This window comes from Bacteroides caecicola (genome assembly GCF_023337095.1).
GTDB lineage: Bacteria > Bacteroidota > Bacteroidia > Bacteroidales > Bacteroidaceae > Phocaeicola > Phocaeicola gallinarum.
Map to the genome: position 1 here is coordinate 230687 of NZ_JAMBLM010000003.1, position 110835 is coordinate 341521.

Annotated in this window: 98 protein-coding genes and 1 pseudogene (1 of these 99 running past the window's edge); 62 read left to right on the top strand and 37 right to left on the bottom strand. The window is 49.5% G+C overall.

The window, feature by feature from the left end; genetic code table 11:
- The 6 genes from M3085_RS04285 to M3085_RS04310 all read right to left on the bottom strand — a co-directional run.
- Window positions 1-259 carry the beginning of a glycosyltransferase family 2 protein gene (locus M3085_RS04285; protein ID WP_249052384.1) on the bottom strand. Its footprint begins 686 nt before the window's first position, so the window shows 259 of its 945 coding nt (coding positions 1-259); it begins with the start codon at window positions 257-259; its stop codon lies off the left edge, out of view.
- Between the two features lie 4 nt (window positions 260-263).
- Window positions 264-1256 (bottom strand): glycosyltransferase family 2 protein, encoded by a 993-nt coding sequence (locus tag M3085_RS04290; RefSeq protein ID WP_249052385.1) that lies wholly within the window; start codon window positions 1254-1256, stop codon window positions 264-266.
- Window positions 1237-2223, bottom strand: a complete 987-nt coding sequence (locus tag M3085_RS04295; protein WP_249052386.1) for a glycosyltransferase family 2 protein — start codon at window positions 2221-2223, stop codon at window positions 1237-1239. The genes M3085_RS04290 and M3085_RS04295 overlap by 20 nt, the downstream gene beginning before the upstream one ends.
- Before the next feature lie 9 nt (window positions 2224-2232).
- Window positions 2233-3771, bottom strand: a complete 1539-nt coding sequence (locus M3085_RS04300; protein WP_249052387.1) for a lipopolysaccharide biosynthesis protein — start codon at window positions 3769-3771, stop codon at window positions 2233-2235.
- 539 nt (window positions 3772-4310) lie between these two features.
- Complete coding sequence (locus M3085_RS04305; protein WP_225230867.1) at window positions 4311-5060, bottom strand: UpxY family transcription antiterminator; 750 nt, start codon at window positions 5058-5060, stop codon at window positions 4311-4313.
- A gap of 154 nt (window positions 5061-5214) precedes the next feature.
- Window positions 5215-5601: a hypothetical protein gene (locus tag M3085_RS04310; RefSeq protein ID WP_178256989.1), complete on the bottom strand. Its 387-nt coding sequence runs from the start codon at window positions 5599-5601 to the stop codon at window positions 5215-5217.
- Window positions 5602-5938: 337 nt separating this feature from the next.
- On the opposite strand from M3085_RS04310, the gene M3085_RS04315 reads away from it, so the two are divergent.
- The 5 genes from M3085_RS04315 to M3085_RS04335 all read left to right on the top strand — a co-directional run bounded on the left by M3085_RS04315 (window position 5939) and on the right by M3085_RS04335 (window position 9936).
- Complete coding sequence (locus M3085_RS04315; protein ID WP_249052388.1) at window positions 5939-6532, top strand: hypothetical protein; 594 nt, start codon at window positions 5939-5941, stop codon at window positions 6530-6532.
- Between the two features lie 185 nt (window positions 6533-6717).
- Entirely contained in the window at window positions 6718-8067 is a 1350-nt protein-coding gene (locus M3085_RS04320; RefSeq protein ID WP_249052389.1) for a replicative DNA helicase, read from the top strand.
- Window positions 8068-8352: 285 nt separating this feature from the next.
- A complete protein-coding gene (locus M3085_RS04325; protein WP_178256992.1) occupies window positions 8353-8583 on the top strand; it encodes a DUF4248 domain-containing protein in 231 nt (76 codons plus the stop codon).
- A gap of 257 nt (window positions 8584-8840) precedes the next feature.
- Window positions 8841-9305: an HU family DNA-binding protein gene (locus M3085_RS04330; RefSeq protein ID WP_178256993.1), complete on the top strand. Its 465-nt coding sequence runs from the start codon at window positions 8841-8843 to the stop codon at window positions 9303-9305.
- A gap of 169 nt (window positions 9306-9474) precedes the next feature.
- A complete protein-coding gene (locus M3085_RS04335) occupies window positions 9475-9936 on the top strand; it encodes an N-acetylmuramoyl-L-alanine amidase (protein ID WP_178257017.1) in 462 nt (153 codons plus the stop codon).
- Between the two features lie 68 nt (window positions 9937-10004).
- On the opposite strand, the gene M3085_RS04340 is transcribed toward M3085_RS04335, so the two are convergent.
- Complete coding sequence (locus M3085_RS04340; protein WP_178256994.1) at window positions 10005-10559, bottom strand: 1-acyl-sn-glycerol-3-phosphate acyltransferase; 555 nt, start codon at window positions 10557-10559, stop codon at window positions 10005-10007.
- The gene (locus M3085_RS04345) at window positions 10556-10837 is read right to left on the bottom strand and encodes a hypothetical protein (protein ID WP_178256995.1); all 282 of its coding nucleotides are present in this window, start codon (window positions 10835-10837) and stop codon (window positions 10556-10558) included. Before M3085_RS04345 ends, M3085_RS04340 begins: the two co-directional genes overlap by 4 nt.
- Window positions 10838-10988: 151 nt before the next feature.
- On the opposite strand from M3085_RS04345, the gene M3085_RS04350 reads away from it, so the two are divergent.
- Window positions 10989-12632: a diphosphate--fructose-6-phosphate 1-phosphotransferase gene (locus M3085_RS04350; protein ID WP_178256996.1), complete on the top strand. Its 1644-nt coding sequence runs from the start codon at window positions 10989-10991 to the stop codon at window positions 12630-12632.
- Window positions 12633-12771: 139 nt separating this feature from the next.
- Window positions 12772-13740, top strand: coding sequence for a glycoside hydrolase family 25 protein (locus tag M3085_RS04355; RefSeq protein ID WP_178256997.1), 969 nt, complete (start codon window positions 12772-12774; stop codon window positions 13738-13740).
- On the opposite strand, the gene rsxA is transcribed toward M3085_RS04355, so the two are convergent.
- From rsxA to M3085_RS04390, 7 genes are read right to left on the bottom strand one after another with little or no spacing between them, the layout of a single operon-like run.
- Window positions 13688-14287 carry an electron transport complex subunit RsxA gene (rsxA, locus tag M3085_RS04360; RefSeq protein ID WP_178256998.1) on the bottom strand — a complete coding sequence of 200 codons (600 nt, stop codon included), beginning with the start codon at window positions 14285-14287 and terminating at the stop codon, window positions 13688-13690. The genes M3085_RS04355 and rsxA overlap by 53 nt on opposite strands.
- A 37-nt stretch (window positions 14288-14324) precedes the next feature.
- Window positions 14325-14909, bottom strand: a complete 585-nt coding sequence (gene rsxE / locus M3085_RS04365) for an electron transport complex subunit RsxE (protein ID WP_178257018.1) — start codon at window positions 14907-14909, stop codon at window positions 14325-14327.
- A gap of 22 nt (window positions 14910-14931) precedes the next feature.
- Window positions 14932-15567 carry an RnfABCDGE type electron transport complex subunit G gene (locus M3085_RS04370; protein ID WP_178256999.1) on the bottom strand — a complete coding sequence of 212 codons (636 nt, stop codon included), beginning with the start codon at window positions 15565-15567 and terminating at the stop codon, window positions 14932-14934.
- Window positions 15564-16550, bottom strand: coding sequence for an RnfABCDGE type electron transport complex subunit D (locus M3085_RS04375; protein WP_178257000.1), 987 nt, complete (start codon window positions 16548-16550; stop codon window positions 15564-15566). Before M3085_RS04375 ends, M3085_RS04370 begins: the two co-directional genes overlap by 4 nt.
- 17 nt (window positions 16551-16567) lie before the next feature.
- Window positions 16568-17905, bottom strand: a complete 1338-nt coding sequence (gene rsxC, locus M3085_RS04380; protein ID WP_249052390.1) for an electron transport complex subunit RsxC — start codon at window positions 17903-17905, stop codon at window positions 16568-16570.
- A 51-nt stretch (window positions 17906-17956) separates the two neighbouring features.
- Window positions 17957-18808 carry a Fe-S cluster domain-containing protein gene (locus tag M3085_RS04385; RefSeq protein ID WP_249052391.1) on the bottom strand — a complete coding sequence of 284 codons (852 nt, stop codon included), beginning with the start codon at window positions 18806-18808 and terminating at the stop codon, window positions 17957-17959.
- 28 nt (window positions 18809-18836) lie between these two features.
- A complete protein-coding gene (locus M3085_RS04390) occupies window positions 18837-19256 on the bottom strand; it encodes a SoxR reducing system RseC family protein (RefSeq protein WP_249052392.1) in 420 nt (139 codons plus the stop codon).
- 470 nt (window positions 19257-19726) lie between these two features.
- Between M3085_RS04390 and M3085_RS13895 the strand changes: the two are divergent.
- Together M3085_RS13895 and M3085_RS04400 are read left to right on the top strand one after the other, a co-directional pair.
- Window positions 19727-19873, top strand: a pseudogene (locus tag M3085_RS13895) (addiction module killer protein); the annotation flags it as partial.
- A 135-nt stretch (window positions 19874-20008) separates the two neighbouring features.
- Window positions 20009-20353 (top strand): HigA family addiction module antitoxin, encoded by a 345-nt coding sequence (locus M3085_RS04400; RefSeq protein ID WP_191709592.1) that lies wholly within the window; start codon window positions 20009-20011, stop codon window positions 20351-20353.
- A 124-nt stretch (window positions 20354-20477) separates the two neighbouring features.
- Here the strand turns inward: M3085_RS04400 and M3085_RS04405 are convergent, their stop codons facing one another.
- On the bottom strand, window positions 20478-21050 hold the full coding sequence (locus tag M3085_RS04405; RefSeq protein ID WP_178257006.1) for a flavodoxin: 573 nt from the start codon (window positions 21048-21050) through the stop codon (window positions 20478-20480).
- A gap of 162 nt (window positions 21051-21212) precedes the next feature.
- On the opposite strand from M3085_RS04405, the gene hisB reads away from it, so the two are divergent.
- The gene (gene hisB, locus M3085_RS04410; protein WP_178257007.1) at window positions 21213-22334 is read left to right on the top strand and encodes a bifunctional histidinol-phosphatase/imidazoleglycerol-phosphate dehydratase HisB; all 1122 of its coding nucleotides are present in this window, start codon (window positions 21213-21215) and stop codon (window positions 22332-22334) included.
- A 30-nt stretch (window positions 22335-22364) separates the two neighbouring features.
- Here the strand turns inward: hisB and M3085_RS04415 are convergent, their stop codons facing one another.
- The 3 genes from M3085_RS04415 to M3085_RS04425 form a co-directional block, all read right to left on the bottom strand.
- Complete coding sequence (locus M3085_RS04415; protein WP_178257008.1) at window positions 22365-23078, bottom strand: DNA alkylation repair protein; 714 nt, start codon at window positions 23076-23078, stop codon at window positions 22365-22367.
- A gap of 126 nt (window positions 23079-23204) precedes the next feature.
- Window positions 23205-24812, bottom strand: a complete 1608-nt coding sequence (locus tag M3085_RS04420) for an OmpP1/FadL family transporter (protein ID WP_178257009.1) — start codon at window positions 24810-24812, stop codon at window positions 23205-23207.
- Window positions 24813-25027: 215 nt separating this feature from the next.
- On the bottom strand, window positions 25028-26353 hold the full coding sequence (locus tag M3085_RS04425) for a hypothetical protein (RefSeq protein WP_249052393.1): 1326 nt from the start codon (window positions 26351-26353) through the stop codon (window positions 25028-25030).
- A gap of 150 nt (window positions 26354-26503) precedes the next feature.
- Between M3085_RS04425 and prmA the strand changes: the two genes are divergently transcribed.
- Window positions 26504-27346, top strand: a complete 843-nt coding sequence (gene prmA / locus M3085_RS04430; protein WP_249052394.1) for a 50S ribosomal protein L11 methyltransferase — start codon at window positions 26504-26506, stop codon at window positions 27344-27346.
- Between the two features lie 33 nt (window positions 27347-27379).
- Here prmA and M3085_RS04435 read toward each other — a convergent pair whose 3' ends face one another.
- From M3085_RS04435 to M3085_RS04450, 4 genes are read right to left on the bottom strand one after another with little or no spacing between them, the layout of a single operon-like run.
- The gene (locus tag M3085_RS04435) at window positions 27380-28132 is read right to left on the bottom strand and encodes an RNA methyltransferase (RefSeq protein ID WP_204499781.1); all 753 of its coding nucleotides are present in this window, start codon (window positions 28130-28132) and stop codon (window positions 27380-27382) included.
- 22 nt (window positions 28133-28154) lie between these two features.
- The gene (locus M3085_RS04440; RefSeq protein WP_249052395.1) at window positions 28155-28850 is read right to left on the bottom strand and encodes a hypothetical protein; all 696 of its coding nucleotides are present in this window, start codon (window positions 28848-28850) and stop codon (window positions 28155-28157) included.
- 31 nt (window positions 28851-28881) lie between these two features.
- Window positions 28882-29220, bottom strand: coding sequence for a DUF86 domain-containing protein (locus M3085_RS04445; protein WP_249052396.1), 339 nt, complete (start codon window positions 29218-29220; stop codon window positions 28882-28884).
- Window positions 29213-29512 (bottom strand): nucleotidyltransferase family protein, encoded by a 300-nt coding sequence (locus M3085_RS04450; RefSeq protein ID WP_204499774.1) that lies wholly within the window; start codon window positions 29510-29512, stop codon window positions 29213-29215. The genes M3085_RS04445 and M3085_RS04450 overlap by 8 nt, the downstream gene beginning before the upstream one ends.
- A gap of 176 nt (window positions 29513-29688) precedes the next feature.
- Here M3085_RS04450 and M3085_RS04455 point away from each other — a divergent pair, with 176 nt between their 5' ends.
- The 7 genes from M3085_RS04455 (at window position 29689) to galB (ending at window position 39931) form a co-directional block, all read left to right on the top strand.
- On the top strand, window positions 29689-30021 hold the full coding sequence (locus M3085_RS04455) for a hypothetical protein (RefSeq protein WP_204499771.1): 333 nt from the start codon (window positions 29689-29691) through the stop codon (window positions 30019-30021).
- Window positions 30018-30656, top strand: coding sequence for a nucleotidyl transferase AbiEii/AbiGii toxin family protein (locus tag M3085_RS04460; protein WP_249052397.1), 639 nt, complete (start codon window positions 30018-30020; stop codon window positions 30654-30656). Before M3085_RS04455 ends, M3085_RS04460 begins: the two co-directional genes overlap by 4 nt.
- A gap of 156 nt (window positions 30657-30812) precedes the next feature.
- A complete protein-coding gene (locus M3085_RS04465; protein WP_249052398.1) occupies window positions 30813-33125 on the top strand; it encodes a BamA/TamA family outer membrane protein in 2313 nt (770 codons plus the stop codon).
- A gap of 18 nt (window positions 33126-33143) precedes the next feature.
- Window positions 33144-33395: a DUF6965 family protein gene (locus M3085_RS04470; RefSeq protein WP_191709579.1), complete on the top strand. Its 252-nt coding sequence runs from the start codon at window positions 33144-33146 to the stop codon at window positions 33393-33395.
- Window positions 33396-33600: 205 nt separating this feature from the next.
- Window positions 33601-35262, top strand: a complete 1662-nt coding sequence (locus tag M3085_RS04475; RefSeq protein ID WP_191709578.1) for a putative transporter — start codon at window positions 33601-33603, stop codon at window positions 35260-35262.
- Window positions 35263-35275: 13 nt separating this feature from the next.
- Window positions 35276-37273 (top strand): fructose-1,6-bisphosphatase, encoded by a 1998-nt coding sequence (locus M3085_RS04480; protein ID WP_191709577.1) that lies wholly within the window; start codon window positions 35276-35278, stop codon window positions 37271-37273.
- 156 nt (window positions 37274-37429) lie between these two features.
- The gene (gene galB, locus M3085_RS04485) at window positions 37430-39931 is read left to right on the top strand and encodes a beta-galactosidase GalB (protein WP_249052399.1); all 2502 of its coding nucleotides are present in this window, start codon (window positions 37430-37432) and stop codon (window positions 39929-39931) included.
- 121 nt (window positions 39932-40052) lie between these two features.
- Here galB and M3085_RS04490 read toward each other — a convergent pair whose 3' ends face one another.
- From M3085_RS04490 to M3085_RS04510, 5 genes are all read right to left on the bottom strand, one after another.
- Window positions 40053-40607 (bottom strand): NADH peroxidase, encoded by a 555-nt coding sequence (locus tag M3085_RS04490; protein WP_191709575.1) that lies wholly within the window; start codon window positions 40605-40607, stop codon window positions 40053-40055.
- Window positions 40608-40670: 63 nt separating this feature from the next.
- Window positions 40671-41093: a Fur family transcriptional regulator gene (locus tag M3085_RS04495; protein ID WP_191709574.1), complete on the bottom strand. Its 423-nt coding sequence runs from the start codon at window positions 41091-41093 to the stop codon at window positions 40671-40673.
- A 187-nt stretch (window positions 41094-41280) separates the two neighbouring features.
- Window positions 41281-42534, bottom strand: coding sequence for an MFS transporter (locus M3085_RS04500; RefSeq protein ID WP_204499941.1), 1254 nt, complete (start codon window positions 42532-42534; stop codon window positions 41281-41283).
- Between the two features lie 4 nt (window positions 42535-42538).
- Window positions 42539-43858: a SpoIID/LytB domain-containing protein gene (locus M3085_RS04505; RefSeq protein WP_249052400.1), complete on the bottom strand. Its 1320-nt coding sequence runs from the start codon at window positions 43856-43858 to the stop codon at window positions 42539-42541.
- A gap of 12 nt (window positions 43859-43870) precedes the next feature.
- On the bottom strand, window positions 43871-46252 hold the full coding sequence (locus tag M3085_RS04510; protein ID WP_249052401.1) for a DUF4922 domain-containing protein: 2382 nt from the start codon (window positions 46250-46252) through the stop codon (window positions 43871-43873).
- A gap of 167 nt (window positions 46253-46419) precedes the next feature.
- Here M3085_RS04510 and rlmN point away from each other — a divergent pair, with 167 nt between their 5' ends.
- From rlmN to M3085_RS04550, 8 genes are read left to right on the top strand one after another with little or no spacing between them, the layout of a single operon-like run.
- The gene (gene rlmN, locus M3085_RS04515) at window positions 46420-47451 is read left to right on the top strand and encodes a 23S rRNA (adenine(2503)-C(2))-methyltransferase RlmN (protein WP_191709571.1); all 1032 of its coding nucleotides are present in this window, start codon (window positions 46420-46422) and stop codon (window positions 47449-47451) included.
- A gap of 27 nt (window positions 47452-47478) precedes the next feature.
- Entirely contained in the window at window positions 47479-48531 is a 1053-nt protein-coding gene (locus tag M3085_RS04520; protein ID WP_191709570.1) for a DUF4837 family protein, read from the top strand.
- A 9-nt stretch (window positions 48532-48540) separates the two neighbouring features.
- Window positions 48541-49635 carry a 4-hydroxythreonine-4-phosphate dehydrogenase PdxA gene (gene pdxA, locus M3085_RS04525; RefSeq protein WP_191709569.1) on the top strand — a complete coding sequence of 365 codons (1095 nt, stop codon included), beginning with the start codon at window positions 48541-48543 and terminating at the stop codon, window positions 49633-49635.
- A gap of 28 nt (window positions 49636-49663) precedes the next feature.
- The gene (locus M3085_RS04530; RefSeq protein WP_191709568.1) at window positions 49664-50371 is read left to right on the top strand and encodes an NDP-sugar synthase; all 708 of its coding nucleotides are present in this window, start codon (window positions 49664-49666) and stop codon (window positions 50369-50371) included.
- A gap of 24 nt (window positions 50372-50395) precedes the next feature.
- Window positions 50396-51271, top strand: coding sequence for a hypothetical protein (locus tag M3085_RS04535; RefSeq protein ID WP_191709567.1), 876 nt, complete (start codon window positions 50396-50398; stop codon window positions 51269-51271).
- Window positions 51272-51273: 2 nt separating this feature from the next.
- Complete coding sequence (locus tag M3085_RS04540) at window positions 51274-52212, top strand: CDP-alcohol phosphatidyltransferase family protein (protein ID WP_191709566.1); 939 nt, start codon at window positions 51274-51276, stop codon at window positions 52210-52212.
- 4 nt (window positions 52213-52216) lie between these two features.
- On the top strand, window positions 52217-52939 hold the full coding sequence (locus M3085_RS04545) for an HAD family hydrolase (protein ID WP_249052402.1): 723 nt from the start codon (window positions 52217-52219) through the stop codon (window positions 52937-52939).
- 25 nt (window positions 52940-52964) lie between these two features.
- Complete coding sequence (locus M3085_RS04550; RefSeq protein ID WP_249052403.1) at window positions 52965-54161, top strand: sugar MFS transporter; 1197 nt, start codon at window positions 52965-52967, stop codon at window positions 54159-54161.
- A gap of 21 nt (window positions 54162-54182) precedes the next feature.
- Here M3085_RS04550 and M3085_RS04555 read toward each other — a convergent pair whose 3' ends face one another.
- Both M3085_RS04555 and M3085_RS04560 read right to left on the bottom strand, forming a co-directional pair.
- On the bottom strand, window positions 54183-55061 hold the full coding sequence (locus tag M3085_RS04555) for an Rpn family recombination-promoting nuclease/putative transposase (RefSeq protein WP_249052404.1): 879 nt from the start codon (window positions 55059-55061) through the stop codon (window positions 54183-54185).
- Between the two features lie 102 nt (window positions 55062-55163).
- Window positions 55164-56633: a sodium:solute symporter gene (locus tag M3085_RS04560; RefSeq protein ID WP_249052405.1), complete on the bottom strand. Its 1470-nt coding sequence runs from the start codon at window positions 56631-56633 to the stop codon at window positions 55164-55166.
- 87 nt (window positions 56634-56720) lie between these two features.
- Between M3085_RS04560 and recR the strand changes: the two genes are divergently transcribed.
- Genes recR through M3085_RS04575 form a run of 3 tightly spaced genes read left to right on the top strand, consistent with a single transcriptional unit; the run spans window position 56721 to window position 58376 of the window.
- Complete coding sequence (recR, locus tag M3085_RS04565) at window positions 56721-57338, top strand: recombination mediator RecR (protein WP_191709561.1); 618 nt, start codon at window positions 56721-56723, stop codon at window positions 57336-57338.
- Window positions 57339-57375: 37 nt separating this feature from the next.
- Window positions 57376-57843: a hypothetical protein gene (locus M3085_RS04570; RefSeq protein ID WP_191709859.1), complete on the top strand. Its 468-nt coding sequence runs from the start codon at window positions 57376-57378 to the stop codon at window positions 57841-57843.
- A complete protein-coding gene (locus tag M3085_RS04575) occupies window positions 57840-58376 on the top strand; it encodes a GNAT family N-acetyltransferase (protein ID WP_249052406.1) in 537 nt (178 codons plus the stop codon). The genes M3085_RS04570 and M3085_RS04575 overlap by 4 nt, the downstream gene beginning before the upstream one ends.
- 9 nt (window positions 58377-58385) lie before the next feature.
- On the opposite strand, the gene M3085_RS04580 is transcribed toward M3085_RS04575, so the two are convergent.
- The gene (locus M3085_RS04580; protein ID WP_204499744.1) at window positions 58386-58901 is read right to left on the bottom strand and encodes an O-acetyl-ADP-ribose deacetylase; all 516 of its coding nucleotides are present in this window, start codon (window positions 58899-58901) and stop codon (window positions 58386-58388) included.
- A gap of 17 nt (window positions 58902-58918) precedes the next feature.
- Window positions 58919-59515 (bottom strand): YqgE/AlgH family protein, encoded by a 597-nt coding sequence (locus M3085_RS04585; RefSeq protein ID WP_191709558.1) that lies wholly within the window; start codon window positions 59513-59515, stop codon window positions 58919-58921.
- Between the two features lie 346 nt (window positions 59516-59861).
- Between M3085_RS04585 and M3085_RS04590 the strand changes: the two genes are divergently transcribed.
- Genes M3085_RS04590 through M3085_RS04640 form a run of 11 tightly spaced genes read left to right on the top strand, consistent with a single transcriptional unit; the run spans window position 59862 to window position 70660 of the window.
- Window positions 59862-60998 (top strand): N-acetyltransferase, encoded by a 1137-nt coding sequence (locus M3085_RS04590; protein ID WP_191709557.1) that lies wholly within the window; start codon window positions 59862-59864, stop codon window positions 60996-60998.
- Window positions 60999-61014: 16 nt separating this feature from the next.
- Window positions 61015-62235, top strand: a complete 1221-nt coding sequence (locus M3085_RS04595) for a beta-ketoacyl-[acyl-carrier-protein] synthase family protein (RefSeq protein ID WP_178256302.1) — start codon at window positions 61015-61017, stop codon at window positions 62233-62235.
- Window positions 62236-62260: 25 nt separating this feature from the next.
- Window positions 62261-62506 carry an acyl carrier protein gene (locus M3085_RS04600; RefSeq protein WP_178256301.1) on the top strand — a complete coding sequence of 82 codons (246 nt, stop codon included), beginning with the start codon at window positions 62261-62263 and terminating at the stop codon, window positions 62504-62506.
- Window positions 62503-62922 carry a beta-hydroxyacyl-ACP dehydratase gene (locus tag M3085_RS04605; RefSeq protein WP_249052407.1) on the top strand — a complete coding sequence of 140 codons (420 nt, stop codon included), beginning with the start codon at window positions 62503-62505 and terminating at the stop codon, window positions 62920-62922. The genes M3085_RS04600 and M3085_RS04605 overlap by 4 nt, the downstream gene beginning before the upstream one ends.
- Before the next feature lie 10 nt (window positions 62923-62932).
- A complete protein-coding gene (locus tag M3085_RS04610) occupies window positions 62933-63307 on the top strand; it encodes a beta-hydroxyacyl-ACP dehydratase (protein WP_178256300.1) in 375 nt (124 codons plus the stop codon).
- The gene (locus tag M3085_RS04615; RefSeq protein WP_249052408.1) at window positions 63304-64785 is read left to right on the top strand and encodes a phytoene desaturase family protein; all 1482 of its coding nucleotides are present in this window, start codon (window positions 63304-63306) and stop codon (window positions 64783-64785) included. The genes M3085_RS04610 and M3085_RS04615 overlap by 4 nt, the downstream gene beginning before the upstream one ends.
- A gap of 21 nt (window positions 64786-64806) precedes the next feature.
- On the top strand, window positions 64807-65535 hold the full coding sequence (gene fabG, locus M3085_RS04620; protein WP_191709555.1) for a 3-oxoacyl-ACP reductase FabG: 729 nt from the start codon (window positions 64807-64809) through the stop codon (window positions 65533-65535).
- 37 nt (window positions 65536-65572) lie between these two features.
- On the top strand, window positions 65573-66016 hold the full coding sequence (locus M3085_RS04625; RefSeq protein WP_249052409.1) for an acyl-CoA thioesterase: 444 nt from the start codon (window positions 65573-65575) through the stop codon (window positions 66014-66016).
- A gap of 15 nt (window positions 66017-66031) precedes the next feature.
- Complete coding sequence (locus M3085_RS04630) at window positions 66032-67066, top strand: lysylphosphatidylglycerol synthase transmembrane domain-containing protein (protein ID WP_178256296.1); 1035 nt, start codon at window positions 66032-66034, stop codon at window positions 67064-67066.
- Between the two features lie 19 nt (window positions 67067-67085).
- Window positions 67086-68069, top strand: a complete 984-nt coding sequence (locus tag M3085_RS04635) for a CDP-alcohol phosphatidyltransferase family protein (protein ID WP_249052410.1) — start codon at window positions 67086-67088, stop codon at window positions 68067-68069.
- A gap of 35 nt (window positions 68070-68104) precedes the next feature.
- Window positions 68105-70660 (top strand): DUF5686 and carboxypeptidase-like regulatory domain-containing protein, encoded by a 2556-nt coding sequence (locus M3085_RS04640; RefSeq protein ID WP_249052411.1) that lies wholly within the window; start codon window positions 68105-68107, stop codon window positions 70658-70660.
- A 120-nt stretch (window positions 70661-70780) separates the two neighbouring features.
- Here the strand turns inward: M3085_RS04640 and M3085_RS04645 are convergent, their stop codons facing one another.
- Window positions 70781-71524: an NADPH-dependent oxidoreductase gene (locus M3085_RS04645; RefSeq protein ID WP_249052412.1), complete on the bottom strand. Its 744-nt coding sequence runs from the start codon at window positions 71522-71524 to the stop codon at window positions 70781-70783.
- 277 nt (window positions 71525-71801) lie between these two features.
- On the opposite strand from M3085_RS04645, the gene M3085_RS04650 reads away from it, so the two are divergent.
- The 9 genes from M3085_RS04650 (at window position 71802) to M3085_RS04690 (ending at window position 82868) form a co-directional block, all read left to right on the top strand.
- On the top strand, window positions 71802-74345 hold the full coding sequence (locus M3085_RS04650) for an adenosylcobalamin-dependent ribonucleoside-diphosphate reductase (RefSeq protein WP_178256292.1): 2544 nt from the start codon (window positions 71802-71804) through the stop codon (window positions 74343-74345).
- Between the two features lie 114 nt (window positions 74346-74459).
- Window positions 74460-74828, top strand: a complete 369-nt coding sequence (gene folB / locus M3085_RS04655; protein ID WP_249052413.1) for a dihydroneopterin aldolase — start codon at window positions 74460-74462, stop codon at window positions 74826-74828.
- Window positions 74829-74872: 44 nt separating this feature from the next.
- Window positions 74873-76048 (top strand): DUF418 domain-containing protein, encoded by a 1176-nt coding sequence (locus M3085_RS04660; RefSeq protein ID WP_249052414.1) that lies wholly within the window; start codon window positions 74873-74875, stop codon window positions 76046-76048.
- Between the two features lie 17 nt (window positions 76049-76065).
- Window positions 76066-76722, top strand: a complete 657-nt coding sequence (locus tag M3085_RS04665; protein WP_249052415.1) for an HAD family hydrolase — start codon at window positions 76066-76068, stop codon at window positions 76720-76722.
- Window positions 76723-76974: 252 nt separating this feature from the next.
- A complete protein-coding gene (locus tag M3085_RS04670) occupies window positions 76975-77280 on the top strand; it encodes a DUF4286 family protein (protein WP_178256288.1) in 306 nt (101 codons plus the stop codon).
- The gene (gene ruvC / locus M3085_RS04675; protein ID WP_249052416.1) at window positions 77277-77843 is read left to right on the top strand and encodes a crossover junction endodeoxyribonuclease RuvC; all 567 of its coding nucleotides are present in this window, start codon (window positions 77277-77279) and stop codon (window positions 77841-77843) included. Before M3085_RS04670 ends, ruvC begins: the two co-directional genes overlap by 4 nt.
- Window positions 77844-77854: 11 nt before the next feature.
- The gene (gene pulA / locus M3085_RS04680; protein ID WP_249052417.1) at window positions 77855-79852 is read left to right on the top strand and encodes a type I pullulanase; all 1998 of its coding nucleotides are present in this window, start codon (window positions 77855-77857) and stop codon (window positions 79850-79852) included.
- A gap of 17 nt (window positions 79853-79869) precedes the next feature.
- The gene (locus M3085_RS04685; RefSeq protein WP_178256285.1) at window positions 79870-81318 is read left to right on the top strand and encodes an ATP-binding cassette domain-containing protein; all 1449 of its coding nucleotides are present in this window, start codon (window positions 79870-79872) and stop codon (window positions 81316-81318) included.
- Between the two features lie 44 nt (window positions 81319-81362).
- Window positions 81363-82868 carry a TrkH family potassium uptake protein gene (locus tag M3085_RS04690; RefSeq protein ID WP_191709549.1) on the top strand — a complete coding sequence of 502 codons (1506 nt, stop codon included), beginning with the start codon at window positions 81363-81365 and terminating at the stop codon, window positions 82866-82868.
- Window position 82869: 1 nt separating this feature from the next.
- Here the strand turns inward: M3085_RS04690 and uvrB are convergent, their stop codons facing one another.
- Window positions 82870-84891, bottom strand: a complete 2022-nt coding sequence (gene uvrB / locus M3085_RS04695) for an excinuclease ABC subunit UvrB (RefSeq protein WP_249052418.1) — start codon at window positions 84889-84891, stop codon at window positions 82870-82872.
- Between the two features lie 305 nt (window positions 84892-85196).
- Here uvrB and M3085_RS04700 point away from each other — a divergent pair, with 305 nt between their 5' ends.
- Both M3085_RS04700 and M3085_RS04705 read left to right on the top strand, forming a co-directional pair.
- A complete protein-coding gene (locus M3085_RS04700; protein WP_249052419.1) occupies window positions 85197-87935 on the top strand; it encodes a SusC/RagA family TonB-linked outer membrane protein in 2739 nt (912 codons plus the stop codon).
- 10 nt (window positions 87936-87945) lie between these two features.
- A complete protein-coding gene (locus tag M3085_RS04705) occupies window positions 87946-89598 on the top strand; it encodes a RagB/SusD family nutrient uptake outer membrane protein (protein ID WP_249052420.1) in 1653 nt (550 codons plus the stop codon).
- Between the two features lie 252 nt (window positions 89599-89850).
- On the opposite strand, the gene M3085_RS04710 is transcribed toward M3085_RS04705, so the two are convergent.
- Together M3085_RS04710 and M3085_RS04715 are read right to left on the bottom strand one after the other, a co-directional pair.
- The gene (locus M3085_RS04710) at window positions 89851-91566 is read right to left on the bottom strand and encodes a RagB/SusD family nutrient uptake outer membrane protein (protein ID WP_191709546.1); all 1716 of its coding nucleotides are present in this window, start codon (window positions 91564-91566) and stop codon (window positions 89851-89853) included.
- Window positions 91567-91596: 30 nt separating this feature from the next.
- Window positions 91597-94857, bottom strand: coding sequence for a SusC/RagA family TonB-linked outer membrane protein (locus M3085_RS04715; RefSeq protein ID WP_410554217.1), 3261 nt, complete (start codon window positions 94855-94857; stop codon window positions 91597-91599).
- Window positions 94858-95637: 780 nt separating this feature from the next.
- Here M3085_RS04715 and M3085_RS04720 point away from each other — a divergent pair.
- From M3085_RS04720 to M3085_RS04770, 11 genes are all read left to right on the top strand, one after another.
- Complete coding sequence (locus M3085_RS04720; protein WP_178256279.1) at window positions 95638-96990, top strand: Na(+)-translocating NADH-quinone reductase subunit A; 1353 nt, start codon at window positions 95638-95640, stop codon at window positions 96988-96990.
- 77 nt (window positions 96991-97067) lie between these two features.
- Entirely contained in the window at window positions 97068-98231 is a 1164-nt protein-coding gene (locus tag M3085_RS04725) for an NADH:ubiquinone reductase (Na(+)-transporting) subunit B (protein ID WP_178256278.1), read from the top strand.
- A gap of 12 nt (window positions 98232-98243) precedes the next feature.
- Entirely contained in the window at window positions 98244-98924 is a 681-nt protein-coding gene (locus M3085_RS04730) for a Na(+)-translocating NADH-quinone reductase subunit C (RefSeq protein ID WP_249052422.1), read from the top strand.
- A gap of 17 nt (window positions 98925-98941) precedes the next feature.
- Window positions 98942-99580, top strand: coding sequence for an NADH:ubiquinone reductase (Na(+)-transporting) subunit D (locus M3085_RS04735; protein WP_178256276.1), 639 nt, complete (start codon window positions 98942-98944; stop codon window positions 99578-99580).
- 21 nt (window positions 99581-99601) lie between these two features.
- Window positions 99602-100225 (top strand): NADH:ubiquinone reductase (Na(+)-transporting) subunit E, encoded by a 624-nt coding sequence (gene nqrE, locus M3085_RS04740; protein WP_178256275.1) that lies wholly within the window; start codon window positions 99602-99604, stop codon window positions 100223-100225.
- A 19-nt stretch (window positions 100226-100244) separates the two neighbouring features.
- Entirely contained in the window at window positions 100245-101513 is a 1269-nt protein-coding gene (gene nqrF / locus M3085_RS04745) for an NADH:ubiquinone reductase (Na(+)-transporting) subunit F (RefSeq protein WP_178256274.1), read from the top strand.
- Between the two features lie 832 nt (window positions 101514-102345).
- Window positions 102346-104757 (top strand): SLBB domain-containing protein, encoded by a 2412-nt coding sequence (locus tag M3085_RS04750; protein WP_410554203.1) that lies wholly within the window; start codon window positions 102346-102348, stop codon window positions 104755-104757.
- 223 nt (window positions 104758-104980) lie between these two features.
- Entirely contained in the window at window positions 104981-106093 is a 1113-nt protein-coding gene (locus M3085_RS04755; protein ID WP_191709544.1) for an MraY family glycosyltransferase, read from the top strand.
- A 92-nt stretch (window positions 106094-106185) separates the two neighbouring features.
- Entirely contained in the window at window positions 106186-107931 is a 1746-nt protein-coding gene (locus M3085_RS04760) for a phospho-sugar mutase (protein WP_191709543.1), read from the top strand.
- A 178-nt stretch (window positions 107932-108109) separates the two neighbouring features.
- The gene (locus M3085_RS04765; RefSeq protein WP_191709542.1) at window positions 108110-109204 is read left to right on the top strand and encodes a Nif3-like dinuclear metal center hexameric protein; all 1095 of its coding nucleotides are present in this window, start codon (window positions 108110-108112) and stop codon (window positions 109202-109204) included.
- Window positions 109205-109209: 5 nt separating this feature from the next.
- A complete protein-coding gene (locus M3085_RS04770; protein WP_191709541.1) occupies window positions 109210-110010 on the top strand; it encodes a zinc ribbon domain-containing protein in 801 nt (266 codons plus the stop codon).
- 128 nt (window positions 110011-110138) lie between these two features.
- On the opposite strand, the gene M3085_RS04775 is transcribed toward M3085_RS04770, so the two are convergent.
- Complete coding sequence (locus M3085_RS04775) at window positions 110139-110588, bottom strand: type I restriction enzyme HsdR N-terminal domain-containing protein (protein ID WP_191709856.1); 450 nt, start codon at window positions 110586-110588, stop codon at window positions 110139-110141.
- Window positions 110589-110835 lie beyond the last annotated feature (247 nt).

Here is a 110835-nt window from a genome sequence, read left to right on the forward strand (position 1 = left end):
AACATATCCATTCGCCATGAGCATTTTCTATTCCTTTTTGTCTTGCAGCAGTAACACCCGAATTGGGCTGATGAATTATTTGAATATTTTTTAAGTTTTGAAATTCGTCACATATATTCCCGCTGCCATCATTACTTCCATCATCAACCACTATTATTTCAAATTCTTGGCATGACTGCTGTAATATACTATGAATGCAGGGTTTGATTTTTGAAGCTATATTGTAGACTGGAATAATAATGCTGATTAGAGGATTCATATTCTTATCTTATTATTTTTTTTATTATTGAAAGTGTATTTAAAATAGCGGAAGCGATAAAGTCGTATGAGTGTATCCAGCACCACATAACTACTTTGTCATAAGAAGAAAAAGCCGGATGATTGAATACATAAGGGGTTGTTTCAGGGAATATCAAGCGATATTTATTGAAAAGTTCTTTGGGAGCATGTCGTAATAAAGTATATTTGGCTCGTAATTTGAAATAAAATAAATCGCGTTGATATGATTCTCCTTGTTGCGTGAAAAAGTCATCAATAATATGTATGACCTTTGCCACATTGTCTAATGAAGAAAGATTCCAGATTTTTGTGTACGCATTATTGTTTGTTTGTGTATAGTGATAAAAAGCTGTCGGGATATATGCTATCGTATTGGAATAAAAGGCTAATCTTGAGATGATTGAAACATCTTCCCACATATTGATTCCGTTTATCCAAGTGAAGTCAAGTTGTGCATATAGTTCTCTTTTTATTAATTTGTTCCACATGCAATTATGTAGTTTTCCCCATAATAGGCGTTTTAGGAAGTCATTTTTGTCATTAATTGTGTGTTGAGAATGATAAACTCGTTTTTTTGAATATTCGGCATAATAATCACATATAACAATATCTGCATTTTCTTTGATAGCTTTCTGATACATTTTTTCATACATGTCTTTTTCTACCCAATCATCTCCATCACAATGTATGATATATTGACCTGTTGCTATTTTCGTTCCGTCATTCCGTGCAGCGGCCGAACCTAAATTCTGTTGGTGGGTTATTATCTTGATTTGTTTAGAGCGGGAAGGATATTTTTGAATGCATTGGGATAAAATATCCATGCTTTTATCCGGACTGTTGTCATTGATGAAGATATATTCAATATCTTTTAGCGTTTGGCTTAGTAGACTTATTGCGCAACGTTCAATATACTTCTCGACTTTGTAAATAGGTACGATAACGCTGACTGACGGACTATTTTCTGATTGAGACATAAAAATTCTTTATTTTTTCTTTTGTACGAAATATGAATCTGGAGATGCAATAACATCTTATAGCAGCTAACCAATAGATAAGTCGGATATCCCATCTTTTATTTATTTTCCATATCCATTTATTGACTTCTGGCCATAACTCCTTCCATCGTTTGTAATTTCTTAGATTCTTTGTGAGAATGAAATTATTTTTAGCTTCCATGATCAAGCATGTAAAGTCTAATTTGTATTTTTCATATACTCCTTTATCTTTCAGTATTTTTTCTACTATTTGGCAGGCTTTGATTTTATTATTTACTTGTGCTATTGTTATATCACTTACAATAGAATTAGGATTATATTGAATATAATGATAACCGGCATAAGGCAGATAGTTTATCTTTGGCTCGGATAAATAACAAAGCAATAATACGATTAAATCTTCCCACATATTCACTCCTTCAAAAAAATGAATATGTTTTTCCAATAAGAAATCTTTCTTCAGTAATTTATTCCACAAATATCCGGGTATTTCATTTTTTAGTAGCAAACTTACACACTCATTGGGGCTGGAGACAGCTTGTTGTTTTTTTATTATGGTTTGATTTTTATTTTCACAATAATAATCGTATACGAGGATATCGCTTGATGATCCACATGCTTTTTTGTATAAAGTTTCTAACATGTCAGGTTCTACATAATCATCGCTATCTATATATTGTATATAAGTTCCTTTTGCGGCTTGTAATCCAATATTACGAACAGACGCAATTCCTTGATTATGTTCGTTTGATAGTATACGGAATTGTATGTTCCCTTTGTACTCATTGATTAGTTGCTGTACTATTCTTATGCTATTATCAGGAGTACAATCATTTATGAGAATACATTCAACTCCTTCCGTAAATGTTTGATTCATGATTGAGCGAATACATCGCTCTATGTAAGGCTCTACATTGTAGACTGGCACTATGATTGAAATGTTCATAAAAAGAAACTACGCTTTTATTATTTTATAAATTCGTTTTAGAAATTTGCGGGAGGCACTATCTGTACAGCTTAATAAAAGAAGGCTGGTAGAAGCATAGATAAGTATAGTTATGAAGCCATAAATACTCCATTGCAGGTAATTTAGAATTGAGATATTGGTAAGTCTTTTTATGATTAGATTACTTATTAAACAAGCAATCAACAATAAACCGATATATTTGATATAACGCAAGATGTATTCTGTAAAACTATCTTTAAACCCCTTGTTATAAAGGAAATAAGGCTTCCAACTATATACTATGATGATTTGACTGATTAAAACGCCTAAAAGTATTCCTGTTAATCCGTAGTAATATCCCAATAAAATGGAAAGGCCTAAATTAAGTGATGCTTCAGCTATGGGTGCCCATATATCCTGATATAGTCCGTAAGCAGAAATGAAGGCATCATTTGTCCGCGACAGGTTTATAAATGTAGTTATGATTAATATAATGAATGCAGATTGAGGGAGAATATATTCGTTTCCTACCCACAGTATAATGAATGAATCTCCTAATACATACATTCCAAAGCAGATAACAGATGCAATCCACATACGTAATGCTGTTAATTCCCAAAACACGGATTTTATTTTCTGTTTATTCCCTTCTGCCACTAAATTCCCCACTCCGGCTGCGATGCTGTTTAACAGAGCATTTATTAATAAGGTTACCCCTGATACAATTAGCATGTAGTTTCCATAGATGGCTACCAGTGTGAGTGAGGTATAAGCATAAATGACCAGTGGGCTGGTTTGGGTTAGAACAAAGTATCCTATCTTATGAAAAAATATTTGTTTTGTCTTGGTAATGATTCCCGGATACTGTTTTTGCAATGCTTTGCCTTCTGAAACTTTAGGCTGTAGCCACGGATATTCTTTACGGATATTTTTATCAAGTACGTAAGATGTTACGGCAGCCATTACGATTTCTAACCCCATCCACCATACGTAGCCATGTTCAAGAAAACGGATAGCAAGAATCTGGAAAAGAATTTTTACGACTTTTACTCCTTGTACGGATAAGGTAATTTTATATTCTTTCTGGTCTGCCGATAATACGATTTGTCGGTAGTTGACAAAGTAGCTCAATAAAGCAGCTGCTAATAGGGCGATAAACGAGCCGTAAGCATACCAAAGCGGAACTTGGGCTTTTGCGAATATCATTGGGAAGAAGCACATCAAAATGCAAGCTCCTATGATTACGATGTAAGCGATACGTCTGTAAAGCCATCCCTGAACAGATACAATCGCGTTAATTGCGGTTCGGTCTTGGTCGAACAGAGGTTTGTAGAGGTTATATGCCACGGCACTCCCGATACCCAATTCTGCCAGATTAAGAAAGCCCAATAAATTTTGTGCCGTGGTGTTTAATCCTAAAACTTCACTCCCCAAGTAATCTAAGAATATCTTTCTTGAAAAGAACTGAAGTATCAGGTTTAGGATATAAAACAAAAGAGCAACTTTTACATTGTGAATGCTTTTAGCTGTTCTTGAAGTATTTTGCATATTTCCTATATTTATTTTTTAGCTTCTGTTAAGTTGTTTGTTTATCTAATATTTTTATCCATTCGGATGCTGACGGGCGTATGCGATACGCCCCTACGTTTTTTGTCGCTTTCCACCGTCTTTTTTTTCACCGCAGATTACACAGATTTTCGCAGATATTTTTTCACCGCAGATTACGCAGATTTTCGCAGATGAACAAAATAATAAAATTATTAATCCGCGCTAATCCGCGTGAATCCGCGTTTCAAAAAATAATAATCTGTGTAATCTGTGGTGAGCTGTTTTAGTTAATAAATTCATAATCAACCGATGCCGTGCCCTGACTCCGTGCGGAGTACCTGCCGGGTGATGTCGTAGTGTTGTTATTTTTTACTGTTTTCTTTCACCGCAGATTACACAGATTTCCGCAGATATTTTTTCACCACAGATTACACAGATTTTCGCAGATGAAAAAATAATAAAATTATTAATCCGCGCTAATCCGCGTGAATCCGCGTTTCAAAAAATAATAATCCGTGTAATCTGTGGTGAATGGAAAATCATTCGATCAGTTCGCACCACGTGTAGCTCACCTTGATGAGCGTGGTGCTCTGCGGCATCTGTATGGCGATGTAATGCTTTCCGCCGTAGCGCACGAAGGTTCCCGTCACGCCATACAGCGGTCCCGGTTTCACGATGCGTACCGGCGTGCCCTTCTTGCCCTTCAGCTTTTCGGGGTTCACGAAGCGCGTCCCCTCGATGTCGGGGTTGGTGGCACGGATGAAGTTCTGCATCTCCGCCTCGCCCACGGTGCAAAACCCGTTTCCCGCCCGTTCGCGCTTCAGGAAGTAGACGGGGTGGGGCGATTCGCGCACAAAGCGGCGGCACCATTCCTCGTCGTACCGGCAGCGGATGAACAGCAGGTTGTGGATGGCGGGTACAAGCGTGCGCCTGCCCTGTTCCGGGTCGCCGTGGGCTTCGTGCAGCTCGTAGCTCATGGGTATGTAATACTCGATATGTTTTTCTCGCAGGTATTCGCCCACCAGCAACTCTTTGTTGTAGATGGTTTGCAGGGGCATCCATACCGTTTCGCTCAGGATGTTTTCCGTCATTCGTATTTGTTCGGGTTCGGTGTTGACTGTTTGTGGTGAGGTTTTTCGTGGGATAGGGGTGTTCCTCTTTTCCCTGCGCTTCGCGTTGTTAGCGCAGGTTCTTGTCCGTCTTTCCCTGAAGATGAAGCCTGCCTGCGTGCCGCCTCCGTATAGGAAAGCCTCCCACAGTTGCTGCCACGGGGTCGTACTTCGGGGCAAAGGTACGCAAAATATACTGAAATCCGAACACAAAGCCCGAATAATTCAAACATCATTAGAGATTGTTATGACTTCGGGCAGTGTGTCCGGATTTTTACGGCTTGGGTGTGCGGGTGCTTCCGCAAGCGTTCCGCCGCCTGTGCCGACAAGCGGTTCAACGCTTGCGCTTGCGTTTTTGTGCCAGAATTTTCTCCTGTCCCGGTTCCAGCGGCGCGTCGGGGTCGGCAGGCTGTATCACGAGGTCTTTCCCCTCGCGGCAGCAGTGTATCACCGCCTGTAACAGCGCGTTCAGGTTAAGCGTGAAGTTCATGGCTTGGGTGAGGAAGAACACTAATCTTGCCATGGTTTCAAACTTATAGTTATGCCGTTTGGCGTAGAGCGTCCGCTCGTGGCATCCGGTGGCGCTGATAACGCGCGCTTTCGGTATGTCCGCCGTTTTATACATTTTGTCAAAAAATAAGTGGACGGTACTCATCCACGCCTCAAGTTGCTCCTTGCTTACTTCGCAGAAAGGCAATAGGTCAGTCTGTTTTTTAGCCATGTGTTACGTAAAATATTTTCGGTTTTATCCTGCCCTGTAAGGCAGGGTTTGTTTGATAAAAAATCTCCATTTTTGCGGCGTAACACATAACCTCTTGTTGGGAAATCGAGGTTAAAATTAAGAAAAATATCAATACGAACGTTCTTTGCCGGCAAAGAATCTTCCGTTGCTTATTATTTCTTTCTTTTATATAATAAATAGAGAGGTGTCACGCAAGGTGGTTCACCTGTGTCACGCCTTTCGGAGTAATAATTTGAGGATGAAGCCGTTAGGTGGCTCGTTTTTAATGTTAACGTGTCACACCAAGTGGCTCGCCTCGCAAAAACTTTATCAGATTATGATGACAAATGTCATGCAATCGCCGGGGAATCAGGGATTTATGGTGATTCCCCGCAGCATGTTGAGAGAAATCTTCCGAGAGTTGGGCGATGGATGCCCGTTAACCGACACTGCGGCATACCTGTATATGCTGTATACGGCTTGTTACACCGAGCAGCCCCAGCTTCACCGGGGCGAGATGCAGACTTCGGTACGTCGTCTTTCGCTCTTGTTAGGTTGGGGACGGATGCGCACGTTCCGTTATCTTAACACCTTGAAGCGCGAAGGAATCATCCGTTGTACGAACACGGGAGGCGGCATCCGTATCACGTTGCTGCATTACAACAAGCTGTGCCGCATGGAGTGTGGTCCGAAGCCGGGCGTGAACCGCAGCGACGAAAAGTTCGAAGAGTTCTGGCAGGTTTACCACGAGCTTACCCAAATGCCCGCCGTCGACAAGGAGATGGCGCGCCGGGCGTGGTCGAAACTGAACGCCTACGAGCGCGGGGAGGCACGCAAAAACATCGAGTGGTATATCTGTGAGGTGGGAGACATGCGGCGCCTGCGCTCGGCTGCCGGCTATCTGGCACGGCGCAGCTTTGTTATCAACTGATTTGTTTTTTCACCACAGATTACACAGATTTCCGCAGATATTTTTTCACCGCAGATTACGCAGATTTTCGCAGATGAACAAAATAATAAAATTATTAATCCGCGCTAATCCGCGTAAATCCGCGTTTCAAAAAATAATAATCTGTGTAATCTGTGGTGAATAAAAAAACACACACATAACACACTATGGAAAATTCAGCATCAGAGATTGAGGAAGCCGTTCTGGGAGCATGTCTCTTGGAACGCGGGGCGCAGGACACGGTATTGAAACGCCTGCGCCCGGAGATGTTTTACGTGTCGGCACATCAGGCAGTGTTTCGTGCCGTGGCTGCGCTCTACGGGCGCGGCGAGGGAGTCGACATGCTTACCGTGACCGAGGAGATGCGGCGCTCCGGAACGCTCGACGAGGCGGGCGGGGCGTACCGCGTGGCAATGCTGGCAGGGCGCGTGGCGTCGGCGGCACACATCGAGTATCACTGCCTTATCCTTCAGCAGTATTACCTGCGCCGGAGGTTGGTGCAGGTGCTCTCGGAGCAGCTCAAGGCGGCGGGCGACATGACGAACGACGTGTACGACGTGGTTATCGCCGTGCAGCGCGAGATTGCTGCCTTGCTCGACGACTCGGAGGTGGAAGACCACCTGCACGACATGCCGGAGGTGATGGACCGCACCGTGCGCGAGGTGGAACGCAGGCAGGCGCTGTCGGTGGGCGGACTGACGGGGGTGCCCACCGGTCTGGCGGAGCTTGACGCGCTGACGGGGGGATGGCAGCCGGGGAACCTGATTTTCACTGCCGCGCGTCCGGGCGACGGGAAGACGGCTATCGACCTCTTTTTTGCCCGCAAAGCGGCGATGGCGGGGGTGCCCGTGGCGTTTTTCACCCTTGAGATGACTGCCGCCGAGGTGGGCGAACGCTTCGTGCTGGCAGAGAGCCGTGCCGACCCGCTGCGCATGAAGCGGGGGCAGCTGACCGACGAGGAGCTGGACGACGTGCGCCGGACGGCGGAGCGGATGTCGGCGCTGCCCATCCACGTCGACGATACGCCTTACATCAACATCGACCAGCTGTGCATCATCGCCAAAGGGCTTCAGGCGAAGGGGCGGCTGGGACTGTTGTTCGTCGATTACCTCCAGTTGCTCGAAACCGTGTCGAAGGGGCGCACGCGCGAGCAGGAGGTGGCAGAGTGCAGTCGGCGGCTCAAAGGCTTGGCTCGTTCGTTAGGCTGTCCGGTCATCGTGTCGAGCCAGCTCAACCGTCAGGTGGAGGGGCAGCGTTACGGCATCCCGGAGCTGCGCAACCTGCGTGAGAGTGGCGCCATCGAGCAGGATGCCGACATGGTGGTGATGCTTTACCGTCCGGAGCGTTGCGGGTTCCACACCGAGAAAGATTCGGGCTATCCTACCGAGGGCTTGGGCGTGGCGATCGTGGCGAAGCACCGCAACGGCAGCACCGGCAAGGTGTATTACGGATATAACCCCAGCATGACGCGCATCGGAGAGTACGAGCCGCCCGCAGGGTGGATTAAAAAGCTGTAGTAAACTGTTTTTTTTCACCACAGATTACACAGATTAAATAAATTATTTTTCTTGTGTAGGGGCGTATCGCATACGCCCGAATACATCCACGTTTATGTCTTTTCACCGCAGATTACACGGATTTTCGCAGATAAAAAAATAATAAAATTATCTGTCCGCGCTAATCTGCGTGAATCCGCGTTTCCAAGTATACACCGCAGATTACACAGATTTTCGCAGATGAGAAAAATAATAAAATTATTAATCTGTGTAATCTGTGGTGAAAAAATAAAAACAAAATCGACTATGTTAGAACCAGAAGAACCTTTTCGTTTGCGTGTGTACGGCAAGTCGGAGCTTGCCCGGTTGTATTTTCCCAACAGTCGCCCTGCCACGGCGATGCGCAACTTCCAGCGGTGGATAAACCACTGTCCCAGCATCGTGCAGGGGCTGAGCGAACTGAACCACGACAAGCACCGCAAGTATTACCTTAAACCCGAAGTGGAAGTGATTATCCGCGGACTGGGTGAGCCTTGAATCTTTTTGTTTCTTTTCACCACAGATTACGCAGATTTCCGCAGATATTTTTCTTTCACCACAGATTACACAGATTTTCGCAGATGAGAAAAATAAAATTATTAATCTGTGTAATCTGTGGTGAAGAAAAAAAATCTGCGTTTTCATCACGACCGCACGCGACCGTTCGCGACATAGCTTTTTCCCGGCATTGTATCTTTGCATCGTAATAAAGAAATCGATGTTTAACCAACTAAAAATGAAAGGAGAACAGAGCTATGGAAAAATTAGTGACCTACTCGCTTGCCGCACGTAAGAACCCCCAAGACCCCGACTCGCCGCCCAAGTTTTACGCACGGGCTCAGGCACGCGGGGTGATGAGCATTGAAGAAATCGCCACGCGCATCCAGCGTGAGTGTACCGTGACGCGACCCGACGTGGTGGCGGTGCTTACGGCGCTTGAGGAGGCGGTGAGCGACGGACTGAAGTGTGGTGAGATTATCCGTCTGGGAAGCCTCGGCTCGCTGCAAGTCAGTCTGGGCAGCGAGGGCAGCGACACCGAAGATGCGTTCACCACGGGCATGATTAAGCGCAAGCGCATCTTGTTCCGTCCGGGGGCGGTGCTGCAAGACGCACTGAAGACGCTGGCGTTTGAGCGCGTGAGCACGCTCGACCGTACCGGCGGCACTGCAGACGGCGGCGAGGAAGAGGAGGGAGAACCCGACAGCGGACTGTCTGCCTGACTCCTCCCGGCCCTGTCGCCCGGTGCGGCGGGGCTGTCTGCCTTTTTTTTTGACGAACCACAAACACCATGTAAAACACACGTATGATGAAAAGTAAACTGAAATGGATTATTGTCAGGGTGATAAAGTGCCTGCTTTGCATCCTCACCGGAAAAAGAAAGGAGTGCGAATGAGGGAAATCGACACGATTGTAGTCCACTGTACGGCTACGAGGGCGGATGTACCGCTCTCGCCCCACGCGCTGGACGCCATGCACCGCCGTCGCGGGTTCGACGGGTGCGGCTATCATTACTACATCCGCCGCGACGGGCAGATCTGCTCTATGCGCCCCGTGGAGCGGACGGGTGCCCACGCCAGAGGATTCAACGCCAAGAGCATCGGCATAGCCTACGAGGGCGGGCTGGATGCCGGCGGACGTGCTGCCGACACGCGCACCCCGCAGCAACGCCATGCGCTGTGTGTGCTGGTAAGGGTGCTGGCAAAGGATTACGGGATTAAGCGGGTGGTGGGACACCGCGACCTCAGTCCCGACCTCGACGGCGACGGCACGGTAGAGCCTCACGAGTGGACGAAGCAGTGTCCGTGTTTCGACGTCTCGCGCGAAGTCCCGGAGTGGCTCGGCAAAGCATGACGCGCCGCCGCGCGTAAGCACACGATGAACCTTTCGCCGTGCGGGCGAAAGCAAGGGGAAGCCCCCGGTCAGCAGTCGCCCACGTCGAACCGCTCCGGATGCTTCCCCTTGAAGTTTTTGAAATACTGTTTGATTTCGCGCATGTCATTCTCCACATCGCCCGTGGGGATGAGGTAACGCTCGGCGGTGATACACTTCCGCTCGTAGTCGACCCCCACCAGTACGATGGGAATCTGCGCCCCCAGCGCGATGTAGTAAAAGCCCCGTTTCCAGTTGGGGTTGGCAGAGCGCGTGCCCTCCGGCGTGATGGCGAGGTGGAACTCGTCGCTCTCTTTCACGCGGGCGATGAGCTGGTCGACCATCGACGTATGCTTGTCGCGATACACCGGTATGCCCCCCATGCTCCGGAACCATCCGCCCAGCGGGAAGAAGAACCACTCTTTCTTCATGAGGAAGCCCGACTTGCGCCCGATGGCGTTGATGAACAGCTTCCCGATGAAGAGATCCCAGTTGGTGGTATGCGGTGCGGCACAGAAGATGCACTTCTTGAAGTCGGGCACCCCTACCACCGCTTTCCACCCCAGCAGCCTGTGGTAGATAAACCGGCTCAGTGCTTGCTTCATGCCTCGGCAGGTTGGTCGTACAGCTTGTCAAGCGCCGCCTTCATCCCCTCGGCAAAGTCGTTTCTCAGCTTCTGGTAAAAGAGCTTCGTGCTTCCCGGCTCGGTATGGCTAATGCGGCACACCAAATCTTGGAACAGCACGGCAAGGTCGGTCATCACCTCGGCAGCCTTTTCGCGCTGTTGCTGGTTTTCGGCGGCAGAGGCTTCTACCATACACAGGTATAACATTGTTTCGTATGCATTCTTGATGCGTTTTTTCAGATTTTTTCTACTTGCCATGATTCTTAAAAAATTAAAGTTTGCAGTTTTTCATGGGTAAAGGTAAGAAAAGTTTATTACTTTCTTTCGTATTTCCGAAAAAAAAACGAAATTTGCAGGGATTCAAAGCAACCGACTTTTTTACACACCTTATATATAATAATTAAGAATCATGACAAAAAGTGCATTACAAATCGCAAGAGCTGCTTATCAGCCGAAATTGCCAAAAGCCTTAAAGGGCGCGGTGGTAGCAAAAGAGGGCGAACCGACCCAGTCGGTAGCCGACCAAGAAGCTATCCAGAAACTGTTTCCTAACACTTACGGAATGCCTTTGATTCAGTTCGTTGAAGGTGAAGCCAAAGAATACGCTCCGATGAACGTAGGCGTTATCCTTTCGGGCGGACAGGCTCCGGGCGGACACAACGTAATCTCTGGTTTGTTCGACGGTATCAAGAAACTGAACCCCGCCAACAAGCTGTATGGCTTTATCCTCGGCCCGGGCGGTTTGGTAGACCATAACTATAAAGAACTGACTGCCGACATCATCGACGAATACCGTAACACGGGTGGATTCGACATCATCGGCTCAGGACGTACCAAGCTGGAAAAAGAAGACCAGTTTGAAAAGGGATACGAAATCTTGAAAGAACTGGGCATCAAGGCGCTGGTTATCATCGGCGGCGACGACTCGAATACCAATGCCTGCGTGCTGGCTGAATATTACGCTGCGAAGAACTACGGCGTACAGGTTATCGGCTGCCCGAAAACCATCGACGGCGACTTGAAGAACGAAATGATTGAAACTTCTTTCGGTTTCGATACGGCTTGCAAGACTTACTCGGAGGTTATCGGTAACATCGAACGCGACTGTAACTCGGCTCGCAAATACTGGCACTTCATCAAGCTGATGGGACGCTCGGCTTCTCACATCGCGCTGGAATGTGCGCTTCAGGTTCAGCCGAACATCTGCCTTATCTCGGAAGAAGTAGAGGCTAAGAACATGTCGCTCGACGACGTGGTTACGTACATCGCAAGCGCTGTGGCTTCACGTGCTGCCGATGGCAACAACTTCGGTACGGTGCTGATTCCGGAAGGCTTGATCGAGTTCATCCCGGCTATGAAGAAGCTGATTGCCGAACTGAACGACTTCCTTGCCGTAAACGCTGAAGCATACGCTGCGGTAGAACCGAACCAGCAACGCCAGTACATCATCGACCACCTGACGGCTGAAAATGCTGCCGTTTACGCTTCACTGCCCGAAGGCGTGGCTCGCCAGCTGACACTCGACCGCGACCCGCACGGAAACGTACAGGTATCGCTCATCGAAACCGAAAAGCTGCTGTCTGAAATGGTAGGCAAGAAACTGGCTGCATGGAAGGCTGAAGGCAAGTATGTGGGCAAATTCGCTGCTCAGCACCACTTCTTCGGTTACGAAGGACGCTGCGCTGCTCCGTCGAACTTCGATGCCGACTACTGCTACTCACTGGGTTACACGGCTTCAATGCTGATTGCTAACGGCAAGACGGGTTACATGTCATCGGTACGCAACACCACGGCTCCGGCTGAAGAGTGGATTGCAGGCGGTGTGCCTATCACGATGATGATGAACATGGAACGTCGTCACGGCGAAATGAAACCGGTTATCCAGAAAGCACTGGTGCGCTTGGATGGTGCTCCGTTCAAGGCTTTTGCTGCCGTACGCGACACTTGGGCTAAGGAAACCGCTTACGTATATCCGGGCCCGATCCAGTACTTCGGTCCTACGGAAGTATGCGACCAGCCTACGAAGACCCTCCAGTTGGAGCAGGCTAAGTAAATAGAATACTTTTTTTTATTATTTGTAAGAAACACCATTCATCAGGCACGAATTGCGTGAGTACCGTGCGGATTTGCGTCCGTGCGGCTCGGCGGAATTCGTGCCTTAAATGAATCCTGAAATCCCTGACTGATATATCATGACCAAAGAACCGCCCATATTGGTGGTGAATAAACCTCGACAGACAACGACACGCTCACGCAAGGCTGCACCTGCCAGACGCAGGGAGGCTGCACCGCGTAAGGGAAATGCAAAACGCGGCAGGAAGAAAAAAGGCGGAGAGCGCAAACGGAATTTCCCCTCATGGGCGTATTACCTGATGATGGGGGCGGTGGGGGTTATCTTGTTGGCAGGGTTTTACTATTTCTTTATCCGCCCTTATGCTTACCGCTGGAAGCCCTGCTACGGAACGAAGGCTTACGGCGTGTGTCTGCCCTACGGCTACAGTGTACACGGGTTTGACATCTCGCACCATCAGGGACGCATCGACTGGGAGAAGCTGCGAGGCGTGCAGCAGGCTCCGTTTCCTGTGAGGTTCGTATTCATGAAAGCATCGGAGGGGGGAGATTTCAGCGACACGGCTTTCGTGCGCAATTTCGATGAAGCACGCCGCGTGGGGTTCATCCGCGGTGCTTATCATTTCTATAATCCGAAGACTTCGCCGGAGCGTCAGGCGGACTTCTTCATCCGTTCGGTGAAGCTCGAACCGGGCGACTTGCCTCCGGTGCTCGACATCGAGACACGCCCTGCCGACGCCCGCAAGCTGCGTGCCGACCTCAAGAAGTGGCTCGACCGCGTGGAGCGTCATTACGGCGTGAAGCCTATCCTGTATACCTCGTACAAGTATAAAACGCGCTATCTGAACGACTCGCTGTTCAACTCATATCCTTACTGGATAGCACATTATTATGTCGACTCGGTGGCATACGAGGGCGAGTGGAAATTCTGGCAGCATACCGACGTGGGCACGCTGCCCGGAATTGATAATCAGGTAGACCTGAACGTGTTTAACGGGACGATGGCGGAGATGGACTCGCTGCGCATCAAGCCTGTCATCACAGACCAAACAGGGCAGACAGACCCTTGTCGACTCCCGAAAAACCCATAAACGCCATAGCCAGCAGTCCGGCGGTAATCAGGGCGATAGACATGCCTTGCATCCCTTTCGGGATATTGACGAGGCTGAGCTGTTCGCGTATGCCGGCAAACACAATGAGCGCCAGCGCAAATCCCAGTGCGGTAGAGAAAGCGTAAACCACACCCGTAAGCAGGTCGTAATCGTTTTGAATCACCAAGATGGCAACGCCGAGGATGCAGCAGTTGGTGGTAATGAGCGGCAGAAACACTCCGAGCGCCTGATACAGCGCGGGCGATACCTTTTTAAGAATGATTTCAACCATCTGAACCAGTGCGGCTATCACGAGGATAAACGCGATGGTCTGCATGTAGGCCAGCCCGAAGGCATCCAATACAAATTTCTGAATGACATACGTTACGATGGTGGCAAGCGTAAGCACGAACGCCACGGCTGCCCCCATGCCCATGGCGGTTTCTACCTTCTTCGACACGCCGAGGAACGGACAGATGCCGAGGAACTGCGACAGCACGATGTTATTGACAAACACTGCCGTGATAAATATCAAGATGTATTCCATACTCAGTTTCTGTTTTTATGATAGATGTAACAATGCGTTATGCCTTGCGCAGGCGGTTGACGATGGCTATCAGGTAACCCAGTGCGATAAACGCTCCCGGAGCCAAGACGAACACCAGCATCCCGTACTGTTCGGGCAGGATGGTCATGTTAAACAGTTTGCCTGTGCCCAGCAGCTCGCGCACGCCGCCCAGCAGCGTCAGTGCGATGGTAAAGCCCAGCCCGATGCCCAGCCCGTCGAAGAACGAGGGGACAGGCCCGTGCTTGCAGGCAAAAGCCTCGGCACGCCCCAGCAGGATACAGTTGACCACGATGAGCGGGATGAACAGCCCCAGCGTGGCATACAGCGCCGGCACGTAAGCCTGCATCACCATCTGAAGCACGGTTACGAACGTGGCGATGACCACCACGAAGATGGGGATGCGCACCATGTCGGGCACGAGGTTCTTGATGGATGAAATGGCAACGTTCGAACACACCAGCACGAACATCGTGGCAAGTCCCATGCTCATGCCGTTGATGGCAGACGACGTGGTGCCCAGCGTAGGACACATGCCCAAGAGCAACACAAATGTGGGATTCTCTTTGATAATCCCGTTCATCAATATTTTGAAATTATTCATCATAATACGATTCCTCCTTTCTTTATGGATTGGCGGTAGCCCCGCTCGTGGCATCAGTCTGTCCGGTAGCCCCGCTGTGTGCGTCTACCGGCTGGTTGGTGTAAGCGGCGTAAGCAGCGTTTACGGCTCTCAGGAACGCCCGCGTGGTGATGGTCGAAGCGGTGATGGCATCAATCTCGCCCCCGTCTTTGCTCACCGTGAGCGGTTTCTCGCCCGGATTCTTTCCGGTGATGTCTCCCTTCGCCCCCTTCTTAAACCAGTCTGCCGCCTTCGAGCCTAATCCCGGCGTCTCCGAGTGGCTCAGCAGCGAATAGTCGGTAATGTTACCTTCCTTGTCAAATCCCACCAGTACGGTCAGCGTGCCTCCGAACCCGTTTGCCGACGATTCTACGGCAGCACCTACAAACTCGCCTCCCTTTGTGGCACGGTATACCTTGTAGGCAACTCCCTCTACCTCCACCGTTTCGGGCGAAGCGGCAGGGTCGTTGTCGAACGGTGGAACCACCACGGCGATGGCGTCGCTCAGCGTCTTGGCGTTAGCTTGTGCGATAGGCTCAGCCGTCACGCTGTTCACCCATCCCAGCAGTGCCCCGGCAGCCACCGAAAAGCCCGTCAGCGCCAGAGCCATGTTCTTTAAAGATGATGTAAGTTTCTTCATTTCTTCGTTACCTCCCCGAAACGTTTTGGTTTGCAGTACGTATTAATCAGCGGCGTAAAGGCGTTCATAATCAGGATGGCGAACGACATGCCTTCGGGGTACGAGCCGAAAGCGCGGATTACCACCGTGAGGAATCCGATAGCCACTCCGTAGATAATCATCCCCTTGTGGGTCATGGGCGAGGTCACATAGTCGGTAGCCATGAAGATGGCGCCCAGCATCAGACCTCCGCTCAGCAGGTGCTGGACGGGCGATGCGTACACCGGGTTCGCCCAGTGCATCAGTCCCGAGCAGACGAACACCGTGGCGAGGATAGACACCGGGATGTGCCACGTGATGATGCGCTTCCACAGCATGTAAGCCAAGCCCAGCAGCAGGGCAAGCGCACTGATTTCGCCCAGACAGCCCGGAGCGTTGCCTATGAACATATCCCATGCCGAGGGCAGTTGCGACAGCGCGTCCGCGTCGCCATGTATCGCCTGCTTCATCAGCGCCAGCGGAGTAGCCCCCGTTTCGGCATCGAGATACTCGGCCCACTGTCCTGCCCGCGGCCACGAGGTCATCTGTACGGGGAAGGAAATCAGCAGGAACACACGTCCCACCAGCGCGGGATTAAACGGGTTGCACCCCAGTCCGCCAAACGTCATCTTGCCCACGCCGATGGCCACCAGCGCCCCGATGATTACAATCCACACCGGGAGGTTCGACGGCAGGTTAAACGCCAGCAGCAGCCCCGTAATGGCCGCCGACCCGTCTGTCACCGTCGAGCGTTCGCGCCGCAAGATATATTTCGTGATAGCCCACTCGAAGAATACACACGCCGCTACCGAGGTGAGCGTGACGATAGCCGCCCCCACGCCAAACACCAGCAGCGACACCAGCAGCGCAGGTATCAGCGCAATGATTACGCCATACATGTTCCGCTTCACGCTGTCGCCCCCGTGTACGTGAGGCGATAATGATACGATAAATTTATTTGCCATAATAATCAGTGTGTGAGTTATTTTTTAGCATTACGTGCGCGAACGATGGCGCCCACCTTGCCTTTGCCTAAACGGATGTAGTCGAGCATCGGGCGGTGCGACGGGCAGGTGAACTGGCACGAGCCGCACTCGATGCACGAGAGAATCATTTCATGCTCCACGCGCTCCCAGTCGCCGCGCGCCGAGCACGTGGCAAGCAGGTAGGGTTCAAGCCCCATGGGGCATACGCTGACGCACTTGGCGCACCGGATACACGGCTGGGGTTCTGCCCTGCGTGCCTCCTCGTCGTCCATTATCAGCACGCCCGAACTGCCTTTACACACGGGCGCGTCCAGCGTGGCGAGCGCCTTGCCCATCATCGGACCGCCGCTTATCACCTTGCCGGCATTGTCGGGCAGTCCGCCAGCCGCCTCGATGAGTTGGCTCACAGGCGTTCCGATGCGCGTAAGGAAGTTCGACGGATGTTTCACCGACCGCCCCGTGACCGTCACCACCCGCTCAAGCAAGGGTTTGTTTTTCTGCACCGCCTCGTAGACGGCATACGCCGTGCCCACGTTCTGCACCACCGCTCCCACGTGGATGGGGATGGCAGGCGGCGCCGGAACCTGACGTCCGATGATGGCGTCGATAAGCTGTTTCTCGCCTCCCTGCGGGTACTTCATCTGGAGCGGAACCACCTCGATGCCCGGATGCGAGGCAGCCTTTTCGGTGAGCAGCCGGATGGCATCCGCCTTGTTCGCCTCGATGCCGATGTACGCCCGGTTAACCTTCGCCGCACGCATCAGCAGCTCCACGCCCACCAGTATCTGGTCGGGCTTTTCAAGCATCAGCCGGTGGTCGGCAGTAAGATACGGTTCACACTCCACGCCGTTGATTATCACACACTCGGCACGTACTCCCGGCGGGGGAGAGAGCTTCACATGGGTAGGGAAGCACGCGCCTCCCATGCCCACCACGCCTGCGTTTTTTATCTTCGCTATGATTTCTTCCGAACTCAGGCTGCACGCGCTTACCAGCTCCGGCGAGCGGTCGATTCCGTCTTCCCACTCATCGCCTTCCACGTCGATGAATACGGCAGGTTTGCGGTATCCGCTCGCGTCGGTCACGCTGTCAATCTTGCTCACCGTGCCCGACACCGACGAGAACACCGCTGCCGACACGAATCCGCCCGCCTCGGCTATCTTCGTCCCCACCTTAACCTTGTCGCCCCGCTTCACTATCGCCACGGCAGGTGCGCCGATGTGTTGCGACAGCGGGAACACCGCCTGACGCGGAAGCCCCAGCACCTCGATTGCCGTCGCTGCCGACAGCTTGTTTTCTGCCGGATGCACTCCGCCTATTCTGAATGTTTTCACTGTACTATATCTTTATTGGGTTAGTTACTTTTGGTCTTTTTTTCCCGGTTGTCACGCCTCCGCCTCGGCTTGTGGTTTCGCCTTGCGCGGAGGGAAGTTTACAGCCACGATGGTTCCCTGCGGACATTCCAGCTCGCACTTGCGGCACGCCTTACACTTGGCAGGGTCGATGTACGCCAAGTTGTCTTTCAGCGTGATGGCCTCGAACGGACACGTCTTCACGCACTTGCCACAGCCGATGCACGCCGCCGCACAAGCCTTCCGTGCCACCGCTCCCTTGTCTTTGTTGACACACCTTATGTACACCCGGCGGTTGTTCCGTCCCTTCGGGCGAATCTCGATGATGTTTCGCGGACACGCCTTCACGCACGCCCCGCACGCCGTACACCGCTCTTCGTCCACCTCCGGCAGTCCCGTTTCGGGGTTCATGCGCAGTGCGCCGAACTGACACGCCTGCACACAGTCGCCACATCCCAGACAGCCGAACGTACAGCCCGTTTCGCCTCCGTACGTGGCATGAGCCACGGCACACGAGCGCACGCCGTCATACTGCGTGAGGCGCGGACGGTTTTCACACGTGCCGTTACACCTCACCACCGCCACTTCCGGCTCGGCAGCCACCGGCTCCAGTCCCAGAATGGCAGCCACCTTGTCCATCGTAGGCTGTCCGCCCACCGGACATAGTTTCCCATCCAGCGAGCCCGCCTTGACGCACGCCGCCGCAAAGCCCGAACAGCCCGGATAGCCACATCCTCCGCAGTTTGCCTGCGGAAGCACCTCCGCCACCCGGGCGATGCGCGGGTCTTCGTTTACGGCAAACCGTTTCGATGCCACATATAAGATGACTGCCGCCACCAGCCCGATGGCGCCTAACGAGATGATTGCTATCAGAATAGAGTTCATAGTATGATGAAGTTAGTTTGTTGAATGGTTAATTGACAGATTCTAAGGTAAACACAAAGCTGCGTCCCAGCCACCTCCGGCAGAGGCGCAGGGCGAGGTAATAAGGCACAAGCATTGCCAGCGCCACCACTGCCGACAGCGGTTCGTTGCCTCCCGTGAGCTTCATGGCGGCAAAGAGCGATGCCACCACCACCGCAAAGGGCAGTGCGAAAGCCCATCCCACCGCCTTCATTCCCATCGAGGCAGCTCCGCAGATCACCACCTCCTGTCCGGCGTGGCAGGGAATCCCCCGCTCGTTTCTCACGTCGATCAGCTTTTCTTTTGTTTCCGAGGCATTGCAGTGTGCCTTCGCGCTACACGCCGCACACGCCGATGTCTGCCTGATGCGCACCTTGAGCCGCATCCCGTCCACCTGCTCTACAACCCCCGTATGTTTTATGTTTTTCATCGTTTTTGCAAACTGAAGATTACAACTAAAGGCAAATGTAGCAGAAAAATTGTTTCGGTGGTCAAGGTTTCGGGGAAAATGTTGCAAAAAAGTATAAAAATGCGCAAGCAGGCATTTTTCTCGCGTTGAATCAAGAAAAAAACACCTGCTTGCGTTGTCCGGTTTTAGCCGGAGCAGCCCTTCTTCTTACGGGCAGTGTCGCCCCTCCTTATTCGTAGTATCCGGGCATGGGTGCGACGTTCCGCCTCCATCGGATTCATGTCGAAATAATAACTTGTTTCATCCGTGTAATCTGTGGTGGAAAAAACATAAACGTGGTTGTATTCGGGCGTATGCGATACGCCCCTACCTTGTTGATGTTGGATATAAAATGTTCGCTTTTTTTGCGAATGTCTGAAAAAAAGCGTATTTTTGTCCGTGATAAAAACAGAGGCATGGAAATAATCTTCAATGAGGAATACCTTCGGGAAATGTATACTACGGGTAAAACGGACAAGAAACACCATTTTCAGCCCCAAGTTATACGGAAATATATCCGGGTGATAGATTTGATGCGAGATACTTCCAACGTTTTGGGGCTTATGCGTTATAACGCTCTGAATTACGAAAAGTTAGAAGGTGATAAAGCAGGACTTTCTTCCGTGAGGGTGAATGACCAATATCGTATCGAATTTAAGGAACACATCAGGGACGGAGAAACCGTTGCTACGATATGTAATATAACAAATTTGTCAAACCATTATAAATTGATTATGATAACCATTCAAGGAATTGACCCCAATATGATAGCAGGCAATCTTGAGCCGGCGTTTCCCACGCATCCGGGGGAAATCTTGAAAGAGGAAATCGAATGCAGGGGGATTTCACAACGGAAACTTGCGGAGCAAATGGGCATAGGATATTCTGTTCTGAATGAGATACTCAACGCACGTCGTCCTGTTACAGAGAAGACGGCTATGATGTTTGAAGCGGCTTTAGGAGTGGATGCCGAACCTCTGATGCGACTTCAAATGAGATACAACATGCGCATTGCTAAAAAAGACAAGTCGTTCATGCAGCGTTTGGAGAATATCCGAAAGGTTGCAGCAGTGCTTTGAGTGTGTCTGCCTGCCGCCGGATAGCTTGTAGGGGCGTATGGCATACGCCCGAATACAACCCACGGAAATAAGTGTGTGTCCGAGGGCGTATGCGATACGCCCCTACCTTGATAACTGCCCTTTCTTATTTTTGGTAAGATTTTACCCACTCGCCGAGGCTGTTGCTGTCGGTGTGGTTCAGCAGTTTGCCTTCCTGCCAGTTTAAGTCGGGATAAGTAGTTTTCAGCGTGCTTACGCTGTGGCTTATTCCGCTTCCGCCCGACGTGGCAAAGGGGATGAGCGTTTTTCCCTTCAGGTCATGACGCTCGATGAACGTGTTGATTACGCGCGGCGCTTGGTCCCACCAGATGGGGTAGCCGATGAAAACCACGTCGTAAGCGGCTACGTCGGGCGTTTGTGATTCTTTCAGTTCGGGGCGCGACTGGGGATTGCTCATTTCCACCGAGCTGCGCGAGTGCTTGTCGTTCCAGTCGAGGTCGGCAGCCGTGTAAGCCTCCTGCGGCGTAATCTCGTAAAGCGTGCCGCCCGTGATGCCGGCAATCTGCCGCGCAACCTTTGCCGTGGTTCCGGTGGCAGAGAAGTATGCCACCAGCGTGCGAGGTGTTGTTGTTTCCATGTTCCGTTTCTCCTTGTTTTGTGCGCAGGCGGTGAGGCATATAGCCATCGCCGCTGCAAGTGTCAGTAAAATTTTGTTCATGGCGTATCGTTAGGCTTTATTGATGAATAGTGCAAAGATAAGCGGTTGAATCCGAAAAAATGTAACTAATTTACTGACTATTGTACCAGATTTACAGCTTTTCTGCCCCTTGTTTCGCTTTTTTGTATTACATTTGCTCTCATTACATAACAGATTATACGCATGAAAAAAGTTCTTTTTATCGACCGCGACGGCACGCTGGTCATCGAGCCGCCTGTGGATTATCAGCTCGACTCGTTCGAGAAGCTGGAGTTTTACCCGAAAGTGATGCGCAACCTGTATTTCATACGCCGGAAGCTGGACTTTGAGTTTGTGATGGTGACCAATCAGGACGGGCTGGGGACGGAGGCTTTTCCGGAACATACGTTCTGGGGGGTGCATAACTTGGTGATGAAAACGCTGGAGGGCGAGGGGGTGACGTTCGACGAGGTGTGTATCGACCGCTCGTTTCCTGCCGACGACGCGCCCACGCGCAAGCCGCGCACGGGGATGCTGACGCGCTTTATCGGGAATCCGGACTATGACTTGGCGGGGAGTTTCGTGATTGGCGACCGTGCCACGGATGTGGAGTTGGCGCGTAATCTGGGGTGCCGTGCCATCCTCTTGCAGCCCGACAAGGCGGTGCTGGCGGGTACGGGACTGGAGGATGTGTGCGCCCTTGCCACTACCGACTGGGACCGCGTGGCGGAGTTTCTGTTTGCCGGAGAACGCACGGCGGAGGTGCGCCGCACCACGAAGGAGACGGATATTTACATCCGTGTAGACTTGGACGGGGCGGGGAAGTGCGACATCCGTACGGGATTAGGATTTTTCGACCATCTGCTGGAGCAGATAGGCAAGCACGGGGGGATGGACCTTACGGTGCATGTCAAGGGAGATTTGGAGGTGGACGAGCATCACACCGTGGAGGATACGGCGCTGGCGCTGGGTGAGTGTCTGCGGCGTGCGCTGGGCGACAAGCGGGGCATCGAGCGTTACGGCTTCTGCCTGCCGATGGACGACTGCCTGTGTACGGTGGCGCTCGACTTCGGTGGACGCCCGTGGCTGGTGTGGGATGCTGAGTTCCGCCGCGAGCACATCGGCGACGTGCCCACCGAGATGTTCTTCCACTTCTTCAAGTCGCTGAGCGATGCGGCGATGATGAACCTCAACATCCGTGCCGAGGGCGTGAACGAGCATCACAAGATAGAGGGGATATTCAAGGCACTGGCGCGCAGCCTGCGCATGGCGGTGCGGCGCGATGTGTATCACTTCGAAGTGCCGTCGAGCAAGGGGACGCTGTAAGGGGCGGGGCGTTCCCTTGCGCGGGGGCGGTTACTGCTTGCGTTTCATCGTGCGGATGACTTCTTTCGTGGGTGCATCTACGCGATACGACTCGATGATTTTCTGCAACGCCTTATTATAAGTAAATGTGTCGAGGCGGTTGTGGCGGAGGTAATCCATCGTGAGGGTGGGGAACTTGACGAAGCACACCGACAGCGCCCACGCCACCGCCATCTTCACGTAGTAACCTTCGTGGCGGATGTCGTCGAGGCAGGAGAGGAGTTCGGCAATGTGAGCCTCGTCAGTGAAAAGGCTCATCGCCATCACCACCCCGAAGCGCACCTCGTATTCGCCCTCGGCACGCATCCATTCTTTCAGATACTCCCACAGGCGGTCGGCATGGGTGGCGATGAACTTCTTCCCGCCGCCGAACTTGAACGTGTCGCATACCGACCAACTGTTGATTATCCATACGAATTTCGTTACGCGGTGCAGATACACCTCCACGTCGGCATCGGGTTTCACACAGCCCAACACCATGCCTTGCAGCATCCGCTCTTCCATGTAAAACGTGTCTGCCGTGTCAAGGTAAGCCTCCCAGTCGGTGCGGGCGATGCGTGCCGCCAGCCGGCGCAAGGCAGGTATGCGGATGCCCAGCACGTGTTCCACTCCCGGATTGAGGCTCTCGGTGAACGGTTTGTTGCCTTCTTCGGCAAGGCGCAGCAAGTGTTCTTTAACGGTCAGCCCGTCTAACAGATATTCCATTGTTCCGATAAATAAATGATTGATTATTATACCGTAGGGGCGTATCGCATACGCCCCGATTACACCAACTTAATCCGTGTGGGTGTTTTCGGGCGTATGCGATACGCCCCTACAGGATGAATATGTTTAGAAATGTACGCCGAGCGTAAACAGCAACTGATGGCGGTCGTTGTTCACCTTCGTGGCAGACGGGGTAAGGTCGATTTGCTCCGCCCCGAAAGCATAGAAGTCAGCCTTGTAGAAATCATACTTGTAGGCAAGGTCGGCATAGAACAGCTTTCCGCGCCATCCCAATCCCACCGTCACCGCCTGTTGCGATTTCAGGTTCAGGTACTCGGCATCGGTACGGGTCTCGTCGGTCACAGGGATGTTTTTAAACGCATCTTCCTGTATCGGAGCCGAACGGAAGTTATATCCCGCACGCAGGCTGAACGCCGAGGTCAGCTTCGTCTCCATACCGGCGCGGAACGTATGTACGCCTTTCAGCGTCTCGCTCACGGCATTGGTGGCGCTCAGTTGGTAGCCGTCTACATCGTCTAATTGTGCCGAAGAATACTTGGCGTACTCATATTCAGCGTCCAGCGCCATGATGCCGCCCACGATGGTACCCATGCTCACGTTGAAACGCCACGGCGTGGTGAGGCGGTAATCCATGATGTAGGCAGGGTTGAGGTAATCCACCAAGTTCTCGGTGGTGCTCAGCATCGAGCCGTCGGTAGTGGGCAGGTTCGACGTGAGGTTAGCCGTGTGATGCTCCGTCAGCGAGTACCATATCGGGGTGTGTACCGCAAGTCCGATGCGGAACGGAGAGTACTCGAACGGGCGGATGATGGCACCCAATTTCAGGTCGACTCCCGAACCCTCGGCAGTGTAAAAGTTGTTCAGCGTAAAGTCGCCCCCCGCCGTCAGCGTCTCGCCGTAAGACGAGTAGCGGTTATAATCGAGGTTATACACGCCTAAGGTGATGCCGAAGTAATAACGGTCTTTCACGTTAAACGCCACGTTGAAATCGTATTCATCGATGCCGCCTTCCTCACGGGTGTAATACTGGTTGCTGGCAGCGTCCCACCCGTCCATGCCGATAATCGTAGGGTCGGTAGCCGACTGGAGTCGGGGAGTAACCAGATTGGTACGTGCGCCCAATGCCGCCAGATACGGCGTGCCGTAATAATACGTGTCGGTGTAGGGGTTTTGTGCATCATACAGGTTGGCGAAATCCGTTTCCGTGTTATAATACGTACCTGCCGCATCGCCGGCGCGCCACAGCATGTCTGCCATCACGTGAGTGAGCGACAGCCCGTTGCTTGCATTGCCTCCCGCCGAGAACTGGCGGTTGAAGTTGGCACGCTTGTGATAGTTGAACGCGAAGTTCACGTAACGCAAGTCAGTCTTGTTCCCAATCTTCGAGCTCCATACGATGCCCGCTTGGTCGAACGACGCTTTGGTACGCTTCTCGGTGGCAGTCGAACCGTTCATGTCCGCTTTCGCCTGATTGTTGTTAAACCCGAACGACAGCGAAATATCATTTCCCCGGAACAGACCGATACCGGCAGGGTTTGTGCCGATGGTCGAAATATCGGCGCCCAGTGCACTCATGGCACCGCCCATGCCCACGAAACGCGCCGTTCCGTTCAGGTCGTCGTTCAAGATTCGAGCCACGTCATACTGGTTTTGTGCGCCTGCTGCCGACACCATGCCGGCAAGTAGCGCTATCATGCTTATCTTTGTTTTCATACCTTGTAGTGTGTTTATATTCTCTACCTTTCGTTGAGCTTAGAGCCTGTTTAAATTTTGCTCTGCCTCAGTTTGAGAATTGTTTTCGAGGATGTTTTTCGGCTTTTACGAGGATGATAGCGGGCTATCTGACGAGTAAAAGCGGGAAAACAGACCGGAAACAAACTCAAAAAGGGGCGGATAAAAATACTTAATCGGAAAATTTAAGCAGGCTCTTATCTTCTGCGTGAGCTTCCTCCTCCGCCTCCGCTGCGCATCCGTGTGCTTCCTCCGCCCATCGAGCCGCGGTTGAAGCTGCTTCGGCTGCTGCCCGATGAGAAGCTGCTCCGGTTCGAGTTGTAGCTTCGGCTTGAATTATAGCTTCGCGTATTCGTGTTGTTATACGAGCGTGAGCGCGTGGTGTTCACGTTGCGGTTATACACATCGTTGTAACTGCGGCGCGTGCTGCTGGGGCGGTTATACGAAGAGCCGGTGCGGTCTATCGTGCTGCTGGGGCGCACGTAAGTAGCGTTTCCGCGCGTGGTAGTCCCGGTGCTGAATCCGTTCCGCGTAGCCTCTCCCCGGTTACCCGGCAGCGTGCTTACGGGGCGGAGCGAATAACCGTTGTTGCGTGAGTTGGGGTTGACCACCCGTCCGGTAGTACGTGAAGCCGTCGAAGCGTTGTTCCGTCGGATGCTCGACGTGCTGTATCCCCGGCGTGTGCTGTTGCCTCCGCGCGTGCCCGTCACCACCCGGTTATGCCGCGAGGTAGTATATCCCGTGTATCGTCCCGGCCGGGCGTCGCGGTGTCCGTAGGGACGCCATCCTGCGCCTCCCCATCCTCCGGCGTAATAAGGCGGATGATGATGCCAGTAAGGGTGCGGGTGATGCCAGTACGGTCCCCAGTAACCTCCCCAATATCCGGCGTACCAGTAAGGCGAGTACCACGGGTCATAGTACCACGAGCTCCATCCCCAGCTGAATCCGAAGCGCGGTCCGGCTACGCCCCATGTCCACCGCCAGTTCCACCACAGCGGGTTGCTGAACGTCGGGAACACGTAAGCATACAGTCCGTCGTCGTACACGTTCCATTCCCACGAGGGCAGTGCGCCGTAAACCACGTCCCAGTACAGCGGGCTGCTTACCGGGATGGCATAGCGCGGGCTTCGGAAGCGTACGATGCGCATGGCATATTCATAATCATCCTGCGAGCCTTCGAACCCGTTCACCCACTCACCGCGTTCGCCGTAAGGCTTTTCTTGGATGTAGAGGGTATCGTTTTCCATCGTAAACGTATTCTCGCGCGAAGTATACCGTCGGTTATACTCGTCGATGTCGCGCGTTTTTCCCGCAGCGTCTTTCACCACTACGGTAGAGCCCGGCGCGGCATATACCGTCGTCGTATTTGACACCTTCTTCGGCGCAGTTTCCACCGTCACCTTTGTTTCGGTTTTGGTTTCGGCTTTCTTTTTCGGCACGAAGTAAAGGTCATCGTTGCTCTGCGCCGCTGCCAGCAACGGCAGGCAGGCAACCAGCAATGAAGCAAATACTTTACCTTTCATAGTTGTTCGTCTTTTTTTATGTTGTACATTCTTTTCTTGTTACAAATTTAGGGAGTTATTTTTTCTCTGCAAATAGAAATTCCCTATTTCGGGGTAGGGTTTTCCCTATTTATGGCTATCTTTGCGAAAATTAATACTTCCCTTTTATATATGAAATACTTTGAAGTGACTTTTACTGCACGTCCGTGTACCGAAACCGTGACCGACGTGCTGGCGGCTCTCATTGCCGACATCGGATTCGAGAGTTTCGTGGCGTGTGAGGGCGGTATGCAGGCATACATCCAGCAGGCGCAGTTCAGCGAAGATGCTTTGCGGGAGGTGCTGGAAACCTTTCCGCTTCCGGACACGAACATTACCTATACCGTTACCGAACCTGAGGACAAGGACTGGAACGAGGAATGGGAAAAGAATTTTTTCCAACCCATAGTAATCGGCGACCGCTGCGTTATCCACAGCACTTTCCATACCGACTACCCGAAGGCTGAGTATGACATCGTTATCAATCCGCAGATGGCGTTCGGCACGGGACACCACGAAACCACCGGCTCTATCATCGCCGAACTGCTCGATGCCGACCTGCGGGGCAAGTCGGTGCTCGACATGGGATGCGGAACGTCTATCCTCGCCATCCTTGCCAGTATGCGCGGCGCCGACTCGGTGACGGCTATCGACATCGACGACTGGTGTGTGAACAACTCGCGCGACAACATTGCGCTGAACCGCATCGCGAACATCACCGTGGAGCTGGGCGACGCTTCGCTGCTCAAGGGACGGAAGCCTTTCGATGTCATCATCGCCAACATCAACCGCAACATCCTGCTTGCCGACCTCCCGGCTTACGTGGCGTGTATGCACGAGGGTTCGGAAATCTACATGAGCGGATTCTACGTAGACGATATCCCTGCTATCCGCGAGCGCGGCGAGAGCCTCGGACTGACTTTCGTGCATCACCGCGAGAAGAACCGCTGGGCGGCAGTGAAGCTCGTAAAATAATCCCCCCGTGCGGGGTATTCCCTTCCCGGCGGGTCAGCGCATCCGCCGGCGGAACTCCGCACAAACGACAGCCGTAGCCACCGCCACGTTGAGCGACTCGCTCGTCTCCTCTCCCTGCGGATAGTTGGGTATCAGGAGGCGGCGGTTGACGACAGCGGCAAGTTCGGGGCTGATGCCGTTTCCCTCGTTGCCCATCACGATAAGCCCGTTTGCCGACAGCTCCTGCGTGTAGAGGTCGCCCCCGTCGAGGAACGTGCCGAACACGGGGACATCCGGCAATGAAGCCACCAGCTCCCTCAAGTCGCAGTAATGCAACTGCACGCGCGCCAGCGCACCCATCGTAGCCTGCACCGTTTTAGGATTGAACGCATCCGCCGTCCCCGCCGAGCAGAAGATGTGCCGGATGCCGAACCAGTCGGCAATGCGGATGATAGTCCCCAAGTTGCCGGGGTCTTGCACGCCGTCGAGCGCAAGGCACAGCGACCTCCTGACCACCTCCGCCTCCGCCTCGTACTGCGGAATACGGAACACCGCCAGCGCCTCCTGCGGCGTTTTCAGCAGGCTGGCACGCGACAACTCCTCGCGGCTCGCCTCAATCACCTCCTGCGCCTGTGCGTGGGGATGCTCCTCTAACCAGTGCGCCGTAGCCACCAGCAGCAGGCAGTCGAAATGCCCCGACAGGTCGTTGACTAATTTGTTACCCTCGGCAAGGAAAGCCTGTTCCTCCTTGCGATGTTTCTTCTGCTCTAACGAGCGGATATACTTTATTTTATTCTTGCTAAGCATGATCTTGTTTTACGGATAAACTTTATCGGTTGAATTGTTCGAGCGTGCGGTTTTCGGGGATGAAGTTATAGAGGGTCACGCCGTCGTCGGCAACCAACTGCCATACGGTGGCGTCGGCATCGGTCGCTGTGCCCCGCTGCGTGTATCGTCGTCCCGTGTAGATGAGCGTCGTGTCGTTTCCCGCCTCCGTTTGTGCAGGAGTGAGGTGCAACAGGAAATGCCCGTCGCCGCTATGCTCGCGGTGACGCACAGCCAACCGGTAACGCGCCCCCGCAGCCGTCCCTTCGAAACGCTCCGTCAGCCAGTTGCCCAGTCCGTCGGCAGCTCCCGCTTCAGAGAAAATCAGTTTCCCGCGGCGGCTCACCGTCCACAGTCCGCCGTCCTCCCGGCGCAGATTCTTGGTATCATCGTCTTCCATGTTCCACACCCGTTTGCCCGCCGGCGTGATGCGCCGCTCCAGCGTTTCGGTCACCCCCTCGGCAGGCGAGAACAGCTCCGCCGTCAGCGAGTCTTTGCCGAACCTCACATACATGCCTCCCGCCTTTCCGTCGGCACGCTCCAAGCGGATTCCTTCGGTAAAGAACCGAGTGTAATCGTCCGTCACCTCCGCCGGAACAGGCGTTGCCTCCGCCCCGGCATCATCCGCCTTCTTTGACGATGCACTGCACCCCGCCAGCAACAAGACACAGCCCAGTATGAGCGTTAAATCACTTTTCATATATCGCATGATTTTGTTTGTAAGTGTGTGATTAATCATTCAGCAGGCTTATTACTTCTTTCTTCAGCTTCGGTAAGTGATTAATTACCATGCTCCAAAGAATATCTGCCGACAGACTGTCGTATCCGTGAATGATGTAATTTCGTGCATCCACTATTTTGCGTGAATTGGTAATGGCAATGTTTCTGTCTGTTTTTAAGATTCGGTTCATGGCTTCACCGATAATTTCTATGTCCCGCTCTATGGCACGCCTGAGACAGAGGTCGCTGTAAAAGTCATCAAATAGCTTAGGCTTGTCACCAAAGAAACTTTCTATCTCTTGAATGGCGGTCAGTATGTCTTGCAAGTGCTTCTTTATCAAATCATCCATATATCAATACCTTTGTTGAGTCTACATTCTTTTTCAGATATGGGTTCTTAATGGTTTGCTCCTCCAATAAGTCAACCTCCCTGCCCAATAGTTCTTCTAAAGAATATTTGAAATCAAAGTAATTGTCGAAGTAATCGCTTACTTCTGCCTTGTTGAAGGACACAACCAAATCTACATCGCTATCCTTGTTGAAACGGTTGGTAAGGATGGAACCGAAAACAAACAGCTTGTTTACCTTGTATTTCTTACACAAGGCGATAATCTTCTGTATGTTATTTTCTATCAGTTTCATAGCTGTGTATGTTCTTATGATAAATGCAAAGATAGTCAAATCGTTGGAAACTTGTGCTATAAAAGACGGAAAATGGAAACTGTCGGTTTATACTTTCTCCGGAAAATCCCGCTCTTTTATTTGCTCCTAATGGGAATAATCGCTAATTTTGTCTTATTATATACAGAACCTGTGTGATGTCAAACGATGCAATTAAACAAGAACTGTTGGCGAAGCTGAAGCAAGAACATTGCTTTTGGTCGTACCGCGAAGATTCAATCAAGGATATTCCTGACGATATGCTGATTGAAAAGACCTTGTTGTATCTTGACTTGGACGAAATAGACCGTCTTTTCTTGATTTATCCTTTTAAGAAGGTAAAGCAGGTGTGGCTGGATTACCTCGTTCCGCAAGAGGAATATCTCTACACGCTGAACCGCTTTTTTGCGTGGTACTATTTCAAGGCAAAGAAACCGGATGCTTATATCAAGTCTATGGCTACCCGCCATTTTAATAAAATGCAGGCATGACAGGGTTGGCTCCACATACTCAGCAAATTTTTGAAGCAGTTTCCAAGCTGGACTGCATCAAGTCTTATCTTCTGGTAGGAGGTACGGCTCTGTCTTTGCAGATTGGTACTCGCCAAAGTGAGGACTTGGACTTTATGAGATGGCGGACTTCCAAAGCAGAAAAAATGGAGGTGGCGTGGTATCAGATAGAAAAGGAGCTTGCGACGGTGGGCGAGATTCAGCATAAAGACATTTTAGACATAGACCATGTGGAGTATGTGGTGGAGGGAGTAAAATTCTCCTTTTATGCCTGCCCCAAGTATTCTCCCGTTACTAAGCCTGTGGATTGCTTGAATAACGTGAAGCTGGCAGATGTAAAAGCTATCGGAGCTATGAAGATGGAAGTTATGTTGCGCAGGAGTAATTTCCGCGATTATTATGATATTTATTCCATTCTGAAGGCGGGCGTGCCTGTCGGCGACCTGATTTCGTTGGCATTGTCTTATTCCGGTCATCGGTTGAAATCAAAAAACCTGCTTGCCATGCTGACCAATGGCAACCGTTTTACAAGGGATGCCCATTTTGAGCAGCTTGCTCCCGTGTATGCCGTCACAGCGCAAGAAATAGAGGATTATATCAAAGCGTGTTTAAGATAAATTCATTCCGTTCGGAAGAGCTGTTATCTTTGTCTTTCCCATTACCGCAATATCAGTATCGTTGAAAGTTAATAAGCCGAAATTTATTCTGTTATTCCAACGATAATCCGTATATTTGCAACTGTTTTGCACATTTCCGTGCTTCTACGAACTGATATGGAAAAAGCGATGCTGCGTATTCTTTATTTGCTGGCGGCAGTCCTCACACTGGCAGGATGTTCGGTAAGCAAATTTATCCCGGAGGGTCAGTATTTGTTGGACGACGTGAAGATTGAGTCGGACAACAAAGAGGTGAAGCCTTCGCAGATGAATACGTATATCCGCCAGACGCCTAACGCCAAGTGGTTCAGCTTGGTGAAGCTGCCGATGTACATATACAGCGCGTCGGGGCGGGATTCGTCGAAGTGGATAAACCGCTTTCTGTGGAAGATAGGCGACGCACCCCGCATCTACGACCCTGAGGCTGCCGAGGAGTCGCGCCGGCAGATAGAACTTGCCGTGCAGAACATGGGCTACATGGGGGCTTACGTCCGCCTGAACGAGCAGCAGAAGGGTAAGAAAAAAATGAAAGTGCGTTACAGCATCCACACCGGAGAGCCTTACGTGATCGACCATATTACTTACGACATTGCCGACTCTACCGTGGGGAGTTACCTTGCCCGCGACTCGGCGCTCACCCGTCTGCACCCCGGTATGCGCCTCGATGTGAACGTGCTCGACGAGGAACGCCAGCGCATCACCCAGTACCTGCAAAACCGGGGATATTACCGCTTCAACAAAGACTTTATCACTTATCAGGCAGACACCACGGCACACTCGCGCAAGGTGGGGCTGACGGTGCAGCTGCTTCCGTTCCGCCGCAAGAAGTCGGACGACCCGGAACCGCACCGCCAGTACACGGTGAGAAATGTAAACTTCCTGCTCGACGTGGACTTTGCCGAGCTTTCCGCCGATGCCATCCGCGGCATGGATTCCATCCGCTCGCAGGGGGCAATGCTGTACTTCCACGGCAAGCCTTTCTTGCGCCCCAAAGTGATAACCGATTATAACCGACTGAAAACAGGACGCTTATACCGGAGCAGCGATGTGCAGAACACGTATTCAGACTTGAGCCGGCTGGGTATCCTGAAGTATTCCAACATCCGCTTCCGCGAGGAGCTGGAGGGCGACTCGGCGTATCTCGATGCGTACGTAACCCTCTCGAAACGGAAGAACAAGTCGGTGTCGTTCGAAATCGAAGGGACGAACTCGGCTGGCGACCTCGGTGCGGCGGCATCGGTGGCGTACACCCACCGCAACCTGTTCCGCGGCTCGGAAACGCTGACGCTGAAGCTGCGAGGCGCATACGAGGCGGTGAGCGGGTTAGAGGGATATGCCAACAGCAACTACATGGAGTACGCCGTGGAGGGAAGTCTGAATTTCCCCGAATTTATGTTCCCTTTCCTCTCTTCCGACTTCAAGCGGCGCATCCGTGCCACTTCGGAGGTGAGCGTGAAGTATAACTGGCAGATTCGTCCGGAGTTTGAACGCACCGTGGCGTCGGCGGCATGGAGCTACCGGTGGTCGAAGCGGCGGGCGGTTCACCGGTTCGACTTGCTCGACGTGAACTACATTTACATGCCTTACCGCTCCGAGACCTTCCGTGATTACCTCGACATGATGGACGAACGTAATCCCCTGCTGCGTTACAGCTACGAAGACTTGTTCATCGTGCGTATGGGCTATACCTATACGTATAACAGCTCCGGAGCCATATCGAGCAAAACCGCCCAGCGCAATTCCTATTCCATCCGCTTCAACATCGAAGAGTCGGGCAACCTGCTTTATGCTTTCTCGAAGATAGTAAACGGGCGTCCGAAAAACGGCGAGGCGTTTCAGATGGCAAACATCGACTTTGCACAGTATGTGAAGGCTGATTTCGATTTCGCAAAAAACTTTATGATAGACGACCGTAACTCGCTTGTGTTCCACGTGGGCGTGGGCGTGGCGTATCCTTACGGAAACTCGAAAAGCCTCCCTTTCGAAAAACTCTATTTTTCGGGCGGGGCGAACAGTGTGCGTGGCTGGAGCGTCCGCTCACTGGGTCCGGGAGGTTATCGCGGCGACACCAACAGTCTGGACTACGTGAACCATACGGGCGACATCAAGCTGGATTTGAACTTGGAGTATCGCACGCACCTGTTCTGGAAACTGAACGGGGCGGCATTTATCGACGCCGGAAACGTGTGGACCATCCGTAACCGCGAGATGCAGCCCGAAGGATTGTTTAAGTTCAACCGCTTCTACAAGCAGTTGGCTGTGGCATACGGTCTGGGCATCCGCTTCGACTTGGATTTCCTGATTATCCGCTTCGACGGCGGTATGAAGGCTATCAACCCCATGTACGAAGGGCGCGACCGTTATCCGATTATCTCGCCCGACTTCGGACGCGACTTTGCGTTCCACTTTGCGGTAGGTTATCCGTTTTAAAAACATTATAACAGTAATATGCTAATCAGAAAGAAAAGTGACAACCCGGAAGATTACCGGAAAATAAAAGTAGTAGAAGAGTGGTTCGAGCAACAGCAGTTGCCCGCCAGTATGCAGTTAGACAGTGCCACTTACATCCCCGACTTGCCCGACACCGTTTCGCGCCTTTTCGAACAGTCATACCTCTATGCCGGCAATCCGCGCATGGAAGGAAGCCTGTGGCTGTTGTTGCGCATCAAAAAGAAATTAGAGGGCGAAGCATCCCTGTAAGAGCCTGAAAAAAACGCTACGGCATAAGCCCCTCGACGCTATGGATAGAACCGGTAAACGCTGCCATATAGGGTGAACCGCGCTAACGGAAGCGTTTCTCCGGAGCATCACGGCGGAGGGTTTCTTCGTGTGCTTCAGTGCAGGTGGGGAAAATTAAAACGGGCTTACTGCCTCGTAACCGAATAAAAGTGTATATCTTTGCAGCATGGAATGGCTATATAATTTGTTTTTCGAGCAATCCGCTTTGCAGGCGGTCATCATCATGTCCCTCATTATCTCCATCGGGTTAGGATTGGGAAAGGTTCACGTGTTCGGCGTGTCGCTGGGGGTTACTTTCGTATTTTTCACAGGTATTTTTGCAGGACACCTCGGCTTTACGGTCGACCCTCAGATGCTTGCCTACGCCGAGAGCTTCGGACTGGTGCTCTTCGTCTACGCGCTGGGGCTTCAGGTAGGTCCGGGATTCTTCAGCTCCTTCCACCGGGGAGGCTTTACGCTGAACATGCTGGGGCTGGGCGTTATCCTGATAGGTACGCTGATGGCGGTGGTGCTGTCGTTTGTAAGCGGTGTGTCGATGCCCGACATGGTGGGAATCCTCTGCGGAGCCACTACCAACACTCCTGCATTAGGAGCGGCGCAGCAGACGCTGAAACAGTTTGGCGAACCTACCAACGGGGCGGCGCTGAGCTGTGCCGTTACGTATCCGCTGGGCGTGGTGGGGGTCATCCTTGCCATCATCGTGATGAAGAAACTCTTTGTCCGCCCGTCCGACATGGAGAACCACGAGCCCGAAGACCCCAACCATACGTATATAGCCGCCTTTCAGGTGCATAACCCTGCCATCTTCAATAAAAGCATACAAGACATCGCCCATGCCGGATACCCCAAGTTCGTCATCTCGCGCATCTGGCGCGAAGGCTCGGTAAGCATCCCCACGTACGACAAGATACTGAAGGAGAACGACCGCCTGCTGGTCATCACCACCGAGAAAGACGCTCCTGCGCTGACCATTCTCTTCGGCGAGCAGGAGAAGCGCGACTGGAACAAGGAGGACATCGACTGGGATGCCATCGACAGCAAGCTGATTTCGAAACACATCATCGTGTCGCGTCCTGAAATCAACGGAAAGAAATTAGGCTCGCTCCGCCTGCGAAATACTTACGGCATCAACATCAGCCGCGTGCTGCGAAGCGGGGTGAAACTGCTTGCCACGCCGGGACTGGTGCTCCAGCTTGGCGACCGCCTGACGGTGGTGGGCGAGGCTGCGGCGATACAGAACGTAGAAAAAGTGCTGGGAAACACCGTGAAAACCCTGCGCGACCCTAACTTGGCATGTATCTTCATCGGCATCGTGCTGGGACTGGTAATCGGTTCTATCCCCATCTCCATCCCCGGCATCAGTTCGCCCGTGAAGTTAGGACTCGCCGGAGGCCCCATCGTGATGGGAATCCTTATCGGGGCATACGGTCCGCGCCTCCACATGGTGACTTACACCACCCGCAGCGCAAGCCTCATGCTGCGCGGCATCGGGCTGTCGCTCTACTTGGCGTGTCTGGGCATCGAGGCAGGCGCCCATTTCTTCGAAACCGTACTCCGCCCCGAAGGTGCGCTGTGGGTGGGGCTGGGCTTTGCCATCACTTTCGTGCCCGTGGTAATCATGGCGTTGGTGGCGATGCGCTGCTGCCGTCTCGACTTCGGAAACACCTGCGGGATGCTCTGCGGAAGCATGGCAAACCCTATGGCGCTGAACTATGCCAACGACATCATCCCCAACGATAACCCCTCGGTGAGCTACGCCACGGTTTATCCGTTGGGAATGTTTACCCGCGTAATCATCGCCCAACTGATACTGATGATATTCTTATAATACTCATACCGCTATGAAAACATACAAACAGATTACTGACGAGATGATTCAGCGCGACTGCCGCTATCTGGAGTTGCTGTCACATAGTTTTCCTACCATTGCCACCGCAAGTACGGAAATCATCAATCTGGAAGCCATACTCAACCTGCCGAAGGGTACGGAGCATTTCCTTGCCGACCTGCACGGAGAGTACGAGGCTTTCCAACACGTGCTGCGCACTGCTTCGGGAGCCATCAAACGGAAGGTGAACGAGATTTTTGAAAATACCCTGCGCGAAACCGAAAAGAAAGAACTCTGTACGCTGATTTACTATCCGGAACAGAAGTTGCAGCTGGTGAAAGACTCGGAAGAGTATCTGGAAGACTGGTACGTGATTACGCTGAACCAACTGGTGAAGGTGTGTCAGAACGTATCGTCGAAATACACCCGCTCGAAGGTGCGCAAGGCGTTGCCCGAAGAGTTCTCGTACATCATTCAGGAGTTGCTTCACGAAAGCAGCATGGAGCCGAACAAGCAGGCGTATATCAACGTAATTATCAGTACGATAATCGATACGAACCGTGCCGACGATTTCATCGTGGCGCTGTGTAACCTCATCCAGCGGCTTACGATAGACTCGCTGCACATCTTGGGCGACATCTTCGACCGCGGACCCGGCCCTCACGTCATCATGGACACGCTTTGCAACTATCATAACTTCGACATCCAGTGGGGAAACCACGACATCCTCTGGATGGGGGCTGCCGCCGGAAACGTGTGCAGCATGGCGAACGTGCTGCGCTTGGCGATGCGCTACGGCAACCTCTCGGCATTGGAAGACGGCTACGGAATCAACCTCCTGCCGCTTGCCACCTTCGCGATGGATACCTACGCCAGCGACCCCTGCACGCTGTTCGGCCCGCGCATGGACGAAACCACCAGTCCGTATAACGACAAGACCCTCCGCCTGATAGCCCAGATGCACAAGGCAATCAGCGTGATACAGTTTAAGTTGGAGGCAGAGATAATCCGCCGCCGCCCTGAATTCGAGATGGAAAACCGCCTGTTGCTCCACCACATCGACTTCGGACGCAAGGTGTTTGTGGCAGACGGACGCGAGTATGAAATGCGCGACTGTTATTTCCCCACCGTCGACCCGTCCGACCCGTACCGCCTCACCGACGAGGAGCGCGAGATAGTCGCCAAGCTGCATAATTCGTTTACCCACAGCGAAAAGCTGCGCAAGCACATGAAATGCCTCTTCCGTTACGGCTGCATGTATAACGTATGCAACTCGAACCTGCTGTTCCATGCCTCCATGCCCCTCAACGCCGACGGGACACTGAAGGAAGTCGACATCTTGGGCAAGAAGTACAAGGGCAAGGCACTGTTGGAGCGCGTGGGGCAGCTTATCCGCACCGCCTACTTTGCCGACAACGACAACAAAGAAAAATCCTTTGCCCTCGATTACCTCTGGTACTTGTGGTGCGGCCCCGATTCGCCTGCGTTCGACAAGAGCAAGATGGCAACCTTTGAGCGTTACTTCCTCGTCGACAAGGAAACCCACAAAGAGGTGAAAGGATATTATTACTCCCTGCGCGACCGCGAAGACATCTGCGACATGATTATGGACGAGTTCGGCGTAGAGGGAGAACACCGCCACATCATCAATGGACACGTGCCCGTGAAAGCCGTGAAAGGCGAGAAGCCCATCAAGGCAAACGGCAAGCTGATGGTGATAGACGGCGGATTCTCGAAAGCATACCAGCCCGAAACGGGCATCGCCGGATATACATTGGTATATCATTCGCGCGGATTCCAGTTGGTTCAACACGAGCCGTTCACCTCCACGCAAAAAGCCATCGAGGAGGGGCAGGACATCAAGTCGACCACCCAAATCGTGGAAATGAGCAGCAAGCGCATGATGGTGAAAGACACCGACAAGGGCCGCGAGCTGATGATTCAGATAGAAGACCTGAAAAAACTCTTGGCAGCCTACCGCATGGGGCTGATAAAGGAAAAGTCATTCTGACGGGAAACGGGGCGCACGTAACGCCCCGTTTTTTTTAACACCTGCTGTATAACATCAACTTATTTATTAGGAGTTTGCTTCGGATGCGGATAATTATTTTTATTTTTGTGGAATGTATGGATTATATAACCAATAATTTTAAAAATACATTACTTTATGACGAAGAAACTACTTTTGATGATGCTTCTCGTTCTGCCGGTATGCGTGGCGGCGCAAGTGCGCACCGAGCGTTTGCTGGAAAAAGGATGGAAGTTTACACGTGAAGACAATGCTACTTTTTCTGCCACCGAGTGCGATGATTCCAAATGGCAGTCGGTAACCGTTCCTCACGACTGGGCTATCTACGGGCCGTTCAGCATCGACAATGACAAGCAGAACCTCGCCATCACTCAAGACGGACAGAAGGAAGCGATGGAACACGCCGGACGTACGGGCGGCCTGCCTTTCGTGGGCACGGGATGGTATCGCCTTGATTTCGATGCCCCTGAGTTCCGCGCCGGAAAAACCGCCACGCTGGTGTTCGACGGAGCCATGAGCCACGCCCGCGTATGGCTGAACGGACACGAAGTGGGCTACTGGCCTTACGGTTATAACTCGTTCTACTTCGACATCACTCCGTACCTGAAACCGGGCGAAACGAATACCCTCGCCGTGCGGTTAGAGAACGAACACGAATCTTCACGCTGGTATCCCGGTGCCGGACTGTATCGGAACGTACACCTCGTAATCAATGAAGATGCTTACGTTCCTACGTGGGGAACTCAGCTCACTACGCCCGTGGTGAAGAAAGAGTATGCCAAAGTACATCTGCTGACCGGACTGCGGATGCCGGAGGGCAAACAGTTGGCCGACTACCGCATCGTTACCGAACTGAAAGACGCATCGGGAAAGGTGGTGGCTACGGCTGAAAACCGCGGCTCGAAGTATGATGACGGCAAGTTTGTGCAAGACTTCGTGGTAGACCGCCCCGCGCTGTGGACTCCCGAAACTCCCGCGCTTTATACCGCCGAATCGCGTATCTACGAAGGCAACGAGCTGAAAGACGAATATACCACCCGCTTCGGAATCCGTTCCATCGAGATTATCCCCGACAAGGGTTTCTTCCTGAATGGCGAACGTACCGTGTTCAAAGGCGTTTGTAACCACCACGACTTGGGCCCGTTGGGAGGTATTGCCAACGTAGCAGGTATCCGCCGCCAGATCCGTATCCTGAAAGACATGGGATGTAACGCCATCCGCACCTCGCACAACATGCCTGCGCCGGAGCTGGTTGAGGCTTGCGACGAGATGGGTATGATGCTGATGGCAGAATCGTTCGACGGGTGGAAAACCCCGAAAGTGCCCAACGGATACAACAAGCTGTTCGACGAGTGGGCGGAGAAAGACTTGGTGAACTTGCTTCGCCACTTTCGCAACAACCCCAGCATCGTGATGTGGTGTATCGGCAACGAGGTGCCCGACCAGTGGAACGGTGCGACGGGTCCGAAGCTGACGCGCTTCCTCCAAGACATCTGTCACCGCGAAGACCCCACACGCCCCGTAACGCAGGGGATGGATGCGCCCGACGCAGTGGTAAACAACAACATGGCTGCCGTGATGGACGTGCCGGGATTCAACTACCGCCCGTTCAAGTATGCCGAGAATTACAAGAAGCTCCCCCAACAGATTTCATTAGGTAGCGAAACCGCTTCTACCATCAGCTCGCGCGGCGTATATAAGTTCCCCGTGGTTCGTCGCGCCATGCAGAAGTACGATGACCATCAGGCTTCCTCGTACGACGTGGAACACTGCGGATGGTCTGACCTTCCGGAAGATAACTTCATCTGGCACGAAGACTACCCGTGGAGCATCGGCGAGTTCGTATGGACGGGATTCGACTATCTGGGCGAGCCTACTCCGTATTACTCCGACTGGCCCAGCCACTCGTCATTGTTCGGTATCATCGACTTGGCAGGTATCCCCAAAGACCGTTACTACCTGTATCGCAGCCACTGGAACAAAGACGTGGAAACGCTCCACATCCTTCCGCACTGGAACTGGGAGGGACGCGAAGGCGAGGTGACTCCGGTATTCGTCTACACCAACTATCCTTCTGCCGAGCTGTTCATCAACGGAAAGAGTCAGGGCAAACGCACGAAAGACCTCACCGTGACCATCGACAACAGCAAGTGCGACTCGGTAGGCTCTACTACCTTCAAGCGTCAGCAGCGCTACCGACTGATGTGGATGGACACCAAGTACGAACCGGGAACGGTGAAAGTGGTGGCATACGATGCCAACGGCAAGGCTGTGGCAGAGAAAGAAATCCACACGGCAGGCAAGCCCTACGCCATCAAGTTGGAAGCCGACCGCACGAAGATAGCAGCCGACGGCAAAGACCTCTCGTTCGTAACCGTCAGCGTGGTGGATAAAGACGGAAACCTCTGTCCGCTTGCCGACAACGAAATCAAGTTTAAGGTGAAAGGCAAAGGTTACTACCGCGCCGGGGCAAACGGCAATCCCGCTTCGCTCGAATCGTTCCAGAAGCCGCAGATGAAAGTCTTTTCGGGCATGATGACCGCTATTGTGTCTTCCACTGAAGAAGCCGGCGAGATTGTGCTTGAAGCCAGTTCGAAGGGACTGAAAACCGCCAAGCTGGAAATCGTATCCGAGAAGTAACACACGGAACGTGGGGCAGCGGATTGCCCCGCGTCTGTTCCAATCGCTATAAACAAAAAAAATCATTCCAAACCTCTCGGCTTGGAATGATTTTTTTGTTTCTGAACAGTCCGTTCAGTTCTTATTTTTTGAAGTATCTGTTGTACAATCCTTCGAAACCTTTACCGTGACGAGCTTCGTCTTTAGCCATTTCGTGAACCGTATCGTGGATAGCGTCCAAGTTCAACGCTTTAGCGCGGGTAGCGATGCGTTTCTTGTCTTCGCAAGCACCACATTCAGCGTTCATGCGTTTTTCCAAGTTCGTTTTTGTATCCCATACGCAGTCGCCCAGCAGTTCAGCGAATTTTGCAGCATGTTCAGCTTCTTCCCAAGCGTAGCGTTTGAAAGCCTCAGCTACTTCAGGATAGCCTTCGCGGTCTGCCTGACGGCTCATAGCCAAATACATACCAACTTCAGTACATTCGCCCATGAAGTGGTTGTTCAGGTCTTTAATCATTTCTTCGTCGCAACCTTTAGCTACGCCGATAACGTGTTCGTCAACGAATTGCAAACCACCTTCTGCGTTTTCTTCCATTTCTTTGAACTTAGAAGCGGGAGCTTTACACAAAGGGCATTTTTCGGGAGCGGTTTCGCCTTCATAGATGTAACCACAAACAGTACAGATAAATTTTTTCATAATGTAAAAGTTTTAGTTGTTAGTTTATATCGTTAATTCGTTGGTTTTCTCTTTAATTCTTTCTTAATTCTTTGCGAGGGATTTTTCGCAGCAGTGGGGGCAAATCCCCTTGTAGTAATGATGCACTTCTTCTACTTCAAATCCGCTCTTTGTCAGTTTTTCGGTTTCGTTGGTTTCGGTACTCAGCGGAACGTCATAGATTTTTCCGCATGACTTACACTGGAAATGCGCGTGCAGCGACAAGTCGCCATCAAAACAAGTGTTTCGCTCATCAATCGTCAACTGTTTTGCCGCACCGTGTTCAACGAACAACTTGAGCGTATTATATACAGTTGTCTTTGAAAGGGTAGGGATGTCTTTGCATAAAGCCAAGTAAATTTCATCAATGCTGGGATGGGTTTTATGCTTCAGCAAATAGTCCATAATCGCGATGCGTTGTACGGATGGCTTAATGTTATAGCTAATCAAGTATTCGTAAACGTTCATATTCTCTTTCAACTCTGTAATTATTACAACTTTAATTCGATGGCAAAGATATAGATATTTATTTTATTAGCAAACGCTGTGTGCAGTTTTTTTATTTTTTTAATGAATGTCTGTATCCGCCTGTGCGGGCGTTTGGGGGCGTATGCGATACGTCACGGCATGAAGGGAGCAGATATCTGCATGTCTGTCAGTCGTTTATCTTATCCTTTAGCCGATAGGTTACGCCGAATGTAACCAGCGTGCATACCATAATCCAGATAAAGAACAGCCGGTAGCCCAGCAGCTCCTGAATCCATCCCGCCACCATGCCTGGTATCATCATGCCCAGCGCCATAAACGCCGTACAGATGGCGTAGTGGGCAGTTTGGTGACTGCCTTCCGAAAAGCGGATGAGGTAGAGCATGTAGGCGGTGAACCCGAATCCGTAGCCAAACTGCTCGATGAAGATGCAACTGTTGATCAGCGTCAGACTTTCCGGCTGGGCGTAGCTGAGGTAGATGTAAACGGCATCGGGCAGGGAGATGGCACACACCATCGGCCACAACCACCGGCGCAGTCCGTGGCGGGCGGCGGCTATCCCGCCGAGAATCCCCCCGACGGTAAGTCCGATGATTCCTATCGTTCCCTGCGTGAATCCGATTTGCTCGGTCGTCATGCCCAGTCCGCCCTGAGCGAGCGGGTCGAGCAGGAACGGAATGCTCATTTTGGCAAGCTGGGCTTCGGGCAGGCGGTAGAGCAGCATGAAGAGGATGGCGGTGGCGGCATGTTCTTTTCGGAAGAACGAGCCAAACGTCTGCATGAAATCTTTAAGCAAGCCGATAAACGGGCGCGCCTTAGCGGAAGCGTCGGAGGGCGGATGCGGTAGCGTTACGGCGTGGTACAGCCAGAGCGCGATGAACACCCCTGCTGAGAGAAAAAACGTCAGACTCCAAGCGTAGGCGATGCGTCCCGTGTAGCGTTCCAAGAAGCCTGCCAGCATGATGAGCAGCCCCTGTCCGGCGATGGTGGCGATGCGGTAAAACGTGCTGCGGATGCCCACGAAGAAAGCCTGTTGGCGGGTGTCGAGCCCCAGCATGTAAAACCCGTCGGCAGCAATATCGTGGGTGGCGGAGCTGAACGCCATGAGCCAGAAAAAGGCGAGCGTGTAGCGGAAATACCCGTCGGCGGGAAGCGTGAGCGCCACCCCCGCCAGCGCAGCCCCTATCAGCAACTGCATACTTACAATCCACCAGCGCTTGGTGCGCAGCAGGTCGACAAACGGACTCCACAGCGGCTTGATAACCCACGGCAGGTTCAGCCATCCGGTGTAAAGAGCCACTTCGGTGTTTGATACGCCCATGCGCTTATACATCACGAGCGAAAGCGTCATGACCACCACGTAAGGCAGTCCCTCGGCAAAGTAGAGGGTAGGAACCCAGCTCCACGGCGAATGTGTTTTCATCAGTCTATTCATAAAGTTTGCTCAGGGTTGCCCCTTTATAATAATGTAACAGGATGTCGGTATAACGGTAACCGCGTTCGCCCATCACCGCCGCCCCTATCTGGCACAGCCCCACGCCGTGGCCCCATCCCGCCCCGGTGAGGGTAAAGGTTTCGGGTGCGCCATCGTGTTCCGCGCCGTAGTCTACCACGAACGCCGAACTGAACAGATGGGTTGCCGACAACGCCTTGCGTATTTCCAGTTCTTTGCCGATGACGGCAGTACGCCGGCTGCCCGTGATTTTCAGTTTGCAGATGCGCCCCGACTTGCCCCGCTCTACGGCAGTGAGGCGGAGAATCTTCCCGAAGTCGATGCCCGTCTTGCGGCAGATGAGAGCCGACAGCTCCTCCTGCGCATACGTCACCCGCCAGCGGTAAAAGTCGGTGGTAGCCCGGTCGTAATCATTCAGAATCACCGACAGGAGGTGCGCGTCGCGGGTGTTACACAGCGCGTCCGGAGCGTGGCGAATCCACTGTTCCGCTTCCTCCTCACGGCTCAGGTCGGGCAGGGGAGACGGCTCTGCCGCATCTCTTACGGGGCGCAGGTACGGATAATTCTTGTCCTCCCAGCAAGTGGAAAACACCTCGGTGGCACCGCCGCAACACTTCGAGAAACGAGCGTCGCAGATTACCCCGCCGTAAGTCAGCACCTCGCCGCGCGTAGCTTCGATTGCCGCCTTCACCGCCGGGGTAGAAGCCTTCGTGATGCCCTGATACCGCTGGCAGTGGTCGTCGGCACACACATGGAACAGCGTGTGGTCTTCGTGGTCGTACCAGCGGATGTACTCGTTTTCGGCAGAGGCTACCGAATGGCCGGAATACATCACCCGATAGGCATCCGAAGCCTGCCTGCTGATTTGCGCCAGCAGCCAGCTCCGCGAGATGACGGCATGAGCCTTCAGAAACTCCGGAGGCGAGGCAGCATTCATTTCCGAGGAGATGACACTCGTCAGGTAATCTTCGGCAGGAAGCTGGTTGACAGCCGTTACCTTCCCTTCGGCAGCGATGAAGCGCAGCCTGCCCGTAAACGTCTGGGTCTCTTTCCGCTCCCAGTGGAAGTGGATTCCGATGGTTACGTGGTGTATCGAGAAAGAAGCCTCCTCCCCGGTAACGGGAGTAAAAAACAGCTCACGGTACGTTTTCCCGTTCCACCGCAGCCGATTGCCTTCGGCGGTTATTTGCTGACTGCCGCATACCGTCTGCCCCTCGGCGCGGAACGGAGCATTCAGCGTGAAGTCTATCCTTTCGGCACTGAGGATGCCTACATGTATTTCGGGTTCTTTCATGTCGGTCTTGTTTTATAAGGTTACTTCCCGGTAAATCTGCCGGATATCGTCTGCCGTAATGCCTTCGAAATCTTTTTCACGGCACGTTACGATGATACCTCCCATGTCCAATGCCCCCGGACTGATGAGGCGTTGGGTATCATCGTTTGCGGCATAACATTGCGGGCGGTGTTCCTTTCGCGGGAAATAAGCCAGCGTAAATCCCCGTGCCTCGTCCATCCATGCAAACAGGTTATACCGCGGTTCGGCTTCGCCGGTGTGTTGCGGCAGGCTGTTCAGGTAGCGGGTTACGAGGAGGGGCGCGTACTTATACCCCCGTTCGCTTACAAAAGCATGAATCGTACACGGGTAATCGTTTATCCGATACTCCGTACAGCAGCCTCCCGTTTCCAGCTCGCAGCGCCCAAGCTCGTCGGCAGTAAGCATCAGCCGTTTCCATTGGCGGATAAACGGAATATCCTGTTGCAGGGCAGCCTGAAAATGAAAATGGTCGGGCGCAGAAGCCCCGCATTTCGCCCCGTTATAAAACAGCGCATAGCCTTTCGCAAAATGTTCGTCTATCCACTCCAAGAGCCTTCCCGGAAGCTGCCGGTCGGTCTTGTCGGCAAGCACCTGCGGCTGGTGGCGCACGGCAGACAAGGTAAGATGTTCCGGCAAGATGGGATAAGGATTTACGCGGAGCGTGAACCCCTCGTCAATCCCGATGCGGATGCTGCTTTGTGCTTCCGGTTTGTTTTCCTCGCAAAGAAAGCACGGACGCGCCTCGATGGAAGCCTTGTCGAGCTTGGCACAGGTAGACACGGCTCGTTCGGGATTATACTGTACAAGGATGTCTGAATCGCCGATGCGGAAGCTGCGCAGCCTGATGCGGTTCAGCTCCCGGTGATTATTCTTCGCCAGCTCCCATTTTTCGAACTGTCCGGCAAAAAAAGCCTCTTTGGGCGGACACGGCGCCGAGGCGTCGAGATTTTTGGCAAGCTCCTGTCTCAGCCGGATTTCCAGCGTGCGCAGGCTGTCTTTGTACGCATTGTTGCGGTTGATTTGCTCGATGCTCAAGGCGGCATCCGAGTTTCCCTCCCAGCGGCGGCAGAGGTAGAGCACATCGTAGATGCGCCCGATGCGGTAACGGCGCGAAAAGCACAGTCCGAGTGCATAATCCTCTCCGTAGCTGGTGTTCGGGATACGCATTTGCCGTAACAGAGGCGTGTAGAAAGCCCGCGGCGCACCCAGCCCGTTGACACGTAGCGCGTTGTTATGTCCGTTCTCGCGGCTCCACTCGCGATGGTCGATAACCCCCGGCGGAAGCGTGTGGAGGTTGAAGTCCGTCATGCGGTACGAGCCGACCACCATCGCACAACGCTCGCGGCGGAACATGTCGACGATGGTTTGCAGCGTGGCGGGCGAGCTGTATAAATCGTCGCTGTCAAGCTGGACGGCAAAGCGTCCGCACAGCGGATGGTCGATTCCCACGTTCCAGCACCCGCCGATACCGAGGTCGGTATGTGAGGGGACAAGGTGAATCACCCTCCGGTCATCGGCATAACGGGCAATGATGTCCGCCGTACCGTCGGTAGAATGATTGTCAATCACAATCACGTTAAACGGGAAGTCGGTTTGCTGTTCCACCGCCGAGCGGATGGCATCGCCGATGGTTCGCACCCGGTTCCTCACCGGAATAATCACCGAAGCCTCGTATTCAAAATCGCCCTTCTGCGGGTCAATCCCCTCCGTGGGTTCGGGCAGAAACGCCCCGATGTCTTTCAGGTAATACGTAAACGCCCGTTCGCGCTCCACCTGCACTTGCCGGTTGCGCGGGTCAACATAGTCGAACTGCTTTTCTTCGGGGCGGCGCGTGTCGTTCTCCTCCATTTCGGTGTAAAGATACTCGCGGATGTGTGTCAGTTCATGCGTCCGCGTAAGAGCAAGCCGGAGCGCATACAGCGCGGAATACTCATAATCGGGCTGGGCACCCATCAGGCGGAACGCATTTTTCAGACACTCCGTTTTGAAAAGCATCACCGAGCCGAAATCGAAATCATCCCTTACGCTGCCCGGCTGATAATCTGCCACGGGATGCGGTTTGCGCGTTCCGTCCTCCCACCGGTAATGGTCGGCGTACACCATCCCCGTTTCCGGGGCGTTCAGGTAATCACACATGCGCTCCAGCGCCTTGTATCCCAGCTCCAGCGGCTGAGGCTTTATATAAAATAATGTATAAGGCGTGTCTGCCATCGAAACCACCTTATGCAGCATCTCTGTCGACTCCATGCTCGCCGCCGGCAAGTCCAGCTCGTCGGGAGTAACGACGCGCGCTGTCGGCAGGCAATCCTTCAGGTTGGTAACGGTGTTGTCAGAAGGACAAGAATGGTCGTGAAAAAGAAAACAAGTAATCATTTTGTTCCATGAATTAAGTTAGTGTAGAACAAAGGTAATGATTCTTGCCGGAATATAAGATGCAAGGGAGGGCAATCGTTAAAATCTTTCTATTTTTAACGGACTTATTTATTTTTTGCCTAACTTTGTACGCTAATTGTATTTTCGGAATTAATAAAAAAGCAGATATGGCGAAAATTCCTTTGCTGGGAAAAACATTAAGTGAACTGGGCGAAATCGTGAAAGACTTGGGGATGCCCAAGTTTTCGGCTGGTCAGATAGCCGGATGGCTGTACGACAAGAAAGTAGCAACGATTGACGAAATGACCAACCTCTCGCAGAAAAACCGGGAGCGGCTGAAAGAAACGTACGAGGTAGGGGCGAGCAGTCCGGTACACGAAATGCGCTCGGCAGACGGCACGGTGAAGTATCTTTTCCGTACGCCGGAAGGTAATTACATCGAGTCGGTTTATATCCCTGACGGCGAGCGTGCCACGCTGTGCGTGTCCTCGCAGGTAGGGTGTAAGATGAACTGCATGTTCTGCATGACGGGGAAGCAGGGATTTTCAGCCGACCTGACTGCTGCCCAGATACTGAACCAAATCTACTCGCTCCCCGAACGCGACACGCTGACCAACGTGGTTTTCATGGGGATGGGAGAGCCGATGGATAATTTAGACGAGGTGTTGCGCGCGCTGGAGATACTTACCGCCGACTACGGTTATAAGTGGAGTCCCAAGCGCATCACGGTGTCTACGGTGGGGCTGCGCAAGGGATTCGAACGGTTCTTGCGCGAAAGCAACTGCCATTTGGCGGTGAGCCTGCACTCGCCTTTCCCGGCACAGCGCCGCACGCTGATGCCTGCCGAAAAAGCCTTCTCCATTACCGAAATGGTGGAGATTCTGCACCGGTACGATTTCAGCAAGCAGCGCCGCCTGTCGTTCGAGTACATCGTGTTCAAGGGCGTAAACGACAGCCTGATCTACGCCAAAGAGCTGGTACGCCTGTTGCGCGGATTGGAGTGCCGGATGAACCTGATTCGTTTCCACGCCATCCCCGGAGTGGACTTGGAAGGAACAGACATGGACTCGATGATTGCTTTCCGCGACTACCTGACGCGCCACGGACTGTTTGCTACCATCCGTGCCTCTCGCGGAGAAGACATTTTTGCCGCTTGCGGTATGCTCTCTACGGCACGCCAGCAGGCAGAAAAAGAATGAGATATTAATTTTTTAAACAAGAGGGATATGAAACGATTTGCCTTTTATTTGAGCTTTATGTTGGCAGTTCTTTCGCTTGCTTCGTGTCGAGAAGGAGGAAAGAGCATGATAACCCCCGTAGCCAGCGGACGTCCTTACGAAATACTGGTTGTGGCAGACGATAAATGTTGGATGAGCCCTGACAGTGCATTGTTCCACGTGTTGGATACCGATGTTCCGGGACTTCCCCAGTCGGAGCGTTCGTTCCGTATCTCTCGTGTGCGTCCCGATTACTTCGAACGCGGGATGCGTCTGTTCCGCAATATCATCATCGTAGATATCCAAGACATCTATACGCAGACCAAGTTCAAATACTCACGCGACGTTTATTCTTCGCCGCAGATGATAATGAGCATCCAGTCGCCTAACCAGAAAGACTTTGCCGAGTATGTGTCGAAACACGGTCAGGTGATAGTCGATTTCTTTACCCGCGCCGAGATGAACCGCGAGGTAAGCCAGCTGAAAACAAAACACAGCGAAGTGATTTCGGCTAAGGTGGGAAGCCAGTTCGACTGCGACGTGTGGCTGCCCGTAGAGCTGAATTCGTATAAGACGGGAGAACAGTTTTTCTGGGCATCGACCCAACTGAACGATATGAACTTCGTAATGTATTCATATCCCTATACCGACAAACAGACGTTTACAAAGGCGTATTTCATCCACAAGCGCGACTCGGTGATGCAGATTAACCTGCCCGGCTCGGAAGAAGGCATGTACATGCAGACGGCAGACTCTTCATTCGTGAGCGTGAGAAACATTGCCGTGAAGGGCGATTACGCATTCGAAGCACGCGGACTGTGGGAAATGAAGAACGACGCAATGGGCGGCCCGTTTGTGGCACACGCCCGCGTAGACCGTGCCAACGGCAGGGTGATAGTAGTCGAGGGATTCGTATATAACCCCGGAAAATTGAAACGCGACCAGATAAGAAAGTTAAACGCTGCACTCTATACCCTGAAGCTGCCTTCTGAAAAAGAAGCGCCCGAAATAACGGTAGACCAGTCGATAGCGGAAGAAAAGAAAGAAGGAGAACAGAAATAAGAAGTGAATATGGAAGAACGTAAAATAAAGGTGGGTATCACCCACGGAGACATAAACGGCATTGGTTACGAGGTTATATTGAAAACCTTTGCCGACCCCGCGATGTTTGACCTCTGTACGCCGGTTATCTACGGTTCGCCGAAGGTGGCTGCTTATCACCGCAAGGCGATGGATATTCCCACCAATTTCAGTATCGTGGCTTCTGCCGCCGATGCGCAAGAGGGGAAACTGAACATCGTAAACTGCATCGAGGAGGAAGTGAAGGTTGAACTTACCAAGCCTACACCGGAAGGCGGACGTGCCGCGCTGCTGGCACTGGAAAGGGCGCTTGCCGAATACCGGGAAGGATACTTCGACGTGCTGGTGACGGCGCCGATAAACAAATCGACCATCCAGTCGGACGACTTTCATTTCCCCGGACACACCGAGTACATCGAACAGCGCGTAGGCAACGGACAGAAGGCGCTGATGATTCTGCTGAAAGACGATTTCCGCGTAGCACTCGTTACGGGACATATCCCGGTGAGCGAAATATCGAAAGACATTACCAAAGAGCTGATAAAAGAAAAACTCGCCATCTTCCATCGTTCGCTGAAGCAAGACTTCAATATCGACAGTCCGCGCATCGCCGTGTTCTCGCTGAACCCCCATGCCGGCGACGAAGGGCTGCTGGGTACGGAGGAACAAACCGTGATTACGCCTGCCATACAGGAAATGGCGGAAGAAGGTGTGCTGTGTTTCGGTCCTTACCCTGCCGACGGGTTCATGGGTTCGGGAAACCATACCCATTTCGACGGCATTCTGGCGATGTATCATGATCAGGGGCTTGCACCGTTTAAGGCACTTGCTATGGATGAGGGGGTCAACTTTACGGCGGGGCTTCCCATCGTGCGCACTTCGCCCGCCCACGGCACTGCTTACGACATTGCCGGACAGGGCATCGCTTCGGAAGACTCGTTCCGTCAGGCTGTTTACGTAGCCATCGACGTGTTCCGCCACCGCTGCATCGAGAGAGAAATCAGTGCCCATCCCCTGCGGAAGCAGTATTACGAAAAACGCGATGACAGCGATAAACTTAAATTAGACACTATCGACGAAGATTGAATCAGATAAAAAGAAACTACGATAAAACATGAAATTTGCAATAATCTCAGCCGGAGAAGGTTCCAGACTTTCCCAAGAGGGTGTCCGGTTGCCCAAACCGTTGGTGCAACTCAACGGTACGGCAATGATTGACCGCCTGATTCGCATTTTTGAAGCAAACGGAGCCGAGCAGGTGGTGGTAATCATCAATAATGAAGTCCCCGAAACGAAAGCGCATCTTGCCGAACTGAAAAAAACTTCGGGCGTACCGCTGGAGGTCGTGGTAAAAACCACCCCCAGTTCGATGCACAGTTTTTATGAGTTAAGCAGATACCTGAAAGACGATAAATTCTGTCTTACTACCGTCGACACGATATTCCGTGAAGACGAGTTCACGCGCTTTATCGAGGCATTCAAGGCATCGGACAAAGACGGTATGATGGCAGTAACCGATTACATCGACGACGAAAAACCCCTCTATATCTCGACCGATGAAGAGCTGAACATTACCGGATTCCATGACGAAGCCACCCCGCAGTGTCGTTACATTTCGGGCGGCATCTACTGCCTCACACCGAAAGCCATCCGTACCCTTGAAGGATGTATGGAAAAAGGCATGTCGCGCATGAGGAATTTCCAGCGTCAATTAGTGGCAGACGGGCTTCGGCTGACTGCCTATCCGTTTTCGAAAATATTAGACGTAGACCACGCAAGTGATATAGTAAAAGCTGAGGCTTTTCTGAATCGAAAGGAATAAATAAAAAAGATTGAGAGTAAAAAGATGTTTGTAACAGACAAGAAGATTCGGGTAGTGGGCGTGAGCCGTGGTAATGAATACTCGCCGAATCATGTAGGAAACGACGCTGCTATCTTCAGAATAACAGCCGAAAGTTTGGAAAAAAAAGGATGCGAGGTAATCCTTTATCCTGAGAAGGAGTTTGTGAAACAAGGTATTGAGGCAGATTTTATCTTTGATATGGCACGCGACAGGGCTACCATCAACCGCTTGAAAGAACTGGAAGACAACGGGGCTACGGTGGTCAACTCGGCGTATGGCATCGACAACTGCGTGCGCAAGGCGATGACCGAACTGCTGGTAGCCAACCACGTTCCCCATCCGCGCAGCTTCATCATCCCCACCGACGGGGCTTTTACCCCGGACGTATTTCCGTGTTGGATAAAGCGGGGCAATTCCCACGCGATGGTGAAAGAAGATGTAGTTTACGTAGAGTGTCGCGAAGAGGCGGAACACGTGCTGGCAGACTTCCGCCGGCGCAACATCCCCGAAGCGGTAGTCAACGAGCATCTGGTAGGCGACTTGGTGAAGTTCTACGGCGTGCGCGGAACCGATTTCTTTTACACTTTCTATCCCACCGAGCAGTCGCACAGCAAATTCGGACTGGAAGCCATCAACGGCGAAACGCGCGGATTTCCTTTCGACGTAAAGAAACTCCAAGCATACGGCAATCAGGCAGCCGAAGCCCTGAACATATACATCTACGGAGGCGACTGTGTGGTATCATCGACGGGAGAAATCCGTATCATCGATTTCAACGACTGGCCCAGTTTTGCCCGCTGCCGCGAAGAAGCAGGACCCAAAATAGCGGAATGTATCTATAATTGCATAACTCAAAAAACAGAAAAACTAAACGACTGATTATGGAAAAGAAAGGATTTGAGGCTTCTTTCAAGTCGATGGATACGGAAGAGTTCCTTGATATCTATTTTAACCGTCCGATAGGTTACGCTTGGGCGTTGTTTTTCAAACGCTTCGGGGTACATCCCAACGTGGTGACCATCCTGTCTATCATCTTGGGCATGGCGGCAGGAGTGATGTTTTATTTTCCCGACATGAAACATACGCTGGCAGGAATCTTTCTGCTGATGTGGGCAAACCATTACGATAGCTGCGACGGGCAGTTGGCACGGCTCACCGGAAAGAAAACCCGCTGGGGACGTATGTTAGACGGCTTTGCGGGCGACTTGTGGTTTTTTACCATCTATGCCGCTATTTGCCTGCGGCTCACCAACGACCCCCTGCCTTTCGGGATAGGAGCCGGCGAAGGCATGACGTGGGGCATTTACATCTGGATTCTGGCGCTCTTCTCAGGCACCATCTGCCACAGCAAGCAGTGTACGCTTGCCGATTATTACCGGAACATCCATCTGTATTTTCTGAAAGGCACGTCGGGCAGCGAATTAGACAACTTCAAACAGCAGCGCGAGATATTCTACAGCCTGCCGTGGAAACACAATTTCTGGTGGAAGGCTTTCCTGTACTTCTACGGAAATTATACCCGTCAGCAAGAGCAGATGACGCCTAACTTCCAGCGTTTCTACGCATTGGTTCAACAAAAGTACGGCAACAACATTCCGCAGGCACTGCGCGACGAGTTCCGCACCCTGAGCCTGCCGCTGATGAAGTACACCAACATCCTCACCTTCAACACCCGCGCCATCGCCCTCTACATCAGTCTGCTGATAGGCGAACCGTGGCTGTATTTTATCTTTGAAATCGTAATAATGACGGCACTCTTTGTTTACATGCGTCACCGGCACGAAGCGATGTGCGCCCGTCTGTATCAAAAATATAAATGACAAAATGAAAAAGCTGGAAGATATTAAAGGTATCATCTTTGATTACGGAGGAACAATTGACACGAACAGCCGCCACTGGGCAGAAGTGTTGTGGGGCGAATACGAAGCTCTGCAAGTGCCCGTCAGCAAGGCGGATTTCCGCGAAGCATACGTACACGGCGAACGCACGCTGGCACGCATCCCGCTGGTAAAACCCGAACACGACTTTCACGATGTGTTGCGCATCAAAACCGATATTCAGATAACTTACCTCGTAGAACAGGGAAAACTGAGCGAAGCCGATGCTGCCGGGAAAGCGTATGCCTGCAAGGTGGCAGACGCTTGTTACCAATACGTATTAAACGTGTTACAGCGCACGCGCCCCGTGGTAGAAACGCTTGCCGGACGCTACAAGTTGGTGTTGGTATCTAATTTTTACGGAAACATCCAGACCATTCTGAAAGACTTCGCGCTGTCCGACTGTTTTTCAGACATCATTGAATCGTCGGTGGTAGGCGTGCGTAAGCCCGACCCTGCCATCTACCGGTTGGGCGTAGAGGCTATGGGATTCCCGGCAGAAAACATCCTCGTAGTGGGCGATTCGTTCTCGAAAGATGTAGTACCGGCAAAAACCGTAGGCTGCAAGGTGGCTTGGCTGAAAGGCGAGGGATGGGGCAACGAAACCATCGACGAAACCCTGCCCGACGTGATTATCACCGATTTGCCCCAACTGTTGTCTTATTTGTAATAACCGTTCAGAAAGGAGTCGTGATATGAAAAAACAGCGCATCGCTCTGGTAGAAAAACGATACCTCATACCGTTTGTTCTGCTTACGTCTTTATTCTTTCTGTGGGGGTTCGCACACGCTATTTTAGACGTATTAAACAAGCACTTCCAAGAACTCTTGGCGATAACCAAAGCCCATTCTGCCATGATACAGGTTACGATGTACATGGGCTATTTCATCATGGCGATACCCGCCGGACTGTTTATCAACCGTTTCGGTTACCGTAGGGGAGTGGTGTTCGGACTGCTGCTTTACGGGGTCGGTTCGTTGCTCTTCATCCCCGGCCAGCATTGGATGTCGTTCAACTTCTTTCTTTTTTCACTCTTCGTCATCGGTTGCGGACTGGTGTTTCTCGAAACAGCCGCCAATCCCTATGTAACCGAGCTGGGAGCAAAAGAAACCGCTGCCAGCCGCCTGAACTTCGCACAGTCGTTTAACGGGTTAGGCTGCATTTTCGCCCCGATACTCGCCGCACTGGTGCTGTTCTCTGACGACAAGGAACCTTCGGGCAACGTGGCATTGCCTTACACCATCATGGGTATCATCGTGCTGCTGGTGGGCGTGGTATTTTCGCGCGTCAGCCTCCCTGAAATCAAGCACGAAGTAGAAACGGACGAACAGGGAAATCGCGTCAGCCTGTGGTCGCATAAGCTGTTTATCTTCGGACTGATAGCCCTCTTTGCCTACGAGGTGGGAGAAATATCCATCAATAGTTTCTTTATCAACTACGTAACCGACCAAGGCTGGATGAGCCCCCGTCAGGCATCGCTCGTCCTTTCGTTCGGCGGACTGAGCCTGTTTATGGTGGGACGTTTCGCCGGAAGTTGGATAATGAGCCGCGTACGCGCCGAAAAAATGCTTTTCTGCTGCGCCACCGGTACCGTACTGACCACCCTCTGCGTAGTGATGGACTTGGGTATGGCATCGCTAATCGCCCTGCTTGCAGGCTATGCGTTCGAAGCCATCATGTTCCCCACCATCTTTGCCCTCTCACTCAGAGGTTTGGGAAGCCATACCAAGCGTGCTTCCTCCTTCCTGATGATGTCTCCCGTGGGCGGAGCGGTAGGTCCGCTGCTGATGGGCTACGTAGCCGACTGCTCCACGATGAGCATGGCATTCATCGTCCCCTTTGTTGGCTATTTGGTAGTATGGTTTTACGCCCGTAAGATGATGCAGGCGTAAAACCACACAGCTTTTCGACTGTCATAGCCGTTCCACCTCTTCAGCGGAAAGTCCCGTAGCCTTGCATGTATCGGCGGTAGACAACCCCATCCGCTTCAAGTTCCGGGCTATTTCCAGCTGTTTGCTTTTTTCACCTTCAGCTCTGCCCTCAGCTCTACCTTCCACTCTGCCTTCTTCCCGTTCTGTAAAAATATTGCTTTTCAGGATGACAATATTATCCAGATGCCGGTAATACGCTTTAAGTTCCTCTTTGCTCATCTTGTCCAGCTTCAACTGTTCCCGCGCCTTGTCAAGTCCGGGCGCAGTGGCATTGTCGGGTATTTCTCCTGTGTTAAGATAATATATCCATTCTTCGAGCGGACTTTTTGCCACGCTGTTAAAATCGTTCACTTTCAAAATGTAATACTCCGGATACAGCTGGCTTACGGTATCTGCCTTGAATGTTTGTTTTTGGAAAGGAGTCAGTTCAAGAATATCTCCTTTGTGTATCCCTTTGAATTCGGTTTTTCCGTGATACACATAATCTTTCCCATGACCGAGCGAGAAATACACGATGTTGATGCTATATACTTTTCTTACTTTCTCATATCCCTCTCCTCGGTTTATGTATTCAGTGACCAATTTTGATGTGCCGAAAAGCATCCGCTGGAAATAAGCATACTCATTGTTGTTTTGTATTTCCACAAGAAAGAGTTCTCCCTTATCGTTTTCGGCAAGCATGTCTACTCTGTTATATTTGTCGAACTCCTCTTCTTGGTTGCTTTCACTCTCAAGCAGTTTCTGTATGTGTATGTTTTCTTTCAGTAGCGTGGTAAGCAACCCCTCCAGCACATTAAAGTTCGCTTTGTTTCTGAGCAACCTCTTCATTGCCCAGTCGAATCTTATATAACTGTTTGCCATATATTTGTCGTTTTTAGCAAAAGTACGAAATAATATCAGTATTCCAAATTTTCACCGCAGATTAAATAAGTTATAAAAATAAAGCAATATCTGCTAATGAGGCTATGATACGGGCGATTGGGGTAGCCGGCGGTTGAGGCTCAGGAGCAGTAGCCCGATGAATGTAAGCAGACCGTTGACCATCAGAATCTCGTAGCCGAACTGGTAGCCGGTGGTGGAGGAGATGAGGAGGGAGAGCAGGTAGCAGGCCACGGGGGAGGCGATGGCTATGTAGGGCACGAAGCGGTCGCGGGGCTGTCGGCGGGTGAAGAGTCCGAAGCAGAACAGACCCAACAACGGGCCGTAGGTGTACGATGCCAGCACGTAAATCATGTCGATGACACTCGGACTGTCTATTGCCTTGAATGCCAGCATACATGCGATGAATACTACCGAGATGAGCAGGTGTGACAGCTTACGGATGCGTTGCGCTTTCTGTTCAGGGTAACGGCTGATGTTCAGCAGGTCGATGCAGAAGCTGGTGGTCAGGGCGGCAAGGGCAGAGTCGGCGCTCGAAAAGGCGGCTGCTATGATGCCGATGGTGAAAAGTACGAGAACCGTGTAGCCGAGATGCCCTCCGGCGGCAAACATGGGAAGGATGTCATCGCCTTTTGCCGGAACGTCTAAGTGGAGCCGGGAGGCTACCGCCAGCAGCAGGATGCCCAGCACGAGGAACAGCAGGTTGACCGGAACGAACGATACACCGTAACAGTACATGTTTTTCTGGGCTTCACGAAGGTTGCGGCAAGAAAGGTTTTTCTGCATCATGTCTTGGTCGAGCCCTGTCATTACGATGGTGATGAAGATACCGCTGAAGAACTGTTTGAAGAAATTCTGTTTCGACTGCCAGTCGTCGAACACGAAGATGCGGCTGTGTTCATCGCCCGCCACCAGTTCTATTGTTTCTTTTGCGCTCAGCCCCAATGTGCCGATTATCTGATACAGAATCAGTCCTAAGGCAGCCAGCAGGCAGAGCGTTTGCAGGCTGTCGGTCCACACGATGGTGCGTATTCCGCTGCGCCGCGTGTAAAGCCAGATTAGCACGATGGTGCCTGCGGCGGTCACGGCAAACGGGATATGGTAAGCGTCGAACACGTAATGCTGGAGGATGAGGCATACCAAGTACAGGCGTGCGGCAGCTCCCAACAGCTTCGAAATCAGGAAAAACGATGCTCCCGTCTTGTAAGAGCATCTTCCGAGGCGTTCGCCCAAGTAAGTATAAATGGAAGTCAGATTCAGCCGGTAATACAGCGGCAGCAACACATGGGCGATGATGAAATAGCCGACGGCAAACCCCAGACACGTCTGCATGTAAGTCATGTCGATGCTGCCCACCATGCCGGGAACAGACACAAACGTAACTCCGGAGAGCGATGCGCCTATCATGCCAAACGATACGATGAACCACGGCGACTGGCGGTTGCCACGGAAAAAAGCGTCGTTGTCGGTATGGCGGTTGGCGGTGAGTCGGGCTACCAGCAGCAGAAGCCCGAAGTAAAGAAATATCGTGATAAGGATAAAAGTGCCGTTCATGATGAATCTGTTTCGTTAAGGGGTACAAAGATATATAGAAAATTAGTAAATTTGCCCGCGCAATCAAAAAATAAGAAACTGAATCAAATGAATCAACAATATCCGTCGGTGTTGCTCGAAAAGGCAGTGGGAGAGTTTGCCAAACTTCCGGGTATCGGGCGCAAAACCGCCATGAGGCTGGTGTTACACCTCCTGCGTCAAGACGCACAGACCGTAGAGGCGTTCGCCGGTGCCATCGTAACCCTGAAGCGCGAGGTGAAATACTGCAAGGTGTGTCATAACATCTCCGATACGGATGTTTGCCGCATCTGTTCCAACCCTGCGCGCGATGCGTCTACCATCTGTGTGGTCGAGAATATCCGCGACGTGATGGCGGTCGAAAATACCCAGCAGTTCAAGGGGCTGTATCACGTGTTGGGCGGGGTGATTTCGCCGATGGACGGCATCGGTCCCTCGGATTTGCAAATCGACAGCTTGGTAGAGCGCGTGAAAGGCGGTTCGGTAAAGGAAGTGATACTGGCGTTGAGCTCGACGATGGAAGGCGACACCACAAACTTCTACATCTTCCGCAAGCTGAGCGGGCTGGACGTAAAACTGACGGTCATTGCCCGCGGTATTTCGATAGGCGACGAGCTGGAGTATACCGACGAGGTTACTTTAGGACGTTCGATAGTAAACCGCATAGCGTTTACGGGGACGATGTAACGGTGGGTGCGTACCTTTTTAATATAATTGTGTAATGATGGAGAAAAAGATAAATCGTTTGTTGCGGCGTTTGCAACTGGAGTTTGTTCTGATGTGGGCGATAGTAGTGGCAGAGGTGGTGCTTTTTGAGGCAGATTTTCTACCGCAAGGAACACTGACCGCTAACGCTAAGGCTGATTACTTCATGCGGTTGAGTGGGATATTGCTAGCGTTAGCGTTGATACCCTTGTCTCTCCGCCTGTTCAACCTCTCTCTTACCCGCTACGTAAGGCAGTTGCCGCTGCCCGGTGCGCTGGTTAGTTACCGCAGGTGGAGCGAGGTACGCCTTTCGTTATTGCTTGCTCCGGCAGTCTTTAATCTTACTTCTTATTATTGTACGCTGAACACAACCGGATTGCTGTGTACGGGGATGGTGATGATAGCTTCGCTTTTCTGTGTGCCCGGCCGTCAGCGTCTGCTGTCTGAGCTTGATTTGATAAACCCCGCAGATGAGGCTGAGCTATGAAAGACTGGACGGATGAAATTACGCTTCGTGCGCCTGAGCCCGAAGACTTGGATATGATGCTGGCGTTTGAAAACGATGCAGAACTGTGGGCGGAAGGAACGGCTACCGGTCCTTATTCGCGTTTCCAACTGAAGACTTACCTTTCAGAAGCTCAGAACGATGTGTTTGTCGACCGTCAGCTCCGTTTTATGATTGTCCATCACGACCGAGGCACGCTGGGCATGGTAGATCTCTGTACTTTCGACCCCCGTCATAACCGTGCCGAGGTAGGCATCATGGTTTGTAAGGAGATGCGCGGACAAGGAGTGGGGCGTAAGGCGCTGCTGCTGCTTGAAGCGCATTGTTTCGACTTGCTGGGCATTCATCAGCTTTATGCCTACGTGCGGAAAGACAACGTGGGCTGTATGCGCTTGTTCTTGTCGGCAGGATATGAAGAATGCGGCTGCTTGCATGATTGGGTTCGGGTGCGGGGCAGATACCATACCGTCTGCATGTTGCAGAAACTCAATCCTTTGCGTGACACGCAGATTTGAATCCGGCGGTTACGGGCGGGCTTGCAATAACTTTTCGTAAATCCTCGCGTCTTCTTCCAAAAAACAGCAGAAGATGACCTCGCCTTTATAACTTCCGCTGTCTATATGGCGTAAAACCGTGTCGAAGGCGATTTTGGCAGCCTCTTCATGCGGGTAGTTATATACCCCGGTGCTGATACACGGAAAAGCGATGCTGAGCAGGTTATGTTTCTCGGCCAAATCCATAGCCGTGTCATAACACGATGCCAACAGCCGGGCTTCGTTATGTCCGCCCCCGTGCCACACAGGACCTACCGTATGGATGACTTTCTTACACGGCAGGTTATAAGCATCTGTCATTTTGCTTTCTCCCGTCGGGCAGCCACCCAGAGTGAGACACTCTTTTAAGAGTCCGATGCCGGCAGCCCGATGGATGGCACCGTCTACTCCGCCACCGCCAAGCAGCGAGTTATTCGCCGCATTCACGATGGCATCCACACTCAGCCGGGTGATGTCGCCTTTCAGTATCTGTATTGTCTTTTTCATGGTTTCTAAAGCTCTGCTTAGTTCAGTGAAGGAAACTGGGGGTATGTAGCCCAAATGTTGTACGGGCTTCCCATATTTTCCAGACAGTTTTTCCAGCAATGGTGTTTGAATTGTCCTCTCAGGAAAGTCATCGGATTGCTGTTCCCGATAATCCACGAATTTTCTTCAATTTCCTGTTCCAGTTGTCCATACGTCCATCCCGCATAGCCGGTAAAGAAACGGATGCGCCCCTCTACGGGATTTCCTGCCATGATGTAATCTTTTATGAACTCGAAGTCGCCGTTCACGTACAGCCCGTGTCCCAAAGGCACAGCTCCGTCTAAGAAAGAAAGCGAATGAATGAAAAACAGGTTGTCTTTATCCATCGGTCCTCCCGGGTAGACAGGAACCTGTGGTCCGTATTTTAACTCCGGGACTATCATGTTCAGAGTGTATGTCGTGTAAAAGCGTTTGTTTACAACAAGTCCTACGCTTCCTTCCGAGTCGTGTGCTACCAGCAGGATGACCGTACGCGCAAAGCGATAGTCGGGCAGCAGCGGAGAGGCGATAAGGATGTTTCCGGCGTGTACCGGAAAGGTCTTGTTTGATTCTACATGGAAAATACTCATGTCCATACTTGCATTGTCTGTTTTTATTGAAATATTCATCTAAGATATTGACTATTGTTGGAATAAAAAAGTTTTTGCCTTTATTTTTTATCATTTTCTTTATTGTCTTGGTGCGGACGAAAGGAGCAGATCGGTGCGTGTCGGTTCTTTTTTTATTGTGAACCAAAGGCATACCGGTTTTTCCGAAACGTTTCCGAAAAGCCCGTTCGGGCAACTTAAAGAATGTTTGCATGGCTGTTTGTCTTTTAAGACGGGCAGAAATATTCCCAATCGCTGAAAAAATAGTCAAAAAGTTGTATTTGAATTTTCCCGACTTTGCTTTCAAACAACTATTTGTATTTTTGCATCCCGTATGAGAAATATTAGTGTAAATAGAGTCAGGACGAAGCGTGAAATGAACGATTTTCTACGGTTTGCAGACAAATTATATGCTAATTGTCCGTATTATGTTCCCGATTTGCGAATGGACATCCGCGAGACGTTCGACCCGCGTAAAAACACGGGACTGGAGTTTTCTGAAATTCAGCCATTCATTGCATACGATGCAGAGGGAAATCCCGTAGGCCGCATAGCCGGTATCATCAATCATCACGCCAATGAGAAGTGGCATACCAAGAATGTCCGGTTTGGGTTTGTTGAGTTTATTGACGACTTGGATGTTTCGGGTGCGCTGCTTCACGCGGTGGAAGAGTGGGGCAGAGAACGCGGCATGGACTGCATACAGGGACCGATGGGAATTTTCGACTTCGATAAGGAGGGCATGTTGGTAGAGGATTTCGACCAGATGGGTTCGATGATTACCATTTATAACTATCCTTACTACCCCAAACACATGGAGACGCTGGGGTATGAAAAAGAAGTAGACTGGGTACAAATCCGGATAGACATCCCCAAAGAGATTCCTGAGAAATATGCCCGCGTGTCAAGTCTGTCGAAAGAACTCTTCGGGCTTAGTGTCAAGAAGCTGACCAATGCCGATGTTTACAAGCGCGGATACGGGAAGAAAGTGTTCGAGCTGATGAATAAGGCATATTCGCCCCTGTTCGGATACACCGAACTGTCGGACAAGCAGATAGAACAGTACGTAAAGCGTTATTTCCCGCTGATAAATAACCAGATGCTGCCTGTCATCGAAAACGATAAGGGCGAGCTGGTAGGTGTGGCGATAACAATGGGCAGTTTGTCGTATGCGTTGCGCAAGTCGGGTGGAAAATTGTTCCCCTTCGGGTGGTATCACCTGCTTCGCGCCCTGAAGTGGAAGCATGAAGACAAGGCAGAACTGCTGCTCATAGCCGTGCGTCCCGATTATCAGGGGCTGGGCGTGAACGCCTTGTTCTTTGCCGACCTGATACCTATTTATAATAAGTATCATTTTACGTGGGCGGAAACCGGGCCGCAGCTGGAAAGCAATGTAAAAGAACTATCGCAATGGAAACCTTTGCATCCCACCTTTACCAAAAGGAGGAGATGTTATAAGAAAAAATTATAAATTTAAGATTAAAGTTATGGAAAGAAGAGTGGTAATAACAGGTATGGGCATTTGGTCTTGTCTGGGAAAAACGCTTGAAGAAGTACGTAACTCGTTGTACACGGGGAAGAGCGGCATCGTTTTCAGTCAGGAGCGTAAAGATGCCGGATTCCGTTCCGCCTTATGTGCCCATGTAGAACATCCCGACCTGAAACCGTTTGTTTCGCGCAATTTCCGTCAGTTTATGCCCGAAGAGGCTCAATATGCTTACATGGCAACTCGCGCGGCACTTGAAAATGCAAAGTTGGATCAGGATTATATTAATACGCATGAAGTGGGTCTGATTTATGGCAATGACTCGGTGGCCGAAGCTACGATGAATGCGCTCGATAAGTTCCGCGAGTTTAAAGACACGGCAGCGTGTGGCAGCGGAGCCATCTTTCAGTCGATGAACTCAACGGTTACGATGAACCTCGCCTGCTTGTTTAAGTTGCGGGGCATCAATCTCACGGCATCTGCCGCCTGCGCATCGGGGTCTCAGTCGATTGGCTTGGGAGCTTTGCTGATACGCAACGGACTGCAAGACTGTGTAGTGTGTGGCGGAGCACAAGAGGCAAACATGTATAGCGTGGCGGCGTTCGACGGAATCCAGTCGTTTTCCGTACGCGAGGATGAACCCGCACGTGCCAGTCGCCCGTTCGACCGCGACCGCGACGGACTCGTGCCCGGCGGAGGTGCGGCGACAGTCATCCTTGAAAGCTATGAACACGCCGTGAAGCGCGGAGCACCCATTTTGGCGGAAATCGTAAGTTGGGGATTCTCAAGCAATGGCGACCATATCTCTACGCCTAACGTGGCAGGGCCTGCCCGTTCGCTGGAGCTGTGCCTGAAAAACGGGGGCGTTTCGCCGGCGGAGATAGGTTACATCAACGCTCATGCCACATCGACCCGCATCGGAGACAGCCGCGAAGCACAGGCGATAGCGCAGGTGTTCGCCGACAACAAGGTGCCGGTAACCTCAACCAAGAGCCAGACCGGACACGAGATGTGGATGGCGGGAGCCAGCGAGATTATCTATTCGATACTGATGATGAAAAACGGGTTCATCGCCGGAAACATCAACTTTGAGAACCCCGACGAGGATACCGCCTGCATCAATATTTTGCCCGAAACGCGCGAAACGCATTTCGACATGTTCTTGTCGAACTCATTCGGATTTGGCGGAACAAATTCAACCCTTATCGTAAAAAACTTATAATTACATCATAAAAAACACATTAGTTATGACACGCGAAGAAATAGTAGAAAAAGTAAATGCTTTATTATCCGAAGAATTTGAAGTAGAAGCAGAGGCTTTCACGCCGGAAGCAAACGTAAAGGAAACGCTTTCGCTGGACAGCCTGAGTTTGGTAGATCTTGTAGCTATCATTCAGCAGACCTACAAAATCAAGATTCCGGTAGCAGACTTGCGTGAAATCAAAACGTTTAACGACCTCTATACTTACATAGAGACTCATTTGCCTGCATGATGGAGATTGTAGATGTAACGAAGCTCGTCCCGCAGCGCGCCCCGATTCTGATGGTCGACAGGCTGACGGATGCAACGGACGATGTGGCTGTAACGGGCTTCGTTGTCAAGGCGGATAACTATTTTCTCGACGATGACGGCCTCTTGGCAGAAGTCGGGTTGATAGAACACATCGCCCAGTCTGCCTCAGCCTTTGCCGGATACAAGGCACTGCTCGCAGGGGCTTCCGAGCCTCCTGTGGGTTATATCGGCGAAATCAAGAAATTCCATTGTTACCGCCGTCCGGCTCCCGGCGAAGAGCTGAATACCACCATAACGATGGGAGCCGAGGTAGCCGGCGTTACGATAATCAAGGGCGAAACGCGGGTAAAGGATGAAACAGTGGCAGATACGCAAATGAAGATTTTCATTAAATAAGAATACCGCCATGTTGCTTGAAAACAGCTATTATAAAATCATCGGCCGGAGCGGAGAGGGCTTGGATGCCGTATTCCGCGTGGCGCTTCTTCCCGATTGCGAGGTATATAAAGGACACTTCCCCGGCAATCCGGTAAGCCCCGGCGTTTGTAATATAGAAACCATCAAAGAGTGCGCCATGTTACTTACGGGTAAGCGGTTGGTTATCGATACCATCAGGCAGTGCCGCCTTACGGCAGTGGCATCGCCGTCGGTGTGTCCCGAAGTGGAGGTTACGCTGAGCTGTTCGCCTGTCGGAAAAGGTTTTGCGGTGACGGCAAAGATAGCCGACAACGAGCGGACATACATGGAGTACAAAGGCGAGATGACAGTGATTACGGCATGAAGTATGATGTGATTATCATAGGCAGCGGATTGGGCGGACTGGTGTGTGCTTCGGTTCTGTCTCGTTCGGGGCGAAGCGTTCTTTTACTTGAAAGAGAAACACAGGCGGGCGGATGTATCCAGAGCTATAAACGCCGGGGGATGCGGTTCGATACGGGCTTTCACTACGTGGGAGGACTGGGCGAAGGACAGTCGCTTCATGCGGCGTTCGATTATTTGGGATTGCTCCGCCTTCCGTGGCAGCGCCTCGATGAGGCTTTCGACCGCGTGACCATCGCCGACCGCACGTTTGCTTTCATGCAGGGATACGATGCCTTTGTCGATGCATTGGCTGCCGAATTTCCTGCCGAGCGCAAGGGGCTGGAGCTGTATGCGAGGCTGCTGCGTTACACAGGCGAACATCAGTTTGATGCGTTGAATCCCTCGGCACCCGAATCGTCTGAATTTCCGGATTTGGTGGAGACAAGCGCATACGGATACTTGGAGCGTACGTTCAACGATTCGTTGCTGATAAACGTACTGAGCGGCACTTCGCTGAAAATGGAACTGCGGCGCGAGTCGTTACCCTTGTTTACATTCGCCCACGGCAACGGCAGTTTTATCGAAAGTAGCTGGAGGCTCAAGGGAGATGGTTCGCTGATAGTCGATTCTTTGCTGAACGACATTCGTTCGCGTGGAGGAGACATCGTTTACAACGCCGAAGTGACCGAGCTGGTGGAGCAGGGTGGAAAACTGAGATGTGCCGTCTGTGCCGATGGCGAACGTTACGAGGGCGATACCTTCATCAGCGATGTGCATCCCGCCGTTACGTGTGGCTGGGTAAAACAAAGCGAACGGATGAAAAAAGTGTATCGCAACCGCATTGCACGCCTCGAAAACACGTTTGGAATGTTTACCGTTTCGCTCGCTCTCAAGCCTCAGTCGGTTCGTTACTTCAACTGCAACCGCTATGTGTACCGTCGTCCCGATGTGTGGACGTTTTATCAGGCAGATGCTCCCGTAAGCGGGATTTTGATAAGTTGCCGTGTGCCGGACGACGGGAGTGAATACACCCGTCAGCTCGACTTGCTGACTCCCATGCCGTGGAGCCGCTGTACGCCGTGGACCGATACCACCGTGGGCAGGCGCGGAGAGGCATACCGTCAGATGAAAGAACAGATGGCAGATGAATGTATGACGCTGGCAGAACGCATTTTGCCGGGACTTTCCCGTCACGTGGAGGCACGCTATACCAGCACACCGCTTACTTATCGCGACTATACGTTCACGCCCGAAGGCTCGGCATACGGCTTGCGTAAAGACTTTAACAGCCCGATGCTGACGATGCTTTCGCCGCGCACTCCTATCCCTAACCTCTTGCTCACTGGACAAAATCTGATGCTCCACGGGTTACATGGCGTAACAATGACCGCCCTGTTTACCTGTGCCGAGGTAATGGGAAAAGAAAAAATTTGGAATATAGTAAATACGAATCAATAATAACAGTAGAAACGAATAACAATGAAATATGCTTTGGTAACGGGAGGCAGTCGCGGCATTGGCCGGGCTGTCTGTGTAAAGCTCGCCCGGATGGGCTACCGTATTCTCGTCAATTATGTGTCAAACGCCGCCGAAGCGGAAAAGACGCTGGAACTGGTGCGTGAGGCAGGGCAGGACGGCGAGTTGTTGAAATTCGACGTAAGCAGCCGTCAGCAAACAGCCGAGGCACTTGCCGCATGGGAGGCGGCTCACCCCGATGAATACGTCGAGGTATTGGTAAACAATGCCGGCATACGTCGCGACAACATCTTGGCGCTGATGCCCGAAGAAGACTGGACGCGCGTGCTCGACATTACGCTGAACGGATTTTATAACGTGACGCAACCGCTGCTGCAACCCATGATGTTCCATAAGTTCGGGCGCATCGTCAACATGGCGAGTGTCAGCGGCATCAAGGGACTTCCCGGACAAACCAACTACTCGGCGGCAAAAGGGGGCATCATAGCGGCTACAAAGGCGCTGGCTCAGGAAGTGGCGCGGAAGAATGTAACCGTCAACGCCGTAGCTCCCGGATTCATCAAAACCGACATGGTGGAAGGACTGGATGAAGCTGCACTGAAAAAGACCATCCCCGCCAACCGTTTCGGAACTCCCGAAGAGGTTGCCGAGCTGGTAGGCTTCCTTGTGTCGCCCGGTGCAAGCTATATCACCGGCGAAGTTATCTCGATAAACGGAGGACTTTATACGTAAGTGCAGGCTTACGTAATGGGATAAGTTCTTACATGCTATGGGTACGGTTGAAGACATCTGCCGCGTGCAGGTAAAGTTTAGCGAGATTGACTCCATGCAGAGGGTTTGGCACGGGTCGTATGTCACTTATTTTGAAGACGGACGAGAGTCTTTTGGCAGGCATTATCCGGGGATAGGCTATGCCGATATGCAGCGTTCGGGAATCTATGCGCCGATTTACGACCTGCATGTGAAATATTACGCACCGCTCGCCCTTAACGACGTGGCAGTGATTCATACGTGCTACGTGTATAAGCCCGGCGCACGGCTGGATTACCGCTATAAGGTATATCGCGAGAGTGATGGCACACTGTGTGCCGAGGGAGAAACTACCCAACTGTTCATTGACCCCTGCGGGGAGTTGATGGTAGAGAAGCCCGATTATTATCAAGAGTGGCAGAACAAATATTTGCGCCTGTCTGAAACCGGACGGGAAGAATAAAAACAGAATAAAAATATGCGGAAATATCTTAACAATTTGTTTTTCATTATAGGTCTTGCGGCCGTGGTCGTAATGTTTTTCACATTCGATGTAAGTTTCGTCGAGCTGTGGGGCTATATAACAAGAGCCGGTTACTGGCTGGTTGCCATTTTGGGGCTGTGGGGATTCCTTTATATACTGAATGCGTGTACTTGGAAAGTAATTATCAAGGGAAGCGGAGCGTGTACCATTGATTTCCCGAATTTGCTGAAGTTGACCATATCGGGCTTTGCGCTGAATTATGCCACACCGATAGGTCTGCTGGGCGGCGAGCCTTATAAAATCATGGAAATGACGAAATACATCGGTGTGAGGCGAGCCACTTCGTCGGTGGTTCTTTTTGCCATGATGCACATCTTCAGTCATTTCTGGTTTTGGGTGACGGGAGTTGTTACCTATCTTATTCTTGTGGCAATAGGCGATTTGCCGTTCAACGTAGGCATCGGCATCATCTTGGGACTGATTCTGCTGTTTTGCTGGGGAGGCATTTACCTGTTTGTAAAGGGATATAAAAACGGGATGGCGGTTAAGTTCATCCGTTTCCTCGGCAAACTTCCGGGACTCAGAAAGTGGGGGAAACGCTTTTTAGAGAATCATCTGGACGACTTGAAGAAAATCGATGAACAGATATCCGAATTACAGGGACAGAACAAACGCTCCTTTTTCGGCAGTTTCTTCTTGGAGTACGTGGGGCGTCTGTTACAGAGCTTCGAAATATTCTTCATGCTGCTGCTTTTCAACATCAACGGCGGGGGCGGATGGGAAGGCTACGTGCTGACGTTCCTTCATTCGTTCCTGATACTGGCGTTCACCTCTCTGTTTGCCAACCTGCTGGGCTTTCTTCCCTTGCAGTTGGGCGGACGCGAAGGCGGGTTTGCCATGTCGGTGGCTCAGATGGGGATGACGGGCGATGTGGGGATGTTTGTCAGCATCATTTGCCGCGTGCGCGAACTGTTCTGGACCTCGATCGGGTTGTTGCTCATGAAGATAGGCAAAAAATCGGACGACTGAATAAAAACATACTACTGCAATGACTAAAGAAGACGTTAAATCAACTTACAAATCGAACGATACGGAAGAATGGCTCGACACCGTGTGGACCCGTCCTATCGGTTACCGTTGGGCGCTTTTCTTTCAGCGTTTCAATATCCACCCCAATACGGTTACCATCCTCTCGATGATAATCGGTGCCGGCTCGTCGTGGTTTTTCGCACACGGTTCGTACCGCACGGAGGGAATGGACGGATTGCTGTATAACCTGATTGCGATGTTGCTTTTGGCGTGGGCTAATTTTTACGACAGCGCCGACGGACAACTGGCGCGTATGACGGGAAAGAAAACCCGTCTCGGACGTATTCTCGACGGGGCGGCAAGCGAGGTATGGTTCATACCTATTTATCTGTCGCTGGTTTACCGCTTTTACGTCCATCACGACTGGGAGTTCCGGATGCTCGGCATTGAGAATACCGGACAGAACACATGGATTGCCGTGTCGGTATTTCTTGCCGTGGTGCTGTATTCCGGTTTCGGATGCCACAGCCGCCAGTGCGGTATAGCCGATTACTACCGTCAGATTCACCTGTTCTTCCTGAAAGGAGAGGCAGGCAGCGAACTCGATAACTCGGTTCAGCAGCAGAAATTGTACGATGAAACCCCGTGGAAAGGCAACTTCCTTTGGAAAGCATTCCTGAAGACGTATGTGAATTACACCCGTACGCAGGAAAAGCAGACCCCTGAATTTCAGCGTCTGATGAAAAAGCTGCGCGAGCGGTACGGCGAAACCGGACATATCCCTCAGGAATTCCGCGACCGTTTCCGGGCATTGTCATTGCCCATGATGAAGTGGACAAACATCCTTACCTTTAATACGCGGGCTATCGTACTTTACGCAACGTGTCTTGCCGATGTGCCGTGGCTTTACTTCTTCTTCGAAGTGGTTATCATGACGGCAATCTGCCGGTATATGCGCGCACGTCACGAAAGGTTCTGTAGAGAGCTGTGCAGTCAGTTATAGGATTTTAGGATTGAAACAAACATAAAGGAGTTGATATGGGAAAAAAGATTGTCTTAGGGTGCGTTCTTTTGCTCGTGTGCCTGCTGGCAGACGCTCAGAAGATTGTGATAAAGGGAGTGGTAACCGACTCGATAAGCGGAGAGGCATTGCCTTATGCTTCGTTGATGCTGAAGGGAACTACTATCGGAACAATCACAGATGCCGATGGCAGGTTTTCGCTGTCAACTTCTTCGGCGGTGCGGGTGCTGGAGGTTTCGTATCTGGGGTATGACGTCAAGACAGTCGACATCTCGTCGGGCAAAACCACGAATCTCAAGATACGCTTGGCGCCCACGGGAATTACGTTGAACGAAATCGTGGTGGAACCGGGGCGGGAGAGATACCGCCGGAAAGATAATCCTGCCGTCCGCTTCGTGAGAGAGGTCATTGCCCGGCGCGACGGGAACGACCCCCGTAATCATGACTATTTCCGTTACGACCAGTATGAGAAAGTGGTATTTGCGATGAACGATTATACGCCGAAAAAGAAGAAAAACGGACAGCCCGGCAAATTCGATTTCTTGGCAGATTTCATCGACACTCTCGAAGTCGGCACAACGATTCTCCCCGTATCTGAAAGAGAGAAAATAGAAACCGTTTATTACCGCAAACACCCCAAGTCGGAAAAACGTGTGGTGAAAGCAAGCAAATCGGCAGGAGTGGATGAAATCTTCTCGCGCGACGGTATCCAGCAGTTTCTCGATGAGGCATTCCAAGAAGTAGACATCTTTCAGAACAACATACCGCTGTTTCTGCAACGTTTTGTCAGTCCGTTGTCTACCATCGGTCCGGCTTTTTATAAATACTACCTGCTCGATACGTTACAGGTCGACAACAAACCATGTGTCGATTTGGGTTTCGTACCCTTCAATTCGGAGTCGTTCGGATTTACGGGGCATCTCTTTGTTGCGCTCGATTCCACGTACTTCGTCAAGCGTGCCATTCTGAATGTGGCGAAAGACATCAACCTGAATTTCGTGTCGCAGATGACCATCGAACAAACGTTTGAACGCGAGCCCGACAGTACGCGCATCATTACGAAAGACGATATACGGGTAAACTTCAAGCTGAGCGAAAAATCGAAGGGCATGTACGCACAGCGGCTGAATGTGTACAGCAATCACTCGTTCGAGCAGCCGTTGGGCGAGCAGGCGGGGGTGTTCGAGCAGAGTGCCCCGGTCATTACGCTGAAAGACGCATACCGGCAACCCGACGAGTTCTGGGTAGCCAACCGTCCGGAGAGCGGGAAGAAAAGAAATCCCAATTCGGTAGAAGCCCTGATGGTAAAGCTGCGTTCCGTGCCGGTATTCTATATCACCGAGAAAGTGGTAACAACCCTTGTGTCGGGCTACATTCCCACCAATAAAGACCCCCGGAAAAACAAGTTCGACTTAGGACCGATGAACAGTACCATTAACGGTAACGCCATCGAAGGCGCACGTTTTCGCGTGGGCGGAGGAACCACTCCTGTATTCAATCCTCACTGGTTTTTCGACGGCTACGTGGCATACGGAACGAAAGACAAGAAGATGAAATACGACGCGCTGGTGGAATACTCGTTTAACCGCCGCAAAGATTATCGTCTGGAGTTTCCACGGCACGCCCTGCGCATGGAGTACATGTACGACATTAATAAGTTGGGACAAAATTACATGTACACCAGCAAAGATAACGTGATGCTTGCCATCAAGCGGCAGAAAGACACGCGCGCCACTTACCTGCGCAAGGCGGAGCTGGAATACACGCGCGAACATTATAATGGAATATCCTACGGTGCCATCGTGCGAAACCGCCGTGAGTATGCTACCGAGTATGCCGCGTTCGACCGTATCAACAGCGACGGTTCTACCACCCCGGTCAAGAGTTACGACATGACCGAACTTGAACTGAACTTCCGGTACGGAAAAGATGAAAAATTTTACCAGACACGTACCCAGCGCATTCCGATAACCTACGATGCGCTTATCTTTAACCTCAGTCATCTGATGGCGAAGAAAGGGCTGTTAGGCTCGTCGTACACGTATCACCGCACGGACATCGGCATCCAGAAACGTTTCTGGTTCTCGGCTTTCGGTTACGCCGACCTGATTACGAAGGCAGGAAAGGTGTGGAGCAAAGTGCCGTATCCGTTGCTGATTCTGCCGAACGCCAACATTACCTACACCATCCAGCCCGAAGCGTATACAAACATGAATGCCATCGAGTTTATCAACGACGAATACATTTCGTGGGACTTGACTTATTACATGAACGGAAACCTGTTCAACCGTCTGCCGCTCATCAAGAAACTGAAATGGAGGGAAGTGTTCTGTTTCCGCGGACTGTGGGGACATCTGACCGACAAAAACAATCCGGCGGTAAACGGTGAGGGGCTGTACGCTTTTCCGGCAGGTTCTTACACGATGGGGAAAGCCCCTTACATGGAAGTGAGTGTGGGTATTGAAAACATTTTCAAGTTTCTGCGCCTTGACTACGTGTGGCGTTTGAATTACCGCAACCATCCCGGCATCCAGACGAAAGGCGTGCGCTGTACGATGCACCTGTCTTTCTGATACGTGCTTTGAAAATCAAAGTGTTATATTCCTTGAAAACGCAAGCCGATAAGCATCATGGTTTATCGGCTTGCGTTGTCTGCTTCTTCGGCTAAGAACGGGCGGCCTGTCCGCATGGGTTTATTCGTCGAGAAATCCCTGCTGAATCAACACCCGTTTCAGTCCCGCCGACATGTAATCGTTATCCGATTTCTTATAACGGATATTTGTAAAGATTTGTGCCAATGTCTCCGTGTGATTGATTTCCACAAAATGCTTGTTTTCGGGAAGCAACTCTTTGTACGCATAAATATCGTCAATCATTTCGGGCGAATAATCGTGATACCGTTCCTCGTGGACGATTCCCCGCAACGGAAGACGGTCGGGCTGTTCGGGATGCTCATCGGGATAACCCACTGTGATGGTAGCAACGGGGATAACCTGTTCCGGCAGTCCGAGTATCTCGATTATCTGGTCGGGGTTATAGATGGTAGTGCCGAGAAAACAAATCCCCAGCCCGTTTTCTTCTGCCAGCGTACAGAAGTTCTGGGTAACCAACAACGCATCGGTAGCCGCGTTAAGAAACGAAATGAAGTTGTTATACCCCGGTTCCGCCTTGCGCTGGCGGCACCATTTGCTGAAGCGGTTGAAATCGGCGCAAAACGTCAGTACCACCGGTGCCGACGTAACCATCGGCTGGTTGAAATGAGCCGGAGCCAGCTTTGCTTTCATTTCGGCATCGCGCGTAACCACTACGCTGTAAAGTTGCATATTCCCCATTGTAGAAGCCCGGAACGACTCTTCCAGCAGTTCGTTCAGCAAGTCGGCAGAGATGTCCTGTTGCTTGTACTTGCGTATAGTTCTTCTGTTCTTGATTGATTCCATGATGTTTATCTGTTTTGGTGTTACAAAGATATTATTTTCTTTTTAATTTCGGCAGAAAAGCATTATATTGTTCGCGGGCGTTTTTATTATGATATTGTCCGTTTTGGAAAACTTTTCAAATCGACAATTTTTTTAAATCATTGTTTATCAGGAGTTTGTGTTTTTATTTTGGGAAACTTGATAAGTTCTTTCGCATTCTTTTGCATATAAAAAAAAACATTTTTAGCTTTGCAGACGTTTTTTGAAAAGAAAAACATTTTCATTATATATATCAATCGTGGAAAAGAAAACTTATAGTTACAATGAAGCGTTTGAGGCTTCGTTACAGTATTTCAAAGGAGATGAGTTGGCGGCGCGCGTTTGGGTTAATAAATACGCCGTCAAAGACTCGTTTGGAAACATCTATGAAAAGTCTCCGGAGGACATGCACTGGCGTCTTGCCAATGAAGTAGCCCGCATCGAAGCGAAGTATCCTAATGCGCTCAGCGCACAGGAATTGTTTAATCTGTTCGACCGGTTTAAGTACATTGTCCCGCAGGGCAGTCCGATGACCGGAATCGGGAATGATTTTCAGGTGGCATCTCTTTCCAACTGTTTCGTTATCGGGTTGGATGGTCAGGCAGATTCTTATGGCGCGATTATCCGCATCGACGAAGAACAGGTACAGTTGATGAAGCGCCGTGGAGGAGTGGGACACGACCTTTCACACATTCGTCCGAAAGGTTCTCCGGTAAAAAACTCGGCGTTGACTTCTACGGGGTTGGTACCGTTTATGGAGCGTTATTCAAACTCTACGCGCGAGGTGGCGCAAGACGGACGCCGGGGAGCGTTGATGCTTACGGTATCTATCAAACATCCCGATTCGGAGTCGTTTATCGACGCTAAGATGACTGAAGGAAAAGTGACGGGAGCCAATGTCTCGGTAAAGTTGGACGATGCGTTCATGCAAGCGGCAGTAGAAGGCCACCCGTATACGCAGCAGTTTCCTATCGACTCTGCCAACCCGACATTTACGAAAGAAATCAATGCTTCTGAACTATGGAAGAAAATCGTACATAACGCATGGAAGTCGGCAGAACCCGGCGTATTGTTCTGGGACACCATCATCCGTGAGTCTGTGCCCGACTGTTATGCCGATTTAGGTTTCCGCACCGTATCTACCAACCCGTGTGGCGAAATCCCCTTGTGTCCGTACGACTCTTGCCGCCTGCTGGCTATTAACCTGTATTCGTATGTAGTCAATCCGTTTACTCCGGAAGCCTATTTCGATTTCGACCTGTTTAAGAAACATGTGGCGCTGGCTCAGCGTATCATGGACGACATCATCGACCTTGAGCTGGAAAAGATAGACCGCATCATGGAGAAAATCGACTCCGACCCTGAAAGCGAAGAAGTGAAAGGTGCCGAACGCCACTTGTGGGAGAAGATTTACCGCAAGTCGGGCATGGGACGCCGTACCGGAGTGGGTATCACTGCCGAAGGAGACATGCTGGCTGCGATGGGACTGCGCTACGGAACGGAAGAAGCTACCGAATTTTCTGAAAAAGTACATAAAACCATTGCGCTGGAGGCATACCGCTCGTCGGTCAACATGGCGAAAGAGCGTGGTGCGTTTGAAATCTACGATGCCGAACGCGAAAAGAACAATCCGTTTGTAAACCGTATCAAAGAAGCCGACCCCGAACTGTACGAGGAAATGGCGAAGTACGGCCGTCGTAACATCGCGTGTCTGACGATTGCGCCCACGGGTACTACCAGTCTGATGACACAAACCACATCGGGTATCGAACCGGTGTTCATGCCCGTGTACAAGCGTCGTCGCAAGGTAAACCCGAACGATACCAACGTGCACGTAGACTTTGTAGACGAAACGGGCGACGCTTTTGAAGAATACATCGTGTTTCACCACAAGTTCCTGAAGTGGATGGAAGTAAACGGTTACGACCCGAACAAGCGTTATACGCAGGAAGAAATAGATGAACTGGTGGCTAAATCGCCTTACTATAAAGCTACTTCGAACGACGTAGACTGGTTGATGAAAGTGAAGATGCAGGGACGTATCCAGAAGTGGGTAGACCATTCAATCAGCGTTACCATCAACCTGCCGAACAATGTAGACGAAGAGTTGGTAAACCACTTGTATGTAGAAGCATGGCGTTCGGGCTGTAAAGGATGTACGGTATATCGTGACGGTTCTCGTGCGGGCGTATTGCTCTCTACCAAAAAGAAAGACGAGAAGAAGGAAGAAGAATGTCACTGCAAGCCGCCTCAGATAGTAGAGGTTCGCCCGAAGGTGTTGGAGGCAGACGTGGTTCGTTTCCAGAACAACAAAGAAAAGTGGGTGGCATTTGTAGGTTTGCTCGACGGACATCCGTACGAAATATTTACCGGTTTGCAGGACGATGATGACGGTATCATCCTGCCGAAGTCGGTAACCACGGGACGTATCATCAAGAACTACGATGAAAACGGTAACAAGCATTATGATTTCCAGTTCGAGAACAAGCGCGGCTATAAGATGACCATCGAAGGGCTGTCGGAAAAGTTCAACAAAGAGTATTGGAACTATGCGAAGCTGATTTCGGGCGTGTTGCGCTGGCGTATGCCTATCGAGCAGGTTATCAAGTTGGTCGACTCGCTCCAGTTGGATAGCGAAAGCATCAACACTTGGAAGAACGGAGTGGCACGCGCGCTGAAGAAATACGTTCAGGACGGAACAGAAGCCAAAGGCGTGAAATGCCCCAACTGCGGACACGAAACGCTGGTTTACCAAGAAGGATGCCTGATTTGTAAAACCTGCGGTTCTTCACGCTGCGGATAATCCCGATAAATAATAATAGTTTAATCATATCGTTTTGTCATTCTGAACGTGGTAGATACCTGTGTCAAGGTTTTCAGTCAGCGTTTGGGATGACAAAACTTTTTGGTAGTAATTATGAAAAGTTCTTCGATGTATATCCGTATCAACGGACTGAAACTGTTTGCTTATCACGGCGTGTTGCCTCAAGAAAACAAGGTGGGGGCGGAATATACCATCGACCTCCGCCTCCGTACCGACTTCGCTCGTGCTGCCGAGAATGACGAGCTGGAGGGTACGGTAAGTTACGCCGAGGTTTACCGGAGCGTGAAAGATGAAATGCAAATTCCCTCTCGCCTGTTGGAGCATGTGATTTACCGCATTGCACGGCGTTTGTTCGATGAATTTTCGGCATTGACCGAGGTAAACATTTGCCTTTACAAACAGAATCCGCCGATGGGAGCCGATTGCAGCCAAGTAGGTGTGGAGGCTACTTATACTCGCTGAGCCAGCCGGACATTCAGAAATAGAACCATTATTCAATAAATAAAATGGAACAACTGATAAAGAAGAGTCCCCGTATCGAGGTGGTAGATGCCCTGCGTGGGTTTGCTGTAATGGCAATAATCTTGGTTCATAATCTGGAACACTTTATTTTTCCGGTATATCCTGACGATTCGCCCGCGTGGTTGAATATTTTGGATCAGGGAGTATTCAACGGCGTATTCAGCTTGTTTGTCGGAAAAGCCTATGCTATTTTCGCCTTGCTCTTTGGTTTTACATTTTATATACAGACCAATAACCAGAGGAAGCAAGGGAAAGATTTCGGGTATCGCTTTTTGTGGCGACTGGTTTTGTTGGCAGGGTTCGCCACGCTGAATGCCGCGTTTTTCCCGGCGGGCGATGTGCTTTTGCTGTTTGTGGTAGTGGGCTTGGTATTGTTTTTCACCCGCAACTGGAGCGACAAGGCGCTGCTGGTTACTTCTGTGCTTTTCTTATTACAGCCCGTGGAATGGTATCACTACATTGCCGGTCTGATAAACCCTGCACACCATCTGCCCGACCTGAAAGTAGGCGAGATGTATACCGAAGTGGCAGAATACACCAAAGCCGGAAACTTCGGCGATTTCATCTTGGGTAACATCACCCTCGGACAAAAAGCCAGTCTGCTGTGGGCAGTCAATGCCGGACGATTCTTCCAGACGGCCGGACTTTTCCTCTTGGGATTTTATATCGGCAGAAAGCAGTTGTTTGTTTCTACCGAACGGAACCTGCGCCTGTGGGTAAATATCTTGATAGTTTCGGCAGTGGCATTTGCTCCGCTGTATACCCTGAAAGAGCTGATTATGAAAAGCGATACACTCATCCAGCAAACGGCAGGTACGGCTTTCGACATGTGGCAGAAGCTGGCATTCACGCTGGTTTTGGTGGCATCGTTTGTGATACTCTACCAAAACAAGAAGTTCAGCAGCAAGGTAAGCAACCTGCGCTTTTACGGAAAAATGAGTCTTACGAACTACATCACACAGTCTATTATAGGTTCTCTTATCTATTTTCCCTTCGGACTATACCTTGCGCCTTACTGCGGATATACGGTAAGCCTTTTGGTAGGAATCTGCACCTTCCTGCTGCAAGTTTGGTTCTGTAAATGGTGGTTGGGAAAACACAAGCAAGGCCCGCTGGAACATATCTGGCACAAATGGACTTGGATGGGTACGAACAAATAACAAAAAAACATCACTCAATGAAGAAACTTGTAATATTCGATTTAGACGGAACGCTGCTCAATACGATAGCCGACTTGGCAGCGGCAACGAATCACGCACTGGCACATTTCGGTTATCCGACACACGAAACCGATGCCTACCGATTTTTTGTGGGAAACGGTATCAACAAGCTCTTCGAGCGTGCTCTGCCGGCAAATGCCCGTATGCAAGACAACGTTCTGAAAATCCGTTCCGAGTTTATCCCTTATTATAACGAACATAACGCCGATTTAAGCCGTCCCTATCCGGGAATCACGGAAGTGCTGTCAGTTTTGCAGGAGCGCGGAATCCAAGTGGCAGTGGCATCGAACAAGTATCAGGATGCCACCCGCAAGCTCATTCTGCAATTCTTTCCGGAGATTGATTTCGTGGGAATCTACGGTCAGCGCGAAGGGATTCCCGCCAAGCCCGACCCGCATGTGGTGTTCGAGATTATGGAAAAAGCCGGAGTAGGGAAGCCGGATACGGTTTACGTGGGCGACTCTTGCGTAGATATGGAAACCGGGAAAAACGCAGGTGTTACCACGGTGGGCGTGAGCTGGGGATTCCGTCCGCGCGCGGAGCTGGAAGCATATTCGCCCGATTTCATTGCAGACCACAGCCAAGACATTCTGCGGTTTCTATTTCCGGAATAAGCAAACCCGTGATGAAATTTTTCGTTTATTCCGCAGAAAATACGTAAGTTTGCAATGAACTTGTTCAGGCTTTCTCCGAGGCTGAAAATTCTATTCGAAAGACGGGTAAGTATTCCGAATAGAAAGAATGGGGCTGTCGGCAAGAAATAAAAATGCTAACCGTAGTGTTTTTGGGAATATGACGTTAGAGCTTTTTCGTGTAAAAAGAAAGTCTTAACCGGTTTAGTAACATATCATTAAAAAAACAGTTTTATGTTGGTGTATAATACTACGTTTCATGTAGAGTTAGATGATGCCCGTAACTTCGTAATCTGGCTGAATGAATGTTATATTCCTGAAGCAGAGAAGTCGGGAGAGTTGAAAAATCCGCGCATCTTGCGTATCTTGAGCCATAAGGAACAAGACAGCGAATGTTTCTCCTTGCAGTGGGAGGTGGAAGACAGCGCTGCCCTTCACCGCTGGCACACGGCTTGCGGAGCGAAGCTGAACGAAGAAATGATGAAAATTTTTAAAGGCAAGGTGGTTGGTTTTCCCACTTTGATGGAGGTTATCAGGTGATACGTCCGGTAAAAGAGAAAATCATATTGGGTATCGACCCCGGCACGAATATCATGGGGTACGGCGTCTTGAAAATAACGGGTACGAAACCCGAAGTGATGACACTGGGCGTAATAGACCTCCGCAAGTGTGCCGACCCGTACCTGAAACTGAAGCATATTTATGAGCGCGTACAGGGAGTAATAGCGTCGTACCTGCCCGACGAACTTGCCATCGAAGCCCCTTTTTTCGGTAAAAACGTACAGTCGATGTTGAAATTGGGGCGGGCGCAAGGCGTGGCTATCGTGGCAGCCCTCCGCCGTGACATACCCGTGACCGAATATGCCCCGCTGAAGATAAAAATGGCAATTACCGGAAACGGGCAGGCAAGCAAGGAACAGGTAGCCGACATGCTGAAACGTATGCTTCACATTCCGCAGTCGGAGATGGGGCCTTTCATGGATGCTACGGATGCGCTGGGTGCAGCCTATTGCCATTATTTGCAAATGGGGCGTCCGGAAATACCCAAAGCCTACTCGGGGTGGAAAGATTATATAGCGAAAAATCCTGATAAAGTAAGATAAAGTAACTAAGTATGAACCTGAAAAGTTTTCTTGCTATGTCTATGCTTGTAACGGCGGGATGTAGCTCTTATCAGCCGAAAGAATACCGGAGCTACGACGAATATCCGGTTTATGAAGGTAAATGGGAAGAAATGGTTTATTCGCCTGCGGCTACTCGGTTTGCACTGTGGGCGCCTACGGCACAGGAAGTCCGTGTCTTGTTGTACGATGAAGGACAAGGCGGCTCGGCGGTTCGCATGATTCCGATGGAAGTGGGCGAATCGGGTATGTGGAACATTAGCGTTGAAGGCGACTTGAAAGGAAAGTTCTATACATTCAATGCTAAAATAAACGATGTGTGGCAGGGAGACACGCCGGGCGTGATGGCTAAGGCGGTAGGAGTGAACGGTGACCGGGCGGCGGTTATCGACCTTGCTTCCACCAATCCCGAAGGCTGGGAGAATGACGTGCGTCCTCCCCTGAAAAGCTTTTCCGACATTGTTATTTATGAAATGCACCACCGCGATTTCTCTATCGACACCGTGGCGGGGATTCGCAACCGTGGAAAATTTCTTGCCCTGACCGAAGAAGGTACTCACACGTACCTCGGCGAAAAGACAGGTATCGACCATTTGAAGGAATTGGGAATAACGCATGTACACTTGCTCCCCTCGTTCGACTTTTCTTCGGTAGACGAGACCAAGCCCGACGTTCCGCAGTATAACTGGGGATACGACCCGAAGAATTACAACGTTCCCGAAGGTTCGTATGCTACCGACCCGTATCGTCCCGATGTCCGCATCCGTGAGTTCAAACAAATGGTGATGGCGTTGCATCGTGCCGGTATCCGTGTGATAATGGACGTGGTATATAACCATACCGCAACCACGGAAGGCGGCAACTTTGAGCGTACCGTTCCGGGATATTTTTACCGGCAGGACAAAGACGGAAAGTTTGCCAATGCTTCGGGCTGCGGGAATGAAACGGCAAGCGAACGGGCGATGGTGAGGAAATATATGGTAGAATCGGTAACTTATTGGGCGAAAGAATACCATGTTGACGGTTTCCGGTTTGACTTGATGGGAATCCATGACATTGAGACAATGAATGCCATCCGGAAAGCATTGAATGACATCGACCCTACTATTTATATGTATGGCGAGGGGTGGGCTGCTAGCGCGCCTCAGCTTCCTGACGACCGGTTGGCGATGAAGGCAAATACTTATAAAATGCCGGGTATTGCCGCTTTCAGCGATGAATTTCGCGACTCTTTGCGCGGTGCATGGGGCGACGATTCGAAAGGGGCTTTCGTTATCGGCCGTTTGGGTCACGCTAACGGAATCAAGTTCGGCTTGGCAGGTGGCATACGCCATGCACAGGTAACCAACGACACGTTAGGCCACGCACTTGTGTCGTGGGCATTGGCTCCCAGCCAGTTTATCAGCTACGTAAGCTGCCACGACGATTTGTGTATCACCGACCGACTGAAAACAACGCTTCCCGGAGCTTCGGTACAAGAATTGGAAGCGCTTCTGAAGCTGGCGGAAACCGCCGTGCTTACCTCTCAGGGTGTTCCTTTTATCTTTGCCGGCGACGAAGTGATGCGCGACAAGCAGGGGGTAGGCAACTCATACAACAGTCCGGATGAGATAAACGCAATCGACTGGCATAACAAGACCTCCCACCGTGGCGTGTTCGATTACGTAAAAGGGTTGATAGCCCTGCGGAAAGCACATCCTGCCTTCCGTATGGGAGATGCCGACCTGATACGCGAGCATCTGGAGTTTCTGGAAACTCCGGCAAGCAACGTTGTGGCTTTCCGCCTGAAAGGAAGTCCGTGTAACGACTCATGGATAAATACAACGGTGGTACTTAATGCACGTACCGAGCCTGTCAAGATAAGTGTTCCGGCAGGTAAGTACTGGGTGGCTTGCCGCGACGGGAAAGTGGACCTGATTACCGGACTGGGCATGATAGTGGGCAACCAGCTTCAGGTGGCACCACGCTCAGCGCTGATAGTTCATCAATAATAAAATTCATATACAAGATGCAAAACATCATAGCTGTTGAGGATGGCGTTACGCGCCATCCGCTTTACAGACTGAAAGAACCGATAAACTTACAGATAGCTAAAGGAGAACATATAGCGGTGGTAGGTGCGAACGGTGCGGGAAAGAGCCTGCTGATAGACACACTGACCGGACGTTATCCGCTGTTGATGAACGAAGTGAAATATGATTTTTCGCCTTCGGAGTCTTCGCTTGTGTCGGACAATATCAAGTATATCGCCTTCCGCGATTCGTACGGAGATGCCGACGGCGGTTACTATTACCAGCAGCGTTGGAATGCTCACGACCTTGACGACACGCCGATTGTCCGCGACTTGCTTCCGCCATGTACCAACGAGGCTTTGCGCAATGCACTTTATGATTTGTTTGGTATTGAAGCAATGCTTGATAAGCACATCATCCTCTTGTCGAGCGGTGAGCTTCGCAAATTCCAACTGACGAAGACATTGCTCAGCAATCCGCGTGTACTGATAATGGATAACCCGTTTATAGGTTTGGATGCCAAGACGCGCGATTTGCTTCACTCCCTGCTGAAGAGGCTGATTGAGGTTACCGATTTGCAGGTTATCCTTGTCTTGTCGAAAACAGACGATATACCTTCGTTTATCACTCACGTTATTCCCGTAGCCGGACGTGTTTGCGGCAAGAAAATCACTTTGCAGGAATACCTTGCGCATCGGGAATCCATTCCCTCGCATGTCTTGTCGGAAGAAAAGCGCAGCCGCATCCTGAATCTTCCTTATGCTGAAAATTTATATCATAACGAGCATGTGGTCGACTTGCATAAGGTAAGCATCCGCTACGGTGAACGTACCATCCTGAAAGATTTGGACTGGACGGTGAAATGCGGTGAGAAGTGGGCGCTTAGCGGTGAGAACGGCTCCGGAAAATCGACCTTGTTAAGTTTGGTCTGTGCCGACAATCCGCAGAGTTATGCGTGCGATATAGCCCTGTTCGGACGAAAGCGCGGTAGCGGAGAAAGCATTTGGGAAATCAAAAAACACATCGGATACGTAAGCCCGGAGATGCATCGGGCGTATCTGAAAAACCTTCCGGCGATAGACATCGTGGCAAGCGGACTTCATGACTCCATCGGACTTTATAAAAAAATGCAGGAAAAAGACCGGGCTGTTTGCGAATGGTGGATGGAAATTTTCGGCATTGCAGACTTGAAAGACCGGAGTTTCTTGCAACTTTCGAGCGGTGAACAGCGCATGGTGTTGCTGGCACGAGCTTTTGTGAAAGACCCCGAACTGCTGATTTTGGATGAACCGCTACATGGATTGGATATGTATAACCGCCGGATGGTAAAAGATATCATAGAGGCTTTTTGTGCGCGAAAAGACAAAACGCTGATTATGGTGACTCATTATCAGGAAGAGTTACCGGATACGATTACGCATTCATTGTTCTTGAAGCGGAATTGAAGCTACTTTTTTGAATTGAATTGAAACATTTTAATGGTAATAGAATGGAAGAGTTTATTCTAAGCGAAATGCCGGCAGGCAGTAGCCGTAGAAATAGTTTTATTAACCGTAAAATTATTTTGCGTATTTTAGGTATTTTGCTCTTTATTGAAGCAGCGTTGTTCCTTGTTTGCATGGGGGTGTCGTTGCTCTATCGGGAAGCGGATTATATTTATTTCATTTATGCCGCCGTAATCAATGTAGTGGTAGGCGGAATCATGTTCTTTTTGGGACGGGGAGCCAACAACGTGGTTACACGGCGCGACGGATATTGCGTGGTGGCATTCACATGGCTGCTGTTCACCGTGTTCGGCATGATGCCGTTTTATATGAGTGGCGCCATCCCTTCGGTAGCAGATGCCTTTTTTGAAACCATGTCGGGGTTCACTACCACCGGGGCAACGATTCTCGACAACATTGAGGAGTTGTCTCATGGGATGTTGTTTTGGCGCAGCTTCACACATTGGGTAGGAGGTTTGGGAATCGTGTTCTTTACGATTGCCGTATTGCCGATTTTTGGAGTGGGAAACCAAGTGCTGTTCTCTGCCGAAGCGACCGGTGTGACGCATGACAAGATACATCCGAAGATTAGTGTGATGGCGAAAATGTTGTGGACGGTTTATCTGATTCTGACCATCGTGGTAACCGGACTGCTGATGTTGGGCGGTATGGACTGGTTTGACGCGGTTTGTCATGCTTTCGGTACTACGGGTACAGGAGGTTTCTCTACCAAACAAGACAGTGTGGCTCATTGGCATTCACCTTTTATCGAGTATGTGATTGCTATTTTCATGATTCTGTCTGCCATGAACTTTTCACTCTATTTCATGTGTCTGAAAGGTCGTTGCAAACAGTTGTTCCGCGACGACGAAGTAAAATGGTTTATCAGTTCTATTCTAATCGTTACGCTGATTATCACCGCATCGCTCGTGGTGCATAATCATTACGGGGTAGAAGAGGCTTTCCGTAAGGCATTGTTCCAAGTTGCCACCTTGCATACATCCTGCGGTTTCTCTACGGATGATTATGCTAATTGGCAGCCGTTTACATGGATGCTGTTGATTTATGCCATGTTTGCGGGAGGATGTACCGGCTCTACCGCCGGAGGTATCAAAAACATGCGGTTGCTTATCGTGATGCGTAATATAAAGAATGAATTTCAGCGACTGATGCACCCGCGTGCCGTACTGCCTGTAAAAGTAAACAATCAGACCGTTTCTCGTTCCACGATTTCCACGGTAACCACGTTTGTAGTGTTCTATTTGATTTGCTTTTTTGTCAGTTGGATCGTGCTGATGTTTTTAGGTCTGGGAGTGACAGAGGCTTTTAGTACGGTAGTATCCAGTTTGGGCAATGCCGGTTTGGCTTTAGGAGCATACGGACCTGCCTACTCATGGAGCAGTATGCCGGACGCAGCCAAGTGGATACATTCGTTCCTGATGTTGCTCGGCCGTTTGGAACTGTTCGGCATATTGCTGATGTTTACGCCCGGATTTTGGAGAAAGAGATAAATTATTTCTCTTTCAACAAATCCTCTAATTTCAACAATTCGTCGCGATACTGGGCGGCTTCGATGAAGTTTAGCTTCTTTGCCGCCTCTTGCATTAATTTCCGCGTACGGTTTATGCTGCGCTGAAGTTGCTCTTTCGACATGTATTCGATAATCGGATCGGCAGCCGTTTGAATCTCCTGCGGTGCTTCGGCGTATGCTTTGGGCGAGGCGGTTGTCTTTTCTCCCTGTATGTCAAGTAAAACGTTATTCCGTGCACGTTTTATTTGTCGGGGAGTTATGCCATGCGCTTCGTTGTAAGCCAACTGTTTTTCCCGCCGGCGATTGGTTTCGTCAATCGTCTGGCGCATACTGTCCGTTATCTTGTCGGCATACATGATGACCTTTCCGTTGACGTTTCGTGCTGCGCGTCCTGCCGTCTGTGTCAGCGAGCGGTGAGAGCGCAAGAAACCTTCCTTATCCGCGTCCAAGATGGCAACCAGCGATACTTCAGGCAAGTCCAGTCCTTCACGCAGCAGGTTTACACCGATCAACACGTCGTAAAGTCCCTGCCTCAAATCGTCCATAATCTTTACACGCTCCAGCGTCTCCACATCGCTGTGGATGTACGTACAGCGTATCCCGTGGTTCAGCAGATATTCCGTCAGCTCTTCCGCCATGCGCTTGGTTAAAGTGGTAACCAACACACGTTCTTCCTGCTCGATGCGCTGTTGTATCTCTTCCATCAGGTCGTCAATCTGATTCAAACTCGGACGCACTTCGATGATCGGGTCTAACAATCCGGTGGGGCGGATAACCTGCTCTACAACTATCCCTTCACTTTGCTGCAGTTCGTATTCGGCGGGGGTGGCACTGACGTAGATGACTTCGTTCGTCATTGCTTGAAACTCTTCAAATGTCAGCGGGCGGTTATCCATCGCAGCCGGCAGCCGGAATCCGTATTCTACCAGATTGGTTTTCCGCGCGCGGTCTCCGCCGTACATGGCACGGATTTGAGGCACACTGACGTGGCTTTCGTCAATGACCATCAGGTAGTCTTTGGGGAAGAAATCCAACAAGCAGTAAGGCCGTGTTCCCGCCTCGCGTCCGTCGAAGTAACGCGAATAATTTTCGATGCCCGAACAGTGTCCTAACTCGCGGAGCATCTCCATGTCGTAAGTCACCCGCTCGTACAGCCGTTTTGCCTCGTAAGGCTTCCCGATTTCCTCGAAATAAGCCACCTGTTTGGTTAAATCGTCTTCTATCTGATGAATGGCGCGCAGCGTACTCTCCTTCGTTGTCATGAAAAGATTAGCCGGATAGATTTTATATTCATCGAAAGAGTCGGTACGATGTCCCGACACGGGATCTATTTCTTCGATGCTGTCTATCTCATCATCCCAAAACATGACACGCAGTATGTCATCGGTATATGCCAGAAAGATGTCTACCGTATCACCCTTTACGCGGAAATTCCCACGGTTCAGCTCAATGTCGTTACGCACATAAAGACTATCCACCAGCCGGCGGAGGAACACGTTGCGGTCGATGCGCTTTCCTTTTTTCACCTCGATTACATTATTATAAAAGTCCGCAGGATTTCCCATACCGTAAATGCACGATACAGATGAAATAACGATAACATCTTTGCGCCCCGACAGCAAGGCAGATGTGGCGGCAAGCCTCAGCTTATCTATTTCGTCATTGATGGCAAGGTCTTTTTCTATATAAGTATCCGTAGAAGGTATATAGGCTTCCGGCTGGTAATAGTCGTAATAAGATACGTAATATTCCACGGCATTATGCGGGAAGAAGTTTTTGAACTCTCCGTACAGCTGCGCGGCAAGCGTTTTGTTGTGGCTTAAAATAAGTGTCGGCTTATTTACGTTTTTGATGACGTTTGCTATTGTGAAAGTCTTTCCCGAACCTGTAACCCCCAGCAGCGTTTGTGCCGGAAGATGATTCATCACCCCCTCCGTCAGTTGTGCGATAGCTTCCGGCTGGTCGCCCGTCGGCTTATAATCAGATACCAGTTCAAAATCCATAGTTGTCCTTGTGTTAAGTTAGCCCTCAAAGATACGATAAAAAATGAATTGGTGATAAAAATCGCAGATGCAAACATTCCAAAAAAACGCTACCGCAAGCGTCACTCATCCCATGCGGAAGCGTTGCCTGTTTCTATTCGGAAGGTTAACCGGTTTTGCCGTTAGTGTTTTTTCAGTCTGAAACAGGCTCTTGAAAACAAGCCTGTGCGTAACTCTGAATAGCTTCAGAATCTTTGTAAAGCATTAGGAATATTCAATATTTATATTTATTTTTGTGAAAAGTGTTTCCCTTATAATCTGATGGTATGAAAAGAAATAGCTACATTCCGATTATTTGCCTTTGGGCTTTCCCCTTTTGTTTCCAGTCTTTATCGGCGCAAGAAAATCCGCAGACAGAATTGCCGCCCGACTCGATATTGAACATCGGTTACGCGCGCGGAAGCCTGATAAACCTTTCCGGCTCGGTGGAACGGATAACTGAAAGTCAGATGAATAAAGAACAGATAACCAATCCGCTGGAGGCTATTCAAGGCAGGGTGGCAGGACTTACGATTCTGAAGAGCAGCAACGGCATGGCGGCATTAGAGTCGGTGCGTATGCGTGGTACTACCTCGCTTACCAGCGGAAACGACCCGCTGATAATAGTAGACGGGGTATTGGGCGACTTGACGATGCTGACCTCCATCTATCCGGCAGACATCGAGAGCTTTACAATCCTGAAAGACGCTTCCGAGACGGCTCAGTACGGTTCGCGGGGAGCTTCGGGCGTTATCAACATTGTGACTAAAAAAGGTGTGGCAGGAAAAACGCGGGTAAATTACAGCGGCAGTTTCGGCATCGCTCATGTGTACCGTCATTTGGATATGCTTTCGGGAGCAGAATTTCGTAGGGTGGCAGCCGAAAACAATCTGCAAATATTAGACAAGGGGTATGATACAGACTTCCAGAAAGAGATTGAGCAGGTAGGTTTGCAGCAGAATCATAACATAGCGTTCTATGGAGGCGGTGAAGCATCGAACTACCGTGTGTCGTTGGGGTATCAAGACCGTCAGGGAGTGGTTGACAACGAGAGCATGAAGCTGTTTACCGCAAACATGAACATGAGCCAGAAACTGCTTGACGGATTCATCGACTGCGAATTGGGGCTGTTTGGCTCGGTAAAGAAAAACCGCACGCTGTTTGATACGCAAAAGACTTTTTATTCGGCTGCAACTTTTAATCCTACTTTCCCTAACCATAAGAATCCGGAAACGGGAGGATGGGACCAAATCACCACTGCCAGCCAGATAACCAACCCGTTGGCTTGGATGGAAGTAGATAATAACAACGATGCTTCTTATCTCAGTGCACATGCCCGGCTGACCTTTAATTTGATGGAAGACCTGAAATTGGTGATGTTCGGCTCTTATACCTATAACGATGCCGAGGATGCCCAGTATCTTCCTACCAGCGTATGGGCAAACGGGCAGGCTTACCGTGGCGACCGCAAGTCGGAGGCGTTGTTGGGTAACCTGATGCTGACTTATCGCAAACAGGCAGGGGCGCATTTCTTTGATGTGCTTGCGCTGGGCGAATTAGAGAAAAATATATATAAAGGCTTTTACACCACGGTGACAAACTTTTCATCGAACGCTTTGGGTTATCATAACTTGCAGGCGGGAGCTTTGCGCCCGTGGGACGGTACAGGCTCGTATTACGAAGACCCTCACTTGGCTTCTTTCTTGGGGCGCGTGAATTATACGTACGATAACCGTTACGTTGTCACGCTGAATGCGCGTACGGATGCTTCATCCAAATTCGGGAGAAACCATAAATGGGGCTTTTTCCCTTCGGCTTCGTTGGCATGGAATGTAACAGAAGAAGCTTTTATGAAACAATTCCGTTCCGTTGATAATCTGAAGCTGCGTGTGGGATACGGATTGGCAGGTAATCAAGGCGGGATTGATTCGTACACTACGATGGCGCTGGTACGCCCGAACGGTGTGACTCCCGTAGGCAATGCGCCGCTGGTAACTTACGAAAGTATGAAAAACGTCAATCCCGACCTGAAATGGGAAGTAAAACACACCTTTAACGCCGGATTCGATTTAAGCATGTATGGCAACCGCCTCTTGCTGTCGGTCAACTATTACAATTCGAAAACCACCGACATGCTGTATCAGTACAACGTCAGTGTGCCGCCATTTCCGTACAGCACACTGCTTGCCAATTTAGGCTCGATGCGCAACAGCGGAACCGAAGTTTCGGTAGGTGTCACTCCGCTGAAAACCAAAGACATGGAACTGAATATCAATGCGAACATCACTTTCCAGAAAAATAAGTTGCTTTCGTTGAGCGGAGTGTATAACGGAGAATATATTTCGGCATCGGAATATACGGCGATAGCCGGTCTGAACGGTGCGGGTACCCACGGAGGATATAATAATATCGTATATCAGATAGTGGGACAGCCGTTGGGCGTATTTTACCTTCCTCATTGCGAAGGCTTGGTATCCGACGGTGAAGGAGGATATACGTATCAGATTGCCGACCTGAACGGGGGAGGGGTTAATCTGGAAGACGGAGAAGACCGCTACGTGGCAGGGCAAGCCATCCCGAAGGTTCTGTTAGGTTCGAACATCAGTTTCCGATATAAGAATATAGACATCTCGTTACAGATAAACGGCGCATTCGGACATAAGGTGTATAACGGGACTTCGCTTTCGTATATGAACATGAACAGTCTGCCCGATTATAACGTATTGGCAGAGGCTCCCAAACGGATGATAAAAGACCAGACGGCCACCGATTACTGGTTAGAGAGTGGAAACTACGTTAATTTCGATTATCTGACCGTGGGGTGGACTGTGCCTCTAAAGCCACGCCGTTTCCTGAAAGGCATACGCTTGGCGGGTACGGTCAATAACTTGGGAACCATTAGCGGATATTCAGGGCTGACCCCGCTGGTAAACTCCAGTCTGGTAGATGCCACGCTGGGAGTTGACGACAAGCGTACTTATCCTTTATTGCGTACTTATACTGTTAGTTTGAGTTTGAATTTCTAATCCGGTTATTATGAAAACTTTATCTTATTTAATTGTGCTTGTGCTTGGCGTTGCGGGAATGCTGGTTTCATGTGGTAAGTTTTTAGAAGAACATCCTCAAGATAGCCGGGACGAAGAAACCGCTTATGCTACTTTGCAGGAGCTTTATCAAAACGGGGTTTTGTCGCTTTATAATCACATAGGCGGTTATGCCGACAGTCAGGGACTGCAAGGTACGGGGCGGGGCGTTTACGACCTGAATACCTTTACCACCGATGAGGCCATCATGCCTACCCGTGGCGGAGACTGGTACGACGGTGGCTTCTGGCAGGGACTTTACCTGCACCGCTGGGGAGTTAATAACGACGCCATCTATGATACATGGGAATATCTGTATCAGGTAATCATTCTGTGTAACGGTTCGTTGGAAAAAATAAATGCCTATGCCGCTTTACATCCGAATGACGATGTAAACGCTTATATAGCCGAAGTACGTGCGTTTCGGGCTATGTTCTATTATTACACGATGGATTTGTTTGGACGGATTCCGTTGGTATTGTCGTCGGGCGATCGCGTTGGCGATGTTCGTCAGGAAGACAGAAGCGAGGTGTTCCGTTTCATTGTCGACGAGCTTCAGGCGGCAGCTCCCTTGTTGAGTGAGGAGCATAGCAATCTGCCGGGGCTTTACTACGGAAGAATTACGCGCCCGGTGGTATATTTCCTGTTGGCAAAACTTGCCTTGAATGCCGAAATTTATTCGGATGACAACTGGACAGACGGAAACAAGCCCGATGGCAGCCAACTCTTTTTTGAGGTAGAAGGACAACAGCTTAATGCATGGGAAACGGTGAAATATTATTGTGGAAAAATAACAGCTTCCGGCTATATCTTAGAGCCTGACTATACGCAGAATTTTGCGGTGTTCAACGAGTCCTCGCGCGAAAACATCTTTGTAATACCTATGAGCAAAACACTGTATACCAATCAGTTTATATATTTGTTCCGCTCGCGCCACTATAACCACGCGAAAGCCTACGGACTGAGTGGGGAAAACGGCTCAAGCGCAACGATAGAGGTACTGAAAACCTTCGGCTACGACACGCCCGAAGTCGACCCGCGTTTCGAATGGTGCTACTTTGCCGGTGCGGTAAAAGACTTGGATGGCAACCAGATTATGCTCGACGACGAAGTAACTCCTCTGGTATACGAGCCGTGGCAAGTGGCTCTTGATGTATCGGGAAAACCTTACGAGAAAACGGCCGGTGCTCGCATGAAGAAGTATGAAGTGGATAAAACCGGACTGAAAGACGGTAAACTGCTGGATAACGACATCGTGTTGTTCCGTTATGCCGACGTGTTACTGATGCAGAGCGAGGCACAAGTGCGCAACGGAGAAAATGGCGATGCTGCACTGAACGCCGTACGGAGCAGGGCAGGTGCATCCTCTCGTCCGGCAACGTTAGCCAATCTGCTGGCAGAAAGGCAGATGGAACTGGCATGGGAAGGCTGGCGGCGTCAAGACATGATTCGTTTCGGAATATTTACGCAGGCATACAGCTTCCGTCCTCAGATAGAAAACGAAGAAAGCGGATTCACTACTGTTTTCCCGATACCGGAAAAGGTCATCACGATGAACCAATCATTGGAACAAAATATCGGATATAAAGTAACGGTCTCTTATTAATCTGTTGAATGTTATGACGTTATTCCTTTAAGAGCATAACGTGAACCCACGTAGATTTATCCCTGCAAACACTACCGTTAGTGTTTCTATGTTCATGCGGAAGGATTACCCGGTTCTACCCATAGGACGCATCAGTCCTATGGGTAGAATTTTAATGGGGATAATTATCTGTTGAGTGGCATAAAAATCACGCTTGCTATGCCAAGCGGCAAAAGCAAGCGTGAAACTATTACGTTAAGTGTACGAATGACTTTATTCTACATCGTCTTCGTATCCCGGTGTTTGTTCTAACTGTTTGTCATTATTCAGGTCAGAAGTGCTTAACGGCCACAATACACGATAAGCCAAGTCTGTGCTGAGAATCGGTTCTACTACGATTTCCGGTGGTGTCTGCTGATCCCACGGAATATTGCTGACTTCTTTCATGTTGTCTGTAATAGTCAGACCGTATGCAATGTGACCCTCATTATGGAATACTAAATGGTCTAAAGCTCCGCAATTTGCACTGACAGACATACGGCAGATGTCATACCAGCGTTGACCTTCCTGAACAAATTCTTTGTCTTTTTCATGCAGAATGGCTACTTCGTTTTCTACAAAGCTTCCAGCCGTATAGCCATACGTGTCAGCATTCCAGTTTTCACCGTATGCTCGTTCACGGATGCGGTTCACATATCTTTCAACGGCGGAATTGTCGCCTTCCATGTTTGCTATTTCTGCTAATGACAAATATGCCAATGCCAAACGGTAAATAGGCTGGTCGCCGTTATAACATTTGAAACCGGTAGACTCTAAGATGGAACCCAAGTTCTTGCAGGCAAAAGTGCCTCGAAGCTGGGTAGCTGCTTGATCATGCCAAGAAGGAAGCAAAGTGGCGTCTCGGCGTGTATCTGCTTCATCGAACTGATACCACAAGGCGTTTGCATACTGGTAACGTTGCTGTGTACCCGGTATTTGCAAGGGATTATCCCAAAGATTTCCTTCGCTGTCGTATGCGGCTCCGATTGTGTTACCGGTAATGATACCGTAAAGGTTATTTACCGGAATGCTGTTGGTAGCTTCGTTCTCATCAAATTTGAATGCAAAGATGATTTCTTCATTTTGCTTGTTGCTTGTACTGAAAATGTCTGTAAAGTTTCCTTCCAAGTCCAAACCGTAATCAGAAATCACGTTCTCAAAGTGAGTTTTGGCTGTTGTCAGGTCGGCGGGTGTAGCCTGCTGGTCTCCAACCGTCACCTTCGCGTTCCACAGATAAACCTCTCCGGCAAGCATTTCCGTAGCTGCTTTCGACCAATAATATTTGGCATTGGCGTCGCTTCCGTTGAAATTGAAAGTGGTTTGATTACCGAAATATTCTAACGATTTGGTGATGTCTGCCTTGATTTGTGTCATGGTCTCAGAAGCCGTGGCACGTGGCATATACAAAGTACTTGGGTCATAATTACCGTTTTCTACTTCCGGAGTCAGGCGCAAAGGTACACCCCCGTATGCACGATACATTAAGAAATAGTAATAAGCACGCATACCGTATGCCATACCTAAACAGTAATTTTTGGTATCTTCACTCGAAAAGTAATTGGCTGCTTCTACGTTGGCAATGAAAAGATTGACTGAAGATATCAGTCCCCAATAACCTCCAAAGTTTCCTACACCGTAGTTGGTTTGCGATAAGTTTTGGTCTCGAAGGTATTGGTAATCAAGACTTGAACCGTCCGACCCATTGGTAGCTCTTGTATAAGCCCCACCTCTCAGTTCGCCGTAAACAATGACAGACTGAAAACAATACCCACGGAAGGCTGACATTTGGGCACTTAAATTTCCGATAGCTTGCGCTTCTGTTTGCCAGAAGTTGCCTGCTCCATAGTAGTCAATAGGAGACAAGTCCAGCCAATCAGAGCATGAACTCAATCCCATGCCTGCGCTCAGCAAGGCTGCAGAGAATACATTGAATAATTTATTTCTTTTCATATTGTAATTTCTGTGTTAGATAAACGTTTGTTAGAATGTAATGTTAAGACCGAAAAGTACGGTACGAGGCAGTGCGTATGTACCTCCGTAACCTCCAGTATTTCCGTTGGTATACTGGATGCGGTCAGGGATGGCACAAGAGCTGCTTGTCCAATAGCCAAGATTCTGACCGGTTACAGATACTGTCAGCCCCTGACAATAGAACTTCTGGCAGATGTTTTTCGGCAAAGTGTAAGATAATTGCAGTTCGCGTAGAGCCAAATAATTACCTTTTGTTACCCAAAATTCTGAAGTACGTACATAGTTGTTCGTACCTAACTGGTCTGCCCATACATAGCGCGGGTATTTTGCATTTGGATTCTCCGGTGTCCATGAATCCCAAATATCGGTTGTCATGTTATATTCTCCTTGTGCACAACCATTAATCCATTGGCGCATACCGTCGTAGCTTTCAAATCCTAAGCCAAAGTCTGTACGGAGATAGAGTGAGAGGCCTTTCCAACTGAACGTCGTGTTGAAACCGCCATTCCATTTCGGGGTGTACCGACCGATAACCTTTTGGTCATACGAAGTGATGACACCGTCGCCGTTGATATCTTGATACATCAAATCGCCGGGAGCCAATTCATAAGCGGTTCCTGTCCACTTGGCATCCACTAATTTCTGATATCCTTTCTGACCTGAGTAAACGGCGATGCTTTGCGACATGTCGCAATAACCATCTACTAAATCATTTTCCGAACGTACCATCTTGTCTACACCGTAGCCAACGATAACATCATACGGAGTTTCGCCTTCTTGAAGACCGCCTACATACATTGTTTTATCCCCGTTGCCGGTATAGATTTGAGTTGCTCCTTGACGGTTCTTTTCCAGACCGTTGTATGGCAATTCTACTACTGTGTTTTTATTGTATGCGATGTTTGCACCCAATGTCCAAGTGATGTCTTTTCTTTTAAGTAAGTTGGCGTTGATATCTATTTCGATACCCCGGTTGCGGAATTTACCATTGTTGTTGGTAATAGAACTCCAACCCGTAGTAGGTGGCAAAGGTAGAGATGCATATTTGTCAGACGTAACACGGTCATAGAATGTGAAGCCTAAGGTAAACCGGTTATTCAGGAATCCTAAATCCAATCCGACTTCGGCCGTGCGGGTCTTTTCCCAACGGAGGTCAGGATTAGGAAGCGTGCTCAACCGGAAACCGACATTATTGTTGTATCGGTTAGAACCGTATTGGCCATGCAAGGTATAAATGCCGATATAATCAGTATCAATACTACCGTTTATACCAAAGCTGGCGCGCAACTTACCGTAGTTCATGATATCACGCAAAGGTGCATAGAAGTCTTCACTTGAGAATACCCAACCTGTAGATACACCGGGGAAGAAGCCCCAACGGTTGTTGATGAGGCGTGAATAACCATCTTCACGGAATGTAAATGCAAGAATGTAACGTTCTTTATAGTCGTATTGAGCACGTCCGAAGAATGACATGATACGTTCGCGGGTATGCTCTGTATCTGTTGAACGCTTGCCTGCTTCAGTAGAGGTATATCCCAAATCTCCAAAGTCGTCAGTAGGTGCTTCTTGTCCGGCAGCATAAATGTATTTGTATTGCTTGTCCCAAAACTCTGTACCTGCCATTACACTTACATTATGGTCACCGAACTGCTTATCGTAATTGGCAACGATATTGTAAGTTTGGTTGAAATAACGGTAGAATGTAGCACTTGAAGCACGTGTGGTGTTCAAACCGCTCTCACCGGCATTCTGATAGTAATCTTTGTTGAACGATTCGCCTACAAATTCGCTGAAACTCCATGCCATTGTACCTCTCAGTGTGAAACCGTCGAACAAGTTTGCCTGCAATGTTTGAGTCATGTTGAACTTGTCTGTTTGATTGTTGCGCTGGAATTTGTCTGCTTGGTAAGACCAGTTTCCATTCGTGCGGTCAATACCGATCAAAAGATTTCCCTCTTCATCTTCCAAACGGATGGTGGCAGGCACCGTTAGGATACGGCCGAAGTAGTATGAGTCGAAGCTGCTTCCGTATGTATCTGCCAACAGTCCGGGACCTTGTTCCCAGTTTGCACGGTTGTAATTAAAGATGGAGCTGGCTTCTAACCATTTTGTCAGTTTATAGTTTCCCGTAAATGAGAATGAATATCTCTTGTAAAAAGAATTGATGGGAAGACCTTCAGCATCATAATATCCTAAGCCTGCATAATATTTTCCCCGTTCGTTACCGCCTGAAAAACTCAGGTTATATTCTTGGGATATGGCAGGACTGTTGATGTTATAGTCTTCAATGTTTGTATCTTTGAATAAGATTTTTCCATCGCTGACGGGGTCGTCCATGACGCGCCATCCGTGGTTGTTTATCAAGTCTAACTGGTAGTCGGAACCTGTGTAACCTAAGATATTATATTGGCTGCTGGGAGTCAGTTCTGTTGCTCCTGTAGACATCGGGCGGGAGGTAGAACTTAAATTGGCTGCGGGCGCCCACGGAGTTTCGGCATGTGCCCTGCGCATCCAATAAATATATCCTTCCGTATCCATCATATCGTAAGCAGGAGTATAATATTGTGCACCCACTTTCATGTTGAAGTTTACCTGAGCTTTACCTTCTTTACCTTGTTTTGTTGTGACTAAGATTACACCATTGGCAGCGCGTGCACCGTAAATGGCAGTAGCGCCGGCATCTTTCATAATCTCCATCGATTCGATGTCATTGGAGTTTAAGTCACTTAAACCGTCTGTGCGGATTTGTCCGTCTACCACAACCAATGGCTCGCCTGAACCGTCATAACTTGTACCACCACGGAGAGTAATGGTGGGAGTAGAGCCGGCAAAACCGGAAGATTGTTGGACTTTCAAGCCGGAAACCGCACCTACCAATGCCTGTGCAGGGTCGCCATACGAACCTACTGTCAATGTCTCTTCTGAAACTGATGATACAGAGTTGGTCAGTTTTCCGCGTTTCTGTTTTACGCCGTATGCCAATACCACTACTTCATCAAGCGTTTTAACGTCTTCTTGCAGAGTGATTTGCAAAGGTTTTCCTGTCCATTTAACTTCTTGTGGTGTAAAACCGATATAGCTGACTACGATAATGTCTCCCTGTTTTACGCCAGATAATGTGAAATTACCGTCCATATCGGTAATAACACCGTTTGTTGTGCCCTTGACTACTACGGAGGCACCGATGGCAACTTCGCCGTTGGCATCTTTTACAACACCTGTACAAGTACCGGATTGTTGCGTCATATTTATTTCGTCTACCCTCATCTCGGCAGGCGTAGCATTGGCTGTTCCTACTGATAATGCACCGAGGAACGGCACCATAACAATTAAACTGTATTTTTTGCGCATAAATTTCATGATATTTAGATTCTCATTAAAATGAAGTTGATATATGGACTCGATCGAATCCGGGAAATAAGGAAAGCAGTTGTTAGGTCATAGGCATAGGTTTTAAAGTTTAACATAAATTTTATCGGTTTAATTAGCTTTAATTGATAAACTTCGCAATATTAATAAACTTTTTACGTATAAACAAAATTGTTATGTGGTTTTTTTTATGAAGTCATGGTGTTTTATGAGTTTAGGTTGATAAAGTGCCTTAAAATCAGAGTTCCTTTGAATTTTCTGGTAAGGTGATTTAGACAGCTCCATATTGGACTTGTATTTCACTTTTACGGCTTGGCAGGAAGCCTGAAAAACGCTAACGGTAGAACCTGTTGACTCTCCGAATAGAAATGGTCAACTCTTCCGCATGGAATGAGTTACACTAACGGTAGCGTTTTTCGGTCATTTTGATGTTAATAATAATGTATAGGATGGAGCACGGTTTCTTACTTCTGTTTCTGGATATTGACTGCGTTGGCAAGAATAAAGTTATGTTATATAATTCTGATACCAGAATCATGTTGGAATACGAATATAAAACAGCCTCTGAGCACGATAAATTGAATAAATTCTTATTTTTCCATAGTTATTTCTTCTTTATTTCCTTATTTTTTGTTTATTTTTGCCCGCAAAATATAAAACCATTTTTATAACCCATATATGGCTAATTTAATAAAATTACGTAAAGGCTTAGACATAAATCTGAAAGGAAAAGCTACAGCCGAGGTTATGTCTGTGAAAGAGCCGGGATTCTACGCTTTGTGTCCTGACGACTTTACGGGTGTAACTCCAAAAGTGGTAGTGAAAGAACAGGAGTATGTGATGGCCGGAGGACCCTTGTTTATTGACAAGAATCATCCTGAAGTGAAATTTGTTTCGCCCGTAAGTGGCGTAGTAACAAGCGTTGAGCGCGGAGCTCGCCGTAAAGTGATGAGTATTACCGTTGAAGCAGCACCGGAACAAGATTTCGAAGAGTTTGGAAAGAAAAACGTGGCTTCAATGGATGGGGATGCTGTGAAGGCAGCTTTGCAAGACGCCGGAATGTTTGCTTTTATTAAGCAGCGTCCTTACGACGTGATAGCTGATCCTACTGTGGCTCCGAGAGCTATTTTTGTTTCTGCATTCGACAGTAATCCGTTGGCGCCTGATTTTGAGATTGCCTTGAAAGGAGAAGAGGCTCATTTCCAGACAGGACTTGATGCGCTGGCTAAAATAGCTACAACGTATTTAAGCATCAGCGTGAATCAGAAAAGCGCAGCTCTGACGCAAGCTAAACACGTAACGCTTACGGTATTCGACGGACCACATCCGGCAGGAAATGTGGGTGTGCAGATTAATCATATCGCACCGGTCAATAAAGGAGAAACCGTATGGACTATTGATCCGCAGGCGGTTATTTTTATTGGCAGGTTGTTTAATACGGGACGGGTAGACTTGACCCGTACGGTTGCAATTACGGGTTCGGAAGTGAAGAAACCGGCTTATTGCAAATTAAAAATAGGGGCTTTGCTGACAGACGTATTGGCCAATAATGTAAACAAGGATAAAGAGTTGCGCTATATCAGTGGCAATCCGTTGACGGGAAAACAAATTCCGGCAAACGGCTTCTTGGGCGCTTTTCACAGTCAGGTAACCGTGATTCCGGAAGGAAGCGACATTCATGAAATGTTGGGTTGGATAATGCCCCGCTGCGACCAGTTCAGCGTAAATCACTCTTATTTCAGCTGGCTGATGGGCAAGAAGAAAGAATATGTATTGGATGCCCGTGTGAAAGGCGGTGAACGCCACATGATAATGTCGAATGAATACGACAAGGTGCTCCCGATGGATATTCTTCCTGAATACCTGATAAAAGCAATCATCGCAGGAGATATCGACCGCATGGAGCAGTTGGGTATTTACGAAGTGGCTCCTGAGGATTTCGCATTGTGTGAGTTCGTTTGTTCGTCAAAGATGGAGTTGCAGCGTATTGTCCGCGAGGGCTTGGATATGCTTCGCCGTGAGATGTGTTAACAGATGTGTTTTTGAGTGATATTAAATTGATTTGTTGGATTGATGCTCAAAAACGGTAAATTACAAACTAAATAATAATGAAAGCATTAAGAAATTATCTCGATAAGATAAAGCCGAACTTTGAAGAGGGAGGCAAATACCATGCTTTTCGTTCTGTATTCGATGGTTTTGAAACATTTTTGTTCGTGCCGAATACAACATCGAAAACGGGTACGCATATCCACGATGCGATTGATAGCAAGCGTATCATGTCGTTCGTGGTCATAGCATTGATGCCGGCATTGCTGTTCGGTATGTATAACGTAGGCTACCAGCACTACCATGCTACGGGCGTGGAAGGCAGCTTTTGGGAAATGTTCGGTTACGGCTTTTTGGCTGTATTGCCTAAAATCATCGTTTCCTATGTGGTAGGATTGGGTATTGAGTTCGTTGTGGCTCAATGGAAAAAAGAAGAAATTCAGGAAGGTTTCTTGGTGTCAGGTATGTTGATACCGATGATTGTGCCGGTTGACTGTCCGTTGTGGATGCTTGCCGTGGCTACCGCTTTCTCTGTAATCTTCGCAAAAGAAGTCTTTGGTGGTACAGGTATGAATATCTTCAACCCGGCTTTGATTACACGTGCATTCTTGTTTTTCGCTTATCCTACAAAGATGTCAGGTGACACGGTATGGGTATCGGGCGACAGCATTTTCGGTCTGGGAAAAACGGTCGACGGATTGACGGCAGCTACCCCGCTAGGTATAGCTAAGGTTGCCGAGTGTCCGGAATTCTCTTGGGACATGGTTACGGGTCTGATACCGGGTTCTATCGGTGAGACCAGCGTGATAGCCATTGCCATCGGAGCCGTTATCCTGCTGTGGTCAGGCGTGGCAAGTTGGAAAACCATGCTGTCTGTCTTCGTGGGAGGTGCGCTGATGGGCTGGATTTTCAACACGATTGGTCCGGATACCTACATTGCCCAAATGCCGTGGTACGAACACTTGTGCTTGGGAGGCTTCTGCTTCGGAGCTGTATTCATGGCTACCGACCCTGTTACGTCTTCACGTACTGAAAACGGTAAGTTTGTTTACGGTTTCTTAATCGGTGCGATGGCAATCATCATCCGCGTTCTGAATCCGGGCTATCCTGAAGGTATGATGCTGGCAATCTTGTTGATGAACATTTTTGCTCCGCTGATTGACTATGTAGTAGTGCAGAATAATATTTCACGCCGTGCTAAACGTGCTATGTCTAACAAATAAAAACCGAATACAATGAATACCAATAGTAACTCTTATACTATCGTTTATGCTTCGGTACTGGTTGTTATCGTAGCATTCTTACTGGCTTTTGTCAACTCTTCTCTGCGCGACCTTCAAGGAAAAAATGTAGAGCTGGATACGAAAAAGCAGATTCTGTCTGCATTGAACATCAGGGAGGTGCAGGATGCAGAAGCTGAATTTGCCAAAGTAGTAAAAGCAGATATGGTTGTAGCCGAAGACGGAACACTGAAACCTTACGAGGGAACTTTCGTTACGGGCTATGAAAAAGAATATAAGGAAAATGGCCGCGCCCATCTGTTTGTGTGTGAAATAGACGGAAAGGCTAAGTATGTCATCCCTGTTTACGGTACAGGTCTTTGGGGGGCTATCTGGGGCTATGTGGCTCTGAACGAAGATAAGAATACCGTTTACGGAACTTATTTCTCTCACGCATCAGAAACTCCGGGACTTGGAGCCGAAATTGCAACAGAACATTTCCAGAATGAGTTTAAAGATAAAAACGTGATGGAAGGCGGTGCAATCGGTCTGGGCGTAGTAAAGAATGGAAAGATTGAAAAACCGGAATATCAGGTAGACGGTATATCCGGAGGTACAATCACTTCGTTGGCGGTAGACCAAATGCTGAAAAACTGCATGGGACAGTATACCAAATTTTTAACGATTAAAGAATAAAGTGAGGAGGAAATTACATGGGAAGTTTATTTTCATCTAAAAACAAAGAAGTATTTTCAACTCCGATAAGCATGAATAACCCTGTAACTGTTCAGGTGCTGGGTATTTGTTCGGCATTGGCAGTAACCTCTAAGCTGGAGCCTGCCATTGTAATGGGACTTTCTGTAACGATTATCACGGCGTTTTCTAACGTGGTTATTTCATTGATTCGTAAAACAATCCCTAATCGTATTCGTATTATCGTGCAGTTGGTTGTAGTGGCAGCGTTGGTAACAATCGTGAGCGAAGTATTGAAAGCATTTGCCTACGATGTCAGCGTTCAGTTGTCTGTATACGTAGGTTTGATTATCACCAACTGTATCTTGATGGGACGTTTGGAAGCCTTTGCGATGGCTAACGGCCCGTGGGAATCTTGCTTGGACGGACTTGGAAACGGATTGGGTTATGCCAAGATTCTGGTTATCGTAGCGTTTATCCGTGAATTATTAGGTTCGGGAACACTGCTGGGCATCAATATCCTGAATTACGATGCAATCAAAGAAGCCGGTTATGTAAATAACGGTTTGATGCTGATGCCGCCTATGGCATTGATTATCGTAGCTTGCCTTATTTGGTATCAGCGTGCAAAACACCCGGAATTGCAAGATAAGGAATAATATTAAGGAAAGGAAAGTATTATGGAACATTTTATAAGTTTATTGGTCCGCTCTATATTCGTGGACAACATGATTTTTGCATTCTTTCTCGGTATGTGTTCCTACCTTGCCGTATCGAAGAATGTAAAGACTGCTATCGGATTGGGTATTGCCGTAACCTTCGTACTGGTGGTTACGCTGCCGGTTAACTACCTGCTTCAAACCAAAGTGCTTGCTGCCGACGGCATCTTGGGTATCGACTTGAGCTTCTTGAGCTTCATCCTCTTTATTGCGGTTATCGCTGCGATTACCCAGTTGGTAGAAATGGTGGTAGAGCGTTTCAGCCCTTCACTCTATGCTTCGTTGGGTATCTTCTTGCCGCTGATCGCCGTTAACTGCGCCATCATGGGTGCTTCTCTGTTTATGCAGCAGCGCATCAACCTGACTCCTTCCGACCCTAAGTACATCGGCGACATTTGGGATTCTATCTCTTACGCACTGGGTTCAGGTATCGGATGGATGCTGGCTATCGTGGGTTTGGCTGCCATCCGTGAAAAAATGGCTTACTCAAACGTGCCGGCTCCCTTGCGTGGATTGGGTATCACGTTTATTACCGTAGGCTTGATGGCTATGGCATTTATGTGTTTCTCTGGTTTGAACATCTAATAACGAAAGGAATAAGACAATGGACATGAATTTTATTTTAGCAAGCATTGGAGTATTCCTCGTGACTATTCTTGTGCTGGTAGTTATCTTGTTGGTAGCTAAGAAATTCTTGGTTACTTCAGGAAAGGTGAAACTGACTATCAATGGCGAAAACCAACTGGAGGTTGAATCCGGCTCTACGCTGCTGAATACGTTGGCGGTTAACAATATCTTTTTGTCGTCGGCTTGTGGCGGTAAAGGTTCTTGCGGACAATGCAAGTGTCAGGTAGTTGAAGGAGGCGGTGAGATTCTTCCTTCCGAAGTGAGCCATTTCAGCCGCAAACAGCAGAAAGACCATTGGCGTTTGGGCTGTCAGGTAAAAGTGAAAGGCGATTTGTCGATAAAAGTGCCCGAATCAGTGATGGGAGTAAAAGAGTACGAATGTACCGTTATCTCAAACAAGAACGTGGCTACGTTTATCAAAGAGTTCAAAGTGCAGTTGCCTAAAGGCGCACACATGGACTTTATTCCGGGTTCTTACGCCCAAATCAAGATTCCTGCATTTACGATGGACTATGACAAGGATATCGACAAGGCTCTGATTGGCGATGAATACCTGCCTGCATGGAAGAAGTTTAACATGTTCTCGCTGAAGTGTGTGAACCCCGAACCTACGATTCGTGCTTACTCAATGGCAAACTATCCTGCCGAAGGCGATGTGTTTATGCTGACGGTACGTATTGCCACTCCGCCGTTTAAACCCGACCGTAGCGGATTCATGGATGTTAATCCGGGTATCGCTTCTTCTTATATCTTTACGCTGAAACCCGGCGATAAGGTGCTGATGAGCGGACCTTACGGAGATTTCCATCCTATCTTCGACTCGAAGAAAGAAATGATTTGGGTAGGTGGTGGTGCCGGTATGGCTCCGTTGCGCGCTCAGATTATGCACATGACTCGTACACTGAACACTCACGACCGTGAAATGCACTACTTCTACGGTGCGCGTGCGCTGAACGAAGTGTTCTATTTGCAAGACTTCTTGCAGTTGGAAAAAGACTTCTCAAACTTCCACTTCCATTTGGCGTTAGACCGTCCGGACCCGGCTGCCGACGCTGCGGGCGTAAAATATACCGCCGGATTTGTTCATCAGGTTATGTATGAAACTTATCTGAAGAATCACGAAGCTCCGGAAGACATTGAATACTACATGTGTGGTCCCGGCCCGATGTCGAAAGCTGTGGTTAACATGCTGGATAGTCTGGGTGTTGATCCCGCTTCAATTATGTATGATAATTTTGGAGGTTAATAATATTTTATTCCAATTAGTGAAAACTCCTGCCATTCCGGTAGGAGTTTTTTTATTGCCGGGGGAGCAATCTTTAAGGCCGGCAGGATGCGAAACGAAACGTTCCTGTCCGGTAAAAGTACAAAAAGAAATAAGCGTTGTTATACACCGAAAAACACTACCGTTAGTGTTGGTCATCCCTAACGGATGAGTTGCCCGGTTCTACCCATAGAAATTGTCGGTTTGTCGGGTAGAATTTTTATAGGCTACAGATAAGTCCGGATAGACGTTTTGATGACTTAGAGCCTGTTTAAATTTTCCGATTAAGTATTTTTATCCGCCCCTTTTTGAGTTTGTTTCCGGTCTGTTTCCCCGTTTTTACTCGTCAGATAGCCCGCTATCCTCCTCGTAAAAGCCGAAAAAACATCCTCGAAAACAATTCTCAAACTGAGGCAGAGCAAAATTTAAACAGGCTCTTAATGGCAGGATTGGATGACGGATGGAAGCCGTGTTTGATACGGGCATAAAAAAAGGGAATCTTCCCAGACTCCCAATCTTCATTAACCTTAAATCTAATACCATGAAAAACACGATGCAAAAGTAATGTTTTTATGTTATCAAACATAACAATGAAATAGAAAAGTGCTTTTTATTAACATTTTTTATATTATAACTCCTCTCTCTAACTTTTATATACACTGTAAACTTTTTTCGGCTAAAATTATCGTTTGTTTGATTACGCTGAGGGTAAAAACTAAAAAAGGTTTTTCGTTTGTTATTCTTTAAATAATACTCTATCTTTGCAAAATATATAAGTTTGGAAACAAGAGGATTAAAAAGATTTATTTTAATTATGATGAAACGATTCGTAAGATTCGCCTTTTCTTTGTTATTGTTGATGGGTGCGGCTTCGGCTTATGCACAGAGTATGAGCGATTCACAAGTGCTTGAATATGTGCAGAGCGCGTTACAACAGGGTACAAGCCAAAACGAAATCATGGTACAACTGTTAAGCCGCGGGGTGACTCAAGAGCAGGCATTGCGTGTAAAAGAAATGTATCAACAACAAATGGGAGGAACGACAACCGAAACAGGAACTGCTTCTTTGACATCGGTAAGCCGCAAACGCCAGTTGAACACGCAATATGGCAATCTTTCTTCATCAAACCTGTATTATGCCAATGCGTTCCGGGATTCGCTGAACACCGGAAATCCTGAAGACGAGGTGTTCGGACGCAACATATTTAATTCTTCTGCACTGACTTTCGAACCGAACCTGAATCTTGCCACACCGGAAAATTACCGTCTCGGTCCGGGCGACGAAGTGGTGATTTACATTTGGGGTGCCAGCGAAAATACGATTCAGCAGGAAATTTCGCCGGACGGATACATCAATATCCCGAATCTGGGACTTATTTCTTTGGCTAACAAGAGTATGAAGGAGGCAGACGATTTGTTGAAACAGGAACTTCATAAAATTTATGCTGACTCTGCAAATAACATTAAAGTCACTTTGGGAAATATCCGCACCATTCAGGTTAATGTAATGGGTGAGGTATTATATCCGGGCACTTATACACTCTCTTCATTTTCAACCGTTTTTCATGCACTTTACAGTGCGGGCGGCGTAAGCAGCATCGGTAGTTTGCGTAACGTGAAGGTGGCGCGCGGAGGAAAAATCGTAAAAACGCTCGATGTGTATGAATATATCATGAAAGGGGATATCCAAGACAATATCTCGTTGCAGGAAGGCGATGTGATTATTGTTCCGCCTTACGATGCGTTGGTTAAGATTACCGGTAAAGTAAAACGTCCGATGCGTTATGAGATGAAGAAAAACGAGTCGGTGGCTACACTGCTTGCCTATGCGGGCGGATTCTCATCGGATGCCTATAAAAAGACGCTGCGTATTATCCGCCAAAACGGGAAAGAATATTCCGTAGAAATTGTTGATGATAAAAATTATACGGCGTTTCAGATGCAAGACGGCGATGTGGTGACGGCAGATTCCATCCTTAACCGTTATACAAACAAGCTGGAAGTGAGAGGAGCGGTGTATCATCCGGGTGTTTACCAGTTGAGCGGTAATCTGAACACGGTACGCCAGTTGGTCGAAAAGGCCGACGGGTTGTTGGGCGAAGCGTTTACGGCGCGTGCCGTATTGTATCGCGAACGCGAAAACTTGACTCGCGAGGTACTTCCTGTCGATATTTCGGGCATATTGAACGGCACGGTTCCCGATATTGCCTTGCGTAAGAACGATATTCTCTACATTCCGAGTATCCACGATTTGAAGAATTGGGGGAAAGTTTCGATTTCAGGCGAAGTAAACGAGCCGGGCGAATATACCTATGCCGATAATATGACGTTGGAAGACTTGGTTATTACGGCGGGCGGCTTGAAAGAGTCGGCTTCTGTGGTACGTGTGGATATCGCTCGACGTATCCGCAACCCGAAAAGCACGACCGATTCAGAAATCACAGGCGAGAACTATTCTTTCGCGCTGAAAGACGGATTTGTGGTTGACGGAACGCCGGGATTTGTTCTTCAGCCTTACGACCAAGTAGTGGTTCGCCGTAGTCCGAGCTACAGTGCACAGTCTAACGTCACTGTAACCGGTGAGGTGTTATACGGTGGGCAATATAACCTGAATACGAAGAGTGAACGTTTGAGCAGCATTATCAAGCGTGCGGGAGGAGTGAACAAATTCGGTTACGTGCGTGGCGCGAAACTGACCCGTATAGCCAATGATGAAGAATTGAAACGGATGCAGGATGCTATCCAGATGATTCGTAGAGAGATTGGTACGTCTGCCGCGAACTCTATGGGGCTGACGGTCGACAGTACGTTTACGGTGGGCATTGATTTGGAGGCGGCATTGGCAAATCCGGGCGGAGATGCCGATATCGTATTGCGTGAAGGCGATGTAATCAATGTTCCCGAATATAATAATACGGTAAAAATCAGTGGTGCGGTAATGATGCCTAATACGGTTTCTTACTTACAGGGCAAGAAAGTGAGCTATTATCTGAGTCAGGCAGGCGGATATTCTTCGCAGGCAAAGAAGAGCAAGAAGTTTATTATTTACATGAACGGTCAGGTGGCAGAGTTGAAAGGCAGCGGCAAAAAACAGATTGAGCCGGGCTGTGAAATCGTTGTGCCGAACAAAACCCGTAAAGTCAATTTTGCAGGTATAATGTCGGGTGCCACTTCGTTTGCTTCGCTGGCTACGATGATTGCTTCGTTGGCAAATCTGATAAAATAGTAGGAATAAATAAGTTAGTCTTATATCTCAGTCCGATTTTGTTTGTCTGATAAATTACAATCAGACAAACAACTTTGTCTATTAGTAATAAAACTTGTTGATTTAAAAACATTTTATTGGAAATAGAGTTTATTTTATAAAAGGTTGTTTCTGTCTCGAAAATAACCTGTACCTTTATCCGCTGATTTAAATAGCTAAATGGAGTGCTACTAATTTATAGTGTATGGAGAACCTTTATATTATTATCACAGCCTTTATTGTGGCCGTATTGTTGGGACGAATAATTATTCCTAACATCTTGATTATATCGTTGCGTAAGCGGTTGTTTGATGAACCGGATGCCCGTAAAATACACAAACGCCCCATTCCCCGGTTGGGCGGTGTCACTTTTTTCCCTGTTATTGTTTTTACGATGTGTACATTTACGGCAGTCCGTATTTTGGGCGGGCAGCCGTTGATGGAAATTTTAAATGTGAAAACTATCTATGAATTGTTGTTTCTCATTTCCGGATTGACATTGCTGTATATTGTAGGTATAGCCGATGACTTGGTGGGAGTGCGCTATCGCAAAAAATTCTTGGTGCAAATTCTTTCGGCGGCAGCGTTCCCTGTATCCGGACTTTACATAAATAGTTTTTACGGGTTATTTGGTATCCATGAGGTAATACCTTCTGTGGGGATTCCGCTTACGATACTGCTGGTAGTGTTTATTACGAATGCAATCAACCTGATCGACGGAATTGACGGCTTGGCTTCAGGGCTGAGCATGGTTGCGCTGGTAATATTCGGAGTGATTTTCGTCCATTACCAATATTGGGTATATGCGTTGCTTGCCTTTGCCTGTGTAGGTGTGATTATCCCGTTTTTCTCGTACAACGTATTTGGAAATGCCGACCGTGGGCGCAAAATCTTTATGGGCGATACAGGCAGTTTGACATTAGGCTACATATTGAGTTTTTTTGTCATCAAATATTGTATGTACGACCCGTATTCGGTCATACTTCAGTCCAGCGACAGCAGTCCGGTATTGGTGGCATTTAGCGTCTTGATGGTTCCGTGCCTCGACGTTGTGCGTGTCGTGTTGCGTCGTGCCCGCAACGGGAAGCAGCTTTTCTTGCCCGATAAAACCCACATCCATCATAAGTTTCTCGCCATGGGATTTTCTCCCCGCAGGGCACTTGTAACCATTCAGTTGATGTCTGCTCTTTTTTGTGCATTTACCATCACTGCCATCCACTTCATGGATAATACATTGGTTTTTGTTATCGATGTCTTGGTATGGACAGGGCTAAATGTTTGGTTTGATAAAATAATCAACAAACGAGAAAAGAGATAGTCAAAAAAACTTCATCGTTTTATTAGGATTATTAAGATGAAACTTTTATTTTTGTCTTATTAAAATGAATCTAATTAAAAACGAACAAAGTCATGGAAAACGATGAATTGATTAAACTCTGTACAGAGAAAGCACAAAAGTGGTTGACTCCGGCTTATGATGCCGAAACGCAAGCAGAAGTAAAGCGCATGTTGGAAAATTCGGACAAGACGGAATTAATTGATGCTTTTTATAAGGATTTGGAATTTGGTACGGGCGGTTTGCGTGGTATTATGGGTGCAGGTTCTAACCGCATGAACATCTATACCGTAGGTGCAGCTACTCAGGGATTGGCAAATTATCTGAATAAATGTTTTGCCGGAAAGTCCGATATCTCAGTCGTAGTAGGTCATGACTGCCGTAATAACAGCCGCAAGTTTGCCGAAATTTCAGCAAATATCTTCTCGGCTAACGGTATAAAAGTTTATTTGTTTGACGATATGCGTCCTACTCCGGAAATGTCTTTTGCTATTCGTCATTTGGGATGCCAGAGCGGTATTAACATTACAGCTTCTCATAACCCGAAAGAATATAACGGCTACAAGGCTTATTGGGACGACGGTGCGCAAGTGCTTGCACCGCACGATACCGGTATCATCGATGAAGTAAACAAGGTTACATCGGCTGATTTGATCAAATTCGAAGGAAACAAAGAACTGATTCATATCATCGGTAAGGAAATAGACGATGAATACCTGCGCCAAGTTCATACGATTTCAATTGATCCGGAAGTTATCAAACGCCAGAAAGATTTGAAGATTGTATATACTCCGATTCACGGAACAGGTATGATGCTGATTCCGCAGTCATTGAAGTTATGGGGATTTGAAAATGTACACTGCGTACCCGAACAGATGGTAAAGAGTGGCGATTTCCCCACAGTAGTATCTCCGAATCCCGAAAACGCCGAAGCCTTGTCAATGGCTATTGCTTTGGCTAAGAGCATTGACGCGGATATCGTAATGGCTTCCGACCCGGATGCTGACCGCGTGGGAATGGCATGTAAGGACAGCAAAGGCGAATGGGTATTGATTAACGGTAACCAGACTTGTCTTATCTTCTTGTATTACATTATCAAGAACCGCATTGCGATGGGTAAGATGAAAGGTAACGAGTTTATCGTTAAAACCATTGTGACTACCGAACTGATAAAAGCCATTGCTGATAAAAACCATATCGAAATGTACGACTGCTACACAGGCTTTAAATGGATTGCACGTCAGATTCGTCTGAACGAAGGTGTGAAGAAATACATCGGCGGTGGTGAAGAAAGTTATGGATTCTTGGCAGAAGATTTCGTTCGCGATAAAGATGCTGTATCTGCTTGCTCACTGTTGGCTGAAATCTGTGCATGGGCTAAAGATCAAGGTAAAACATTGTATGATGTCTTGATGGAAATCTACGTAGAATACGGATTCTCTAAAGAAGTAACCGTAAATGTAGTGAAACCCGGAAAGACCGGTGCAGACGAAATTAAAGCGATGATGGATAATTTCCGCTCATGTCCGCCGAAAGAATTAGGCGGTTCAGAAGTAGTCTTGGTAAAAGACTATAAATCGCTTAAAGCAACCGACAATAAGGGTAATGTTACCGCACTTGACATGCCGGAACCTTCAAATGTATTGCAGTTCTTCACGGCAGATGGAACGAAGGTGTCAGTACGTCCTTCAGGAACAGAGCCTAAGATTAAATTCTATATGGAAATCAAGGGCGAAATGCAATGCCCGAAATGCTATGTAGGAGCAAATGCTGACGCAACCGAAAAGATTGAAGCAGTGAAGAAATCATTGGGAATCTGATTGGAGAATTAGACTTTATAGTAGAGCCACAGATGTGCGGAGAGTCGTATGTTCCGCGTGTCTGTGGCTTTTTTGTAAATGTTTCCGGACGTAAGTCCATAAAAATCCGTCAAAAAACGGTTACCCTTGAGGATAAGTCGCGGAAAATACTTATCTTTGCACCAAATTTTCGCGGAATATGAAAATTAAGGAAATTGTAAATGCCCTTGAGATATTCGCGCCTCTGCCTTTGCAAGACGGATTTGATAATGCCGGACTGCAAATAGGATTGACAGACGCGGAAGCTACAGGGGCTTTGTTGTGTCTGGACGTGACCGAAGCTGTGGTAGACGAGGCGATAACGCTGGGATATAACCTCATCGTATCTCATCATCCGTTGATATTTAAAGGATATAAATCCATAACGGGGCGTGACTACGTGGAACGTTGTATTATGAAAGCCATAAAGAATGATATTGTCATTTTTTCGATGCACACGAATTTAGACAATGCTCCGCAGGGAGTGAATTTCAAGATAGCCGAAAAGATTGGTTTGAGAAACGTAAGAATACTCGATGCCAAAGAGAGTAGCTTACTGAAACTGGTAACATTTGTTCCCGCCGCTCATGCTGATACGGTACGCCAAGCGCTGTTTGCTGCCGGATGCGGATGTATTGGAGATTATGATTCGTGTAGCTATAATCTGGAAGGCAAGGGAAGTTTCCGTGCCGGCGAGGGTACTCATCCTTACTGTGGCAAGGTGGGCGAGATGCATTGGGAGTCGGAAACACGTATCGAAACCATCCTTCCGGCATATCTTCAGTCGGCAGTGGTTCGGGCATTGATGGCGGCTCATCCCTACGAAGAACCTGTATATGACTTGTATCCATTGGCGAATAAGTGGAATCAGGCGGGAGCCGGAATTGTGGGAGAATTGGCAGAGCCTGAAACAGAAACCGATTTCCTGAAGCGCATAAAGAAACTGTTCGAGGTGGGTTGTGTGAAACATTCTCGGCTGAACGGGCGATTGATACAGACCGTTGCACTTTGTGGCGGGGCAGGGGCTTTCCTGTTGCCAAAAGCAGTTGGTTGTCATGCCGATGTATTTATAACGGGCGAAGTAAAGTATCATGATTACTTCAGCTATGAAAATGACATACTGATAGCTGAAATCGGACATTACGAGAGCGAACAATATACAAAAGAAATATTTTATTCAATTCTGAGGGAGAAGTTTCCGACATTAGACGTGCAAATGACACGTGTCAATACAAATCCCATCAAATATTTGTGATTATTATGGCAAAAGAAGTAAAGAAAGATCCGAGCGAATTGAGCGTAGAAGAAAAGCTGAGAGCTTTGTACCAGTTGCAGACCATGTTGTCTGAAATCGACAAAATCAAGACTTTGCGAGGCGAACTGCCGCTTGAAGTGCAAGATTTGGAAGACGAAGTTACGGGCTTGAGCACACGTATCGAAAAAATCAAAACCGAAATTGAAGAGCTGAAAACCAACGTATCGAAGAAGAAAATCGAAATCGAAACAGCTAAAACTTCAATTGAAAAATACAAAGGACAGCAAGACAACGTGCGTAACAATCGTGAATACGACGTATTGACAAAAGAAATCGAATTCCAGACACTGGAAGTGGAACTTTGCGAAAAACGTATTCGTGAATATACGGCTTCTATTCAGGCAAAAGAAGAAGAAATCGAAAAGAGTACGCAGGCGTTGGAAGAAAGAAAGAAGGACTTGGAAATTAAGAAGAACGAGTTAGACGAGATTGTAGCTGAAACCAAACAGGAAGAAGAAAAACTCAGAGAAAAGGCTAAATCACTGGAAACTACCATTGAGCCGCGTCTGCTTCAAGCTTTCAAACGTATTCGTAAAAATTCACGTAACGGATTGGGTATTACTTATGTACAGCGTGATGCGTGCGGAGGTTGCTTTAACAAGATTCCGCCTCAGAAACAGTTGGATATCCGTATGCGTAAGAAAATCATTGTGTGCGAATATTGTGGACGTATCATGATTGACCCGGAACTGGCGGGTGTAGCTGTAGAAAAGCATTTGGATACAAAAATAAAATCAAGAGGTTGATACTTAATCGGAAAATTTAAACAGGCTCTTAGATTTTGCTCGGCCTCTTACATGATTTTGAGCGAACTCTCGCAGATTGACTTCCCTTGTTCGGCAGTCGGTCTGCGGGAGTTTTTTGTATCCGGGAGTCATAAATCGGCATACGTCGGGATGTCCGGCAAAAAATAATAAGTATTTTTTTCGTAATCGATACGGCAACAATAGTGATTGATTCCGTTCGTCACAATCAGGTAATCCACCCGTAGAATGATGTTATAGCGCGTAATTTGGTCGAATACAGCCTGTGTGATTTCTACCTGAGGGGCTTTATATTCCACAATCATCCTCGCAGTCAGGTCTCTGTTATATAAAACCGTGTCACATCGTTTCTTTGTCCCGTTTAAGTTTATCTGAATTTCGTTGGCAAGCAGTCCTTTCGGATAACCTTTCTGCTCTATAAGGAAATGGATGAAATGCTGCCTTACCCACTCTTCGGGAGTCAGGGCAACGTATTTCTTTCGCAGTTCGTCAAAAATAAAATTTTTACCTTCTTTTTTTGATAGCTTGTAAGGATAGGGTGGCAAGTTCAGCGTTGGCATTTCTCTGTATAATTGTTTCTTTCGTGCAAAAGTAATGGAAAAACTTGGGATATTCGGGCGAATCAGGAAAATAATCGCCCCATGTATGACAGGCTCTAAGAGCCTGTTTAAATTTTGCTCTGCCTCAGTTTGAGAATTGTTTTCGAGGATGTTTTTCGGCTTTTACGAGGATGATAGCGGGCTATCTGACGAGTAAAAACGGGGAAACAGACCGGAAACAAGCTCAAAAAGGGGCGGATAAAAATAC

Bases quoted from the DNA above. Each gene is read 5' to 3' on its own strand.
- pdxA (WP_191709569.1), top strand. From the start codon at position 48,541: ATGGAAGAACGTAAAATAAAGGTGGGTATCACCCACGGAGACATAAAC.
- M3085_RS04765 (WP_191709542.1), top strand. From the start codon at position 108,110: ATGAAAATTAAGGAAATTGTAAATGCCCTTGAGATATTCGCGCCTCTG.
- M3085_RS04580 (WP_204499744.1), bottom strand. From the start codon at position 58,901: ATGAAAAAGACAATACAGATACTGAAAGGCGACATCACCCGGCTGAGT.
- galB (WP_249052399.1), top strand. From the start codon at position 37,430: ATGACGAAGAAACTACTTTTGATGATGCTTCTCGTTCTGCCGGTATGC.
- M3085_RS04640 (WP_249052411.1), top strand. From the start codon at position 68,105: ATGGGAAAAAAGATTGTCTTAGGGTGCGTTCTTTTGCTCGTGTGCCTG.
- M3085_RS04690 (WP_191709549.1), top strand. From the start codon at position 81,363: ATGGAAGAGTTTATTCTAAGCGAAATGCCGGCAGGCAGTAGCCGTAGA.
- M3085_RS04325 (WP_178256992.1), top strand. From the start codon at position 8,353: ATGTTAGAACCAGAAGAACCTTTTCGTTTGCGTGTGTACGGCAAGTCG.
- rsxA (WP_178256998.1), bottom strand. From the start codon at position 14,287: ATGGAATACATCTTGATATTTATCACGGCAGTGTTTGTCAATAACATC.
- M3085_RS04665 (WP_249052415.1), top strand. From the start codon at position 76,066: ATGAAGAAACTTGTAATATTCGATTTAGACGGAACGCTGCTCAATACG.
- M3085_RS04700 (WP_249052419.1), top strand. From the start codon at position 85,197: ATGAAAAGAAATAGCTACATTCCGATTATTTGCCTTTGGGCTTTCCCC.
- M3085_RS04625 (WP_249052409.1), top strand. From the start codon at position 65,573: ATGGGTACGGTTGAAGACATCTGCCGCGTGCAGGTAAAGTTTAGCGAG.
- M3085_RS04735 (WP_178256276.1), top strand. From the start codon at position 98,942: ATGGGAAGTTTATTTTCATCTAAAAACAAAGAAGTATTTTCAACTCCG.
- M3085_RS04455 (WP_204499771.1), top strand. From the start codon at position 29,689: ATGTCAAACGATGCAATTAAACAAGAACTGTTGGCGAAGCTGAAGCAA.
- M3085_RS04520 (WP_191709570.1), top strand. From the start codon at position 47,479: ATGAAACGATTTGCCTTTTATTTGAGCTTTATGTTGGCAGTTCTTTCG.
- M3085_RS04760 (WP_191709543.1), top strand. From the start codon at position 106,186: ATGGAAAACGATGAATTGATTAAACTCTGTACAGAGAAAGCACAAAAG.
- M3085_RS04685 (WP_178256285.1), top strand. From the start codon at position 79,870: ATGCAAAACATCATAGCTGTTGAGGATGGCGTTACGCGCCATCCGCTT.
- M3085_RS04300 (WP_249052387.1), bottom strand. From the start codon at position 3,771: ATGCAAAATACTTCAAGAACAGCTAAAAGCATTCACAATGTAAAAGTT.
- M3085_RS04725 (WP_178256278.1), top strand. From the start codon at position 97,068: ATGAAAGCATTAAGAAATTATCTCGATAAGATAAAGCCGAACTTTGAA.
- M3085_RS04310 (WP_178256989.1), bottom strand. From the start codon at position 5,601: ATGGCTAAAAAACAGACTGACCTATTGCCTTTCTGCGAAGTAAGCAAG.
- M3085_RS04755 (WP_191709544.1), top strand. From the start codon at position 104,981: ATGGAGAACCTTTATATTATTATCACAGCCTTTATTGTGGCCGTATTG.
- M3085_RS04585 (WP_191709558.1), bottom strand. From the start codon at position 59,515: ATGGACATGAGTATTTTCCATGTAGAATCAAACAAGACCTTTCCGGTA.
- M3085_RS04715 (WP_410554217.1), bottom strand. From the start codon at position 94,857: ATGAGGGTAGACGAAATAAATATGACGCAACAATCCGGTACTTGTACA.
- M3085_RS04355 (WP_178256997.1), top strand. From the start codon at position 12,772: ATGACCAAAGAACCGCCCATATTGGTGGTGAATAAACCTCGACAGACA.
- M3085_RS04575 (WP_249052406.1), top strand. From the start codon at position 57,840: ATGAAAGACTGGACGGATGAAATTACGCTTCGTGCGCCTGAGCCCGAA.
- M3085_RS04540 (WP_191709566.1), top strand. From the start codon at position 51,274: ATGGAAAAGAAAGGATTTGAGGCTTCTTTCAAGTCGATGGATACGGAA.
- M3085_RS04445 (WP_249052396.1), bottom strand. From the start codon at position 29,220: ATGGATGATTTGATAAAGAAGCACTTGCAAGACATACTGACCGCCATT.
- M3085_RS04315 (WP_249052388.1), top strand. From the start codon at position 5,939: ATGATGACAAATGTCATGCAATCGCCGGGGAATCAGGGATTTATGGTG.
- M3085_RS04475 (WP_191709578.1), top strand. From the start codon at position 33,601: ATGGAATGGCTATATAATTTGTTTTTCGAGCAATCCGCTTTGCAGGCG.
- M3085_RS04730 (WP_249052422.1), top strand. From the start codon at position 98,244: ATGAATACCAATAGTAACTCTTATACTATCGTTTATGCTTCGGTACTG.
- M3085_RS04770 (WP_191709541.1), top strand. From the start codon at position 109,210: ATGGCAAAAGAAGTAAAGAAAGATCCGAGCGAATTGAGCGTAGAAGAA.
- M3085_RS04415 (WP_178257008.1), bottom strand. From the start codon at position 23,078: ATGGAATATCTGTTAGACGGGCTGACCGTTAAAGAACACTTGCTGCGC.
- M3085_RS04420 (WP_178257009.1), bottom strand. From the start codon at position 24,812: ATGAAAACAAAGATAAGCATGATAGCGCTACTTGCCGGCATGGTGTCG.
- M3085_RS04615 (WP_249052408.1), top strand. From the start codon at position 63,304: ATGAAGTATGATGTGATTATCATAGGCAGCGGATTGGGCGGACTGGTG.
- M3085_RS04660 (WP_249052414.1), top strand. From the start codon at position 74,873: ATGGAACAACTGATAAAGAAGAGTCCCCGTATCGAGGTGGTAGATGCC.
- recR (WP_191709561.1), top strand. From the start codon at position 56,721: ATGAATCAACAATATCCGTCGGTGTTGCTCGAAAAGGCAGTGGGAGAG.
- prmA (WP_249052394.1), top strand. From the start codon at position 26,504: ATGAAATACTTTGAAGTGACTTTTACTGCACGTCCGTGTACCGAAACC.
- M3085_RS04480 (WP_191709577.1), top strand. From the start codon at position 35,276: ATGAAAACATACAAACAGATTACTGACGAGATGATTCAGCGCGACTGC.
- folB (WP_249052413.1), top strand. From the start codon at position 74,460: ATGAAAAGTTCTTCGATGTATATCCGTATCAACGGACTGAAACTGTTT.
- nqrE (WP_178256275.1), top strand. From the start codon at position 99,602: ATGGAACATTTTATAAGTTTATTGGTCCGCTCTATATTCGTGGACAAC.
- M3085_RS04500 (WP_204499941.1), bottom strand. From the start codon at position 42,534: ATGAAAACACATTCGCCGTGGAGCTGGGTTCCTACCCTCTACTTTGCC.
- fabG (WP_191709555.1), top strand. From the start codon at position 64,807: ATGAAATATGCTTTGGTAACGGGAGGCAGTCGCGGCATTGGCCGGGCT.
- uvrB (WP_249052418.1), bottom strand. From the start codon at position 84,891: ATGGATTTTGAACTGGTATCTGATTATAAGCCGACGGGCGACCAGCCG.
- nqrF (WP_178256274.1), top strand. From the start codon at position 100,245: ATGGACATGAATTTTATTTTAGCAAGCATTGGAGTATTCCTCGTGACT.
- M3085_RS04710 (WP_191709546.1), bottom strand. From the start codon at position 91,566: ATGAAAAGAAATAAATTATTCAATGTATTCTCTGCAGCCTTGCTGAGC.
- M3085_RS04590 (WP_191709557.1), top strand. From the start codon at position 59,862: ATGAGAAATATTAGTGTAAATAGAGTCAGGACGAAGCGTGAAATGAAC.
- M3085_RS04440 (WP_249052395.1), bottom strand. From the start codon at position 28,850: ATGAAAAGTGATTTAACGCTCATACTGGGCTGTGTCTTGTTGCTGGCG.
- M3085_RS04720 (WP_178256279.1), top strand. From the start codon at position 95,638: ATGGCTAATTTAATAAAATTACGTAAAGGCTTAGACATAAATCTGAAA.
- M3085_RS04630 (WP_178256296.1), top strand. From the start codon at position 66,032: ATGCGGAAATATCTTAACAATTTGTTTTTCATTATAGGTCTTGCGGCC.
- M3085_RS04290 (WP_249052385.1), bottom strand. From the start codon at position 1,256: ATGTCTCAATCAGAAAATAGTCCGTCAGTCAGCGTTATCGTACCTATT.
- M3085_RS04530 (WP_191709568.1), top strand. From the start codon at position 49,664: ATGAAATTTGCAATAATCTCAGCCGGAGAAGGTTCCAGACTTTCCCAA.
- M3085_RS04470 (WP_191709579.1), top strand. From the start codon at position 33,144: ATGCTAATCAGAAAGAAAAGTGACAACCCGGAAGATTACCGGAAAATA.
- M3085_RS04335 (WP_178257017.1), top strand. From the start codon at position 9,475: ATGAGGGAAATCGACACGATTGTAGTCCACTGTACGGCTACGAGGGCG.
- pulA (WP_249052417.1), top strand. From the start codon at position 77,855: ATGAACCTGAAAAGTTTTCTTGCTATGTCTATGCTTGTAACGGCGGGA.
- rlmN (WP_191709571.1), top strand. From the start codon at position 46,420: ATGGCGAAAATTCCTTTGCTGGGAAAAACATTAAGTGAACTGGGCGAA.
- M3085_RS04510 (WP_249052401.1), bottom strand. From the start codon at position 46,252: ATGATTACTTGTTTTCTTTTTCACGACCATTCTTGTCCTTCTGACAAC.
- M3085_RS04570 (WP_191709859.1), top strand. From the start codon at position 57,376: ATGGAGAAAAAGATAAATCGTTTGTTGCGGCGTTTGCAACTGGAGTTT.
- M3085_RS04435 (WP_204499781.1), bottom strand. From the start codon at position 28,132: ATGCTTAGCAAGAATAAAATAAAGTATATCCGCTCGTTAGAGCAGAAG.
- M3085_RS04535 (WP_191709567.1), top strand. From the start codon at position 50,396: ATGTTTGTAACAGACAAGAAGATTCGGGTAGTGGGCGTGAGCCGTGGT.
- M3085_RS04705 (WP_249052420.1), top strand. From the start codon at position 87,946: ATGAAAACTTTATCTTATTTAATTGTGCTTGTGCTTGGCGTTGCGGGA.
- rsxE (WP_178257018.1), bottom strand. From the start codon at position 14,909: ATGAATAATTTCAAAATATTGATGAACGGGATTATCAAAGAGAATCCC.
- M3085_RS04425 (WP_249052393.1), bottom strand. From the start codon at position 26,353: ATGAAAGGTAAAGTATTTGCTTCATTGCTGGTTGCCTGCCTGCCGTTG.
- M3085_RS04330 (WP_178256993.1), top strand. From the start codon at position 8,841: ATGGAAAAATTAGTGACCTACTCGCTTGCCGCACGTAAGAACCCCCAA.
- M3085_RS04465 (WP_249052398.1), top strand. From the start codon at position 30,813: ATGGAAAAAGCGATGCTGCGTATTCTTTATTTGCTGGCGGCAGTCCTC.
- M3085_RS04385 (WP_249052391.1), bottom strand. From the start codon at position 18,808: ATGAACTCTATTCTGATAGCAATCATCTCGTTAGGCGCCATCGGGCTG.
- M3085_RS04610 (WP_178256300.1), top strand. From the start codon at position 62,933: ATGTTGCTTGAAAACAGCTATTATAAAATCATCGGCCGGAGCGGAGAG.
- M3085_RS04405 (WP_178257006.1), bottom strand. From the start codon at position 21,050: ATGAACAAAATTTTACTGACACTTGCAGCGGCGATGGCTATATGCCTC.
- M3085_RS04560 (WP_249052405.1), bottom strand. From the start codon at position 56,633: ATGAACGGCACTTTTATCCTTATCACGATATTTCTTTACTTCGGGCTT.
- M3085_RS04550 (WP_249052403.1), top strand. From the start codon at position 52,965: ATGAAAAAACAGCGCATCGCTCTGGTAGAAAAACGATACCTCATACCG.
- M3085_RS04670 (WP_178256288.1), top strand. From the start codon at position 76,975: ATGTTGGTGTATAATACTACGTTTCATGTAGAGTTAGATGATGCCCGT.
- M3085_RS04645 (WP_249052412.1), bottom strand. From the start codon at position 71,524: ATGGAATCAATCAAGAACAGAAGAACTATACGCAAGTACAAGCAACAG.
- M3085_RS04595 (WP_178256302.1), top strand. From the start codon at position 61,015: ATGGAAAGAAGAGTGGTAATAACAGGTATGGGCATTTGGTCTTGTCTG.
- M3085_RS04495 (WP_191709574.1), bottom strand. From the start codon at position 41,093: ATGAACGTTTACGAATACTTGATTAGCTATAACATTAAGCCATCCGTA.
- M3085_RS04400 (WP_191709592.1), top strand. From the start codon at position 20,009: ATGATAACCATTCAAGGAATTGACCCCAATATGATAGCAGGCAATCTT.
- M3085_RS04370 (WP_178256999.1), bottom strand. From the start codon at position 15,567: ATGAAGAAACTTACATCATCTTTAAAGAACATGGCTCTGGCGCTGACG.
- M3085_RS04605 (WP_249052407.1), top strand. From the start codon at position 62,503: ATGATGGAGATTGTAGATGTAACGAAGCTCGTCCCGCAGCGCGCCCCG.
- hisB (WP_178257007.1), top strand. From the start codon at position 21,213: ATGAAAAAAGTTCTTTTTATCGACCGCGACGGCACGCTGGTCATCGAG.
- M3085_RS04545 (WP_249052402.1), top strand. From the start codon at position 52,217: ATGAAAAAGCTGGAAGATATTAAAGGTATCATCTTTGATTACGGAGGA.
- M3085_RS04350 (WP_178256996.1), top strand. From the start codon at position 10,989: ATGACAAAAAGTGCATTACAAATCGCAAGAGCTGCTTATCAGCCGAAA.
- M3085_RS04505 (WP_249052400.1), bottom strand. From the start codon at position 43,858: ATGAAAGAACCCGAAATACATGTAGGCATCCTCAGTGCCGAAAGGATA.
- M3085_RS04555 (WP_249052404.1), bottom strand. From the start codon at position 55,061: ATGGCAAACAGTTATATAAGATTCGACTGGGCAATGAAGAGGTTGCTC.
- M3085_RS04600 (WP_178256301.1), top strand. From the start codon at position 62,261: ATGACACGCGAAGAAATAGTAGAAAAAGTAAATGCTTTATTATCCGAA.
- M3085_RS04295 (WP_249052386.1), bottom strand. From the start codon at position 2,223: ATGAACATTTCAATCATAGTGCCAGTCTACAATGTAGAGCCTTACATA.
- M3085_RS04340 (WP_178256994.1), bottom strand. From the start codon at position 10,559: ATGAAGCAAGCACTGAGCCGGTTTATCTACCACAGGCTGCTGGGGTGG.
- M3085_RS04450 (WP_204499774.1), bottom strand. From the start codon at position 29,512: ATGAAACTGATAGAAAATAACATACAGAAGATTATCGCCTTGTGTAAG.
- M3085_RS04320 (WP_249052389.1), top strand. From the start codon at position 6,718: ATGGAAAATTCAGCATCAGAGATTGAGGAAGCCGTTCTGGGAGCATGT.
- M3085_RS04490 (WP_191709575.1), bottom strand. From the start codon at position 40,607: ATGAAAAAATTTATCTGTACTGTTTGTGGTTACATCTATGAAGGCGAA.
- M3085_RS04375 (WP_178257000.1), bottom strand. From the start codon at position 16,550: ATGGCAAATAAATTTATCGTATCATTATCGCCTCACGTACACGGGGGC.
- M3085_RS04750 (WP_410554203.1), top strand. From the start codon at position 102,346: ATGATGAAACGATTCGTAAGATTCGCCTTTTCTTTGTTATTGTTGATG.
- M3085_RS04635 (WP_249052410.1), top strand. From the start codon at position 67,086: ATGACTAAAGAAGACGTTAAATCAACTTACAAATCGAACGATACGGAA.
- M3085_RS04345 (WP_178256995.1), bottom strand. From the start codon at position 10,837: ATGGCAAGTAGAAAAAATCTGAAAAAACGCATCAAGAATGCATACGAA.
- M3085_RS04775 (WP_191709856.1), bottom strand. From the start codon at position 110,588: ATGCCAACGCTGAACTTGCCACCCTATCCTTACAAGCTATCAAAAAAA.
- M3085_RS04390 (WP_249052392.1), bottom strand. From the start codon at position 19,256: ATGAAAAACATAAAACATACGGGGGTTGTAGAGCAGGTGGACGGGATG.
- M3085_RS04460 (WP_249052397.1), top strand. From the start codon at position 30,018: ATGACAGGGTTGGCTCCACATACTCAGCAAATTTTTGAAGCAGTTTCC.